The following is a 115,343-nucleotide window of genomic DNA, read 5'->3' as shown; positions in this document are numbered from 1 at the left end:
AGACACCAATGCGAATCACAGCACAGCCTTTCTTGCTGCAGAGGAATTCAATACCGAAGCTCCTGCGGGCACCAATATGGGCACGGCAGCTGATATGGCAGCGCCCGTGCGTGTACTTTCGGGCGATTCATTAGCTGACTTTATCGAATGGGTCGCTTTGCGTACCGACCTGGATACGATGAGCGACGATGGCACGGCAGTTACCCTGATGACCGTTCACGCGGCGAAGGGCCTTGAGTTTGATTGCGTATTCGTCGCTGGCATGGAAGAAACTATTTTTCCCCATATGAACAGCATTAACGATGCAACCGGCGTTGAAGAAGAGCGTCGTCTTGCGTATGTTGCTATCACGCGTGCTCGCAAACAGCTCTATATTACCTGCGCCTCCAACCGCAAGCTGTTTGGACAAACACAAGCCAATCCAACCTCGCGCTTTCTTGCTGAGATCCCTGCCGAGCTGCGCCATACAAGCGGTCTTGGGTCGGCTGGATTTTCCGGTACCGGCTGGGAAAAGCGCGGTAGCCGTCGCGGCATTTCAGGCAGTGGAGCTGAAGCCGGTCACGGTCGCGTATTTGGCACTTCAAGTGCTTCGGGTTCGTCTTCACGCAAGCGCACACCCACCGCTGCGGCTCATCGTAAAGAAGCAGCCGGTATGTCGTTTGCTAAAGGCGATACGGTTGACCACAAAGTATTCGGACGTGGTAAGGTTATCAAGGTGGATGGCGATACCCTTTCCATCCGCTTTGCTAAGACGGGATCGGTTAAAAAATTGTTGAAAGACTACGCTCCTATCGTCAAAATCTCGTAAGAGACGTACAAGAGAAAGGACCTTCCATGGCTGACAAGATTCTTATCGTGGGGCATAAAAACCCCGATAACGATGCTGTGTCCGCTGCAATCGGCCTCGCATACTTTGAAAATGAACTCGCGCGCCGTCGCGGTGAGGATGCGGAATACCAGCCGGTTCGCCTTGGTTCGCTGCCGCCTGAAACTGAATGGAATCTTGCGGAAAATGGCATTCCTGTACCTGAATTGATCGAGCGGGTGGGGGAAGGCGACAAGGTTATTCTTGTTGATCATAATGAATTGAGCCAGGCGGTCGATGGGTTAACGGAAGCTGAGGTTGTGGGCATTGTTGATCATCACCGTATTGGTGATGTCACCACGTCGGCGCCCATTTATATGTCTGTGTTTCCCTGGGGTTCATCGGCCACGGTGGTTGCAATGTTTTATCGCTGGCATGATATCGACATGCCTGTTGGTATTGCAAATGTGTTGTTAAGCGCCATTCTGACTGATACGGTTATTTTGAAGTCGCCAACGGCAACAAAGGTAGACGAAGAAGTTATTGCCTATCTCGAAGGCATTACCGGCAAGAATCATGTGGAATTCGGTCAAGAATTGTTCCGCTGCCGAGGACGCGAAGAAGACCTCGCTATAGAAACGTATGTTGGTGCCGATGCCAAGGAATTCGCAGTTGCTGGCGGTACGGTGCTAATTGCCCAGCACGAAACGGTCGATCTGCCAGCAGCAATGAAGCGCGAAGACGAAGCACGTGCGTATATGCGCTCGCTTATCAGTGAACATGGGTATGATTTTGTGCTGCTGCTCGTAACCGACATTTTGAATGAGGGCAGTAACTTTATTGTTGAGGGTGATCATACCCTTGTTGATAAGGTCTTCTCTATTGATAGTTCATCGGCTGTTTGGATGCCAGGTGTGCTTTCTCGTAAAAAGCAGGTAGCTGCCCCTATTCTTGCTGCGCAATAGGTTGAAGCTTTCCTCGCCAAGAGTTCTTATTGTCCAACAGATTGCGCTGTTGCGCAGAAGCATTTCGCTATCAGTGCCCCGGTTATTCAATCGGGGCATTGTCTTTATTGCTCTACTTTACGACGAGTACGTCGCATTTTTGGGTGCGCACGAGATGTGTGCTCACGCTTCCAATAAAGGCATAGGCGATTTTTGAAAGGCCGCGTGCGCCGCAGATAACAAGGTCTGGTTCAAAGGGGCTAATAAGGTCACGGTCAAGCACATCGACTACCGATCCTGCCATAACAACTAGTTCGGCTTCGGGTATTTCACGTGCTTCATGTGCTTCAGTTAAAACACTGGCCAGTTTTTCTTCCATACGCAACTTTGATTCTTCGCACAGTCTTTCGTAATCGGTCACGCTTGCTTCAGCAGGTACGGCATCCACTACATGGCCAAACCGCAAGTGAGCGCCATTCTCGCGCGCTAAGGTGAGTGCACGTTCAGCGACAGTCAGTTGTGCGTCGGTGCCGTCAAGTGCGGCAAAGATACGATGATATTCAAACGACATAAGGCATCACCCTTTCGATATACCTTGATTGTAGTGCGCAGGCTGCTTATCGGGTGTGAGAAATTAGTTGTTACCCTGGCTTATTTTGCTTATATCGCTCGCCAGACTCTTTGTTGAATATAGTTCCCTCTGTGTTCCTTTCACGAATCACCTCGTATAAGAAACGAGCGGTTGTAGGCTAAAACCATACAGGGATTCACATACAAGGGAAGTGACAACATGGCTGAAATTTTAGAGGCCGTTATGATGATTTGTTTCGGTCTATCTTGGCCTATGAATGCGTATAAGGCATTTAAGTCGCGTACTGCAGCAGGCTCTAGCTGGCAGTTTATCGCGCTTATTACCTTTGGTTATATTGCTGGCATTGCTGCGAAGTTTGCTTCAGGGTCGCTGAATTGGGTGCTTGCTGTCTACGTTATCAACTTGGTCGCGGTGCTTATTTGCTTTGCCGTTTATGTGCGCAACCGCAAGCTCGACGCGCTGCGTGCTGCGCGGCGTACGGCAGCCGTTGACGTTATTAAATAGTTTAGGGTCTACTGCGTAGCATTTAACGGTGTGCTCATATACATAAAGCACCGTTATTGAGTAACCAGAAGGTTTACTGCGATATCCCGACTGGTCATCTGAAGACCTATCTTGACATCCTAGATAATCATCCGAATAACTATCCGATGCGCTCGGCGCGTGTTGGATCGAGATTCATCGATTCGAAGCGATGCGCCATATAGTCGTTGTTATAATGCTCGGCACAGAATAGTTCGATGGCATTTTCTGGCTGTTTTCCTGACGTTCGTTGATACCAACAATCAAGCGTTAGCAGTGTCATGGTGACGTCAACCGCGATGAACAAAGCGGCTAGCGATGTAAGTGTAATGCGCCATTTAACCGGGATAGCGTCGACCAGCTTAAGCACATTCGGTAAAAACAGCTTGATCCATACAAGACCAAGAAACCCCCAGGCGCAGAAAAAGGCAAAGTTCGTTCGCCCTTGGATATTAAGGAATGTGCCAGTGTAATTCCAAGCCACAATACCAAAGGCTGTTTCCATAAAGAGACTCGTGAAAAATTCAAAGGCTGCGCCAATAATTCCCGCTACGAGAAAAATAATAAGGGTGCTGCGATTCCAATAACGATTAAGTGCAATGGTCATCAAAGTAGCGCCGAAGCCATAGATCGGCGAAAAGGGGCCCCAGAGCAAGCCCGCGCGGTCGGGATAACTGCCGAAGACGATGGCAAAATAAATCGTTTCAACAAGAAGCCCCATGATTGAGGCAATCAGAAATACCCAGAAGATATTGAAAAAGTTTAATGGAATGTATTCACGCCGCAGAGGGTCGGCATCGGTGTGCCAGGGCGCATCGAAGGTTCGATTGCGGGCAAGCTGAGAGTCGGTATAGGTTTGGAAGGTGACCAGGCAAACAAATTGAAAGACATACAGCAGGAAGAATACGCTTAAACCCGAAAGAATAATTCCGAGCACCACGCTTGCGAAAAGACTCGCCATTGTTGCACGTGCAACGAGGCGGGCTTCATGCATATGGGTGTTGTAATCAAAGACTGCAATTGCGAGGCATCCGATAGCATTAGCGGTCATTAATATCAGATAAATAATCATCGGTACCAGCTGCATAGGGCTTAAGCCATTCGCGGTTTGCGCGGCGTTTATCGATATGACCACGGTGATCGCAATGGAAAGCGCCACCGATATGGTGAATCCAATATTCAGCAGTGCAACCCGCAGACCTGCCACTTCAGTTGTAGCGGTAGGACGGATGACGGGAAGATTACGGTGGGTATGGTGCTGCAGAAACGGTACGGTGATATGCATGGGAGCGATTCTACTTTGTTTCAGCGCGCTTGCGGAATCCTTCACACCATTCGCAAGCTGCCGGACAGGCGGCCATTCCTCCCAGAGCGCTTTCGCGTAGCTCAAAGGGAAGCGAGCGGCCGACATGGAACATCGCATCGACCGTTTGATCGAAGTCGACGAGATTCACTACACCAGCAAGAGCAACCTCGGCGCTAATAAGGGCATTAGCCGCTCCGGAAGCGTTGCGCTTCTGGCAGGGAACTTCCACCAAGCCTGCAATGGGGTCACACACCAAACCAAGCATGTTGGCAATGGCATTGCCGGCAGCGTCAAAACATTGGGCTGGGCTGCCTTCTCCTAGCTGAGTTGCTGCTGCTGCCGCCATGGCTGCTGCCGACCCCATTTCGGCTTGGCAGCCGCCTTCAGCGCCCGATACGGTAGCGTTACGCGTAATAAGGTAGCCAATTGCTGCGGCGCAGAGCAGCGCTTCACGCATGTCTTCATCAGAGAATCCGCATTCATCTTGCAGGGTAAGAAGGGTGCCGGGGATTACTCCTGACGACCCTGCGGTAGGGGCGGCAACAATGCAGCCCATGCCGGCATTCGTTTCGAGTACCGCCATGGCATAGCGTGCCGCGCGAGCCAATTGTCCCGAAATAAGTGCTTTGCCAGATTGCTGTCTGAGGACAAGTTTGCGTGCTTCGCCCCCAATAAGGCCGCCCATAGCGGTAATAGGCTGTTCGGCTGGCTCGGTGGCTGCTGCGCGCATCACTGCGAGCACGCGATCAAGGTAACCATCGATATCGGTCGACTCACCGTGGGAGGCACCAAGCGCTTCCTCTCGTGCGCGAAAAGCCTGCGCAATGGTAAGAGAATGCGCGGTGCAGTATTCCAGAAGCGCGTGCGCGGTAGGAAAATCAAGTGTTCGGAAGCGTTCGGCAGCTGCTTCATCAGGCTTATTTGTTGTGTTTGCAGTGGATCCGCCAGCAGCAGGTATAACGCGAATACTCATAATACCGGGATGTCCCATAATGGCTTCGCATACTGAAATAGGAACTGACCCATCCACTTCAAGTACGGTATAGGCTGTTTCGCCGCGTTGTTCACGATAGCAGCGGAGGGTGGCGATATTGCCGCCAATATGGCTAATGCTTTGCGTGATGTGTGCGAGCACGCCAACGGTGTCACGCTGCTGAATGATAACGCTGGTACATTCACCGGTGATATTGACATCAACACCGTTGATACGGGTGAGCGTTGCCGCCCCGCCACCAATACTAATACCTCGCACAATCGTTTCAGATCCGCTCGCGTCGCTCATCACCACATCAACCGTGTTCGGATGGTCGTAGGGCGCATCAGGAAGGGGAGTGAAGGTTACCTCTATGTCTGCTTCCTGCGCGAGCTGCAGCGAATTGCGGATACGCAGGTCATCAGGGTCCATGCCAAGTATGCCGCCGACCAGTGCTCGGTCGGTTCCGTGTCCGCGATATGTATGAGCAAAGGAACCATACAATCGAAATTCAACAGCGGTTGGAATTGATGTAGAAAGACGGCGTGCCATCATAGCGATACGTAGTGCGCCAGCAGTATGACTTGATGAAGGGCCAATCATAATGGGCCCCAAAACATCTGATATATGAAGGTCCTGCATAGTGCTCACTCTCTGCCATGTAAGCGTTCATTATGTATCATAGTGGCACTTTTTCTTAATCACAGACGGATAGTGGCTGCTAAGCGGCATCTGATGCCGACATCTCGGCATCTGGTTGCCTGTGCGCGTGCAGCGGACGTTTACGTGAAGATTCTGCGCAGGTGTGGGAAGGTTTTTGCCATAAAGCAGGTTTCTTCGTTTTCTATCAGGCAAAATGTCGGTTTTCTCGAATAGATACGCCCGGATGCGTGGCGTTTGACAGACTGGTTTCATGGGTGCTAGAGTTGCTGATCGCGCCCTTATCGAGGGTGCTCTTTAGTGTGCGCATCAGCTGAACGCACATGAGAGAGGTTTGATGTGAAGGTGATGGTCGGCCGTACTAACCGCTTCGAAGCGTGTCAGTACAGCCGCAGCAGTAAAAAGGAGTGAAACTTGCCTACTATCAACCAGCTGGTCCGCAAGGGCCGCCGTAATTTGGTCGAAAAGAAGAAGACCCCGGCGTTGAAGGGAAATCCCCAGAAGCGCGGTGTATGCACACGTGTATACACCACTACTCCGAAGAAGCCGAACTCTGCTCTGCGAAAAGTAGCGCGTGTTCGTCTAGTTAACGGCATGGAAGTGACCGCCTATATTCCGGGCGAAGGTCATAACCTGCAGGAACACTCCATGGTGCTCATTCGCGGTGGCCGTGTAAAGGATCTTCCTGGTGTCCGCTATAAGGTTATCCGTGCTGCGCTCGACTGCGCACCGGTTAACGACCGTAAGCAGGCTCGCAGCCGTTACGGCGCCAAGAAGCCTAAGAACTAGGCAAACGCTTTTCTAGGTAGTAAACGAAAGGAAGTTATATGCCGCGTCGTGCAGCAGCAACCCGCCGTGAAATTCAGGCGGATGCAGTTTATAACAACCGGCTGGTCACCCAGCTGATTAATAAGGTTCTTCTTGATGGTAAGAAGTCTACGGCCGAAGGTATCGTCTATGGTGCATTCGACATCGTGGCTGAAAAAACCGGTGAAGATGCCCTGTCTGTCTTTAAAAAGGCTATGGATAATGTCCGCCCCACGCTGGAGGTTAAGCCGAAGCGTGTTGGTGGCGCAACCTATCAGGTTCCGATGGAAGTTAATTCCCGTCGTGCCACTACGCTTGCCATTCGCTGGATGGTTGAGTTTTCTCGCAAGCGCAAAGAACACACCATGAAGCAGCGCCTTGCCGCCGAAATCATGGATGCTGCCGAGAATCAGGGCGCATCAGTGAAGCGTCGTGAGGATCTGTACAAGATGGCCGAATCTAACCGTGCGTTCTCGCACTACCGTTTCTAAGAGGGCGGTAGCAGATGGCGAAAAACACCCTTAAAAATACTCGTAACATCGGCATCATGGCTCACATTGATGCCGGTAAAACCACCACGACTGAGCGCATTCTGTACTACACCGGCAAGACACACAAAATCGGTGAGGTGCATGACGGTGCCGCTACGATGGACTGGATGGTTCAAGAGCAGGAGCGTGGCGTAACCATTACGTCTGCTGCTACTACCTGCTATTGGGAAAAAGATAAAGAAGAATACCGCATTCAGATTATTGACACTCCGGGTCACGTTGACTTTACCGCCGAAGTAGAGCGCTCGCTGCGCGTGCTTGACGGTGCAGTCGCGGTATTTGACGCAGTTGCTGGCGTTCAGCCTCAGTCTGAAACCGTTTGGCGTCAGGCCGTTCGCTATGGTGTACCGCGTATCGCGTTCATCAACAAGTATGACCGCGTTGGCGCCGATTTCTTCCACGCTATTGACACCATGCGTGACCGTCTGGGCGCTAAAGCTGTTGCGGCACAGGTTCCTATGGGAGCTGAAGATGGCTTCTGGGGCGTTATCGACCTGGTCACGATGACGGCCTGGGACTTCAAAGCCGACGATAAGGGTATGACCTATCCCGAGCCGATGGATGCAATTCCTGACGAATTCAAGGCCGATGCTGAACTGTATCGTCAAGAGCTGCTTGAGGCGGCTGCCGATTGCGACGACGACCTCATGGAAAAGGTCCTCATGGAGGAAGATATCTCCGTTGAGGAACTGAAGGCCGCTCTACGCAAAGGCACTATTGCAAATCAGATCAACCCGGTTTTTGTGGGTTCTGCGTACAAGAACAAGGGCGTGCAGGAACTGCTTGACGCCGTGGTCGATTACCTGCCGAGTCCGCTTGATGTTCCCGCAATCGAGGGTACTAACCCTGATACGGGCGAAGAAGACAGCCGTCCTTCTGATGCGTCTGCACCGTTCGCTGCCTTGGCATTTAAAATCATGACTGACCCGTTTGTCGGTAAGCTTACCTATCTGCGCGTATATTCGGGCACGCTTGATGCTGGTTCGTATGTTTTGAATGCCGCTAAGGGCAAGAAGGAACGCATCGGTCGTCTGCTGGAAATGAATTCCAACCAGCGTATCGATGTTGAAAAGTGCTCTGCTGGCGACATCGTGGCCGTTGTGGGCCTCAAAAATACCGGCACAGGCGATACGCTGTGCGACGAGGACAATCCAATCGTTCTTGAATCGATGGAATTCCCCGATCCTGTTATTGATGTTGCTATCGAGCCGAAGACAAAGGCCGAGCAGGATAAGATGGGCGTTGCTCTGCAAAAGCTAGCTGAGGAAGACCCCACGTTCCGCGTTCATACGAATGAAGAAACGGGTCAGACCATTATTGCTGGTATGGGCGAACTCCATCTAGAGATTATCGTTGACCGTCTCCTGCGCGAATTTAAGGTTGATGCTAACGTAGGCAAACCTCAGGTTGCCTATCGTGAAACCGCCACGATTGAAGTTGATAACGTGCAGGGCAAGTTCGTGCGCCAGTCTGGTGGACGTGGTCAGTACGGCGATGCTGTTATCAACCTTATTCCGCAGCCAGCTGGTGCCGGCTACGAATTCGAAAACAATATCGTGGGTGGCGTTATCCCCAAGGAATACATCCCCTCGGTGGATAAAGGCATTCAGGAAGCCATCAACAATGGTGTGCTGGCTGGCTATCCCGTTGTCGATATTAAGGTTCAGCTTGTCGATGGTTCATATCACGAAGTTGACTCGTCCGAAGCTGCCTTTAAGGTAGCTGGTTCTATGGCTGTTAAAAATGCTCTGCGTAAAGCCAACCCAGTTATCCTTGAGCCAATGATGGCAGTGGAAGTTGAGACTCCTGAAGAATACATGGGCGATGTCATGGGCAATCTGTCCAGCCGTCGCGGCCAGATTCAGGGCATGGGCGATCGCGGTAACGCTAAGGTTATCAACGCCAAGGTGCCCCTGTCCGAAATGTTCGGCTATGCAACTGACCTGCGTTCGGGAACTCAGGGTCGCGCATCTTACACGATGCAGTTCGACTCATATGAACAGGTTCCCAAGAACGTGGCAGATGAGATCATTAGCAAGGCTGGCGGTAACGCTTAAGCCCACAGGGCGAGCGCAACGCTTATAAACGGAGGTAAATTCAGTGGCTAATCAGAAGATTCGCATCCGCCTGAAGGGCTATGACCATGAGATTGTGGACCAGTCCACGAAGCTCATTGTTGACACTGCCCAGAAGACTGGTGCTAAGGTATCCGGCCCCATTCCCCTGCCGACCGAGCGCAATCTGTATTGCGTCGTCAAGGGCCCGCATGTGGATAAGGACTCGCGCGAACAGTTCGAGATGCGCACCCATAAGCGCTTGATCGACATTCTTGAACCCACCCCTAATACGGTGGACTCCCTTATGCGTCTGGACCTTCCCGCCGGCGTCGATATTGAGATCAAGCTGTAGGGAGGTATGCACGTATGATCAACGCTATCTATGGAACCAAGCTGGGCATGACCCAGATATTCTCCGAAGACGATGAAGTGGTTCCCGTCACCGTCATTCAAGCTGCGCCGAACACCATCTGCCAGCTGAAGACGAAGGAGACCGACGGCTACGAAGCCGTTCAGCTCGGCTTCGGCGCGATCAAGCCCCAAAAGGTAAACCGCCCTATGGGTGGCCACTTTGCCAAGCAGGGTGTTGACCCCGTTCGTCATCTGCGCGAAGTGCGTGTTGAGGATGCCTCTGCGCACAGCCTGGGCGAAAAGGTAACCGTTTCCCTCTTTGCTGATGCAAAGAAAGTTGACGTTACCGCTACGTCTAAGGGTAAAGGCTTTGCCGGTGTTATGCGTCGTTACAACTTCCGCGGTGGCCCAGGTGGCCATGGTGCGCACTTCCATCGTGCACCGGGTTCCGTGGGCATGTGCGCGACACCGTCGCGTGTGTTCAAGGGTCTGCGTCTGCCCGGTCACATGGGTGTTGACACGGTAACCGTGAAGAACCTCGACGTGGTCAGAATCGACGAAGAGCAGAACCTTATTTTGGTCAAGGGTGCGGTGCCCGGTGGCAAGAATGCCATGGTCCGCGTGCGCCTGGCCTAGGACCTCAAGGAGTTATAGATTATGGCAAATATCGAAGTGAAGGACGTCAGCGGTAAGAAGGTCGAAGTACGCGACCTCAACGCCGGCGTATTCGGCATCGAGCCGAATGTTCACGTGATGCACCAGGTAGTCCGTGCTCAGCGCGCATCATGGCGCCAGGGCACTCACGACACGCTGACACGTGGCCAGGTTCGGGGCGGCGGCAAAAAGCCGTGGCGTCAGAAGGGCACCGGTCGTGCCCGCCAGGGTTCCATCCGTTCTCCTCAGTGGCGTGGCGGTGGCACCGTGTTCGGTCCACATCCTCGTTCATACGCTTTCCGCGTGAACAACAAAGAGGTCAAGCTTGCTATGCGCTCTGCGCTGTCTGCTAAGCTGGCCGATGGCGAGCTGTTTGTGGTTGATTCATTTGGCTTTGAAGAGCCGAAGACCAAGTCTGCTGCAGCGGCACTGAAGGCGCTGGGAATAACGGGTCGCACAACGCTGGTTATTGGTAACGAAGATGTGAACACCTATCTGGCGTTCCGCAACCTGCCCAATGTTGAGGTTATTCCCGTTATGGCTGGCAATACCTATGATTTTGTTAATAATAAGGCACTCATCTTTACCGCTGAGGCCCTTTCCCGCATCGAGGAGGTGCTCGCTTAAATGAAAGATCCCCGCGAGGTTATTATTCGCCCGGTTATCTCTGAGCGCAGCTACGATAAGATGAGCGAGAATGTATACACCTTTGAAGTGGCTAAATCAGCAAATAAGGTAGAGATCGCTCAGGCTGTTGAAGCTATCTTTGATGTCAAGGTCAAGAAGGTCAACACGCTCAATGTAAAGCCGAAGCCAAAGCGCGTTCGTTTCCACATGGGTAAAACCCGTTCTTGGAAAAAAGCCATGGTTACCCTGGCTGAAGGCGATAGCATCGAGCTGTTTGCTGCCAACTAACAAAATCCCACTGAGCTTAAACCGGTACATTCGGTTATACGTGGCTATTTTGGTGCGGCGTCCGCAGAAGCGGGCGCCGTTTTTTTGTTGGGCAGACCTCTGGCTCTGTTTTCAGCTATCAAAAGGTCTGTGTTGACGGTTGTTTGAACATAAACAGCTTTACATATAGTGTTCCATAGCTATCGAAAGGCCTTTATCGATGGTTGTTTCGGCATGAACTGCCTAGATATGCTGTGCTTGGCTGGTAAGGGAGTATCTATCGGGTAATAGGGCAGAAATCCATCCATTTATCAGGCAATAGTGCAGCAACTCACCCAAAAACGCGATGCGTAAACAAAGAACCTGCCGTAAGCGCGATACCCTCTTCTTGCCCTTTTACCCTATTTGGGCGATACCGCCGCTTCCGAAAAGCGGGTAAGCTTGAGGGAGCTATAGCTTACTGTTGGCATAGTGCCGTGATTGCTTGCACAAAGAGGATGTGCGTTTGTCACGTACAGTAAGTCTATGGAGGGGTCAAACAATCAAAGGAGGATAAGATTATGGACGACACAAAGCCACGCGCGGGTATTTCGCGTCGCGACCTATTCAAGCTAGGCGGTATTGCAGCAGTTGGTGCTGCATCTGCAAGCGCACTGTCAGGTTGCTCCTCTCCCAAGTCAGCTGCCGATAAGACCGCCGACATAAAGACGACAAGTTCAGCACCAAAGGGTTATATGTGCTCGAGTGACTGGCTGGGCGAAGCACCTGAGACAGCGAATCCATCCCAAACATTTGACTGCGATGTACTTGTTGCAGGTGGTGGCCATGCTGGTATCCAGGCAGCACTGGCTGCGGCTGAAGGCGGCGCAAGCGTTATCGTTATTGAAACGGTGGCGGAAGCAAATCGCAAGGTAAAGGGCGAAGACATTGGCCATGTCAACAGCCAATGGCTTATTAATCAGGGCTTCGGTCCTTATGATGTAGGTGAGGTAACCGCTGAGTTTGTTAAACGTACGAACGGACGTGGCAATGCCGAGATTATTCGTAAGTTCGTGGCGAATTCTGGTGAGATGTTTGACCATACTGCCAATATGATCACCTGGCCAAACGACCGTATTAAGGTAACAGAAACAGCTGATCCGGCTATTTCTCCCATGGATCCATCACAGCTGATTGTTCAGGTGCCGGGTATCGCAGCGGATGGACCAGTAACCTATCCTATGGTGCGTGGCGGTTACAAAAGCTGGGCTGCAGTTGCGCAGTTTATGGGACCCATTCAGCATGAAACATTCAACGGCGTTGCTGCATTTAGCCGTCTCGATGAATTCCAGCAGTTTGCTATTCTTGCTGGTCAGGATCTTGGTGTCGATTGGCACTTCGAAACCACGGCGGTCAAGCTGACACAGGATTCATCGGGCAAGGTTAATGGCCTTATTGCCAAGAAGGGTGATGGCTCAATTGTTCAATACAACACCAAGATTGGCGTCATTCTGTGCACTGGTGACTATGCCGCTAATGGCGAAATGGTTTGGAATCTCAATACCGAGATTTCAGAATGGGCTGCGCGTGCTGGCAAAGGGCCTGATGATGTCAAGGGCTTTTCCACAAGCGATGGCACCGGTCATAAGATGGCGTGCTGGGTTGGTGGCATGATGGAACCTTCACCGCGTCCGGTTATGAGCATGGGTGGCGGTGGTGGCGGCCCCTGGGGTACGAGTGCGTATCTGTGGGTTAATGCTGACGGCAAGCGGTACATGAACGAAGCGCAAACGCTGGCGGCGTGGCCGATGAGCCTTCAGCAGCCAAAGGGTCCCATTACCACTATCACGGACGCAAAGTGGTATGAAACCATGAAGAATGCTTCGCTCGACCACGGTGCACCAAACTATGGTCGCCCGGTTTACTACGAAGAGCTCAAAGAAGATATGGCTAACGTGCCAGTGGGCGATCCAAACGGTGGCACGTGCCGTACCTGCACAATTGCCGAACGTATGGCATCGACTGTATATGCTGCTAATACGCTTGAAGAATTGTGTGATCTCATTGGCTACGAGGGCGACGCCAAGAAGAACCTTCTGAAGACCGTTGAGGATTACAACAAACTTTGCGCAGCTGGCGAGGACACCCAGTACGGCAAAGATCCCATTTTCATGCAAGCGGTCGACACCCCGCCGTTTTACGCTTCTTCAAGCATGAACGACCGTTCTGCATCAGCAGGTTTGGTAACGTTGGCAGGCGTGGTATGCAATGAAGACCTTGAAGTTGTCGATACGGACAATAAGCCTATCGGTGGTCTCTGGGCTGCTGGTAACTGCCTTGGTGGACGGTATGGTACCGGTTATGCTACACCATTTGCGGGCAACTCTATCGGTATGGCTATGACGCATGGTCGTGTTGCTGGCAAGCTTGCTACTGGTCAGGAAGTCTTGTAAGCAATTTCAATAGGCCTCTCTGCTTGTCCCTCCACAAACATCAGGCAGACGATGGCGAAAGGGCCGGGTTCCTTCGAGAACCTGGCCCTTTTATGTGCGCTTACGGCTGTTTGTTATTTACCGCAGGATACCTATACGCGAGCGTTGAGATAGAGAGTCCGAGGTCGTTATCTTGAGCGAATAAACTCACCAGTATCGTTTCAATGCGGCAAGCGAGTTTATTGACGAGTGAATAGATGCAGATAGGTACAGGATTTGATATACAGGTTTGTCGTGCTCGGGCGGAATACTATCGTATCCCTTCAACACGGCAGGCAGTTTATTACCGAGTGGTAGACGCAGGTTTGTTGCCTAGCGAATATGTGCTGGCTTATCGCCCCAATAAAACGAGAAGAGAGCTAGTGGGCCGGGACGGCGGGGGATATGTCCCAGGCGATTTTTGGCGGGGGCTTTTGCGAGCGCTGCGGTTTTACGTGCCACATCAAGCGCCGCATTCGGCAAGCGCAGCAAATTGGCATTCATGACCATACCGGCAATACGTTCAGGGTGAGCGTCGATGGAATTTAGCACATCGATAAGCTCGCGCGAGGTAGTTACATGCATGGCAGCACCGTTACTGGTGAGCATATTAACGTTAGCTTTTTCCTGTCCATAGGCACGACCAACAAGTATCATCGGCGTGCTCGCGCAGAGACATTCTGTCACAGTTAGCCCACCTGACTTGGTGATAATTAAGTTGCTTGAAGCCATGAGCTCTGCCATGCCTTCAACATATTCCATAACGGTGACATTCGACAGGTGCAGCGCGCGACACAGCGAGCGCACCCCGTCAGCATAGGTGCTATCGCGTCCACAGACCATTACCAGGTGAAAATCAGGGTGGGCAGCAAACACCGGAAGGGTTGCATTGAGAATACGACGCAGATTGACATACGGTTGGGGGAGGGTAGCGCCTGCCAAGGCGAGTATGAGTTTTTTATCGCGAGGAAGCCCCAGCCGATTGCGTGCGGTGTCGGTGTCATAGGTGCGACAAAAGTCGAGACGCGTTGGAATGCCAGTAAGGGCGATACGCGCTTCGTCTACCTTGCGTGCACGCAGCGTTTCAGCCATCGATTCAGTGCCCACACAGAAGCAGTCAGCAGCGCGGTGAGGCCAAAGACCCTCAGTTTCGTAGTCGGTAGGCACGCAGATAAGGGGGAAACTTTGTCGGTTAATAATGCGTCCACCAGCTGCCATATTGGCACCCATAATATGTGTTGCGACAACAGCGAGTGGATTGATATAGGCGAGGTAACGGGTAAACTTGCTCCAAAGAAGATAGTTGAGAAAAGTACCCTGACCCCACAGCGCACGTCCAGTAAAGGTGTAGCGCCAGATTAAGTCATAGATAGGACGAGTTGACCCGGTAAAACCCGTTGCATATTTATTGCCGTCGAAGACGTGCGCACCCCAAGCCAGTATGTCAATAACCACGATGCGGCAATTTGACGGTAGCGAAGGCGATTGTACGGCATCTGTCTCGCTCTCAGCCGTATTGTCGGTTTGCATCTGACGGATTTCTTCAAGTGCTTGGGCAATGGCGACCGCGGCGCTGCGATGTCCCGAGCCAACTGACGCATGCAGAACAAGAACTACTGGGTATGCCGCTTTACGCAGAGGTATGCCTGCTGATAGTGCAGTCGTTGATGATGTCGCAGTTGATGTTGGCTGGATAACAACCGATCCTGTCGCCGTCGATGATAGTGCAGCTGCATTTGATGCTGTTGGTGCTGTTGCAGTTCCTGATGGCGTTATGGTGCACGATGTTGTTGCATTATCTGTCGCTGCATCTGGCTGTTTGGTATTTGATTCGGTGCAGCGCCATCGGTGCCCTAGCTGTTTTTCAAGCGCATTGAAGGCAGCAAGATGTGCGCGACCCAGTTCTTCAGGTGAAATCGTTTGATTTCCTGACGCACCAAAGATAGCAACAGGTAAGGGGGTGTTCGTCTCATCCGCGACATCGGTGAGGCGCGATTGTGCGGGTGAAGCGGTATCCATGAAATGCATCATACCCCATCACTGCGGACGGTTTATGGGCGTTCTATGGGCTCTCTTCACACTGAGTAATTTTCTTGTCGTGGCATTTCCAAGCGGTTATAATACCTCTTTGCGTCTATGGGTGGATGGATACACCCGGACGCGTGGTTAGTTCGGAGTCGTAAACGTCAGTTCTCCCGGCTGCACGTTAAGCGGCGATCGAGCGCCACGAAAAGAAGCAGAAAGGAAAGAAATGGGAGTCAAGCAGTTCAAGCCGACTAGTCCCGGTCGTCGCTTCCAGACGGTTTCCGATTTTGCGGAAATCACCTGCGACAAGCCGGAAAAGTCGCTGTTGAGACCGCTGCCTAAAAAGGCCGGTCGCAACAACTATGGTCGCATTACCACCCGCCATCAGGGCGGCGGGGCGAAGCGCCGTTACCGCATTATTGATTTCAAACGCAACAAAGATGGCGTTCCTGCCAAAGTTGCAACAATCGAATACGATCCAAACCGCAGTGCTCGTATTGCGCTGCTGCACTATGCCGATGGCGAGAAGCGCTACATCTTACAGCCGCGCGATCTCAAGGTGGGCGACACGGTGCTCTCTGGCGCTGATGCCGACATCAAGCCCGGCAATGCTCTGCCGCTTTCGGCTATTCCCGTTGGTACACTTATTCATGCGGTTGAACTACAGCCGGGCCGCGGTGCTGCTTTGGCACGTTCAGCGGGTACCAGCATTCAGCTTATGGGTAAAGAAGGCAAGTACGCTATCCTGCGTATGCCCTCATCCGAAATGCGTCGCGTGCTGCTTACCTGTCGCGCAACTGTTGGTGAAGTAGGCAACGCCGATCATTCCAACATCAAAATTGGTAAAGCTGGCCGCAATCGCTGGGCTGGCATTCGCCCGACTGTCCGCGGTACTGTTATGAACCCGGTCGACCATCCTCATGGCGGTGGCGAAGGCAAGAACAAGACTTCTGGTCGTCATCCTGTGTCCCCCTGGGGTGTTCCCACGAAGGGTCATCGTACGCGCAACCCGAAGAAGGCTTCGAGTCGCCTGATCATCCGTCGTCGCAAGAAGTAGCGCAGAGGCGTTAAGGAGTTATCACTGTGAGCAGAAGTTTGAAAAAAGGCCCCTTTGTGGAGCCCCGCCTTCTCAGCCGCATCGATGCGATGAACGAGGCTGGTACGAAGGATGTTGTGAAGACCTGGTCTCGTTCGAGCACCATCTTCCCCGAGATGGTAGGGCATACCATCGCTGTACACGATGGACGCAAGCATGTGCCGGTATACATTACCGAGTCTATGGTTGGTCACAAGCTTGGTGAATTTGCGCCAACCCGCACATTCCGCGGTCACGCCAAGAAATAAGGAGAGGATAGAACATGGAAGCTAAAGCAGTTGCTCGCTATGTGCGCGTCTCTCCTCGTAAGGCGCGTGTCGTTGTCGATCAGATCCGCGGCAAGGATATTGTGCGCGCTCGTGAGGTCCTCGCATTCACGACCCGTGCTATCGCCGAGGATGTCGAAAAGGTTATGAATTCGGCTGTTGCGAATGCCGAACATAATCATCAGGCTAATCCCGCTCAACTCTATGTAAAAGCGGCCTATGTGGACGAGGGTCCAACCCTCAAGCGCATTCGTCCCCGTGCTAAGGGTTCAGCAGCTCGCATCCGCAAGCGTACGAGTCATATCACCGTTATCGTTTCTACCCGAGAGGAGGCATAAACACATGGGACAAAAAGTCAGCCCCACCGGCTTCCGTATCGGTGTTATCGAGAACTGGCGTAGCCGTTGGTATGCCGATAAGGACTACGCGAAGACCCTCGAAAACGACTTGGCTATTCGTCGATTCCTTGATGGATATCTCACCCGTGCCGCCGTCTCTAAGGTAGAGATCGAGCGCGCTGGCGACAAGATCAAAGTTGTTATTACGACTGCGCGCCCCGGTGTGGTAATCGGCAAGAAAGGCGCCGAGATCGACACGCTGCGCAAGAAGCTCTCTCAGGTTGCCGACGGTCCGATTAGCGTTGAGGTTATTGAAATCAAGCGTCCTGAGCTTGATGCAAACCTTATTGCTCAGTCCGTTGCCGAGCAGCTTGAAGGCCGTGTGGCATTCCGCCGCGCGATGCGCAAGGCTGTTCAGTCCGCGCGTAAAAGTGGTGCTCAGGGCATCCGTATTCAGTGTGCTGGTCGCCTGGGCGGTGCCGAAATGAGCCGCCGCGAATGGTATCGCGAAGGCCGTGTGCCTCTGCATACCCTGCGTGCCAAGATCGACTATGGCTTCACCACCGCCAACACTCAGATGGGTGCTATTGGTGTGCAGGTGTGGGTCTATCACGGCGAAGTGCTGCCAGGTCAGAAACTTCCTGAGCCTGCACTTGAAGGAACCAGCTCTCGCCCGAACCGTCGTCGCAATAACGATAGGGGGAATAAGTAAATGCTCGTACCTAAGCGTGTTAAGCACCGCAAGGTGCAGCGCGGCTCTATGAAGGGTCGTGCCAAGGGTGGCACACGGCTCAATCATGGCGAATGGGGTATCCAGGCTCTTGAAGCTCATTGGATTACAAACCGCCAGATCGAAGCAGCCCGTGTTGCTATTACCCGTCAAATGAAGCGTGGCGGCCACGTGTGGATCACCATCTTCCCTGATAAACCAATCACGAGCAAGCCGGCTGAAACTCGTATGGGTTCAGGTAAAGGTAACCCTGAAGGGTGGGTGGCCGTGGTTAAGCCCGGTCGCATCATGTTCGAGATTGGCGGCGTTGACGAGGCGACTGCCAAAGAAGCTTGCCGCCTGGCCATCAACAAGCTGCCGATCAAGTGCAAGATTGTTACCCGCGAAACGGAGGGTCAGAAATAATGAAGGCAAGTGAGATCCGTGAGCTCTCTGCTGACGATTTGCAGGTTAAGCTGAAGGAAGCTCGTGCCGAGCTGTTCAACCTCCGCTTTCAGATGGCCACCAGCCAGCTGGATAACACCTCGCGCGTTAAGCAGGTAAAGAAAGACATCGCACGCATCCTTACCGAGATGCGCGCCCGTGAGCTCTCCGCTTAAGACCAAGAGCGAACTGAAAGGATTATGAGCGAAGCATGAGTGAAGAACGAAACTCTCGCAAAGTTCGCCAGGGCCTCGTGGTGAGCATTTCTGGCGATAAGACGTGCGTCGTTGAAGTCAAAGAGCGTAAACCGCATCGTGTCTACGGCAAGATGATGACGACCACGAAGAAGTTCCATACACACGACGAGAACAATGAAGCCGGTCTTGGCGACACGGTCCGCATCATGGAGACGCGGCCGCTGTCAAAGATGAAGCACTGGCGTCTTATTGAGATCGTGGAGAAGGCCAAGTAGTTTGCCTCGTGCGAACTCAACGAGAAGGTAGGTTTAATCAATGATTCAGATGCAAACCATGCTCGCAGTGGCCGATAACTCCGGCGCTCGCAAGGTGCAGTGCATCAAGGTTCTGGGTGGCTCAAAGCGCCGCTATGCAGGCCTTGGTGATGTCATCATCTGTAGCGTTAAGGAAGCTATCCCCAACGGCCAGGTGAAGAAGGGCGAAGTTGTCCGATGCGTGGTAGTCCGCCAGAAGAAGGAAGTACGCCGTTCTGACGGTAGCTACATCCGCTTCGACCAAAACGCCTGCGTCCTTATCGACGCATCAGGCGCACCGCGCGGCACGCGTATTTTCGGGCCGGTCGCTCGCGAACTGCGTGACAAAAAGTACATGAAAATCGTGTCTCTGGCACCTGAGACGCTGTAAGGAGGGAAGCGCAAATGACCACAATGAATATCAAAAAGGGCGATAAGGTCAAGGTTCTTGCCGGCAAGGACAAGGGCGTTGAATCAACTGTCATCCGCTCGCTCCCTCAGCGCAATCGCGTCGTGGTAGAAAAGGTTGGCATGGTCACAAAGGCCCAGCGTCCAACGCAGGCTAACCCGCAGGGTGGCTTAAGTCACATTGAAGCACCTATCCACGTGTCGAACGTGGCACTTGTGTGCCCCAAATGTGGCAAGGCAACACGCTTTAGCATCAAGCGCGAAGACGGTAAAAAGATTCGCGTTTGCAAAAAGTGCGGCGCTGATATCGATTAGCAGCGCTGTGCAACACGTTCAGGGCGCTCTTTGGGTGCCGTGAGCTTATGACCCTCACAAAATGTGGGGGACGCAGGGTCGGTAATCCTGCGTTCAAATCATCGGAAGGAATGCAAACTATGACTCCTCGTTTGAAAGAAAGGTACCAGAGCGAAATTGTGCCGAAGCTGGCATCTGATCTGTCTTTGACTAATGTCAATCAGGTACCGCGTCTTGAAAAGATCGTAGTAAACATGGGTGTTGGTGCTGCAGCTGGCGACTCGAAGTTGCTCGATGCTGCTATCTCTGACATGCGTGTTATTACCGGTCAGCAGCCTATGATCACACGTGCTAAGAAATCCATCGCTGGTTTTCATGTGCGTGAAGGACAGGCTATTGGCTGTAAGGTAACCCTGCGTGGCGACCGTATGTGGGAATTCCTCGATCGCTTGCTTGCAACAGCCTTGCCACGCGTTCGCGACTTTCGCGGTATTTCGCCCAAGAGTTTTGACTCTCATGGGAATTACACGCTGGGTATTACCGAGCAGCTGATCTTTCCCGAGATCGACTACGATAAAATCGACCGCACCCGCGGTATGGATATTACCTTCGTTACTACTGCTGAAGATGACGCGACTGCCAAGGCTCTCTTCGACGCCTTGGGTTTCCCGTTTACGGATTAAGCGACTGAGCTTATATAAGCCGGTTGAAGAAAGAAGGATTTGAATGGCTAAGAAATCGATGATCGCCAAAGCGAAGCGCGAGCCGAAGTTTTCGACGCGCCAGCATAATCGCTGCAGCCGTTGCGGCCGTCCCCGCGCGTACTACCGCAAGTTCGGTCTGTGCCGCGTGTGCCTACGCGAGCTGGCAAACAAGGGCGAACTTCCTGGTGTGACGAAAGCATCGTGGTAGGCCCGAGAAGCTTTCGTTTTATCAGGTGTGCCGTTAATGGAGGCATCGGCGCCAAGGGTGTCGATGAACCGCATTTTCGACTCATCACGAGTTAAAGGAGCAACAATGAGCATGAATGACCCCATTGCAGATATGCTTACGCGCGTGCGTAACGCTCACTCTGCAGGCAAGGATACGGTGTCGATGCCTTCAAGCAAGAAGCTTGTTGAGATCGCCCGCATCATGCGCGAAGAGGGCTATATTGCCGGCTATGAAATTGAACCGGCCAAGCCGCGCGATATCCTTGAGATTACGCTGAAATACGGCGAAAAGAAGGAACGCACTATTCGCGGTATTAAGCGCATCAGCAAGCCTGGTCTGCGCATCTATGCAGGTAAAGACGAGCTGCCTCGCGTGCTTGGCGGCCTCGGTACTGCTGTTATCTCTACATCCGCTGGCGTAATGGCCGATCGCGATGCTCGCAAAAAGGGCATCGGCGGTGAAGTCATCGCCTACATTTGGTAAGAAGGGAGCGATAGTATGTCTCGTATCGGTAAACAACCTGTCGTCGTCCCTTCGGGTGTCGATGTCAAGATTGACGGTCATACCGTTACCGTCAAGGGCAAGCAGGGTGAATTGACTCGTTCATTTAACCCTCTTATGAGTATTAGCCAGGAAGGCGATTCCATTATCGTTTCCCGTCCTGACGATTCACGTGAAGCTAAGAGCCTTCACGGACTGACACGTACCCTAATTCACAACATGGTTATCGGCGCTTCTGAAGGCTTCAGCAAAAAGCTTGAACTGGTAGGCGTTGGGTATCGTGCGGCGCTTAAGGGCAAGAATCTTGAAATGCAGTTGGGCTTTTCCCATCCTGTTGTTATCGAACCGCCCGCTGGCATTGTCTTTGAGGTACCCAGTCCGACAGAGATCCTTGTCAAGGGTCCAAGTAAAGAAGCTGTTGGCCAAATCGCTGCCAATGTGCGCGCATGGCGCAAGCCCGAACCATACAAGGGCAAGGGTATCCGCTATGAAGGCGAACATGTCCGTCGCAAGCTTGGCAAAGCTGCCAAGTCCGAATAGCAGCGGGTGAAGGGAATCGTTATGAAGAAGCTTCAGAAAAAGCAAGCAAGCTTACGTCGCCGTCACACCCGTGTTCGCGGCAAGGTATTTGGTACGTCTGCTCGTCCTCGTCTGTGTGTTACGCGCAGCAATTCCAATGTCTATGTTCAGATCGTTGACGATGTCGATCGCAAGACGCTCTGCGCAGTCTCTACTCTTGGCCCTGATTTCAAGGCAACGGGTAAGAGCGGCGCAAACGTCGAAGGCGCTGGCGTCTTGGGCGAAATCATTGGCAAGAAAGCCATTGAAGCCGGCATTACCGAGGTCGTCTTCGATCGTGGCGGCCATCTGTATCACGGGCGTGTTAAGGCTTTGGCCGAGGCAGCCCGCGAAGCAGGCTTGAAATTCTAGGAGAGGGTACAATGGCTCGTAAGCAAGAACATCAGTCCGACGTGCCTGAACTGCAGGAACGTGTCGTCTATATCAACCGCGTTTCCAAGGTAGTCAAGGGTGGTCGTCGTTTTGGCCTCACTGCTTTGGTGGTTGTTGGCGACGGCAACGGCAATGTGGGCATTGGCATGGGCAAGTCCCAGGAAGTGCCTGTTGCTATTCGCAAGGGTATTGAAGACGCAAAAAAGAACATGTTTAAGGTTCCGCTGACTGCTGAGGGTACGCTCCCTCATGAAATCATTGGGACGTATGGCGCAGGGCGTGTGCTCATCAAGCCAGCAACTCCTGGTACAGGCGTTATCGCTGGTGGTGCTGCCCGTGCTGTCATGGAACTCGCTGGCGTAAAAGACGTCTTTGCTAAGTCGCTGGGCACCGACAACGTGATGAATGTTGTTAAGGCAACCGCCGAGGGACTCAAGGCTATGGAAAGCCCTGAGGACGTTGCAGCACGCCGCGGCTTATCGGTAAGCAAGATTTATGGCTGGAAGGAGTAGCAGCATGGCGAGCAAGCAAAAAATGCTTCATGTCAAGCAGGTTCGTAGCACGATCGGCCGTCCCGCCACGCAAGAACGTACTCTTAAAGGTATGGGTCTTGGCCGTATCGGTAAAGAACGCGATCTGCCTGATAACGAATCAACCCGCGGCATGATCTTTAAGGTCAAGCATCTGGTTGAGGTTACCGAGGCTTAAAGTAAGGTAATTTCTCCGCATGGTACGTTTTCCCGTGCGGGGTGGGGCAGGCGAGCTATACAAATGGCTTACCTGCCCTGTGGCTTTTTGAAAGCCACAATGGTAGTTAGCTGGCGGCGAGCTGCCAGCAGGCACGACGGTATGTGTCGTGCATCAGCGCAAAAGGAGTGCACTTATGGAACTAAAGGATCTCACCCCGGCAGCGGGTTCGCGCAAGCAGCGTACACGTGTTGGACGTGGTCATGCAGCTGGTAAGGGTAAAACTGCTGGTCGTGGTTTGAATGGCCAGAAGTCTCGTTCTGGTGGCGGTAAGCGTCCCGGTTTCGAGGGTGGTCAGACTCCTCTGTATATGCGTCTGCCTAAACTCCCGGGCTTCCGCAATATTAATCGCGTAGAATATGTGCCCGTCAACGTGTCGCGTCTCGAAGCTAAATTCGAGGCGGGTTCTGTTATTGATAATGCAGCCTTAGTTGCAGCAGGCATTATCAAGCACGAGGATGCGCTCGTGAAGGTTCTCGGTGACGGTGAAATCACGAAGGCCCTTACGGTTAAGGTTGATAAGGTTTCCGCAAGTGCTGCCAAGAAGATTGAGGCAGCCGGAGGAAAGGTTGAGCTGCCTTGCTAAAGTCCCTGGTAGAAGCATTTAAAGTACCGGAGCTACGCAACAAGATTCTCTTTACGCTGGCAATTCTTGCCCTGTACCGTCTTGGATCATTTATCCCGGTACCGGGCATTCCCTTCGCTTCGTTCGCTCAGGCATACGAGCAAGCGGGTGGTGCGGCTATGACGATGATTGACGTGTTTTCCGGTGGTGCCCTGTCTCACTTCAGTGTCTTTGCGCTGGGTATCATGCCCTACATTACCGCTTCAATCATCATGCAACTTATGCAGGGTGTTGTACCTGCGGTCGGACGCTGGGCTAAAGAGGGTGAACCGGGCCGTAAAAAGATCACGCAGACCACTCGTTGGCTGACCCTTGCTTTGGGCCTGCTCAATGCGGTTGGTTACCTGCTGCTGTTCCAGTCTGCTCGCTATGGCGTGGTCTTTTCTGACCAAGTACCGTATGCCCTTACCAGTATTCTTATCGTGTTTACTCTGGTAGCTGGCACCGCCTTTATCATGTGGATGGGCGAGCTTATTACGCAGCGCGGCATCGGTAATGGTATGTCACTTATCATCTTTACGAGTATTGTCTCTCGTGTTCCATCAGCTATTTTCTCGAGTGGAACGAGCCAAGATGATGCTGGTATGGGGCTGGCTATCACGTTGCTGATTCTCGTTGTGGTTGCTATTTGCATCCCGGCGATTATCTTCATGGAGCGCGCGCAGCGCCGTATCCCGGTAAGCTACGCGAAACGCGTGCAGGGTCGTAAAATGATGGGCGGGCAGTCCACTTACATTCCACTGAAGGTGAATGCCGCGGGCGTTATTCCCATTATCTTTGCGAGTTGCTTAATTTATTTCCCCGCTCAGATTGCTGCTCTGTTCAATGTTGACTGGCTTGAAGTCTTTGCAAATGCGATTTCAAGTGGTTGGCTGAACTGGATCATGACATTCGGATTGATCATCTTCTTCGCTTATTTCTATACGTCGATGGTGTTCAATCCCGAAGAGCTTTCCGATAACCTGCGCAAGCAAGGCGGCTTTATCCCTGGTATTCGTCCTGGTTCAGCGACCGTGACCTATATCAAGAATGTTATCCGCCACGTAACGCTTCCTGGCGCTATGTTTATCGGTGCGGTTGCGGTTGTGCCATCCATTCTCTTTGTGTTTACGAATAACCAGCTTATTCAAACATTTGGCGGCACGTCGATCCTTATTATGATCGGCGTTGCGCTTGATACGATGAGTAAGATTGAATCGCAGCTGAAGATGTACAACTACGACGGTTTCTTTAAGTAGGTACTCAAGAAACTCTATAAGGCAGTTGGGCGCAGTAAAGTAGCTGTGAGCGGCAGGCATGTGTTTATTGCTTTTAAGAGATAGTGGTTACTTCGTTAGAGCGACTGACGAAGCGAAATGGGCTTAACACAAAAGGCTGGCTTTGGAAGTACCCGAAGCCAGCCTTCTTATTTAACGTTATGATCTACTGGCCGTTCGTCTGCTGTCTACCTTTGCCTTCAGTAGCCGCTATACCAAGAGGTCTCACACCCTATTTGCGCCAAATGAATACGCGATAGTTTCGAGAGCGACTTCTCTATTAAGTAAGCGTGTAGCCTTTGGACATAAAAAGGGGCACCGACTTGCGTCATGCGCCCCTCTATCAGACATGCTTTTGTTCTTTGCCCTGCTTCTCTGCTCTGACTGCTTTCCCTTACTTATTCTGAAAGCAACAACAACAGGCCCATCTTGAACGGCTTTTCTGCCTTTACATAGTGCTTGCCATTTTTCGCAAACTTGAAGTTCTCGCCTGCCTTGATAACATGCTCTTGACCTTCGTAACCGATGATGCCTTCGCCATCAAGAGCGAAAATCAAGGCTTCTCCAGGGGCAGAATGTTCAGAGAGCCCGCACCCGGCATCGAAACTCATGAGAACAAATTTCATGGTGTCGTTATGTGCCAAGTCCATGTTGACGATCTTGCCTTCCTGATAGGGGAGGAGATCAGCAAGCTTGAGCACTTCGCCTGGTTTCAATACGTCGTTCATCGCGGTTTCCTTTCGTATTTCGATTTCTGTATACACGCATCCTTCGGTTGATCGCATGCCAACCGGAATGTCTGTCGGTGTGAGGATAACTTGGCCCTCAGACACATCCCAGTGCTCTCCCGCGTGGGTAAAAACGCTCAGCGCTCCTGATTCAACATGGATCAGCTTATGGTAGCCATAGGTTTCTGCACTGATATCGGTCTGCGGGGCAAGCGAAAAGTACAGCACCGACCCCGCTTCAGCTGCATAAACAATGGAAGATACCGTGCATCCGGGCACGGGTGGGTTGTCTTGTGCAATGGAAAATACCGTTCCTATTTTCTGAGCCATAGATAAATCACCTGCCTGTCGTATTTATTTCTCATTGATGATAGTAGCGCGTTTTTCACATTGGTCATGTTGCTTTGACAACGAAACAGTTATTTGCGGGGTGCAAACACCAGCGGTGTGAGATACCCCTTCGATGACGGTGGCGTGACGTTCACCGCTCCTCGAATCTGCGGGCGCGCTGCTTTGGTAAAATCCGAACCGTTGCGCAGTAATGAAAGGAATCGATTATGAACATCGTTCTGTTGGGTGCTCCGGGTGCAGGTAAGGGCACACAGGCAGCAAAGCTCGTGGAGAAATTCGGCCTCTGCCATATTTCAACGGGTGATATTCTCCGTGCAGCCGTGCGCGATCAGACGCCACTTGGCGTCAAGGCAAAAACCTATATGGATGCGGGCGATTTGGTTCCCGACGATTTGATTATTGACCTCATGAAGGAACGAATTCAGCAGCCTGATACTACTGCTGGTGTCATCTTAGACGGGTTTCCTCGTACCACAACTCAAGCGGTTGCTCTCGACGGCATGCTCGCTTCACTTTCTCGTCCTCTTGATGCCGCTTTGCTTATTGACGTTGACTCTGAGGTAATCGTGGGTCGCCTGACCTCTCGTCGTACCTGTTCGTCGTGTGGGCATATTGGATCAACTGCCGACGGTGCACAGTGTCCGGTGTGCGGTGGCGACATGTATCAGCGCGCTGATGACAACGAAGCGACAGTTCGTAATCGTCTTGAGGTATATGAGAAGTCTACGGCACCGCTTATCGATTACTATCGAGGCAGCGACCTGCTCGTGCAAATCGATGGCGACCGCGATCAGCAGGTCGTATTCGACGATGTCGTCGAAAAGCTTGGCCTGTAGACCAGGTTGCTTAACGGTATGGCTTGCAGGTGTGCCGCTGGCTCATCTGCAAGCTTAGTACGTATGGATCGTGCCGACTCCTTCACCGATATTTCAAGAAATACCCCATTCACCGATGGCGAGCGCCGTGGTATATCGCTCGGCGCGTGTCGGCTGCCTGCGTGATAGGATTTGAGATACGAGAGAGAGGCATGGGCGCTATTCCTGTCTGTAGGTGGCAGAGTAGGGCGTCTTTCTGAAGGAGAGGGTAATGGCACGAGAATTTAAGTCGATGGATGGCAACAACGCGGCAGCGTATGTCTCCTACGCATTCACCGAGGTGGCGGGTATTTACCCGATTACCCCATCGAGTCCCATGGCTGACTATGTCGATATATGGTCCGCTCAAGGTAAAAAGAATATCTTTGGCACTACGGTACGTGTTTGTGAAATGCAGTCGGAAGGTGGCGCTGCTGGCACCGTACATGGATCACTTTCCGCCGGTGCTCTTACGACGACATATACTGCTTCTCAGGGTCTGCTGCTCATGATTCCCAATATGTATAAGATTGCCGCCGAGCAGCTGCCAAGTGTTTTCCATGTGAGTGCCCGTACGGTGGCTACCCATGCGCTGAACATTTTTGGCGATCATTCCGATGTTATGGCGTGTCGTCAAACGGGTTTTGCAATGTTGGCCGAAGGCAACGTGCAAGAAGTAATGGACCTATCGGCCGTTGCGCATCTCGCCGCCATCAAGGGCCGTATTCCGTTTTTGAATTTCTTTGACGGCTTTCGCACATCGCACGAAGTGCAAAAGGTTGCCGTATGGGATTACGATGATTTGGCAGCAATGTGCGATATGGAAGCGGTTCGTGCTTTTCGCGATCATGCCCTCAATCCTGAGCATCCTTCGATGCGTGGCAGCCATCAAAATGGCGATATCTTCTTCCAAAATCGTGAAGCTTGCAATGGTGTCTACGATGCACTGCCAGCGGTTGTCGAAGAATACATGCAAAAGGTTAACGACCGACTGGGTACCAATTATGGGCTGTTCAACTATTATGGTGCGCCTGATGCTGATCGTGTCATTGTGGCGATGGGTTCGTTCTGCGATGTTATCGAAGAGGTTATTGATTACCTGTGCGCTCAAGGCGAAAAAGTTGGGCTTGTTAAGGTGCGGCTCTATCGCCCCTTTGTGTCAGCGAAGTTTGTGGAGGCTCTGCCCGCAACAGTCAAAAAAATTGCCGTCATGGATCGCACAAAAGAGCCGGGTTCGGTGGGCGAACCGCTGTATCTCGATGTTGTTAATGCCCTTATGCGCGAAGGTGTAACCGATAAGATTGTGGTGGGCGGACGCTATGGCTTGGGGTCGAAGGACACACCCCCTGCATCGGCCTTTGCGATTTTCCGTGAGCTTGAAAAAGACAAGCCGCAGCCGGAATTTACGGTGGGTATCGTCGATGATGTGACGCACTTGTCGTTGCCTGAAGATGCTGACTGCCCCAGTACGGCAGCTCCCGGTACGATCGAATGCAAATTCTGGGGACTGGGCGGCGACGGAACTGTTGGCGCGAACAAGAACTCAATCAAAATTATTGGCGATCATACTGACAAGTATGTGCAGGCTTATTTCCAATATGATTCGAAGAAAACAGGCGGTACGACAATCAGTCATCTGCGTTTTGGCGCTTCACCGATTCGTAGTCCGTATTACATTAATAAGGCTGACTTTGTCGCGTGCCATAATCCCAGCTATGTAATCAAAGACTTTCCGATGGTCTACGACGTCAAGCCGGGCGGTATTTTCCTGGTTAACTGTCAGTGGACTCCCGAAGAGCTTGCGGAACACTTGAGTGCAAAAGCAAAGCGCTATATTGCGCGCAATAATGTGCAGCTCTATACGATCAACGCCATCGATTTAGCGCGTGAGATCGGTATGGGTAAGCGCACAAACACTATTCTGCAGTCAGCATTCTTCTCACTCGCAGGAGTGCTGCCGCAAGAAGATGCTATTCGCTACATGAAAGATGCTGCCACGCGTTCATACCTGAAAAAGGGCCAAGACGTTGTCGATATGAACCATCGGGCAATTGATGCCGGAGCAACTGCCTACCAACACCTTGATGTGCCCGCGGCATGGGCTGACGCATCTGATATGGCCGAAAAGCCACAACTCGCGGGCAATCCGCAGCTTGTTAGAATGGTCGAAGGAATCATGCAACCGGTTGGTCGTATGGAAGGCGATTCACTTCCGGTATCCGCGTTTGCCAATCATGCTGATGGACAGTATGCGCTCGGCGCGGCTGCGTACGAGAAGCGCGGGGTAGCCGTTTCGGTTCCCCGATGGGATGCTGACACCTGCATTCAGTGCAACAACTGCTCATTCGTCTGCCCGCATGCAACAATACGACCCTTTGCCCTAACCGAAGCCGAACTGACGGGTGCACCCACTCACACTAAGGGCATTCCCGCAAAGGGAAAGAAGGCAGCGGGGCTCACCTATGTGCTTGCCGTTTCGCCGCTTGACTGCATGGGATGCGAAGTGTGCGTAACGCAATGTCCCACCGATGCGTTGTCGATGGTACCTGTTGAAGAAGAGCTGGCTGAGCAGGCAGTATTTGATTACTGCGTCGATAAGGTTGCCGCTAAACCAGAAATAGAAGGAACGTCAGTTAAAGACAGCCAGTTTAAGAAGCCGCTTCTTGAATTCTCGGGTGCCTGTGCAGGCTGCGCGGAAACGGGATATGCTCGTCTGGTCACGCAGCTCTTTGGCGACCGTATGTATATCGCTAACGCAACCGGCTGCTCGTCTATTTGGGGTAATCCAGCAGCCACTTCTCCGTATACAACCGATGCCAACGGTCATGGGCCAGCCTGGTCAAATTCGCTGTTCGAAGACAACGCCGAGTTTGGCTACGGCATGCTTATGGGCCACGAAGCGGTGCGTCGCGAACAAGCCGCTCGCGCTGAAGCAATCGTCTTGGCACCTGATGCATCTGAAGCACTCGCGCAAACCGCACAGGCCTGGTTGGAAGCACGCGATTCTGCGGATGAATCAAAAACAGCAGCGGCAGCCTATATTGCCGAACTTGAAATGGTTCAGAATGCTGATAGCAACCTCGGTCAGCTTGCGCGTCAAACGCTTGAGCATCGAGAATTTCTCACCAAGAAGAGCGTGTGGGTCTTTGGTGGCGACGGCTGGGCATACGATATCGGCTACGGCGGCTTAGACCATGTGCTCGCATCAGGCGAGGACGTCAACGTCTTCGTGTTTGATACCGAGGTGTATTCCAACACGGGCGGTCAGGCATCAAAGGCGTCAAACATCGGTCAGGTTGCTCAGTTTGCTGCAGCAGGCAAAGATATTAAAAAGAAGAGCTTGGCTGAACTGGCTATTGATTACGGCTATGTCTATGTTGCTCAGGTGGCTATGGGTGCCAAGCCAGCACAGACCATCAAAGCCATTCTTGAAGCTGAGGCATACCCTGGTCCGTCGCTGATTGTGGGCTATTCGCCGTGCGAGATGCATTCAATTAAGGGTGGCATGAAGAACTGCCATGTGGAAATGAAGCACGCTGTCGATTGCGGCTATTGGAACTTGTTCCGTTTCAATCCATCAGCACCAGCTGGTAAAAAGTTCACGCTCGATTCGAAAGCGCCAGAAGGTGGGTATCGCGAATTCTTGATGAATGAAGCGCGCTATAGTCGTCTTACTCGTGAGTTCCCCGAGAGAGCCGAAGAGCTATTCGAACGCAATGAACAGGCTGCAATGGAACGCTGGCGCCATCTTGAAAGGATGAAGGATCTCTACGCTGAATCGTAGATGATGTACACGGCTTGAAGGGTTTATCGTAGCAAGCCGTATCGTAAAGTGTCTGCTGTTTGTACTGTGGAAACAGCTTTTCTGGATAGTAAAGAATGCCTCCGTACTGCCTTTTGGGAGAACGGAGGCATTCGTATCGTTTCGAGCAATAGGTAAGCACAAATTACACGAACCATAGGTCCTTCGAACTATAGAGTGTTGAGCTTAGGAACGTAACTGAGCACAAGAATAGAAGGGCTCAGGAGCGGTTCAGGCTGTGGAGTGGACACAACCACTGATGTGCGCTAGGGGCTGCTCAGGCTTAGTGTCGATTTATTCGATGCTATGCGCGTTGCGCGAGTTCTGCTTCGATACAGGCAATCTGCGCACAGCAGATAAAAACTTCAAGAGCGCTCTTCAGTTCATCTTCAGTTGGTAGGGTAGGAGCAAGGCGTATAAACGCATCATTTGGATCGATACCTAAGGGGAAGGGGGCACCGGCCGCCGTTAGCTTCACGCCAGCGCTTGCTGCCAGTTCTACGATACGGTGTGCGGTACCCTGTGGCCCCTGAAACAAAATAAAGTAGCCCCCGCGTGGCTTGGTCCACGTGCAATCGGTGTCTTTCAGGCCGTTTTCAAGCATCGACCACACAAGTTCAAACTTAGGTCGAATAAGGGCGGCGTGCTTGCTCATATGGGTGGCAATACCGTGCGCATCTTGCAAAAAACGCACATGACGAAGCTGATTGAGCTTGTCGTAGCCGATCGTACGCACGCCCATATGGGATGCCACCTCAGCCAAAACTTGCTCGCTTGCTGCCATAGCTGCGATGCCTGCACCAGGAAACGTTATCTTGCTGGTAGAGGCAAATTTGCAGGCGCGATGGGGGTTACCTGCTTGCAGGCAAGTTCGTGCAATATCAAGGACGTGTTCTTGTGTATCCGTTTCATCAAACAAATGGTGAACGCAGTAGGCGTTGTCCCACAGAATGCGAAAATCTTCCGCAGCGCATTTCATGGCGGCTAATCGGCGCACGGTGTCATCGGAATAGGTTATGCCTGAGGGGTTGGAATAGGTGGGCACACACCAGATGCCTTTAATGGTGTCATCATCGGAAACAAGTGTCTCAACAAGATCCATGTCGGGGCCGTCATCACTCAATGGTACGGGAATCATTTCCATGCCAAACGATTCGGTGATGGCAAAGTGTCTATCGTAACCAGGAACGGGGCAGAGCCATTTTACTTTTGGGAGGGTGTTCCAGGGTGCGCTACCCAAAGTGCCAAACAGCCAGAATTCAGCTAACAGGTCGTACATGATACTCAGGCTTGAATTACCACCGACAAGGACATGCTCAGGGTCGTCGTCAAGCAGTGTTGCCATAAGACGACGTGCTTCGGGCAATCCGTAGAGTACGCCATAATTGCGGCAATCGGTGCCATCTTCGGCATAGTAATCAGACGTGGAGGAAAGCGTATCAAGCAGTGCTAAGGACAGATCAAGCTGCGCAGATGACGGTTTACCACGCGCCATATTCAACGAAAGCTCGCGTTGAGTAAAGGCTTGAAGACGGCTTTGCTGTGTTACAAGCGCGTTTTGTAGTGCTACATCAGTCATATCGGTATAGGGCATACCGCTTCCTTTCAATGAAGAACTTCTTGCATATTCTAAAGCTCTTTGCTCGCAGTATTGGTACGAATAACGGTATAATCCGATGCCATTGCAAACCTTTTCGGAAAGTGGTTCCCATGGTTAAGAGCGACTTTTGGGTATTGTTCGCAATGCTCATCTACTTTATTGCAGTGGTGATCATTGGTTTCGTATACGCGAAACGTGCCAATAAATCTACCGAGGCATATTTTCTCGGTGGTCGTTCTTTGGGGCCTTGGGTAACAGCTTTATCGGCTGAAGCAAGCGACATGTCTGGGTGGCTGCTCATGGGTATACCGGGCGTGGCGTATTTTACGGGCGCATCAGAGGTCCTCTGGACGGTTATTGGGCTGGCGATTGGCACCTATCTGAACTGGCTACTTGTTGCCCGACGACTGCGAGTGTATTCAGAAGTTGCGGGTAACGCAATTACGCTGCCGAACTTCTTTTCAAACCGTTTTCACGATCACAAGAACACTCTGATGACCATTGCGGCGCTGATCATTATCGTATTCTTCAGCATTTATGTCGGCAGCTGTTTTGTGGCAGTTGGCAAGCTGTTCACCACGCTATTCGGTCTTGACTACGCCACGATGATGGTGCTCGGTGCGCTTATTGTGTTCTTGTATACTTTCGTTGGGGGGTACCTTTCTGTTTCCACAACCGACCTCGTGCAGGGCACTATCATGATATGTGCACTTGCCATTGTTTTTGTGGGCTCGGTTGTGCAGGCGGGTGGTGTTGAAAACACGGTGGCCTTTCTTAAAGAAATACCCGGTTTTCTTTCGGGGACGCAAACAGCCTCTCCCATACTTGATACAAATGGCTTACAGCAGGTAGTTGATTCCATTCCGCAGTTCGGCGATGCAAAGGACTACGGACTCATTACGATTGTGTCCGGACTGGTATGGGGTTTAGGGTATTTCGGCATGCCGCAGGTGCTCGTGCGGTTTATGAGTGCTCGAAGTGCTGACGATATTAAGATGTCACGTCGCATTGCAACGGTATGGTGCGTGGTTTCCATGGCGTGCGCGCTTTGCATCGGGCTTGTTGGTCGTGCGGTACTGCCAGGTGTTTTTCTGACGCAATCGGCTGCCGAGAGTATCTTTATTATTCTGTCGCAGATGATTCTTCCCTCATTTATCTGTGGGTTAGTGGTATCGGGCATTTTTGCGGCATCGATGTCATCATCTTCGTCGTATTTGCTGATATCGGGTTCGGCCGTCGCGGAAAATATCTATCGTGGGCTTATTCGTCGCGATGCTACTGACACACAAGTGATGATCGTTGCCCGTATTACGCTTGTGGTTGTATTGCTGTTTGGTATTGTGATTGCACTCGACCAGGATTCATCGATCTTCCAGGTGGTGTCGTATGCGTGGGCTGGTTTTGGTGCTTCCTTTGGTCCGTTAATGCTGGCGAGTTTGTATTGGAAGCGCACGACTAAACAGGGTGCGCTTGCGGGTATGATCACGGGTGCGGCCACGGTGTTGATCTGGCATACGTTCATCAAGCCACTCGGTGGGGTATTTGGTGTGTACGAGCTCCTTCCGGCCTTCGTTTTGGCACTGGTGGCACTTGTAGTGGTGTCGCTTGTTACCGCTACTCCCGAGCAAAGTGTGCTTGATGAATTTGATCGTTATGAAGCGCAGTTGAAGTAACTTCCTTTGCTGCGTGGTTATTCTTTATCTACCTGCATGAACGAAGGAACGATGAAGATACGCCCGGGGGCGTGTCGCCCGTTGACAGCGTTTCGGTCGTAGCGTATTATTCCTATGCTTGCTGACAAGAGACCCTTGTCAGTTAAGCACGCAGCTTGAAAATTGCACAAGTCAAGCAATAAAGATGGGCGTGTGCCCGAGTGGTTAATGGGGACGGGCTGTAAACCCGTTGGCTTTGCCTACCTAGGTTCGAATCCTAGCGCGCCCACCATCTTTGCCCGTGTAGCTCAGTCGGTAGAGCACTTCGTTGGTAACGAAGAGGTCACCGGTTCAAGTCCGGTCGCGGGCTCCATCATCTGTTCGCTGTTTTTGATGGATTCTGTTGGTATCGGGTCACCATGCCATTGGTTGGATTCTATCAGCATTCAGCACATTGATTCCCATGGCGGTGTAGCTCAGTTGGTTAGAGCACACGGTTCATACCCGTGGCGTCACTGGTTCGAATCCAGTCACCGCTACCATGAGATATGTCGGTTTCCCTTTACCTGTATAAAGAGGAAGCCTTTTAACCCGCATTCCCAGCGCCGCAGAGAGGCGCCCACATTGAAGGAGGATTTCAATGGCTAAGGAAAAGTTTGAGCGTACTAAGCCGCATGTAAATATCGGCACTATCGGTCATGTTGACCACGGCAAAACAACGCTGACTGCCGCTATTTCCAAGACCCTGTCCAGCAACGACGGGTCTCATGGCACTGCTCATGCCGACTTTACCGCGTTTGAGGATATCGATAAGGCTCCTGAAGAGCGCGAGCGCGGCATTACCATTTCGATTGCTCATATCGAATACGAAACTGACAAACGTCACTATGCTCATGTTGACTGCCCCGGCCATGCCGATTACGTCAAGAACATGATCACCGGTGCTGCTCAGATGGACGGCGCTATTCTGGTTATCGCTGCTACCGACGGTCCTATGGCTCAGACGCGTGAGCACATCCTGCTTGCTCGTCAGGTTGGCGTGCCCTACATCGTTGTCTTCCTGAACAAGTGCGACATGGTCGACGACGAAGAGCTCCTCGAGCTTGTTGAAATGGAAGTTCGTGATCTGCTTAGCTCATATGACTTCCCCGGAGACGAAACTCCGATCATCCGCGGTTCTGCCCTGAAGGCTCTTGAGGGCGAAAAAGAATGGCAGGATAAGATCTGGGAGCTTATGGATGCCGTTGACGAGTGGATCCCCACTCCGACCCGCGACACCGAAAAGCCCTTCCTGATGGCTATCGAGGATGTTATGACCATCCCTGGTCGTGGTACTGTTGTAACGGGTCGTGTCGAGCGCGGCGTTCTGCATGTAGGCGATGAACTCGAGATTCTGGGTATTCGCGAAACGCAGAAGACCACCTGCACCGGCGTTGAGATGTTCCGTAAGCTGCTCGACGAAGCTGAGGCTGGCGACAACATCGGCGCTCTGTTGCGTGGCATCAAGCGCGAAGAAGTAGTACGCGGTCAGGTTCTTTGCAAGCCTGGTAGCGTTACTCCGCACACTGAGTTCAAGGGTCAGATTTACGTTCTGACCAAGGAAGAAGGCGGCCGCCATACTCCGTTCTTTGACGGCTATCGTCCGCAGTTCTACTTCCGCACCACCGACATCACTGGTGTGGTTCATCTGCCCGAGGGCACCGAGATGGTTATGCCTGGCGACAACGTGGAGATCAAGGGCGAACTTATTCACCCGGTCGCCATGGAGGAAGGCCTCAAGTTCGCCATCCGCGAGGGTGGTCGTACGGTTGGTTCCGGCCGCGTAACCGAAATCATCAAGTAGCTCCTTCACTGGGTAATTGCTTGAGGGGATGGGCGTCTTTTGGGCGTCCATCCCTTTGCTTGACGAATATGTGCGATTTCAAGTTCGACGATTATTGGCTATAAGGAGCTTAAGTATGCGTACATTGGTCACTCTGGCCTGCACTGAATGCAAGCGCCGTAACTACACGACCAAGAAGAACAAGCAGAACAACCCCGATCGTATCGAGTTTAAGAAGTATTGCAAATGGTGTGGACATCACACCCTGCATAGGGAGACTCGTTAAGAGGAACGGCATAATAGGCCAGTAGCTCCAATTGGTAGAGCGGCGGTCTCCAAAACCGCATGTTGGGGGTTCGAGTCCCTCCTGGCCTGCCAGCTTGTTACGAGCAGCTTGAGAAAGCTGCTTGTTTGGCGTTTAGAGACGCCTGTTTTAATCTGCCTTGAGATGTCAGAAGGATGAAGATGGCAAAGAAGTCAAAGACGCAACGTGCTAAGGCATCAGCGCGCCGTGCCGAGCGAAAAGCCGGCAATGCCGCTGCGCCGGCTGAGATGACGGCAGCCGAAGATTCGACGTCTGTCAACTCGGTTGAGAAATCCTCTCAAGGGGGGCTGTTCAACCGCGCAAAGAAGGCAAAGTCTTCTGAACCTGCTGCTTCTTCTCAATCGGGCAAGGCAGCTAAGTCTGCTAAGACCGCACGAAAGGCCGAGAAAAAATCTGGGTTTATTGCTCAGGTGCGCTCGGAAATGAAGCGGGTAACCTGGCCCACTCGTCAGGATGTACTGCGGTGGAGTGGTGTGGTAGTTGCTGCCCTCGTTTTCTTTAGCGTATTTGTATTCGTTCTAGACAACTGGGTAGTTACTCCGGTACTGCTCGCTTTCTCTTCTTTGGGGGCGTAAGGCACTATGGCTAAAAAATGGTATGTGCTTCACACCTATTCCGGCTATGAGAACAAGGTGAAGAAGAATTTGGAGAGTCGCATCGAAACGATGGGTCTCGAAAATAATGTCTTCGATATTCAGATTCCCATGGAAACTGTCACCGAGATCAAGGATGGCGGACGTCGGGTTGAATCTGACAAGAAGGTACTTCCTGGCTATGTTCTCGTGCGTATGGAATTGGACGACCGCAGTTGGGCTGCTGTGCGCAACACTCCGGGCGTAACTGGTTTTGTGGGCAGTCAGGCTAATCCTGCACCGCTGACGCGCGAAGAGTATAACAAGATCATGAAGCGCACTGATCATGCTGATACGCGCAAGGCGGTTGTTACGTCGGATCTTGCTGAAGGTCAGACCGTTAAGGTTGTTTCAGGGCCTCTTGCGGACTTCGATGGTGTGGTCTCAGAGGTTTCGCCTGAAGCAAATAAGGTGAAGGTACTTGTTTCTATCTTTGGTCGTGAAACGCCAGTAGAACTTTCCTTCGACCAGGTAACGCGCCTCTAACCTCAAAAGGCGCTTCCCACCTGCCAGGGTGGGCGAATATATGAAAGACACGCTTTCATGTGCCCTCGTGGACAGGGGCTTCTCGCGTGAAGGCTTGTTGATAGATAGTGAAATAAAAGGTTTCAGCTGAAAGGGAGCTTTTACCATGGCTGATAAAAAGGTTTCGGGTTTTGTAAAGCTACAGATCCCGGCTGGTGGGGCAAATCCTGCACCTCCCGTTGGTCCGGCTTTGGGCGCTCAGGGTGTCAACATTATGCAGTTCTGCCAGGCATTTAATGCTCAAACGCAGGATCAGTCCGGCACGATTATCCCGGTAGAAATTACTGTATACGAGGACAAGTCGTTCACGTTTATTTGCAAGACGCCGCCAGCTGCTGTGCTTATTAAAGAAAAGCTCGGCATTAAGGGTGGCTCGGGCATTCCGCAACTGCAAAAGGTAGGCGAACTCACCGAAGCTCAGTTGCGTGAGATTGCTGAAATTAAGATGCCCGACCTCAACGCCAACAGCATTGAGGCTGCTATGGAGATTGTTGCTGGCACGGCACGTTCTATGGGCGTTACGATCGAAGGTCGTGCACCAAAGAAGGTCTATACCGCGTCGCGCAAGGTTGCTGCGATGCTTGCTGAAAAGCAATAGATTGAGTATTAATCAACCCGCCGCGTGACCGAGTGTCACGCACTTGCTGGGAGGGTGTTTTACCCGTTAGCACCACGAAAGGAATGTATCATGGCTCAACTAACAAAGAAACAAAAGGCCGCTACTGAAAAAGTTGAAGCTGGAAAGCTCTATGCTCCCTTAGAGGCGTTTCAGCTGGTGAAGGAACTTGCGACTGCTAAGTTTGATGAAACCATTGAAGGCCATTTCCGTCTTGGTATTGATACACGCCAAGCCGATCAGCAGCTGCGCGGTACGGTAAGCCTGCCGAATGGTAGCGGCAAGACGGTTCGCGTAGCGGTATTTGCCGAAGGTGAAGCAGCTCGCGCCGCCAGTGAAGCTGGTGCTGATATCGTTGGTTCTGACGATTTGGTTGCTGATATTCAGAGCGGCAAAATCGATTTTGATGCTGCTATTGCAACTCCGGATCAGATGGCTAAGGTTGGTCGTTTAGGTAAGGTGCTTGGCCCTCGTGGCTTGATGCCTAACCCTAAGCTCGGTACGGTAACAAACGATGTTGCCAAAGCAATCACCGAACTGAAGGGTGGCCGTGTCGAATATCGCGCCGATCGTTACGGTATTACTCATGTTGTTCTTGGTAAGGCAAGCTTTACCGCTGAACAACTGGCCGAAAACTACGGCGTTGTCTATGACGAGATTCTGCGTATGAAGCCGTCTTCCTCCAAGGGTAAATACGTGAAGTCGATTACGGTAGTATCCACAATGGGTCCAGGGATCGCTATTGATTCGAGTGTAACCCGCAACTATACCGAATCGCAGGAAGCTTAAAGCTTTTCTAATTGTTTCCAGTTGCTACTCGGTCTTGCGTGACATGAGAGCAGCAGGGGACATATAAGCTGCCGATAAAGCAGCTATCCGCATAAGAAACGCACTCTTCGGAGTGCGTTTTGCGTAATAGGCTTTTGCGCTATGCATCTACAAGGTTGGGTACCGGGTGGAAGGGATTTCGCGGCAAGCGCTTCGCGATAGCCGCTGCACCCTTCCACCCGAGACCTTTACAGACAAGGAAGACCCAGCAAGAAGTGTGTGTTGCTGTGCTATGTATCTTAGGCTTCGGGCAGAAGGGATTTCGTGGCAACCGCTGCACCCATTCCACCTATGACCTTTATGGATAAAGGAAAACTAGAGGTATCTTTAGTGGCTGGGCCAGCAGGATTCGAACCTACATAGCTGGTACCAAAAACCAGAGTCCTGCCATTGGACGATGGCCCAAGCTGTAAGAAGATGCGCCGCTACAGCGTTGCATGGCGCGGTTGACTAGTGTAACGGGCGCCTTGCTGTCCGTCAACTAATGCAGACGTAACTGATTACATTGCGCAAACCTGTTATAACGAACACTAACCGGAAACACCTATCGATAGGCTTCTCGGTGAAAGCGATTCAGCGGTACATGGTACATACTTCGCGATAGCTCTGCGTCTACAGAGCACCACGTCTTGAGTGGGAGGGATTTCGCGGCAAGCGCTTTCGCGCTACACTGCTTGTATGAAACGGGAAAAGATACACAAGACAAACGCCATGCGTCAGCTTGAAGCGGCGGGGATTGCCTACGAAACCGCATCATATGTGGTCGATGAAAACGATCTGTCTGGCATGCACGTGGCTAGTCAACTCAAGCAGGATCCAGCACGTCTCTTTAAGACCTTAGTTCTTGTTGGAGAGCACACAGGATACCTTGTATGCTGTATTCCTACTGCCTGTGAACTCGATCTGAAAAAAGTAGCTCGTGCGGCGGGTGATAAGCGCGTCGAGTTGTTGCCATTACGAGAGCTGAGGGATGTGACGGGGTATGTTCGTGGCGGATGTAGTCCACTTGCCATGAAGAAGCAGTTTCCAACGTTTATTGATGAGACAGCGATACTATTCGATTCTATTTATTTAAGTGCTGGAGAACGGGGCGAACAGATTATCGTTAATGCGGAATCTCTTGCTGCGCTGCTTAAAGCCCCTCTGGTTGATTTGTGTTTATAAGCAGGATGGTATGCAGTAAAAGGCCTTGTTGAAAAACTGCTACTCTTGTTACTCTGCGCGATATCAATAGTCTTATGGGTGTAGTTGCCTATTTCGCTTCTAGGAGCGGCGGTTTTTTACACGGCTGAGCAAACGAGAAAGTGCCTCAAATTCACGAACGCGAAAGAGTCGGGTGAGGGCAAAAGTGATAACAATTCCAATTCCACCGTTGAAGCAGAGCTGGAATAGGGCATAGCCAATGCCTGTAGCGCCACTACCTCCAACACCAAAGCTGTCGGTAAACATAAGGCCTATAAACGCAATGCCCGATCCAATAATACTGGCTCCGATTACGCGTATTGTCGTTGTCCAGAAGGGACTGTAGCGCACCTCAGGTACGTAATGCTTGAGCAGAACTAAAGAAATAGCTGCTCGCGCTACGTAGTAGACCATATCAGCAGCGGGAATGCCGTAAAGTCCCAAGACGTTCGGATCACACAACACAGCATAGAGTGCCAGTTGCACAACAACGAGCGCGCAATTGGCAATTGCAAAGCTCATGAGTCGGCGAATTGACGCAAAGGCTTTGTACATGTACATACCGATAGCGTACATCGGCAAGCTGAGTACCCACAGGCGGAATAAGCTACTGATCTGCTCGACATCATCTAGGGTGAAGGCACCCGCATGGAATAGATGGAAGATGGGCGTTGCGAGTACAAATAAAAGACCAGTGAGGGGTACTATCATAAAGGCGGTACCTGAAAGACCCCGCACGACATGTTGTGCGAAGGCTGTCATCTTGCCTTGCGCTGCTGCTTCGCTCATTTCAGTGAACATAGTGCTCGATAACGAAACCGCCACAACGCCATAGGGTAACTGATACCACATCCATGCATAGGCGAGTGCCGAAGGGCCGTTATCGGCTGCTACTAGGCTGAATGCATTGCGGAAGGTATAGGCGACGAGATTTGCGACGATGTAGATAAGTGAAGGGAGGGCAATTTTAATAGTTTCTACAATCGAAGGATCGCGCAGATCAATGTAGGGTTGCCACCGATATCCCGACTTAATAAGAGCGGGAATCTGAATACCAAATTGTACTGCCACACCTGCCGTTGTGCCGACAGCAATCAGAATAATGGCTGCATCAGGATATACGGTTGACAATGGCACATAGACGGCGAATGAAAGAATAACAACAATATTGTTAAGAGCAGGGGCGATCGACGTTAAAAAGAACGACCGCCCTGCATTTAATACGCCCGTGATAACACCACCGAGGCCATAAAAGAGTATCTGAAAAGCAAAGATACGAAAGAAAATAACTGTTTGCTGGTGAACTTCAGCGGAATCGCCGACGGTAAAAGTTTGGGTAGATACCACCTGATCAGCAAAAATACAGGAAATCAAGGAAAGTGCCCCGAGTAAAATCAGGGTAATGTTGAGGATATTCGAGGTATAGCGGTTTTGTCCACGCCAGCCATATCGCGCTTTCTGCAGCAAGAGGACAGGAAGAAATGCGGTGGCCAAAAATCCACCCGCAACCAGGTCGTAGAGTACATTAGGCAGGTTATTAGCAACCTGATAGGCGCTGGTGAGCACCGTATTGCCAAGTGCAAATGCCATTGCCCACGTACGTAGTAACCCCGAGATGCGTGAAAGCATCGTTCCGGCGGTCATAAGACCAGTGTTCTTAATAACGCTGTCCTGTTGCTCGCTTGCCACGGGAATCGGCATTTCCTTTCTCTGCAAACGAAAACGATAGTAGCAGCATCAACGGGGTTTTTCTGGATGTCCAGTTGCTAGACGCAAGAAAAACAGCCCGTTGAAAACAGCCCTCCGTTAAGAGGGGTGGGCGATTGGATTATACTAGTTCGGCACCATTTCCCCGTTTTGCAGGAGGTTGCTATGCGCATTCTCATTATGAGAAATGCAGAAAGCCCCGCAGCGATTGATGCGTCGCTTATGCTAGGAGCATATCTGAGCTCACAGGATATTGAATTTACGCTGGCTGATGCAGCAGATCCTGAGGGCATTATTGCCTCTTCGTTTGATATGGCAGTCGCTCTCGGTGGTGATGGAACGATTCTGCGTACGGCTAAGATGATCAGGTATTCACGAGTGCCGATTCTTGGTATCAACTACGGTCATCTAGGATTTCTTGCAAATGGTAATCAAGGGGGTGTGGTGGCTGCTAGTGCCGCGGCACTAGCAGGTGACACGGTGGCAGAGGAGCGTACCAATCTTCGTATCTTCGTGCAGTGCGAGGGCGATGATGACGATCAGTATGAATCAATGTGCGCTGGTGATGCTGATGCATCGATAGATGATGATTTCGCCATATCGCGGTGCCTCTTTGCTTTAAATGAAGCGGCACTGACACGGGGTGCTTTAGGATGGATGATCGATTGCGAGCTTTCTATTAGTGGCTCGTTAGTAGGAACGGTACGCGGTGATGGCATGGTGATATCCACTGCTACTGGTTCAACTGCCTATGCGCTTTCTGCTGGCGGACCGCTTGTTGCACCAAATTTTCGCGGTCTTGTGGTGGTGCCCGTGGCTCCCCATTCTCTTATTGCTCGTGCGGTGGTTACCGACCCGCATGACATTGTTGAACTGACTTTAGGAGACACGCGTGGCGACCACGAAGCACAGTTGTTTGTCGATGGCTTAGCAGTGGAATTTCCAGCACCAATTAAGCGCCTGCGTGTGCAACGTGGACCTGAACCGACCATTCTCTTGCGTTATCAAGGGGAAAGCTTCTACACACTACTGCGTACGACATTTTTCGAACATACAGAGCCTGTTGACTAGCTAAAACCTCAATAGGCTTGTTGATTGGTTCCAAAACCTCTTTGCACAATGGATTCGAAATCATCTGTACGCGCATGAAGTCGAAACGTGTCTAACATCCTCGGCAAAGTAGATATCAGTTGGCGATTAAGCAATGTAAAGTTGCAGATTACATGCGCATCTGTAGATGAAGTAACTGCAACACTGCAGGCGAAGTAGATCGAGCGCATTATTCTTTGTTTCGATTTTGAAAACCTCTGCAGTCGCCCATGTGCTACCTTTCGTACATGACTAGAATAATGCCGTATAGCAAGCGCGAAATCAGGAGCATCATGGCAAAGTACATCTTCGTAACCGGCGGCGTTGTTTCTTCGCTGGGTAAGGGCATTACTGCTGCATCGCTTGGACATTTGTTGAAGGCGCGCGGGTACAAAGTAACTATGCAGAAGATGGATCCGTATCTTAATGTTGATCCGGGCACGATGAGTCCTTTTCAGCACGGTGAAGTGTTTGTAACTGAAGATGGCCATGAAGGCGATCTTGATTTAGGGCATTACGAGCGCTTTATTGATGAAAACCTGACACGTGCTTCTAACTTTACGCAGGGCTCCATTTACCAGACGCTTATTGCGCGCGAGCGGCGGGGTGATTTTCTTGGCGGCACCGTACAGGTGATTCCCCATGTAACTGAAGCAATCAAGGAACGTCTGCGCCGCGTTAGCGACCATACACAAGCCGATATCGTTATCGTTGAAATTGGCGGTACGATCGGCGATATTGAAGGACAACCCTTCATCGAAGCCGCCCGCCAATTCCGCAAGGAATGCGGTCCTGGCAATACAGCATTTATTCATTGCACACTCGTGCCCTACATCAGCGCAGCTCACGAAGTAAAAACAAAACCGACTCAGCATTCAGTAAAAGAATTACGTTCTTTGGGCGTTCAGCCTGATTTTATTGTTTGCCGCAGCGATCACGACGTTTCGCTTGCCGTACGTGAAAAGATCGCTCTGTTCTGTGATGTTGCGAGTGAACAAGTACTTTCTTGCATCGACGCACCAAGTATTTATGAAGTGCCCTTACATCTTCATGCACAGCAGTTCGACGAGAAAGTTCTTGCCTGTTTGCAGCTTCCTTGTCCGTCGATTGACCTTTCTCCACTTCAGTCGTTTCTTGACGCAAAGGCAGCGTGTCAAGACGTCGTTGATATCGCTATTGTGGGAAAGTACGTGAGCCTGCCTGATGCGTATCTTTCAGTGAACGAAGCATTAGGGCACGCCGGTGTCGCGAACGGCACAGCGGTGAATATTCATTTTATCGACGGGGAAGCGGTAACCGCTGAAAATGTTGCGTCAACATTAGCTGGTATGCAGGGCATTTTAGTGCCGGGTGGCTTTGGACAGCGTGCATTTGAAGGGAAGATTCAAGCAGCCCGATATGCACGTGAGAACAATGTCCCCTATCTGGGAATTTGTCTGGGTATGCAAGCGGCAGTGTGCGAATTTGCCCGCAATGTAGCCGGACTTGCGAATGCGACGTCAACCGAATTTAATGCTGATGCGATGCATCCAGTCATCGATCTTATGCCCGAACAGGAAGATGTTGAAGATAAGGGCGGCACCATGCGGCTAGGTGCTTATCCCTGCAAGGTGGTGCCCGATACGCGCGCCGCGCAAATCTATGGGCAGGAAATTATATACGAACGACATCGTCACCGCTTTGAGGTTAATAATGCGTATCGTGCATGTCTTGTTGAAGCGGGTCTTGTTATATCAGGGGAATCACCTGATGGTCGACTCGTCGAAATGGTGGAGCTACCCAATCACCCCTGGTTTGTTGCCAGTCAGGGACATCCGGAATTCAAAAGCCGACCCACGCGTCCCCATCCACTTTTCAAAGGGTTCGTTGCCGCTGCACTGCAGGTTCGCTAGAGCCATAGGTTTACTAGAATCATAGGTTCACTAGATTTATAGCTTCACGAGAGCCATAGCATAAGATTTCTGCTGTTTTCTGAGCTGTTTGTAGCAAGCCATCAATGTTTATCGTGTGTTCGCTTTTATCACCGCTGCCTGTCTATTGCTGGTGTGTTGTTGGTTCACGAGTGCCAGGTAGCATACGGTTTTATCAAGAAGACGTATACTGATGCTATGGATGATACCGTACGGGAATTTCTTTCTTACTTGAGGGTCGAGCGGGGTGCCGCTACCTCAACGGTGCGTGCTTATGAACACGACTTAACGCGCTATGTTGAATTTCTTGCGTCATTGCAACCGGCCGGTACCGCTATTTCTTGGTCGCACATAACACGCGACAATATCGTTGCCTTTGAATCGTCCCTGAAAGACCAGGGTCTTGCTCTTACTTCGCGCGCGCGGGCCCTGTCGTCAATCAAAAGCTTTCACCGGTTTTTGGAAGTGGATGGACGCTGTTCAAAGAATCCTGCTTCGCTTATTTCATTGCCGAAAAAGCCGCAACGGCTTCCCGATGTATTGAGCATCGACACGGTTGGGCGACTTCTGGATTCATCCATTGGCGATAGGCCGGTTGATCTTCGCGATCGAGCTCTATTAGAGGTTCTCTATGGATGCGGGCTGCGTGCAAGTGAACTCTGCGGGCTCGACGTTGATAGAGTGAATACTGACGATGGTGTTTTATTGGTACGTGGCAAAGGCGATAAAGAACGGATAGTTCCGCTTGCTGGCACCGCCGAAAAGGCGCTGTGTGACTATCTTGAACACGGCAGACCGGTTCTGGCTCGCGCGGGTAGAACTTCTACTATGGCGGTATTTCTGAATGCGCGTGGTAGTCGGCTAACGCGGCAGAGTGTTCACCGTATCGTGCGTAATGCGGGATTACGTGTGGGGATTGATAACCTCCATCCTCATACACTGCGTCATTCGTGTGCAACTCATTTGCTTGAGGGCGGTGCCGACCTGCGAATTATCCAAGATATGTTGGGCCACTCAGATATTGCGACAACGCAGATATATACCCATGTCCAGCAAACTCATCTTCAGGAAGAGTATCGCAGCGCCCATCCGCGTGCGCGGCGGTAAATTACGTCCCACTTCATCCCACATTCTTTATAACTCCTTGTAACACAATATATAGCGGTCTAGTTTTCCTGTATTCATTATCTAGCTTCCACAGCGAGTAAGACATGCTATTTTTCCCGGTCAAAGGGCATGAATTTGCAATTTAGTGTCATGGTTGTCTTGTGAAGTGGGATGAAGTGGGATAGAATGTCATCGCAGAAGCTCGATACGAAAGGGGGCGGCATGACTGAGCTGGTTGGCGAGCATCATCACAAACTTGATGCAAAAGGCCGTGTTTCCATGCCCTCTGCTTTTCGTAAAGTGCTTCCGAAGAACCTCAAGGTGACGCTTTCTCCAAAGAAAGAATGCCTCTATGTGTTCGAACCTGATTCGTTCAGCATGTGGGTTAATTCGTTCTTTGAAAGTGAAGGCGGCTACAAGCCCACCAGTTCACGCCATGTTGCGCTGCGCCGTGCATTGAATGCTCGTGCTCGCGACGTGGAAGTGGACAATTCGGGTCGTATTGGTCTTTCAGCCGATATGCGCGCCGAAGCGGGCCTCGATAAGGAAGTCGTGCTTACGGGCAACGATGACCACCTTGAGATCTGGAACGCAAAGCGTTGGGACGAGTTCTTGAACAGCGTCGATTTTTCGGATCTGTTCAGCGATTAGGCCCTTGGCGTGAGCGCGGTGACAAACGAATATCGGCATATACCAGTTCTGCTTACCGAATGCCTCGATTACTTACGTCTTGAAACGGGGCGCACCTACGTCGATGCAACGCTTGGTGGGGCAGGGCATTCCATAGAAGCGGCCAAGCATATTCAAACAGCCGGAACGCTTGTGGGTATCGACCAGGATGAAGTGGCACTTACTGCCGCACGAACTCGGCTTCTGGCTCTTCCTACTGACAAACGCCCCGAACTTTGCTTGCTCCGTGGCAACTTTGGCGATATGGATGAACTCCTCCTTCAAGCGGACATTCCTTCAGTCGACGCATTTCTGTTCGACTTGGGGGTATCTTCGGTGCAGATTGACACGCCATCACGCGGTTTCTCTTTCAAAGAGAAAGCGCCGTTGGATATGCGAATGGATCCGGGTAAATCAACCCTAACCGCAGCAGAGATCATCAACACTTACAACGCAGCAGATCTCGCCCGGATCATCCGCACTTATTCCGATGAGAGGTGGGCTACGCGCATCGCTGATTTTATCGTGCAAGCACGTACTCATGCTCGTATAGAAACAAGCGATCAGCTTGTTGACATCATCAAGGCAGCTATTCCCGCATCGGCGCGTCGTTCAGGGGGACATCCCGCAAAGCGAACATTTCAGGCTCTTCGCATAGAGGTTAATTCTGAATTAGACGTCTTACAGCAAGGATTAGAGGCGGCTATACGTTGGCTTGCTCCCGGAGGTCGCCTGGCGGTAATCAGCTATCACTCGCTTGAAGACCGCATTGTAAAGGAAACATTCCTGCGCTTCTCGCGTGGCTGTACCTGTCCACCAGACTTACCAGTATGTGTATGTGGAAATGTGCCGATAATCAAAGTAATCACGCGAAAGCCCGTTTTGCCGACGCCAGAAGAAATAGAGCGTAATCCGCGTGCTCGCAGTGCAAAGCTGCGTGTCGCAGAAAAGCTTTAGAACTACTATTGGGAGATTTGCCGACGATATTGGTCGGATATAAAAAATAGAAAGGGGAAAGACAATGGCAAGCAGTGCCCGCGCATATCGTCTTGACACATATGATCAAGCGGTAGCGCGTCCGCGTCGCGCAAGTCAGGTACGTGTCGTACCCGGCACTCGTCCTGCGCCTGTTGCTTCTCCTTTCGTTGCGAAGGCAACGGGTATTATCCTTGTTGCGCTTCTTGCCTTTATTGCTCTTTCCTGTGTGCGTGTTGGTCTTGCTGCCGCAACCGTGAGCACGCAAATCAGCCAACAGGACATGAGCGCTGAAGTGAAGTCGATGCGTTCAGCAAATGCCGCTTTAGCAGTGCAACAATGCACCTTGTCTTCTCAGGGGCACATACATGAACGGGCGACACAGCTTGGCATGGCAGAAAGTCCTGTTGCAGAACAGATAACCCTTTCACGCGATGTTGTTGCTTTTGACAGCGCTGGTAATCTTTCCCTGTCCGCAAGCCTCTCTCGGGCTGCTTCTTAAGCGCGGCGATGGCCTCCCGTCCGTCAAGTCGGTATCCACGCGCATCGTCGCGGGTTTCCCACTCACACCAGTTTGATGAAACGGCAGCGCTTGTGCCTGCTTCGGGTTCACGCGTTACTTTTATACTCATATTGTTTGCCTTAGTAGCTCTTGTTGGTGTTTTTAGATTAGCCTATTTATCGTTAATTATTGGGCCTGATAATGCCGCTGAAGCAATTGCGTCTCGCACACAAACAGTACAGGTAGAGGCTAAACGCGGCACAATTTATGATCGCAATGGGAAAGTACTTGCGACAACAATTGATGCCACAACAATTTATTGTAATCCCAGTGAAGTAACCGACCCAGAGGGTGACGCAAACCTTCTTGCAGGCGAGCTCGGCGGTACGGCAAGCGACTATATCGATGCGCTTTCAAAATCAGATTCATCCTTTGCCTATATATATCGGAAAGCCGATAAAGATACTGCTGTGCGTATAAAGGATATGAAGCTAGCAGGTATTTATTTCCTTGCCGATTCAAAGCGCGTGTACCCCTATGGTCAGGTTGCCGGTCAGGTGATTGGGCTGTGTGATGTTGACGGCAAAGGCGTTTCTGGTCTTGAACTTTACTATGACGAGACTCTTGCTGGTACAAGCGGTGAAATGCGCATCGAACGCGGCGGAAATGGATACGCGGTAGCGGGTGGGTTGACCGAGGTGCGCCAAGCGCAAGACGGCAAAGACATCGTGGTTTCTCTTGATGTTGATATGCAAGAGCGGCTCGAAACACGCCTCACTAAGGAAGTCAGCGAGCTTTCAGGAAAACGGGGCGATGCATTACTCTACGATGGCGCGACCGGCGAGGTAATTGCTTGTGCGTCGACGCCGTATTTAAATCCAGAGGATCGCTCTTCGGTTAAAGAAGGTTCAACTTCTCTTATGCCGATTAGTGTGGCATATGAACCGGGATCCATTTTCAAGGGCGTGACAATGGCAGCTATTCTCGAAGCGGGAGTTCTTTCTCCGGAAAGCGAGCTGTATTGTCCTTCAAGCTTGCCTGCCGACGAGTATACGGTCACTGATGCTCATGACCGGGCGAGCGAAACGATGACTTTGACACAGATACTTGCTCGTTCATCGAATATTGGTACGTCGCTTGCTGCCAAACAATTGGGATTTAGGCAGCTCTATCATAAGATTCAAGCATATGGCTTAACTGAAGCAACCGGCATTGATTTCCCCGGAGAATCTGCTGGTTATTGCACCGATGTAAGCACGTGGTCGACTATTCAATCCTACAATGTCAGCTTTGGCCAGGGCTTAACAGTAACACCACTGCAGATGGCACGGTTTTATGGTGCCCTTGCTAATGGTGGGGTAGCGTATCAACCGCACTTCCTACTATCAGGGAACACGCCTGATAGTCAAAACGCCTCTTCGTGGGAAGAAGGCCAGATTTTCGAGAATACCGAAGCGCTCGCACCCCTTGAAGGCATGCTTCAGGAAGTCGTGGCAAAAGGAACGGGTAAGAAGGCGCAAATTGAAGGATTTAAGCCAGCGGGTAAGACCGGAACGGCCCAATACACTGACGACTCGGGACGGTATGCATCAGACCGGTATAACATTAGCTTTATCGGGTATATTCCCGCTTCGACCTCGAAACTCGTCTGTTTTGTAGGGGTAACGGAAGTTCCTGGTGACGCTTCGACTGCCTCGGCCTTTAAGGATATAATGTCGTTCGCTATCAATCGTTACAAAATTACTGCACAGTAAAGGACCCTATTCATGGCTATGACCTGCAGGGAACTATTCGAAGGCATCGATTGCACGTTTTTAGGAAACGCCGATGAACCGGTAAGCGGCATTGCTTATCGCAGCGATGCTGTTACAGCAGGCGATGCGTTTTTCTGCATTGTCGGTACCAACGTCGATGGGCACTCATTTGCCCAGGATGCCATTGATCATGGCGCCCGCGTTATCGTGGCACAACGCAAGGTATACCTTGCCGATGCAACTGACGTGGTGGAAATAATCGTTTCCGACACTCGTCGCGCTATGGCCGCCGCCGCTGCTAATTTCTATGGGCATCCGTCGACTGATTTCCATCTTGTTGGTATTACCGGCACGAACGGCAAGACAACTACGACATATCTCGTTGAACACATCGCGGAGGTTGCTGGCCGAACAACCGGTGTTATTGGCACGGTAGGCAACCGTATTGCGGGGCGCTTGGAACATGCCGAGCGCACGACACCTGAATCGGTCGATTTGCAGCACTTATTTGCTCGTATGCGTGATGCCGGTTGCGATACAGTGGCCATGGAAGTAAGTTCACACGCGCTCGACCTTGAACGTACGTGGGGTACGCATTTTGCCGTTACCGCGTTTTCAAACTTAACGCAGGATCATCTGGACTATCACAAGACGTTCGAGGCATATTTTGAAGCGAAAGCACTGCTTTTCTCGTCGGACTATCCTGCGCGTCGTGTTATCTGTATCGATGACAAATGGGGTCAGGAACTGCTGCGTCGTTGTGCGGCAGCGGGCGACCGTATTCTTTCCGTTGGGTTTGATCCAGCGGCTCAGATTCATCCGGTAAGCGTAAAGTACGCTACCACTCACACCGATGTTGTTCTTGATGTACGGGGGCAAGAATATTCGCTGACCTATCCACTGGTCGGGCGTTTCAATGTGTCGAATGTCATGCTTGCTCTTGGCATTGGCTTAGAGTTGGGTATTCCTATTGAAGTGGTCTTGCGAGCTCTGTCTGAATCGCCGCAGGTACCTGGCCGCTTGCAGCGAATCTCTGCTGTTCACGATGGCGGCATTTCAGTATTTGTTGATTATGCTCACACACCTGATGCCTTGCGAAAGGCAATTTCAGCGGTTGCGAACTTGACAGACGGTCGCGTGATCGTTGTATTCGGTTGTGGCGGCGATCGCGATGCTACTAAGCGTCCCTTGATGGGGCAGGCGGCTCTCAGCGGCGATTTCGCCGTGGTAACCTCCGATAATCCACGGAGCGAAGACCCTGATGCCATCATTAGTGACATCCTCGAGGGGATGGAAAGCGCTTCTGAGCGCTTTGAAGTACATCCCGATCGCCGTGAAGCTATTGCCCGTGCTATTGCGCTCGCAAATACGGGGGATGCAATTCTGGTAGCTGGAAAAGGGCACGAGGATTATCAAATACTCGCCACTGAAACCATTCACTTTTCTGATGCCGAAGTGGCTGGCGAAGAGTTGGAAAACGCTTTCGGCAGTCGGTAAGGAGTCTTTCCTATGCGCTTGTCAGCTTCGGATATTGCCCGTTTTACGGGTGGGATGCTTGTTGTGCCGCCTGCTCATGAAGAATCACTTGTTGCTGGTTTCACCTGGGATTCTCGTCAGGTGCAACCGGGGTGTCTCTATGTGGCGCTTCCCGGCGAGCGTCATGATGGGTTCGACTTTTGTATCAATGCGCTTGATGCGGGTGCTGCCTGCCTTCTTGTGATGCGCTCACCTGATGAAGCGCTTACCTTGTGTGCGCAGCGCAGTGGTGCAGCCATCGTGTGTGTTGAGGATACGTTTACTGCATTTACGGACCTGGCAGCTGCTTGGCGAAGCCGCCTGTCGGGTAGTGTTATTGCCATCACGGGGTCAAGCGGCAAGACCACAACAAAGAACCTCGTGCGCGATGTGCTTGCGCGTGCTGGGTCGGTTGTGGCAACGCAGGGAAATCAAAATAACGAATTAGGTGTTCCCGCTACGCTTTTGCGCGCCGAGGAAGACACGCAGTTTGTTGTTGTCGAAATGGGTATGCGCGGTCGCGGGCAGATTGAATCGCTCTGTCGATTCGTGCGGCCTGACATGGCGCTTGTTACTAACGTTGGTGAAAGTCATATCGAACTTTTAGGCAGTCGCGACGGCATTGCACGGGCAAAAGCTGAAATTATTGCCGGTGTTAAAGCCAATACTGGGATCGCCTTTATTAACGCCTCTGACGATTTTGCCAGTATGTTGCCTGCGTATGGATCTGCTGATGAACGCGGCGTTGAGATACTTTTCTTTGACGGATCGGGCAAGGAACCTGCTTCATATGCAGCGCAAGATGGTATTGAGGTACCTTCTACATTTGCTTCAGATATTGAACTTGACGAAGCGGGGTGTGCGCGCTTCACACTGCATACACCAACGGGTACCGCATCAGTCCATTTAGCGCTTGCCGGCCTGCATAACGTGCACAATGCCACCGCCGCTGCTGCAGTGGGATCACAGGTTGGCTTGAGTGCATCGGTTATTGTTGATGCCCTTGAGAAAGCTACTTCTCTTGATGGTCGGGGACGGGTTGTGCGCACAGCCTCTGGCGTGGTGGTTGTTGACGATGCCTACAACGCTAATCCCGATTCAATGAAGGCCTCGCTCGGTTCCTTTGCAGCGATGCACTTTGCTGGCCGTCATATCGCCGTGTTGGGTGATATGGGCGAGCTTGGTGATACGGCTGAGGAAGCTCATGCGCGCATCGGTTCACTCGTTGCTTCACTGCCGATCGATCTGATAATTTGTGTCGGTTCGCTCGCCTGCGGTATTGCCCGCGCGGCTGTTGCGGCAGGCATGCCAGAAGACGCGGCTATCTGTGTGACTGATGCTTCTGCGGCACTTGATCAGGTTGTTTCTCTTGTTAATGCTGGCGACGGCATCTTGGTGAAGGCATCTCATTCGGTTGGCCTTGAAGCTGTTGTGAAAGGCCTGGTGAAATAGTATGTTCCCATTCTTTTCGTCGTATCCAAGTGCCATTTTACTTCTGGCCGTTATCATTGCCGCCGCGGTTGTGATGGTATTAACACCGGCATTCATTCGGCTGTTGCGTCGCGATCATATTGGACAGCAGGTCCGTGACGACGGCCCACAAACGCACCTGGTTAAGCAGGGGACACCTACTATGGGTGGTGTCATTATGCTTGTGGGCTTGGTGGTCGCTGCGCTGATTCTTGGACAAGGGTCACCCGCGCAATGGCTTTTACTTGTGGCGACGTTGGCAACGGGGGCACTTGGTCTTCTTGACGACGCTTCAAAGGTTGTTATGCATCGCTCACTTGGGTTGACCCCTAAGGCAAAACTCATTGGGCAGTTTGCGATAGCCATTGCCTTTTGTCTGGCAGCTGTCAATGTACTTGGCATCGAACCGGTTGTATCAATACCGTTTATTGCTCGTATCGATTTAGGCGTGGTAACGACGGTAGTGCCATTGGCTGGTGGTATTTCGATCCCGTGGCTTTACCTTATCTTTGTGGTCGTGCTTCTTGCTGGAATGAGTAATGCAGTCAACTTGACCGACGGACTCGATGGGCTCGCCGCTGGTACAGTTATGGTTGTCATGATGGTTATGGCTGCCATTGCGTATCGTTCTGACATGCTTGATGTGGCGGTATTCGCTGGCGCACTTGTTGGTGCCTGCATCGGTTTTCTCTGGTTCAACGCGTATCCTGCCGATATCTTTATGGGCGACACTGGCTCGCTTGCACTGGGAACCGCACTTGGTTGCTTAGCGGTCGTTACGAAGACCGAAGTCGTTTCCTTGATTATTGGTGGGCTGTTTGTTGCTGAGGCAATTTCAGTCATGCTGCAGGTTATTCATTACAAGCGGACAAAGAAGCGCTTGTTCTTGATGGCACCTTTGCACCATCACTTCGAAAAGAAGGGCTGGAGCGAAGTGAAGGTTGTCATTCGCTTTTGGATCATTTCCGGCACACTAGCTGCCATTGGCTTTTTCCTGTACTTCATTGAAACTCTTGTGATGGCGGGATAGTTTATGGCAGCGGATGCGACGATTATTCCTACAACGAAGCAGGCTCCAGCATGCTGGGGTCGCGTGCTTATTTTGGGGCTGGGCAAAAGCGGGCGCATTGCAGCGCATTATTGTCTGTCTCTTCTGGGTAAACGGGTCGATTCCGTGCGTATTGCCGCCGGTGCACGCACAAAAGAAGCACTGGCGTTTGCCCACGATTGCGAGCAACGCGGCGCTCATGTGACCTTTGACGATAGTCGCGTAGAAGGCTCTTTCGACGTGTGCATTGCTTCGCCAGGTATTTCGGAATTTTCCGAGCTCTATGTGAGTGCGCGGGCTGCATCGCGCGAGATTATGAGCGAAGTGGAATTTGCCTGGCGCGAAAGCGATCGTGATTCTCGGTGGATTGCCATTACTGGCACGAATGGGAAGACTACGACAACAGCACTGACGGCGCACATTTTGCAGCAAGCGGGTATGCGCGCTCGTGCGGTTGGCAATATCGGCGACACGTGTCTTGCAGCTGTTATGGCGCACGATACCGATGTGTATGTGGCTGAGGTTTCGTCGTATCAGTTGGCAAGCACCATTCATTTTGCGCCGAATGTGGCCGTTATACTTAACATCACTCCTGATCATCTTACGTGGCATCAAACCCACGAAAACTATGTTGCCGCGAAGTTTCGCATTCTTGCGAATCTCAATCAGACTCCTGGTGCCCTTGCAGTACTCAATGCCGTCGATGAAACAGTGCGTGCACGGGTGCGTACACTTGCGCATGCTACCGAGCAATGCGGCTTCGCATATATACCAGTTGGTACGGCAGCTGGTCTTGCGGGGGATATGCGCACGATCTGTGGAAGTGAAAACGCCGCCTTTATTGAGGGCTCTGATCGATGGCTAACAGTAGCGCTTGCCAAAGAGCAGCATCGCCTTTGTCGGGCTGATGATCTGCTGATTCCCGGTGAACATAACGTGAGTAATGCTTTGGCGGCTGCCACTGCCTGTATTGCAGTTGGTGCTTCTGATGATGCTATTACGCGCGGACTTACTACGTTTACCGCCCTTTCACATCGCCTTGAGGCCTGTGGAACAATACGGGGTGTGACGTGCTACGACGATTCGAAAGCGACCAATGTTGATGCAACTCTGAAGGCGTTAGCGGCATTTTCACCGCGTCGTCCTATCGTGCTGTTGGGTGGCTCTGATAAGTTCACCGATTTAACGGTGCTCGTACAAGAGGCATGCCGTCATTGCAAGACGGTGGTGTGCTTTGGAGCTGCTGGAGAGCGGTTTGCTCGCGCTTTTGCGGATGCCCCTCTTCCTGTTGTGCGTGCTGCTCATTTAGCTGATGCGCTCGATGCGGCGCTTGATATCGCACATGCCGATGACATTGTGCTTCTTTCGCCTGCGTGTGCTTCGTTTGATGAATTTACGTCCTATGAGCATCGCGGCGATGTATTTAAGGCGCTTGTTGCCGAGCGCGCGCAGGCATCAGCCAAGGATCATGTTGCACAGGTATCAGCTGACGCGCCGGCTGTGCATGAATCAGTTGAGAATCAGTCCGCGCATATATCAGCTAAAAATCAGCCAACTCAGGCTTCAGCTGTCAACCGAGTTGCTCAGGAATCCGCTGAGGACACCCTGTAATGAACCGGCAGCAGAAAGACACATCATCCAACCAATCTGGCGGTGGCTTTGCCGCGCGACTGGCAGAGCTGTTCTCTGCACCGTTGTCCGGCCCGCGTGCGGTAGTGATGCCGCGCGTCATTTTGATTGTATCGACAGCTGCCCTGCTTGCTATTGGGCTCGTTATGGTGTTCTCTTCGTCGATGGTGCAGGCTATCGATAATGGCATGCGCCCAACGAGTTATCTCGAGCGTCAAGCGATGTATGCATTCTTTGGCATCGTGATATGCGTTGTTATTGCCGGTGTTATTCCGTATCAGAAATGGTTGGGATCGCTGCTCACCGTTGTCTGGGTACTTTCGATTGTGCTTATTCTTTTAACGGCCATCATTGGTACTGCCGCACTGGGTGCACAGCGCTGGCTTGCGATTGGACCCATTCGCTTTCAACCGTCTGAGCTAGCAAAAGTTGCTTTTATTCTCATGATGGCGCGCATTATGTATCAATGGCGTGCCGGTGAGATATCCGGCGTCACTGCCCTTACTGTGCGGGTTGCCCTTCTGGTTCTTATACCGCTTGCCATTCTATTTAAAGCCCAATCTGACCTCGGTACCACGATGATTTGTCTGGTTGGTATCGTGGCCGTGCTGTGGCTTGCGGGCGTGTCAGTACGCCTTATTCTTGCTGCTATTGGATTGGTGGCTGTATTTGGTGCTATTGCTATCGCGTTTGCTGGATACCGAGCAAGTCGCGTGCTCAATTTTCTCAACCCCTATGCTGACCCCTATGGAACTGGATACCAGCTCATCCATTCCTTCTATGCCTTTGGCGAAGGCGGGCTTTTTGGCGTTGGGCTTGGCAATTCGGTTGAGAAATACCTCTATTTACCCGAAGCCGAAACCGATTTTATTTTTGCCATTATTGGTGAAGAATTAGGGCTTATCGGCGCACTTATTGTCCTCGGGTTGTTTGTGGCTATTGCGTATGCCGGTTTGAAGGTGGCACGCAATGCCCCCGACCTATTTGGTTCGATGATTGCTGGTGGCTGCACGGCAATGCTCGTTTTTCAGGCGTTTCTCAATATTGGATGTGTCATCGGCTTGCTGCCTATTACTGGCAAGCCCTTGCCTTTTGTGTCATCGGGTGGTTCATCGCTTATCGGGTCGTTTTTGCTGCTTGGTATGATTTTGTCAGTGTCGTTTTCATCTGGGGGCGACGCGCGCCTGTATCAGCAGCGGCGCGAAGATCTTCGGCTGGTGCGCAGCAACGAAACATCACGCGCTACACAAAGCGATAGTGTCTCACGTGGTGATAAAGACAACGCAAAAACCAGCGCACGAACAGTACGCACTGCTTCTACACGGGGAAGTAGAAGCCTCCTACGCGGAAATGGCTCTGCGCATACTACGCGCAGTCAGAAGAATGACTCGCGCGACTCACAGAGCAGCAAAAATAGCTCTCGTACCTCGACCTCTCGAGCCTCGCAGGGCAACAAGAATACTTCGCGCAGTCGACGTACCTCTCGTAACTCAAGTGAACAAGGCAGAAACAACCGCGCACGTAGTAATGCCTCACGGCGCGGTAATACCGATAACGATACAACGCGGCGTAGTAACACGGGCAACCGCACGACGCGTCGCAGTAGCACGAACAACACGAGCAACAACACGAAGCGACGCAGCAACACAACTAGCAACACGGCACGTCGTAGTTCTACCCAAAGCACGGCTACGCGTGCAAAGCAAAACACCGCGCGCTCAAAGTCGCGCACAAAGCAGGGGAACAACACGCGCGCGACGCGCAGTACACGCAATGAAGATGGCACAAGGAGGAGCAGATGAATATCGTCGTATCAGGTGGTGGAACGGCTGGGCACATCAATCCTGCTCTTGCGCTTGCTGAAGAACTGATTGCCCGAGGACATACTGTACGTTTTGCGGGAACGCCCGATGGTATTGAAGCACGTCTTGCGCCACAGGCAGGACTCGAGTTTGTACCCTTTGAAGCGGCCGGTTTTAATCGCAATCATCCACAGACAATTTTTCACGCGCTGCGTCTTATCGCACGATCAACCAAGAAAGCACAACAGTGGTTTGCAGATATCAAACCCGATGCGGTCGTGTGCTTTGGGGGCTATGTATGCATTCCTGTTGGTCGGGCAGCAGCAAAAGGTTCTATTCCGCTTGTGGTGCACGAGCAGAACTCGGTTATGGGTCTTGCCAATAAATATCTTGCAAAGAGTGCTGCGCAGGTTGCTCTTACGTATGCGGCGGCTGCATCCGCTCTGCCAGATACCTGTAAACCAGTTATTACGGGCAATCCGGTGCGTCGTTCCATATGTGAGACCACGCGTGCTGAAGGACGTTCTTATACGAATATTCCCAACGATGCCGTTATGCTGACGGTATTCGGGGGAAGTCTTGGTGCACGCCATATCAATACGGCGGTGGTTGCCTGTAAGCAAGCTCTACTCGTTCAGGATAATGTATACGTATATCATATAACGGGCCCCAAAGAAAAAGATACTGTTGAAGAGGCTCTCGCTCTGACGGCTGACGAACGCGCTCGGTGGCGTGTTGTTGGATACGAAGATCGTATGGGAGCGGTGCTTGCTGCAAGTGATTGTGTCCTTTCGCGCGCAGGGGCTACCTCGCTCGCTGAAATATCAGCTCTGCGTCTGCCTGCTTTACTGGTGCCGTTTCCCTATGCAACGGCAGACCATCAGACACAAAACGCACGTGCTTTTGTTGAAGCCGGTGCTGCATTCACTATTGATGACGCATCAGTTGAAACTCCTGCATTTAGTAAACTGTTAATTGAACTTGTCTCTTCCCAGGAAACACGCCGTTCAATGAGCCATGCAGCGGCTCAATTTGAGACACGTGATGCGGCAGCAAAATTGGCAGATGTTGTGATTGACGCGGCCAGCGCGAGGTAGGGCTCTACAATAATCTGCTGGTAAGGCAGAATGGCGGAAGGGTCCATCCATGGCGCAGCAAATTGAACGGGTGCACTTTATTGGTGTTGGTGGCGTTGGCATGAGTGGTATTGCCCGCGTTGCGCACGATCAGGGAATGGTAGTTTCCGGCTCTGACTTGCGTGAAAGCCGCTATACCCAGCAGCTGCGCGAGGTTGGCGTTGAGATTTTTATCGGCCAGGCGGCCGAAAATATTCCTGACAACCCAGCCCCTGATGTGGTTGTTACGTCAACGGCTATTCTTGATAACAATCCTGAACTTATTGCAGCGAAGGCACGTAATCTTCCTATTTGGCATCGGGCTCGAATGCTTGCACAACTTGGTGTTGGTAAGAAGACCATCGCCATAGCTGGCACTCATGGCAAAACGACCACCTCGTCAATGGTTGCTTCAGCACTCGATGGTATCGGTGCCGATCCAACGTTTCTCATTGGTGGCATTGTGCGCGCTTATCACACGAATGCTCATTCGGGCGAGGGTGCCTATTACGTGGTCGAAGCTGATGAATCGGATAAAAGCTTTACCTATCTCGATCCGTATGCGGTGCTTGTGACTAATGTAGAAGCTGATCATCTCGACCATTACAACGATCTCGAAGAGATTCATGCCAAGTTTACTGAGTTTATGTCGCAAGTGCCTGATGATGGATTACTTGTTGTCTGTGCCGATGATGAGGTACTTGTTTCTCTCGCTGCCTCGACGGGTAAGCGTATGGTTACGTACGGTAGTGCCGAGGGCGCTGATGCGCACATTGAATCGTGGGCGCCAGCGGGTGTGGGGAGCACCTTTACGCTTAAACTTCCTGATGGCACGCTTGTTGAAGGATCAGTTAAGCAAAACCCCGGTCGGCATAATGTATTGAATGCTGCCGGCACTCTAACGTTGCTTTGGGGTATTGGCGAAGATGCGCAGGATGTTGCGCGCTCGCTTTCGAATTTTGCCGGCGTGCGTCGTCGGTTTGATTTAGTGGGCGAAGCAGATGGCGTCACGATTGTTGATGATTATGCGCATCATCCGACTGAAATTGCGGCAACCATCGCGGCGGCGAAGAAGCTCGATTTCAAACGGGTACACGTGTTGTTTCAGCCGCATCGCTACTCGCGTGTTGGCTTATTTACCGATGTGCTGCGAAGTGAATTCGCGCACGCATTTGATGAAGCTGATACAGCGGCATTCATGGATGTGTATCCCGCCGGAGAGACTCCTGTTCCTGGTGTTAATGGCAAAACGTTTCTTGACGTTCTCAAAGATTCTTCGTCCCACCCAGCGCTTGTGTACATTCCCCATCGACTCGATACGGTCTCTTCGCTGCTTGATATGGTCGAGGCGGGCGATCTTGTGCTGACCATGGGTGCTGGCGATGTGACAGCAGTGGGTCCGGAGTTACTTGCTGCTCTCAAGGCACGTGCTGGTGGGGCAGTGTAGTGCAGCGCATGATGATTGCAACAATGCGAAACAGTGTGGGTTAAGTCATGGCGTCGGATTCACGTCGGACATCCTCTTCTTCAGGTGCCTCGCGCACGAGCGCGCATCCACATGCGCGGCGATCATCTAGTCGTTCTGCCACATCAACGCCCACGACTCGCGCATCGTCACGTCGGTTGAGTATGCCGCAGACAAATCCACGCCGTCGTTCGAGTTCTACTTCGGCGCAGTCAATGCCACGCTCCGGGCGCGGCGGACAGATAGAAATGTCATCCGTTCGCTTGGGGGATTTAGGCGCAACGACACCGCGTCGCCGCACGACAGCGCAATCATCTTCTCAGGCCGCTCAGGTTGCTGGTCCGTGGGTTCGTCGTCTTGTTATCGCTCTTGTTTTGGTGGCGCTTCTTGCGGTTGGCGGCGTATTTTTATATTCGTCTAGTATTTTCTCAATTGAATCAGTTCATGTGAATGGAGCCGCTCATCTTACCGATAAAGAAGTGAGCGATCTTGCGGCTGTTCCGTCTGGTACGACCTTGCTGCGCGTGGATACTGCGGGTATTGCTGCACGTCTCGAATCGAATGCGTGGGTTGAACATGCGAGCGTGACCCGACAGTTTCCAAGCACGTTGAACTTAAACGTCACCGAACGGACGATTGCTGCCGTGGTGGCGGTTTCTTCTGGTGCGCAGGGGACACAGGACTGGGCAATCGCGTCAGATGGCACCTGGCTGATGATGATTCCCGATAAAGATTCAGCTGAAGCAGCTTCAATAAGTCCGCAAGTTTATACGGATGCAGCCAGCGCGCTGCGCATCACTGATGTGCCGTATGGCGTTAAGCCTGAAGTTGGCGCAAAGTGCAGCGACGAAAGTGTTACGAATGCACTCAAGGTTGTTTCAAGTTTGACAACAGATCTGGTGGGGCAGGTGACGGCCGTTTCAGCTACTGATACTGCTAATACCTTGCTTACGTTGGATAATGGTATTCAAATTGCCTTTGGCACTGCCGATAATGCGCGCGATAAAGAACGTGTTTGCTTGCAGTTAATGGCAGACCACGAAGGTAAAATTTCATATATCAATGTGCGTATTCCCGAACGCCCCACATGGCGCGCTCTTTCATAATACGCCGTGCTATCGAGCTTAATTATCTATATAATAATAGGAAATAAATATGTGCGTCAGCGCCATTTAAGGGGTCAAGCAAGCCCTTTGCGTTTGCAAACATAAACTCATCGTGTACAATCCGATAAGTTACTGTGCTTTAAAAGCCGTCTGATTGCGGCGCGGCACACATCGCATCATGGAGGACACCATGCCGAATACGAAGTCAATCGATAGCAATCTGGCAGTCATCAAGGTCGTCGGCGTTGGCGGTGGCGGTACAAATGCCGTTAACCGTATGGTCGAAGCTGGCATCAGAGGTGTCGAGTTTATTGCGATCAACACCGACCATCAAGCGTTGCTTATGTCGCAGGCCGACAAAACCATTCACATTGGTGAAGAGCTTACGCGCGGTCTTGGTGCTGGCGCCAACCCTGAAGTCGGGGCACAAGCTGCCGAAGAAAGCCGATCAGAAATTCGCGATGTACTCGCTGAAGCCGATATGGTTTTTGTCACCGCTGGCGAAGGTGGTGGCACCGGTACTGGTGCAGCGCCGGTAGTGGCCGAAATCGCTCGCGAGGAAATTGGGGCACTGACCGTTGGCATTGTTACCAAGCCATTTAGCTTTGAGGGTCGCTTGCGTCGCAACCAAGCGGAGCAAGGTATTGATCTGCTTTCTCAAAAAGTGGATACCCTTATCGCTATCCCGAACGATCGTTTGCTTGAGATTGTTGAAAAGAAAACGAGTATGCTCGATGCATTTCGCATCGCTGACGATACCCTGCGTCAGGGTATTCAGGGTGTTACCGACCTTATTACGATTCCGGGTCTTATCAACCTTGACTTTGCCGACATTCGCTCGGTTATGAAAGATGCCGGTAGTGCCATGATGGGTATCGGTATTGCTTCGGGCGAAAATCGTGCCCTTGATGCTGCTCAGCAGGCGACCAATTCCCGTCTGCTCGAAGCTGGTATTTCCGGCGCTTCGCGCGTGCTCTTCTCTATTGCCGGCGCGCCCGATCTTACTTTGTCTGAGGTTTCTGAGGCCGCAGGCATTGTAGAAGCATGTGCCGATGAAAACGCAAGCATTATCTACGGGCAGATTATTGATGATTCCCTGGGCGACCAGGTACGCATCACCGTTATTGCAACGGGTTTTAAGGTTGATCAAGGCCAGCAGTCGCTTAATTATCAGCGCGACCTCTTTGCTCCAACCGCAACGACGAGTGCAGGTACTTCTTCGGCTTCGTCAACTGCTGCAACCTCTGCCTCCAACGGGCGTTTTGCCGACGAGGATTACATTCCCGACTTTCTGAAACGTCAGCATTAGGAAGGCGTTTTTGATGAAGGCGGCCAATGGATTAGTGCATCCGCGCTTGTCCATTGGCCGCTTTTCGTTTTCTGTTTCAGATGCAGAATTTCTTGAGGTCTATACCGATGAGGATCTCTTTCAATCAACAGGGGTGCGTATCGCCTTCACGGGGCGACAAGGTGGTTTCAGTACCGGGGCGTATGCTTCGTTAAACCTCGGCAGTCAGGTGGGTGACACCTACAATACGGTGCTTCGCAATCGTTACCGCCTTGCGGCTGCTCTTGGTTTTGAAGATTATCCCCTTGCTGTTCCACGACAGATCCACGGTGACCATTTAACGGTGCTCACCGAAGCGACTGTGCCTACCGCATGGATCGATGATCTTAATGCAGGTGCTGACGGCATTATTATTGAACAGGTACCGGTGGCTGCACTGCTTTGCTTCGCGGATTGTGCATCGGTCATTATGGTGGCGCCAAGCGGTATTTTTGCGGTAGTGCATGCCGGTTGGCGTGGTGTTATGGCAAGTATTGCACCAGTGGCACTTACCCAACTTGCCGCTCGAACGCAGTGTTTGCCCGCTGATTGCAACGTGTATGTGGGTCCTCATATTAGAAGCGAATGCTTTGAAGTTTCAACTGAACTGGCAGATCGTTTTGTGAATCGGTTCGGGTCAGCAAGTGCACCCGATAGCCGGCATGTAAGCCTGATAGAAGCCTTGCGCACCGATTTGGTTGAACATGGTGCCAATTCGGCACGTATAGCGGATTGTGCGGTTTGTACCGCGTGCCATCCTGACCAATTCTTTTCGTATCGCATGCAGCAGGGTATCTGTGGGCGACATGGCGCGTTTGCGGCACGGCGTGTGCTTCAACCAACAGATACTAACGGGTCGCAAGCAGATACTAGTGGACTATCTGCCTTGTTATCAGACTATGCTTGTTGAACAGGGCGTTATTATAAAGGGATGCTATCGTAAAGCAGGACACTATCGTAGAGTAATAGCATCGCACGTAAGGCATTATCACAGAGGAGTGCATCAGAAGTTGTTTCATCCTGCTGTTACAGATGTATCTCGCTAAACAAGATGTATCTCACTAAACAAGATGTATCTCACTGAGGCAGGCAATCGTAAAGGGAAGGATTGAGAGTAATGACGATAGCAGAACGATATCGCGCCCTCGCCGACGAGGTGGCTCGTGAAGCTATCCGTGCTGGGCGTGACTCACAGGCAGTTAAGCTTATTGCCGTATCAAAAACGGTGGGGCCAGATGCAGTAGCGGAAGCTATTCATGCAGGTGCGCAAGCATTTGGCGAAAACCGTCCCGATCAAATTATGGATAAACAGCCACGCTTTCCCGAAGCCGAATGGCATTTTATTGGCAACATTCAGTCGCGCCGTATTAAAGATATCGTGCCGCATGCAACACTTATCCATTCAGTATTTGAAGAAAGTCATCTAGCGCGTATCGACCATGCGGCTGCAGCAATCGACAAAGTGCAAGACATTCTTATTGAAGTGAATGTTTCAGGCGAAGCAAGTAAGGGAGGCGCTGCACCAGATGATGTTGCCAGTTTAATAGATGCGTGTAGGAATCTATCACATATTCGGGTACGTGGATTGATGACCATGGCACCTCAGGGCGATTTGCAGGTAGCTGAAGAAACATTTGTGCATCTTGCTGCCCTCAAAAATAAACTGGTGGCTTCACTTGATGCGGATATGGCAGCGCATCTCTCTGAGCTTTCTATGGGTATGAGTGAAGACTGGCGCTGTGCTATCAAGCAGGGCGCTACCATGGTCAGAATAGGCCGCGCTATCTTCAGCGATCAGTTCGCCGAGTAGCCTGTATATGGAAAGTGACGACGAGCAACATTCTTAACATGTGTGCATATAGGTAGGAGCAGCCATGGAGATGTCAAATTTTGGACGCCGTTCCGGTGGGGTCATCAGTGGACTCAAAGATAGGTTCGGTATCGGCGCTTCACGTCGAGCGGATACTGACTATCAGGATGAATATGATGACTATGCCGGGTCGTATGACGAGTACGATGAAGGCGCCGAAGAAGAAGTCGAGGCCGATCGCTATGATTCGGTAACGATGCGTACGGCTGGTACAAACCGTCGGCATCATTCATCGTATGTCTCACGTGCTTCTTCGGACTTAAATGGTCGTCGGAGCACTTCAGCCCATCCGCCTCTGGTGAACTACGATGATGTGCGCGCAAGTGCTAAAGCAACGGAAACGTTTACAACACGCCGTCGTTCGAACAGCTTCCGTAATTCAGTTGGTCGTGCCAGTGATTTCACTCCATCGGGTGCGGAAATCGATGAAGTGCCTGCCACATCGACACCTGATATATCTACTCAGTCGGATGCACCATCACGGACGCGGTCTGCGCGCAGCGGTGGATACAATTCGCTGTTCGATTCCTCGCCGACTCGTGCCGCACTGCAACCTGATCTCAAACCACCCGCATCTGCAGTGGGGCAGGGCACCCATTCAGCATATGATCCATATGCAACCTATGAGGGTGCGGGCGCTACTTCCCATCAGCCAACCCGTGAAGTAATGGTGTTGACTCCCGTGGAATATGGCGAAGTCGAAAGCATTGCTCGAAGTTTAAAAGCGGGGGATGCGGTGGTGCTGAGTCTGCGTCATACGCCGAGCCAGCTTTCCAAGCGGGTGCTTGATTTCTCGTTTGGCGTGGCGAGTGCCCTTGATGCGCGGGTTGACTGCATCGCTGATAAGGTGTTTGCCATAACGCGCCCGACACCTTTAACCGAAGATGAAATCAAAAAACTACGCGCTAAAGGCGTCATGTAAGAAGAGATCTATAAGAAGCGATAAAGAAAAGGTTTTTACATGACACTTGGTCGTATCATTATTGAACTTGGGCAGATTTATTCACTGATTATTGTTATTTACTGCGTGCTTACCTGGATACCGGTTTCACGTGATGGCGTGTTCTCAGATGTCAAGTCGTTCTTCTCCAAGATATGTGAACCATACTTGAACCTGTTCAAGCGTTTGATACCTCCTATTGGAGGTGCGGTGGATGTAACACCGATTATTGCTTTGGTTGTATTACAATTAGTAGTAAGTCTTCTAGCGAGATTTGTATAGCGCTGATACGCGCAGTCAGAATGAAGGGATAATCCGATGGCACTTACTTCCGACGAGGTGAACAAGCAGAGCTTCAAGATCGAGCGTAAAGGCTATGACGTCAACGAGGTCGATGCCTTCCTCGAGCATGTAGCAACTGAAGTTGACGGCTTGAACGCCCAGATTGCTCAACTGCAAGAACAGCTTGAGCAAGCACGTCGCGAGCAGCGTCCAAGCGCTCCTGCTGAGCCGGGTGCAACTGCGACCTCAGCCGAACTCGATCAGCGTGATCTACGTATTCGGCAGCTTGAGGCTCAGATTGCTGAACACAAGGCTGAGGATAGCGCTATTGCTCAGGCACTTATTATTGCGCAGCGTTCTGCTGACGAAATCATTGCCAACGCTAATGGTGCAGCTGAAACAACGCGCCAGGATGCAGCTGATGAAGCACAGCGCATTCTCGACAAGGCGAATGCTGAAAAGCAGCGCGTACTTGATCAAATTAAGAAGCTCGAAGACGACCGTGAGGCAGCGCGCGATCGTTTCAGCGATATGCTGAACGATTTTATCGGTAACTCGCAGGATATTCTTTCCGACCTGCAGGCTGGTAAAGCGGGTAGTCGTGGAGGACATACGCTTCCTTCCGTAAGCACGACATCTTCTCCCTCGACAACGGCTGCTAATCCGTATGCGGTTGGCGATTCGGCAACGGCCGCCTATACCACACCGACGGTTTCCTCTTCGGCAGTAATTACACCGGCCACACCAAAGCCTTCGAAGGTAGAAAAAGATTTCAGCGGCTTTGGCGATACTGATGACGGGTTTGAATTCGACGACGTCGACTAGACTATGCACGGGCTAATGGTGTGGTACATAACAGCATGCGTCCGGTAATCCTTAACTGTCGGAAGCGTGTTATTTGTTGCTACCGTGCCAGTGAGTCATGCTTGTTGTTCAGCCGCCAATAAATAAGTGTTCAACTGCCGATGATAAGATTTGATGTTCACCTGTCAGTTAAACAGATGCAAAGAGCAATAAAGGGTCTGCTTCGGCGGACCCTTTTCTTTTCGTTGCCTTTATCATTGCAGTCTTGCGCTTGTAAGTAGGTAAGTAGGAAGATAGTTCATCACAAGTTTTTACTTGTATCAGGTAGTAATTCGATGGAGAATGTCCGGCCCCACTCGGAGAGTATGTTGGTCGCGATTGCAATTTGCCTGCTCTTTTGGCAAGATAGATTCTGCTTAATGTGGTAATAACGTTGTAAGTGGTTTGATGATTCTTGAGCAAAGCGACATAATTTCGCAGGCAGGCAGGCAGGCAGGCAGGCAGGCAGGCAGGCAGGCAGCTACAGCTATCTAGTCAGAATCGAATAGTACATTCGTAAAGGCAGTTCGTATCGATTGTTCGATACGTGCTGCCTTTTTCATGCCTGAAACTTGCTTCTATGAAGAGGAGCAAGGGGGCAAGGATAGATACCAAGTGATATGACGTGCTTCAAGAAGCAGGTGGCAAGAAAGGTTAGGGAAATGCAGAGAAGTTTATTCCAGAGGACAGGAGCAATAGCGCTCTCACTGCTGATAGCAGTGGCGCTACTTCCTATAAGCCCCCAGCAGGCTGCTGCGGTAGATCCTGAAAAGGGTATAGAGGTTGCAGTGGATTCCTCAAGCCTTGATGCTGCGGTTACAGCGGCAAAGGCAGATGGTGTCACGGTCACGCAAGACGCTGATGTCGATAAGGGTTCTGCTACCTCACAGGCAGAACTCGATGCCAAGAAGGCTGAGATCACCGAAGACTACAACAGTCAGATTGAAGCTCTCAAGGCAGCTGCTCAAGAAGCCCGTCAAAAGCTTGCTGAGTATGCAACCAAGAAAGCTGCCTATGATACTGCCTTAGCTCAGTACAACACCGACAAGGCACAGTATGACTCTGACCTTGCTCAGTACAACACCGATCTTGCTGCTTACAATGCGGCTATGGAAGAGCTTGAGCGCAAGAAGAACGAAGACGGGTATATGACTAAGCCGTATCCGCAGCTTCTGACGTTTAAATCTGAACCTAACGCAACGCTGACTGTTTCAGGTAAGAAGTATACGAGAAGTGAGTTCAGTTCGGAGGTTAGGTCTTGGAATCTTGGCACCGAGCCGTGGCGCTATGCTTATTTTGATGCATTGAATAACGGACAGCCGAACAGCGCTGCTCGCGTTATGCTCGAAAAAGACAAGCCATTTGTGGCTACGTATACCAATTTGACCAACTCAAGTTATAACGGCAAGAAGATTTCCAAGGTTGAGTACACCTACACCTACAAAGGTTCTTCAGGCGTTAACGTTCCTGATAAACTTCCCGTTGTTTTACAGCAGGATCCTACCGTTACCATTTGGTACAACGACTTCTTTGGTGATGCTCGCATTAACATGAAGGTCAAATTCTACGATGAGGATGGGAATGTCATCGATCCAACCGGATCGCTCTTGAACTTTTCTTCTCTGAACAGAGGAAACGGTTCTGGTGTTGTTGATAAGGACGCAATTGAAAAAGTTGCGTACTTCAATGGCGAATATGTACCGATCTCTGGTTCTTCCATTTCAGTACATGCAGATGGCAGCGCTTATTCCGATACCAACAACGCTGAAAGAGCGAAGGGTGCAAAGTTCAATACTGATGAATGGGATACGCCGGATTCTCCCAATGCATGGTATGGCGCTATCGTTGGTCGAGTAATCGGGCCAGAAATCAGCCTGGATATGGCTTCCCACAAGAGTGGTGTTGTGTGGTTTGCGCTCAACTCGAGCATTAAAGCCAAAGATGTGCCGATTAAACCAGTTGAGCCGACACCGCCTACTCCCCCAACAGAGCCTGTTAAGCCCGTGATTACGGCAAGCTATCACTATGACGTGCTCTATGTGAAGCCTCAGGTGGAAAAGAAGGTACTTGACCAAGACAACAAGGATATCGATACCAACACGGTTAAGACGGGCTCTATCGTAAAGTTTGAGCTTACGACAACGCCCTTCCCAGCAGGTCACGAGACAATTGATTCAGTCATCTTCCGCGATACGCTTCCTGAAGGCTATGAGCTTGACCTTGAAGCAACAAAGAGCGCAAGCCCTGATTACGATGTGGAATACGACGAAACTTCTCGCAACCTTGTCTTCACTGGTAAAGATGCACTGATCACCCAAATCAATGCTGATAGGACAAAGGAAGCAGCGGTTCCTGCTCCTATGGTTGTGGGTAAGGTAACCAAAGAAGGTACTACTTACGAAAATCAGTTTGATCTTGATATCAACCACACCTATTCGGTGAAGTCCAATACGGTAAAGGTGAGCACGCCTGAAAAGCCGTCGGTTAGCCCGAAGACCGGTGACGATACGGTGCTGATACCGATTACCTTGATGGTGCTGTCAGCAGCTGCTCTTGGAGCACGACGTGTTATCACACGGAAGAACCAGAGCTTCTAAGGTTTATTCCGACTACTTGTGCTTGAATTAAGCTTTTCGTAGAGCACGCTAAACCCCCACTTCTTGCTTTGGCAGGATGTGGGGGTTTCTTTTGAGGTGCTTGTATGCGGGTGAAATGCGGCCGCCCAAGCTGAAATGGGGTAGTGTCTGTATTGTTGCGACAATCAGCCCACTGCTAAGCACATTGCGACATAGCGGTGAGGTAGACACGGTGGAGTATGGTAAAACTGAGGTAAAAGGGTAAAGGAAGGTAAAGGAGCGGGCCTGTAAGCCGGGTTCTGTCGTTAAAGACAACCATTTATCTACGGTGCCTGTTGCCAGACATCTCAAGCACGCAACCCGAACGCACGGATGGGCGACCGTATGGCGTTCCTATTTACGTTTGCTTCGGATGGGGTTTTCCAAGCTACGTCGTTGCCGACGCACTGGTGCGCTCTTACCGCACCGTTTCAGCTTTTCTCCTGCGGTAGCGACATATTGTCGCATAACAGGGGAGTTTTCTTTTCTGTGGCACTATCCGTCGAGTCGCCTCGCCCAGCCGTTAGCTGGCATCCTGCCCATTGAAGCCCGGACTTTCCTCATGCGGATACATCCGCCCGCGGTTGTCCAACCCGCTCCGGAACGGTATTCTAGCAAAAGGAAATCATATCGCAGGCGCATTTGCGTTGTAATCTCGAAAGAGGCATCATGACCCGATTTGCCCTAGTGGGTGCTGTCGACTTTAATGAAAAAGTTTTTAGAGTAGAACACTATGATGTGCTTATCGCTGTTGATGCAGGCTATGCCACATTAAAAAGCCGGGGATTGACCCCTGATCTGGTCGTTGGCGATTTTGATTCTTTAGGGTATGTGCCTGAGACAGAAAACATACTGCGTTTTCCGCATGAAAAAGACGAAAGCGACATGGAGCTTGCTATTGCCCATGCATGCAAGGCAGATGCTGACGAGATTGTGCTGTATGGATGTCTGTCGCGTCGACTCGATCATACTCTTGCGAACATACAGGTGATGCGCTCGTGCGCACAATCAGGTGTGCGTATTTTCGGCGTTGGATGTGGGTTTGTGCTTACGCTTCTTGCTGGACCCTGCCGTATAGCCTGGGAGGCTTTTGACCCTGCCATGCTTGATGCGGAGGAGTATGGACGTTATCTTTCGGTGTTTGCACTTGGTGGCCCAGCGCAGGGGGTAACCGAGCGGGGACTTCTGTATTCCTTAGAAAATGCGGTGCTTTCCGATACTGCGTCGCTTGGCCTTTCGAATGAATTTACTGGTGCGCCAGCGGAAGTATCAGTGCAGCAGGGCGATGTCGTGGTGATTTTCTCAGAGGATGCATGGCCTACCGTGTGCTTACCATAGAGCTAAGAGCCGTTCACCCGCTTACATAATCTTATTTTTTCTTACGGTGCGCGAGTTGGTTTATACTCCCTCTGTTGCAACATTTATGACAACAGCACCGGGGAGCTCGCAGAAAGCGGGCTGAGAGGAAGCGTAGCATCGCTTCGACCCGTACACCTGATGTGGGTAATGCCAACGAAGGGAGCAGTATGGCGGACAAGCCGCATTCCAACCTTGCGCCAACGCGCATATTTTCAAACGTACAGATTGGCCTCATCTGGTTTGGGGCAGCTGTTTCATTAGCTGAAATTTTGACCGGCACCTTTTTCGCTTCGCTCGGATGGCAGCAAGGGCTTGCAGCTATTGTTATCGGGCACCTTATTGGTTGTGTGCTGTTCTGGGGAATGTCGTATGCGAGTGCTCGGTCGGGTCGTAGTGCCATGGAGATGGCAGCAGCTTCGTTTGGGGTAAAAGGATCGCTGGTCTTCTCGGTGGCCAATGTTGTGCAACTTATTGGGTGGACAGCTATCATGATCACCTCAGGCGCTGCGGCGGCAATGGTGCTTGTTCCTGCCTTTGGCCTGGCAGGCTGGGCTCTTTGTTTGGGTGCACTTATTGTCGTATGGGTTGCACTTGGACCGGCAGTAATGGGCCGCGTGCAATCAATTGCTGCAGCTGGTTTGTTCATCCTAACGATTTTGGTGAGCTTTGAGATATTCACAACCTCATCCACAGAGATGGTTGTTGTATCTGCAGGTGACCCTATAACCTTTGGGGCAGCGGTGGAATTAGCCGCTGCTATGCCGCTTTCGTGGCTTCCGGTTGCTGGGGATTATTTGCGCCAAGCCCGCCGCCCTCGTTCGGCAGCTTTAACGGCAACGATCACGTATGGTGCAGGAAGCTGCTGGATGTTTGCCATAGGTCTTGGGTTGGCTCTTTTTGCAGGAAGCAGCGATATAACAGCGGTTCTTTCTCAGATCGGTTGGGGTGTAGTAGGCTTGCTGGTAGTGGTGTTTTCAACCGTTACTACCACGTTTCTCGATGCTGAATCAGCTGGTATATCAGCCGCAGCGATTTATCAGCGTATTCCTGCTCGAACAGCTGGCATTGTGGCGGCGCTTATTGGCATGCTGCTTGCTATCGCAGCGCCGGTAGCTACGTTTGAGCCGTTTCTTTATCTGATTGGATCGATCTTTGCTCCTATGGCGGCAATTGTTTGTGTTGACCGGCTAATCATTCACCGAACGAGCGACAGGGATGTGCTTGAACCCAAGTCAGCGCGCTCTGGATTTAATATCCTCAACATGGTGCTGTGGTTAGCTGGTTTTGTACTGTATCGCATTTCACTGTCGTGGGATATTCCAGTGGGTAATACCTTGCCAGTGATGATTATCATCGCGTTTGCAACCTGGCTTGCACATCGGATCTACCAGTCAATGCAACGATCTACCGATGCGTAAAGTGCTCGGATCCGCTGCCATGTGCGATTGATGCATACAACGGGTAGGGCACTCTGCGAGCGCAGCTAGTGGGGAAGAGTTACCAGTTTACTAATTCAACGAACAGGATTGTTCCTATACAACGGATTGTTTCTATACATAAGGTCGTACCTATACACAAAATTGTTCCTACAGACAAGATTGTCCCTACACAAGAAGGAGTTTTTCGTGGCTGAACAGGGAAAAGAAATTGCAGCTTCCGCACTCGATGCAGTACGTTCACAGCATCCGCTTGTCCATTGCATTACCAATTATGTCACGGTAAACGATTGTGCGAATGCACTGTTAGCGTTGGATGCAAGTCCTATTATGAGCGATGAAGCAGCAGACGTTGATGACATTACTTCAATCTGCAACGCTTTAGTACTTAATATCGGTACGCTTAATGAAGCGACGATTGCCGGTATGCGTGCTGCCGCCGATCGGGCGAGCACGCTTGATCACCCCATTGTGCTTGACCCGGTGGGTGCTGGTGCATCAAAGCTACGCACCAAGACAGCTTCTCAACTACTCGATCGATACGGGGTTACTATCCTGCGGGGCAATATGAGCGAGATTAAAGCACTTGCAGGCACTGCTGCTTCAACACGTGGTGTCGATGTCAATCCTGCCGATGTTACTACCGACGACAATCTGGCAGAGTCTGCGGCCTTTGCGCGCGCTCGTGCTCGTCAAGCACAGGTTGTGGTGGCTATTACCGGAGCCATAGACGTGGTGGCTGATGCCAATCATGCCTTTGCGGTGCGTAATGGGTCTGCCTTACAGGGTCGCATTACCGGTGCAGGATGCATGCTTTCGGCTCTTACCGGCGCGTTTGCTGCGTCAGCAGATACGCCGCTTCAAGCCGCTCTTGGTGCGGTGGTATCAATGGGTGTTGCTGGAGAACTGGCAGCATCCCGTATGCAAGAGGGCGATGGCAATGGCAGCTTTCGCACCTATTTGCTGGATGCTTTATTCAACCTTTCGAATGCACAGCTGCATAGTTTTGCTCGTGTCGAGGAAGTGCTCTAGCGTGCCTGACAAAGAACTCCGCGCTGTCATATCCGCTACACCCCGTCAGCGTTTTTCTTCTGACGATGTGCTGCTATACGCTGTTACTGACCGTTCGTGGCTGCGTGGGCGCACACTCGAGTCGTGCGTTGCTGCTGCTATCGCTGGAGGCGCAACGATTATTCAGTTGCGTGAAAAGCAGGCATCTTTCGATGAACTGGTTGCGCTCGCGTATTCCATTAAGCAGATTTGTCACGATGCAGGTGTCTTGTTTGTCATTGATGACAATGTGCAGGCTGCGGTAGCAGTTGATGCCGATGGTGTGCATGTGGGGCAGGATGATAGTTCATGTGTGCAGGCGCGCAAGATGCTCGGGCCAGATAAGATCGTAGGTGTTTCGGCACAGACTATTGCTCAAGCTCGTGCGGCGGAAGCTGCCAGTGCCGATTATCTGGGGGTTGGCGCTCTTATGCCAACAGCAACGAAACCAGATGCAGTAGAGGTAACCAGGGAGGAACTTTACGACATTTGCCACGCCGTTTCGATTCCTGTTGTTGGCATAGGTGGCTTAAATGAACAAACAATTCCCCGTTTGGCGGGAAGTGGAGCCTGTGGTGCGGCCGTTGTATCGGCAATTTTTGCTGCGCATGATTGCAAAGCCGCTGCGCGCCAATTGCGTACTACCTGCAACCAGGTATTTCACGCACAACAGCGCTAAGATTTGTGTGGTGTAACACGCAACGCTTGCGATTGTTCCGCAGCAGGGCGAAATTATGTCTCTGGTATCGGTTGAGCGCGTTACACTAAAACTGACCAACATAACAGTGGCACCTAGACGGTAAGGAGTATGCCATGATACCTGCAGTACTGAGCATTGCTGGATCTGATTCGAGCGGTGGCGCTGGAATCCAGGCTGATATCAAAACCATAACGGCACAGCGACTGTATGCTGAAACGGTTATTACCGCACTTACCGCTCAAAATACTCTTGGTGTTACTGCTGTGCAGAATGCAACACCTGAATTTGTATTGCAGCAGATCGATACCGTATTTGATGATATTCGGCCTGATGCTGTGAAAATCGGCATGGTGTCTTCAGCTGAAATTGCTCATGCTATTGCAAGCGGTCTTACGCGCGTGAAGGCGAGCAATATCGTTCTTGATCCGGTTATGGTTGCTACGAGTGGTGCAGCTCTTTTGGCTGATGATGCTGTACAGGTGCTTATCGACGAGCTTCTTCCTCTTGCCGATATTGTGACGCCCAACATTCCTGAAGCGCAGGTGCTTTCAGGAATCGAGATCACCAGTGCGGCTGATATGCTTGCCGCTGCACAAGCCATTCAACGCAAGATGAATCAGGGCAAGTGGGTTTTAGTTAAAGGTGGACATCTCGACGATGGCGCCAACGACCTTCTTTTAACCGAGCATGGTCGCGAAGTGTGGCTGCATCATCGTCGTATTGATACGCCAAACACTCACGGTACCGGGTGCACGCTTTCATCCGCTATCGCATGTGGGCTTGCGCAGGGCTTTGATATGCAAGCGGCAGTATCCAAGGCGAAGCAGTACCTTTCGGGTGCTTTGGAGAACAATCCCAATATGGGCAAGGGCACTGGTCCACTTGATCATATGTGGGAATATCGCTAAAGGTAATCTGCTGATTGCAGAACAAAAACCGTCAGACGGGCAACTTGTCTCTAAAGACTGATAGCCGCTTGTTGCTGCTAAATACAACTTTACAGTGATGTCGTAGACGCCCCGTAAAGGGGAAGAGGTAGCGACTACCATAAAGTTTCTTGTGACAACCTCACAAAGAAGGGGTGTAGCGGTCGTCGCGATGGTTTCCGTGAAGACCTTGTAAAGGAGAGGGTGTAGCAGCTATCGCGAAGCGCTTGCCGCGAAATCCTCTCCTTTACAAGGATCTTTAGCTATAACACACAAGGGCTACAATGCCATTGCGTAGATCCTTTTGTAGGAGCTGCGATATCATCGAGCGACAAGCATGCCGAACGTGGTGTTTAATGCGCAGCTCCATACACTTGTTTTCCACCGACATACGTAGCCTGCACCTGCGCCTTTAAGATGTCTTCATCAGCGCAGGAAGTAATGTCGGTGTCAAGAATAACGAAGTCAGCAAGCTTGCCTACTTCGAGCGTTCCCAGTTCAGATGCGCGCCCACACGCATGTGCCGATCCAGCTGTGTAAGCTCTGAGAGCCGCTGGAGCGCTAATGCGTTCAGTGGGTAACCAGCCACCAGCAGGTTGTCCATCGGGGATAGTTTTGCGCGTGATAGCCGTATAGATACCGGGCAGTGGATCGATATCGCACACGGGGCTATCAGTGCCAAACGCAAGCGTGGCACCACTCTTAAGCATTGAAGCAAAAGGCCACATGTAAGGAACGCGTTCTGGTCCAAGGTCGACTTCGGGTGCTCCCGGGTCAAGCGTGATGTGCATTGGCTGTACGGCAGCGACAACGTCGAGCTGTGCCACGCGTTTAATATCTGCAGGAAGAAAGCCTTCCAAATGCTCGATGCAGTGATGAAGTCCGTGCGGAAGCGGTCCAAAGGTTGCACGTGCTTCTTCATAAATGTCGAGAATCGTATGAATAGCTTCGTCGCCAATAGCATGAACACGTACTGCTTGGCCCTTTTCGTGGGCGGCCAATACGAGCGTGCGTAGGTGATCGGGGTCTATCGTGGGCCGACCATGATCGCCCGCAAAGCGTGCGTTGGCATAGTCGCGCTCAAGCCAGGCGGTGTGCTGACTTGATACACCATCGAAGAATTGTTTAAACCCGCAGGCTCGCAACATGTTGCCGCGATACGTTTTCTGCATGGTAAACAGGCGACTCATATCATCAAGCAGAGTGGGAAACATATGTATCCGACAGGTGAGTTTGTTCTGTGCGAGCAGCGAGGCAAATACATCGTCGCGCACAAAGTCGAGTCCTGGTGCTGCCATAAGAGACATGTCACAAATAGCCGTAATACCCTTTGAAGCGAGTCGCGCAAGAAAACCTTCATAGGCTGACTCAATTTCTTCGACGGTGAAGGAAGCGACGATTTTGGGCATCAGCAACATAGCCGCCGCCTCGCGTACGATGCCGGTCAGTCGGCCGTTTTTGTCTCGATCGTAGGTGCCGCCTTCCGGATCAGGTGCATCTTCAGCAATCCCCAGCTGTTCGAGTGCGCGACTATTTAACCAGAGGGTATGCGCGTCACCCGAGTACATAGCAACAGGACGGTCGGGGTAGACCGCGTCGAGAGAAGCTCTGCTGGGAGTGTTAGCGGGGGACCAGTGCGCTTGTCGCCAACCTTGTGTCAAAAGCCACGATCCCGCTGGTCGTTGTGCGGCGAGGGGAGCAAGTGCTGCCACGCAATCCTGTTCGCTTGTGCCACAGTAGCGCAGTGCAAGAGGCGATCCATAGAGTGCCGAATGGAAGAAATGCAGATGTGAATCGTGAAATCCGGCACAGACCAATGCGTCGCCTGCATCAATGATATCGGTTTGTGCATTGCGTAAGGAAAGAATGTCATCTCGGCTGCCAACAGCGCTTATTTTGCCGTTCTCTACGGCAAACGCGCCACTGCGGGTGCAGTCCTCCGTTCCACAGAACAGTTTTTGAGACAGGACAATGGCATCAGCAGACATAGCCTTCCTTCCTCGCGTTGGACTTTTTGTTCTACGAGTGCGATTGTAGCAAGTTAGCTGTGGTTGAAAAGAATAAAATCGCAGCCGTATCATGCGTTTATTAAACGTGTCGTAAGAAAACGCCTTGCACAGACGGAAGGTTTTGCGTAGTATTGCTTTGGTCAACCCCGATTCAGAGGGGTTTTGTCCACTATCCCATCTGACATGCGCACGTCCTATCTTTCATTCTGTCTTGTTGCGCATCAAACCTTTCCTTTTTAAGGAGGATCCCACGTGAAGTTCTTCTTGGACACGGCCGATTTGGCTGAGATCGAGGAGGCAGCCAGCTGGGGCGCCATTGCCGGCGTCACAACCAATCCGACGCTCTATGCGCGGACGGGTGGCAAGCTGTCTGATTTCCACAACCACATCAAGCGCATCTGCGAGATCGTTGATGGCCCTGTTTCGGCCGAAAGTGTTGCGATGCAGCGTGACGAAATCGTGCGTGATGGGCTTGAGCTTGCGGATATTGCCGATAACGTTGTGGTAAAGGTTCCCACGATGGTTGAAGGTCTTGCCGCTACGCATGAGCTTGCGCGCCGTGGGGTTCCGGTAAATATGACGCTGTGCTTCAGCGTGCCGCAGGCCTTGCTTGCCGCTCGTGCTGGTGCACGCTATGTGAGTCCCTTTATCGGTCGGTTTGATGACATCTCCGAAGATGGGCTTGATCAGGTCAGTAATATCGTCGGGGCACTTTCTCAGTACGATTTTTCGGACGCAACCGTGCACGGGGAGCGCATTGAAGTTATCGCCGCATCAGTAAGAAGCGCACATCATGTCACTCAGTGTGCGCTGATGGGGGCTGATATTGCTACGGTGCCGTTTGGCGTACTGAAAAAGATGGTTCAGCATCCGCTGACTGATCGTGGCCTTGAATCCTTCATGAAGGACTGGGAGAAAGTGCAGGGAGCATGAGCGATTCTGAAACTACCGATTCTGTGCCGGAAAAACCTGCTACTCCAACACGTCGCAAGCGAACAACAGCTTCAAAGTCAAAGGATGAGTCACCGTCCACCCAGACTCGACGCCGTCGCACAGGCACAGAAGATCTGTCTGACGCAGCACCTTCTCCTTCTCGACGTCGCCGCAGTAGTGCTGCTGATGAAAATGCCTCTGCTGATGCGGCATCGGCGCGTTCTACCCGTCGTGCTGCTAGTAAAGACGCTGATCAATCTGCTCCAAATAAAGTCGATGAAGGCACTTCACCGTCACAACCAGCGCAGCAGCATCGTCGCCGTACGCGCCGTATCGAAACAGGAACTGATGCGCCAGCAGCTCATGAGTCAGCAATACCAGCTTCAGAGCGTCAGGATTCGTCTTCTACAGGAGAAAGACGTCCAAAAGGCCGCGTGAAGCGGCATCAAAGCCAAAACCGTTTTGAACGGGGCGATAATCGTAGTGATAACCGTACGGGTAATGCAGCTCGTTCCGGTACTAATTCTTCTCGTTCCAACGGCAATGGTAATCGCCAACAAGGTAATGGGAATGGACAGAACCGTCGGCAGCAGCGTTATAACCGTCCCGATAATGCGTCTGCTTCTCCCAAGCTTTCGATAGAAGACCTTTCAAAGCTTAAGGTTGCCGAGTTGCGTGAGAAGGCTGATGCGCTCGATATTGACTGGAAAGGCCTGCTTAAAGCCGATCTTGTCAAAGCGGTCTACGACGCAACGCTCAAAAAGGATGGGTTCGTCGAAGCAGAAGGCGTTCTCGATGTGCTGGCTGATGGATATGGCTTCCTGCGCACTGAAGGGTATTTGCCAAGCGAGCATGACGTCTATGTTGGCACTTCGCTCATTCGTCGACAGCATCTTCGTAAGGGCGATCGCATCACGGGTCAAATTCGTCCCGCTCGTTCGGGCGAAAAGTATGGCGCCCTGCAGCGTCTTTACACGGTCAATGGCATTCCCGCTGATGAAGTGGGCGAACGGCCGCGATTCAAAGACCTGACACCGGTATATCCTGATGAGCGACTTGTGATGGAGCATGGTCGCACGTCTATCACTTCGCGTGTTATCGATTTAGCGGCGCCCATTGGCAAGGGTCAGCGCGGACTGATTGTCTCGCCGCCCAAGGCTGGCAAAACAACCGTTTTGAAACAGATCGCTGCATCTATTGCGCAGAACAATCCTGAATGTCACCTGATGTGTCTGCTTGTTGATGAACGCCCCGAAGAAGTGACCGATATGCAGCGTTCGGTACATGGTGAAGTAATTTCTTCAACCTTTGATATGCCTGCTGAAAACCACATTGCGGTGGCAGAAATGGTTATTGAACGGGCAAAGCGTCTGGTTGAGATGGGCAAAGATGTTGTTATCCTGCTCGACAGCATCACGCGTCTTGCGCGCGCCTACAACCTTGCGCAGCCAGCGAGTGGTCGTATTCTGTCAGGTGGTGTTGATTCAACCGCACTGTATCCTCCCAAGCGCTTCCTTGGCGCGGCGCGCAATATCGAGTTCGGCGGCAGCTTAACCATTCTTGCTTCAGCTCTTATCGATACCGGTTCGAAGATGGACGAAGTTATCTTCGAAGAGTTCAAGGGCACAGGCAATATGGAGCTCAAACTCGACCGCAATCTCGCCGACCGTCGTATTTACCCAGCTATCGATCCGGTGGCTTCCGGTACGCGTAAGGAAGACTTGCTGCTTGACCAGCAAGAGGCACCTCTTATTTGGGCGGTGCGTCGTATTCTGGCGAATATGAACAATACCGAGCGTTCGATGGATATGCTGATTAAATCGCTTAAGCAGACGGAAACCAATCAGGAATTCCTCTTGCGCACCGCGAAGAAGGCACAGGGGCGCCGTCTGGAAGATAATCTCGAACTGTAAGGATTTGAACCACCATGGAACCGCAGGGCACCCCAGAACGTCCCGTTGAATCGGGCTTTACCGCAAGTGGTAGGGCAGATGCCAGCAGTGTCACCACAGGCGCTGGTACGAGCAGCGCATATGCTGCTCCTGTTCCACCGCAGAGTTCGCATCAGCAAGCCTCTGCGCCTGCCCAGCCAGCAACCGCATCGAGTCAGCAAGCCGCGGTACAGCCAAAAAAGCATACAGGGCGTATTATTGCGCTTAGTATTGTGGCCCTGCTTGCCCTGACGGTGTTCCTGATGGGTTCGTGCGTTAACACGCTCATCGGTGCTGCTCGTGAGGGTGCGGAGCATGCACAGCCCAATTCAGTTGCGGTTATCACTATGAGTGGCACCATTGGTTATAACGGTACGTCGTGTAGCCCCGAAGGGCTGAAAGAACTGCTTGACGAAGCGCAAGCCGATCCGAATATTAAGGCAGTCGTACTGCGTGTTAATTCCGGTGGAGGAACAGCGACAGCGGGCGAAGAGATGGCTTCCTATGTGCGTGATTTTAAAGCGTCAAAGCCTATTGTTGTTTCTAGCGCTGCTATTAATTGCAGCGCAGCATATGAAATATCTTCCCAGGCAGATCGCATCTTTGTGGCAAAGAGCACCGAGATTGGCTCCATCGGCACGGTCATGCAATCGATTGATTATTCGGGTCTTATGAAGCTGCTGGGTGTAAATATCGACAATATTGCCAGTGCTGAAAGCAAGGATTCTTCCTATGGTTCGCGTCCCTTAACCGATGAAGAGCGCGCTTACTATCAAGATTTGGTTGACCAGATTAATGCGGTCTTTACTGACAACGTAGCGCAGGGACGTCATTTATCTGCCGAAGAAGTGTCGCAACTTGCGACGGGGCTTCCGTTTACCGGGGTGACAGCAGTTAACAATGGTCTCGCTGATGAAATCGGCACGCTTGAGGATGCGCTTGATGCTGCCGCCTCTTTGGCTGGTCTTGATTCCTATTCTAAGACGACACTTGAGCTGCCGACTTCTCCCTTATCTTCTCTGTTTGGATCCTTGTCGGGTTCTTCTCAGGCGAATCGGGGTCTTTCTGCATCCGATCTTGAACAGCTGATAAAGGAGCTGAATACATATGACGGAAACGTCGAATAGCACAAGCTGGCCGGCGCGTGCTGTCGTGACGGCCGGTATGCCGTATGGGAATAAGGCCCTGCATTTTGGACATGTCGGTGGCGTATTTGTCCCCGCCGACTGTTTTGCGCGCTTCTTGCGTGACCGTATTGGTGCTGAAAATGTACGTTTTGTATCGGGAACCGACTGCTATGGGTCGCCCATCAACGAGGGGTATCGCAAGCTTGTGGAAGCGGGCGACTTCACTGGCACTATTTCCGATTATGTGCAGATGAATCATGATCGCCAGAAAGCGACGCTTGATGCGTATGACGTGAGCCTTGATATCTACGAGGGAAGCGGTATCGGTCACGCGGGTGAAGTGCATCAAGAGATAACTGACCTATTCGTGCGTGCGCTTTACGATAACGGTTACCTTCATCGTCAAGAGACGCTGCAGTTCTATGACGCACAAGCCCAGACGTTTTTAAACGGTCGTCAGGTGCAGGGGCATTGTCCTGTACAGGGGTGCAAGAGTGAAAAAGCGTACGCGGATGAATGCGACCTTGGTCACCAATACGCGCCGGTTGATCTTATCAATCCGATATCAACCATTACCGGCACTGTTCCCGAAATGCGTCCGGTGCATAATTGGTATTTTGACCTACCCGAATTTATCGACTACCTGCGTCGGTGGGTTGCTAGTGAAGAAGCAGATCCGACGGTGCGCCGGGTGGTTACCGACACCGTACGTGAGTTTCTTGCTCCACCGATTATCTTCGTGAAGCAGGAAGCGTGGGATGATTATCTTGCTGTAAAAGACGATCTACCTGAGCATTCTTTTCGTCCAGCAGGGAAGGGTAAGCAGAGCTTCGAAATAGAGTTTGCTGATATCGCCGCCCGCGACGAAGCGCGCAGTGTGCTCGCCCGTGCTGGCATCCGTTTTCGCACCGGGAAAACCCTGGTGCCGTTTCGCATTACCGGCAATATCGAGTGGGGAGTGGCTGCTGTCGACCTAGAAGGTTCTGAAAACCTTACCGTGTGGTGTTGGCCGGAAAGCCTCTGGGCACCCATTTCATTTACGATTGCCGTCAATGACGCGCTCGGTCTTCCGCGCGACGAATGGCATCGGTGGTGGTGCGATGACGATGCCGAGGTGTATCAATTTATCGGCCAGGACAATATCTATTTCTATGGGGTAGCACAACCAGCTATTTGGGCAGCAGTACAGCCCGATAACGAACGTCACCTTCCGCCCGTTGGACATGATTTGCGTTCGACACAACTTGTTGCGAATCATCATTTGCTCTTTGGCAATAAGAAGGCATCTTCATCTGGTTCGGTAAAGCCACCTTCAGCTGATGAACTGCTCAATTACTACACAGTCGAGCAGTTACGCGCTCACTGGTTGGCGCTTGGCCTCGATCAAAAGCCAGCTGGCTTCAAACCCAAGCCCTTCGATCCCGATCCGAATGTGCGCACTGATTCGCGCGTAGCGGATCCGGTATTGAAGGAAGGTGCACTGCTTACCAAGGTGTTCAATCGTTTGGCGCGCAGTTGTCTTTACGAGGCAAAAAACCACTTTGACGGATGTATACCGTTGGGTGAGGTAACTCCCAGTGTGCGGGATCAGGGAATAGCGACACTGTCTCGTTATGACGAACTCATGCACCAGGTGGAACTTCATTCGATTATGTCGCTTATGGATGAATTTATTCGCTTTGCCAATAAATACTGGAGCGATGGTATCCGTCGTGCTGAAAACGAAGAGGACGCAGGTCTGCGGCGGCAGGTGTTGCTTGATTCAACCTATCTGCTGCGTATTGCTACCTTGCTCATGCATCCGGTGGTGCCGCAGGGGTGCGAGAAAATCTGCGACTATCTCGATTTCGATGCCCATGAGTTCTTCAGCTGGAATTACGATTTTGAAAGTCTTGATGAGCTCTGCAGTGCTGGTGAAATCGAGCAGGGGAGTCACCCAGTGCGCCCGCTGCCGCCGCGTACTGATTTCTTCGCCGCGCATCCGTCTCAGTTCAAGCGATAATAATACCGTGGTTGCGGCTCAGTCAGTAGTCGGGCTGTTGTTGATGCGTTCGTTGTATTTAGAGGGTTGATGCTCAAGTTCAGCAAACGCCGGTAGGGGCGAAGCTAACCGTGCTAAGGCTAATCGCGCGAAGCGAATAAAGCAGCTTGAGGCGCGAAATTAAGCCGCAGTATGAGAATAAAAGCTTAGTATTCGAACAAATTTGAGCATTAAGTCGATGCTCAAGGTTTGTGAAGGAAGCATTATCTTTTCATTCTTTGCCACGACGATGGTATGATAGGGCAGTTCGTCTTCACCCTGTATGGAAACCAGGGTACTAAGGAGCATCCATGAAAGCAGGAATTCATCCCGAATATGTTGACTGTACGGTCATTTGCAGCTGCGGGAACACGTTTAAGACGCGTTCCACCAAGCCTGAACTGCGTATTGACTTGTGCAATGAATGCCACCCGTTCTTCACGGGTCAGCAGAAGCTGATCGATACCGGTGGTCGTGTACAGCGCTTTACCGACCGCTTTGGTTCGGCGCGTGAAACTGTTGCGGCTCGCGAAGCTGCTAAGAAGGCCGAGCGTGCTGAAGCTACTGCTCAGGCAGAAGCTGCTAAGAAGGCCGAGCGCGAAGCTAAGGCTGCTAAGAAGGCCGAGCGTGCTGCTGAGTATGCCAAGAAAGCTGCTGAGGCTGAGGCTAAGGCCGCTGCTAAAGCGAAAGCTGCGGATCAGGCTGCTGAAGCTAACAAAGAGGCTGCTGAAGAAGCCGCTGCATCAGCTGAAAGTGAAGCAGCACCAGCTGCAGAAGAAACTGCTGCGCCCGCCGCTGAAGAGGCAGCACCCGAGCAGACTGAGGCTGCTGCTGAATAGTGCTTCTGCGTAGTAAGGCTTGAAGTTCAGGCCTTAGGCATTCAAGCACATTTTTCGAGTGCTTCTAGTGCGACTCTTCTCCTTTTCAAAACGAAAGAGGGAAGGGTCGTTTTTGATTGATGCGTATTCACTATTTATTCCAGGCGATAAATGCCCAAGTGATAATGCGTGCCTTGCGCAAGCGGAGTTGTCCTTCGATGTTGCCTTTATGGTCAGGCATACCAGCTGTTTCATTTTCAATCAGATTATGATCCAGCCAGGTACGTAGCTGTTTTTTTGCAGCGCGTGCGTCTTGCGTGCTATTTGCTGTCGCTTCGTCAATCATGCGACTGAAGTCATCAAAAGCTTCCGTATCGGTATTGAATGTGTCTTTGCGCGTGCTGCGAATATAATCAACCGTTGCAAGGCGTCCTTTGTTGAAAAGGATGTTCCAGACATACTGAGCGTCGCTGCCCTGTTCGTTGTGTATGCCGCAAGCAGCGAGCACTCGCTCATCCATGCGGGGGCTGCAACCGCAGGCAACGGTAACACAGCAGCGCCGACGGGCAACGTGATGTAGTTTGTCGAGTGCACTGCCAAGGTCATAGCACGATATGGAACGTGAGGCGATGGCAACATCGACTGATTCTTCTGTAAGACCAAGCGCATCCCAGTTATCATCCCAGCGCATGAGCTTAAAGTCGATACCACACACCCCAGCGGTCTTTTGTCGCTCTTGTGCCTGATCAAGCATACCGTGGCTAAAATCTCCCGCGATCACGTGATGACCGGCGCGTGCAAGAGGGACTGCAAGGCTACCGGTGCCACATCCCATATCAAAAACTACGTCGCCTTCTTTTATATCAGCTTTTTCGAGAAACGCTTTTACATAGGGGCTGGGAGCATCTTTTGAACCGAAGCTCTTCGAGCGCTTATTCCAGTACTGTGCGTCATCGAAGCGCCTACGTACGCGCTGCATGAGCTTCCATTCTGTATTCCAGTCGGTGGTTGAAAGGGTGCTAGCGTGTAGTATCTCGCTCTTGTGCGACAGAAGCTCATCGGGTTGCAAGCTCGGCATGCTATCAACCGTATTCACTCGTGAGCTCTCGTGTAGCAGAGAATTGTCGGGTTGCAAATTGTTGGTATCTGGTGTCTTTATAGAGGCGGCACGGTGCGATGTGTTGTTTTCGGTGTACTGCTCGTGTGCCATACATGCTCCTTCGTGGTGTCACCGTTTTGGTGTGGTAGATTGACGAGGTTATTGTATACGCAACCCATGCGCATTCGATACGGTTAAAGCTTTCCGTGTTCAAGCCGTATCGGTTTCGATGATTTCAGCAGACGGAGGTCGTCTCATGCATGTTGAGCTTTTGTACCATACGCCCGACCCCGAGCGTGCTATCGCGGTAGCAGCGCGCCTTTGTTATGCGCCGGTTGGGGCAGCTGAACTCGCCGAATCCCTGACTGAGGAACGCATTCAGAGTGTGCTGCGTACCATCATGACGAGCCGCCATTTCAGCACGCTTGAGCATGCAAGTTTTACTTTTGCCGTTGATGGTGTTTCGCGTGCGCTGACCCATCAACTCGTGCGACATCGCCTTGCGAGCTACAACCAGCAGTCGCAGCGCTATGTCAAGTTTAAGAACGGCATTGAAACGGTAAAACCGGCAACAATCGAGCAGATTCCCGAAGCCTCAGAGCGTTTCGATCGCCTGATGCAGGAAATACAAGCGGCCTATGCCGATCTGGTTGAAATGGGTGTGCCAGCCGAAGATGCGCGCTATCTGCTTCCGAATGCGGCGGAGTCGAAGATTGTTATTACAATGAATGCGCGCGAACTCTATCATTTCTTTGAGCTGCGTTGTTGCAATCGCGCACAGTGGGAAATTCGTGCTCTTGCGTGGGACATGCTCGATTTGGTGCGTCCGAAGGCGCCGTATATCTTTATGGATGCTGGTCCGTCATGTGTGCGGGAAGGCTGCCACGAAGGTAAGATGACCTGTCATCACCCGTATCCTCGCGTGAAGCGTGATTAAGGTGAAAAACGGCACTTCCGATCTTCGTCGTGCTTTTTCAGAAGATGGCGCACATAAGACGCATGTCGGTGGACAGGCGCTTATTGAAGGCGTTATGATGCGCGGTCGCCTTAACTGGGCGGTTGCTGTGCGCCAGCCAAATGGATCGATCTATACCGAGGAACATGACCTCGCAAGTGGGCGAGCTTCTCGTCGCTGGATGCACTGGCCGATCGTGCGGGGATGTACCGCTTTTGTTGAATCCCTTGTACTGGGTATGAAGGCGCTTGAAATTGCGGCGGCGCATGCCTTTGCTGGCGACAATGACCCGACTGATCAGGCGGGCGGTAACGAATCTTCTGTGACTGCTTTAACGGCGGATGAGGCCACGTTATCGAATACAAGTGCCCCTTCATCTTTTGCAGGTGATATTTCAGCACGGCATGACGCAGTTGAATCAACTGAAGACGGACTGCCGCATGTCTCAACTGGATCTGAGCCATCGCATACTTCAGCTGGTGACGAGATGCCACATACCGCCTTTGCCGCGAGTATGGTGGTCGGTCTTGTAGGGGGCATCGTGTTGTTTATCGTGCTTCCTGCGTTTTTAACCAATTTGCTCGTCGGCGAATATGATCAGGCGACAATTGCGTGGAATCTTGTTGACGGAATTCTGCGCGTGGCCGTGTTTGTGTTCTACATCTGGCTTATTGGGCGGATGAAGGATGTCAAGCGCATGTTTGGTTATCACGGCGCTGAACATAAGGCCATTCACTGCTTTGAGCATGGACTGTTGATGACGCCAGAGAATGCGCGGAGCTTTCCGCGTTTGCATGTGCGCTGTGGAACGGCATTTTTGATCATGGTTATGATTATCGCAATCTTCGTCTATACCATAACGCCCCTGGGAGCTCTTATTACGGCTTGGGGCGTAGCGGATGGTCTACCGAAGCTTACCCTGGTTATCGTCTCGCGTATTATTCTCATGCCGATAATTGCGGGGCTTAGTTATGAGATCACTGTTAAGTGGGCCGGCACACATCCTGAAAACCCCCTGGTAAAGGTAATTCTTTGGCCTGGTATGCAAATGCAATATTTAACAACCCGCGAACCTGATGACGGGCAGATTGAATGCGCTATCCGTGCGATGGAGGCTGTTCTCGCACGTGAGAAACAGAGTGCTGCACAAGGGGAGTAGAACGTCGGATGAGAGTCTGAGTTTTCATGGTATCCGCGCTCGTGTAAGAGTTCGGCGCACACTCGTTCATTAATGATAGTTCTGAGCTACTTTTGTTTCTTTTGGAAGAAACAATGTGCGTTGAGCGTGCTGGTATTGTTGGGGAAGTGTGCTGACGTTAGGGGAGAGTACTGACGATCTGGCTGGCCGGTTCCTCGTCAATACCACTATCAGTTGAGGGCGTACACGAGAGGGTAACGTATAAGTTAACTGCGACAATAAGACAAAGAATGAGCGCGCCTGTGACAGCGACAATCTTTTTCATGCTCATATGCATCCTTTCGCAGTCCCTCCATTCATCTGTTTTGTTTACACGTCGTCAAGAAGTGCAAGAGCGCAGAAACCCGATAAACTAAGAGGTCAAACCAGCAATTACTCCACGATGCAGCCACGAAGACAGCTCATGCGGAAGAAAATGCCTCACGCGGGAATGCACATAAGGATAGCCTACCTGCGCGCGATTGTGCTTGTCTTTAAGCGGATGCACGTAACGTTCGCGTGAAAAGCAAACAGCTTGGATAAGATTTCTATCGAAACATCGTTTAATCATGTATCCTAACTAGCTGTTTACCTCTGTCGTATCTGAAAACCAACAGGTGCCGACAGCCGACAGGGGGTATCCCCACGCACGTAAAATCAAGAGAGGGGCATCGTGTGAAACTGATCGTAACTGAAAAAAATGATGCGGCTGAAAAGATATCAGAGCTCTTGGGAGCCGGCCGTCCAAAGAAAGACAAAGTGTATTCCACGCCGGTATACCGCTTTACTCACCAGGGTGAAGAATGGGTAACCATTGGTTTGCGTGGTCATATTCTTGAAGTTGATTTCGCTCAGCGGCTTGTTTGGTCCAAGCGCGCTGGCTGGCGGGGTGTTGGTGCTACTGGTGAAGCGTTGGATGCTGAGGTTCCTGCCGATTTGCCGACACCACCCTTTAAAAAGAAAAAACCTTTTTCAGAAGATGGTGTTGATCTTAAAGCATGGAAAATGGAAGCGCTGCCATATTTGACGTATGCGCCCATCGAAAAGCTGCCGAAAGAAAAAGACATCATTCGCTCGCTCAAGAACCTTGCTAAGAAAGCCGATAGTGTCGTTATCGCCACTGACTTCGACCGCGAAGGTGAACTGATTGGCTCTGATGCGCTTTCTCAGATTCACGAGGCGAATCCGCTTTTACCGGTTTCACGTGCTCGTTATTCGGCGTTTACGAAGCAAGAGATCACCACAGCCTTCGATAATCTTGTTCAGCTCGATGGTAATTTGGCGCAGGCAGGTGCTTCTCGCCAGGACATCGACCTTATATGGGGCGCGGTTTTAACGCGGTATTTGACGACGGTCAAATTTGCTGGGTATGGCAATGTGCGCAGTTCAGGCCGCGTTCAGACCCCAACTTTGGCGCTCATTGTCGAAAAAGAGCGCGAGCGTCTTGCGTTTGTTCCTGAAGATTACTGGCAAATTCGTGGTGCATTTGCTGTGGGTGATGAATCTTTTACCGCTCCGCATGCAACTGCACGTTTTAAGGTAGAGGCTGAAGCGCGCTCCGCCATGGATCGGGTGCAAAACGCGCATAGTGCCACTGTTTCTGCTATCGAGAAGAAGACTCGCCGCGTCGCAGCACCGGCTCCTTTTAATACGACATCTCTTATGGCTGCAGCAGCGGCTGAAGGCATTAGACCTGCTCGTTGCATGCGTATGGCTGAAAGTCTCTACATGGATGGCTTTATCAGCTATCCGCGTGTCGATAATACGGTCTATCCAGCTTCCCTTGACCTTGCTGAAGTGGTTCATATGCTTGAGGGTAATCCGGCGTATCGCCCGTATTGCGCTCAGTTACTTTCCCAAGGTCCGCTGCATGCCACGCGTGGCAAAAAGGAAGAAACCGACCATCCGCCCATCTATCCTACAAACGTAGCAACACCCGATACGTTACCGGCGGCAGAATTCAAACTGTACAACCTCATCGCTCGCCGTTTTCTGGCGACGCTTTCCGATGCTGCTCTTATCGAAGGGACGAAGGTTTCACTTGATGTGGCGGGCGAGCCATTTACTGCAAAGGGCGACGTCCTTAAAGAAGCAGGGTTTCGTGCCATCTATCCGTATGGTTTGAAAAAAGACGAACAACTGCCCACTCTTAATCAGGGCGAACAGATTTCCTTTGAAGGGGCGACACTCGAACAAAAGCAGACCGAGCCACCTGCTCGGTATTCTCAGGGGCGCCTTATTCAGGAAATGGAAAAGCGTGGACTGGGAACCAAATCGACGCGCCATAGTATTATCGAGCGTCTTTATACGGTGAAGTATATTCAAAACGATCCGATTGAACCGTCGGCGCTCGGAATGGCAGTCTGTGATGCGCTCGGGCAGTGGGCACCGCATATTACCACGGCAGACATGACAGCCGAACTCGACCGAGAAATGGACGCGATAGCGGCAGGGCGCAAAACGCGCGAAGACGTGGTAACGCATAGCCGCGACTTGCTTTCCGAACAGCTTTCTGAATTGATTCCCCATTCTGAACAGGTGAAAGATGCGCTTGCTGACGCCGTAGCGGCGGACGCCTATGTGGGTAAATGCCCACGCTGTGGTAAAGATTTGCAGCTGCGTGTATCGCAAAAGACGCGCTCGATGTTTATTGGGTGCGCCGGCTGGCCCGATTGCGAAGTAACGTATCCGCTGCCAAAAGGCCGTATTGAAGCCACCGATACTCCATGCCCGGTTTGTGGCATGCCGCAGGTTAAGGTGTCGCCGTTTCGTGCGAAGCCCTATTTGCACTGCATCGACCCGCAATGCGCAAGCAATCAAGAGCCGGAACTTGTTGTGGGTAAATGTCCTACCTGTAAGGCAAATGGTATTGATGCAAACCTGGTGGCACGAAAGAATCCGCGTACGCTGAAACGGTCGATTACCTGCGAAAATTTTGACGAATGCGAGACGCGTTATCCGCTTCCTCAGTATGGCACGCTTGAAGCGACTGACGAGGTATGTGAACACTGCGGCGCGCCGATGGTTACCGTAGTTACCAATCGTGGCCCCTGGAAACTTTGCCCGAACTTCAATTGTCCCGGTAAAGTGGAAGCTGAAACGGCTCAAAAAGCTGCGTCATCTCAGTCACGCCGATCGGGATCACGTCGCTCGCGTGCGAAGGCAACGAAGGGGAAATAGGCGTGCCACAGGAGATCGGAAAACAAGGCGAGAACCCTGAGAGTGAACAACTCCAAAGCGAGCAATCTCAGCTTGAGGGGCCTCAAAGTGGATGTTCTCAAGGTAAACAGCCTCAAGATGGACGCTCTCAAAGTGAGAGCTCTCAGGGTGAAAGTCTCCAAAGTACTGGATCGCGGGGTGCTTTCATTACCTTTGAGGGGGGTGATGGCGCTGGTAAGTCAACGCATATCAAGTTTCTTGCCCGTGCTCTTGAGCAGTGTGGCTACTCAGTTGTGCGCCTGCGCGAACCAGGTGGTACGCAAGCGGGCGAGGCTCTCCGTCAGGTAGTGCTTGACCCGTCTTACGAAGGGCTTTCTGCCGAATCTGAACTGCTCATCTACGAGGCTGCCCGTGCTCAACTAGTAAAAGAAGTAATTGCGCCGGCTCTTGCGGCAGGTAAGATCGTGCTTTGCGATCGCTTTTGCGATTCGACCATTGCCTATCAGGCCTATGGTCGTGGTTTGTCACGCGACTTTGTGCAGGAGGCTAACTTGTTTGCCTGTCAAGGTATCAAACCCGATCGTACCGTTCTTATTAAAGCTCCAACTTCTGCGCGCAAACAATTAGAACGTGCGACGCGTGCTCAAGGACCTGATCGCATCGAATTAGCAGGTGTTGAATTCCATACGCGGGTGCGCGAGGCATTTGATGCTATTGCTGCATCCGACCCCGATCGTGTGCGCGTTGTGGTGTCAGCGTCGCGTAAAAGCGAAACGGCACGTCTTGTGTTTGCCGCGGTTGCCGATTGCGTGGGATGGGATGCCAACAAGCTGCCCTTTGACGAGCATTTTTTTGAACAGGCGAATAAAATTCATGGGGCAAGCCGACGTAAGCGGGGGCGTCAATCATGAGTGCTCCCGACGTGTTTGATCGCATTCTTGGACAGCCGCAGGTGCGGCGCTTTTTGCGGGCGCAGGTAGCAGCACAATGTATTGGACAGTCATATCTGTTCTGCGGTCCAGCTGGGTCAAACAAGACAGCGGCCGCGTATGCCTTAGCGCAAGCGGCACTCTGTGAAAAGGGAGGCTGTGGTATCTGTTCAACCTGCGAAAAGATACGGCGTCGTAATCACCCTGACGTGCGCTATATTGCCCCTGAAGGGGCGGCGGGGTATCTTGTGGGACAGATACGCGATATCACGTCCGATGTCGATCGAGCTCCCATTCAAGCGCAGCGTAAGGCATACATTATTGATCGCGTTGACCTCATGAATGCGAGTGCTGCGAACGCGTTTTTGAAAACACTTGAGGAACCACCTCAGCACGTGGTGCTTATCTTATTGGGACGTACACGTGAAGCGGTGCTTCCTACGATTGTTTCGCGTTGCCAGGTTGTGCCATTTCGTCATATTCCCGCTCATGAAGCATGCGGCATTATCAGCCAAAATACAGGAGTTCCACCTATGCGAGCTGCCGTTGCACTGGCAGCTTGTGATGGGTCAATCTCGCGCGCAATTGAGTTTGCCAAAAGTACCGAGCGCTTTGCGTTTCGTCAGCGCGTGCTCGACGTAATGGAATCGCTGCCACTTGCCGACGATCTCGATATTATTCAGTATGCTTCAGAATTACTTGATGCTGCAAAGGCGCCACTTGATCTAGTACGGGCCTCGCAGGAGCGCGACCTGGCTGCCTCGTCTGAATTTTTGGCAAAGTCAGCTATTCGTCAGATAGAAGCGCGTAATAAACGAGCACTCACTGCGCGTACTACCGAATCACTGCACCAGACGACAGCTATCATGCGTTCGTGGCTACGTGATGTACTTGCCGCAACAGCGGGTGCCGGCGTCACGATTGTCAACGAAGATAGGCGGGCAGGAATAGAAGCCGCGGCACTCCGTGTAAAGCCCGCGGCGCTCGTGCGTGCGTTACGTGCGCATGCGCGATGCGATGAGGCCATTCGTTATAATGTTTCTCCTGAGACCTGTATTGACGTGCTGCTCTTGCAGATAAGAGAGGAACTGTATGGTTCGCATAGCGCCGGTGGCGTTGCAATATAATCCCCGCACACTCTGGTTTGATCCAGGAGATCTGGATCTTTCCGAGGGTGATGCTGTTGTTGTTAAAACCGAGAAGGGAACCGAGTTTGGTCATTCTTCTCGCATTGTCGATGTGTCCGAAGAAGCGATCGAAAACTTAGCAAGTCCTCTTCAGCCTGTTTTACGGCGTGCAACCGAAGAAGACCTTCGTAAGGTTGATGACTTACGCCTCCAAAGCGATCAGGCTCTTCCCGTGTTTAAGCGTCTTGCAGCCGAAGCGGACTTGGCTATGCGTCCAATTATGGTGGAATTTACCTTTGAGGGCGATCGGGCTGTTTTCTTTTTTGAAGCCGAACAGCGTGTTGATTTCCGCGATCTGGTGCGCAAGCTTGCTTCTGAATTCCATGTGCGTATTGACATGCGTCAGATTGGCGTGCGCGATGAAGCGCGCATTGTTGGCGGCCTGGGTCATTGTGGCCAAGAATTATGCTGCCGTCGCCTGGGCGGCGAGTTTTGTCCAGTTTCTATTCGCATGGCCAAAGAACAAGATCTCTCGCTTAATCCACAGAAGATATCGGGCGCCTGTGGTCGTCTGATGTGCTGTTTGCGCTACGAATTTGATGCGTATAAAGAATTTCATAGTCGGTGTCCCAAGCAGAACGCAAAGATAAGCACGCCCTGCGGAATGGCGAAGGTTACCTCGCTGAATGTTCCACGTGAACGGGTGACCGTTCGGCTGGAAGACGACGGCAAGCAGGTCACATTCCCCTTAAGTGCAATGGATGATCCGGCTCCTGATGCGCCGTCAAAGCGTCCTACTAGCATTGGTGAAGCGTTTGAAGAGTTTGTTGACCCTGATCCCTTTGAGCATCTTGCTGGCGCACCTGCTTCGTTTAATACGGCTGCGTTTACACGTGAAGATAAGCCAGCTCCTGCGCAGGTGCACCATAATCCACATACGCAGACAAGCGAGCAGAGCTCGTCTTCCCAGTTGTCATCTGTTGGATCGTCGCATCGAACGCGCCGCCGTCGCACGCGTTCGCAGGCTTCTTCGACGTCGTCTGAGCATTCTTCGTCTTCCACGTCGACGGTACGTTCATCTCAGGTGACGGCTCCGCGACCAGGACAAAAGTCGAGCGGTATTCGTCGCAAGAGCACGGCACATAATGCGTCCGCTGCAAAAACGCACGATACAAAAATGCACGACGCAAAGCAGTCCCGTCGAAAAGAGGGTGCTTCATCTGCTACAGCTCCTGCACCGCGATCACATCGCACACCTCGCCGTCGACGGAGTGAGAAGGGTCGCTTAGATGAGTAATGATCTAACGCAGCATATTGATTACGAGTTGCTGACCGACCTGTACGAACTTACCATGGCTCAGGGGTTCTGGCAGTGTGGCAAGCAGAATGAACAAGCCTGCTTCACCATGTATTTCCGCGAGAATCCGTTTTCGGGTGGGTATACCGTGGCCTGTGGTATGGCACAGCTGGCCGATGTCATCGAATCGTTTCGCTTTACGCCAGACGATATCGAGTATCTATCGAGCTTGCCAGCTCCAGCGGGCGGCGCTCTCTTTGATGCGGGATTTCTTGAGTATCTCGCCGATATGCGTCTTACGGTTGATGTTGATGCGGTGGCAGAAGGAACAATTGTCTTTCCGAACGAACCGCTCGTGCGCGTTACCGGTTCCATTATGGAATGTCAGATTCTTGAAACAGCATTGCTGAATTGCGTAAACTTCCAGTCACTTATTGCCACCAAGGCGGCACGTGTCTGCGTGGCGGCGGGTAGTCCCGTTGCTGAATTTGGCTTGCGCCGCGCTCAGGGTACGGGTGGTGTCTGGGCGTCGCGCGCAGCGGTGGTCGGCGGATGTGCTAGTACCAGTAACTTACTTGCGGGGAAACTGTTCCACATTCCCGTTTCGGGCACACATGCTCATTCGTGGGTCATGTCATTCCCTAGTGAACTCGAGGCATTTCGAGCTTGGGCAGCCCATTTTCCGCACAACTGCGTATTACTTATTGATACTTATGATGTTGCTCAAGGTCTTGAAAATGCCATCACTGTCGGTCTTGAAATGCGTGAACGTGGTGAAGCGCTGTTGGGTGTACGCATCGATTCGGGCGACTTGGCCTGGCTTGCTAAACGGTGCCGTGCGCGTCTTGACGAAGTTGGTTTGAACGATTGCGGCATCATCCTTTCAAATGACCTCGATGAGCATACGATCGCTTCCATTCGCGCGCAGGGTGCCATTGTGTCGGGGTGGGGTGTTGGTACGAAGCTCGCCACCGCGTTTGACCAGCCGACACTTGGTGGCGTCTATAAACTTTCTGCGACACGTGAAGCGCCTGATATGCCCTGGGTTGATCACCTGAAGGTAAGTGAGAGTGTCACCAAACTTACCTTCCCCGGTGTTCTTGATGTGCGTCGATATTACCACGACGATGGCAAACTGGCTGGTGACATGGTTTTTGAAGAAAATCAGCCCGTTAACGATGAAGAGCGCATTATTGATCCAGCTGATGAACTTCGTCAGAAGAAGCTTGCCGGTAAGCGTTTTGAGACACTGTTGCGCCCACTTTCTCGCGCGGGAAACGTTGTGTTAGCAGACACACTGCGTGACGCGCTGGCTGCTCAGACGCGGGCGCGCGAGGGGCTGGCTCAACTCGATGAGTCTCAAAAGCGCATGCTCAACCCACATTCATATCCAGTGGGTTTGGAATCAGGGCTGTTTTATCGCCGGCGCGATTTGGCAGTGCATCTTCGTGGTCTTGATTAGGGAGAATCCATGATCCGGCTTGTCACCGATTCAACCATTACCGTACCTGAATCTATCCGCGTATCTGGGAAGGTACAGGTCATAAGTCTTTATGTACGCTGGGCTGGCCAAGAGTACGAAGATGCCACGATGGATGTCGATGACTTCTACGGGCACCTTGATGCAACAAGTGGAGAGCTTCCCACATCAAGCCAACCGTCTGCTGCCACGTTCGAATCGTGCTTTGAAGAAGCAGCCTGCGCCGAAGATGAAGTACTCGGTATCTTTATTTCTTCGGCACTGTCTGGAACCTATGAGGGGGCTCTTCGTGCTGCTCGTGCAGTTGCAGCGTGTCATCCCCAATTTAAGTTTGCACTTATCGATTCGTCGTCATGTGGAGGTGACGCAACACCAGCAGTACTCGAAGCACTTGATGCTATCGAATCGGGGGCTTCCCTTGATCATGCGGCTCAGCGCGCTCTGTTTGGTGTTCAGTCGTCGCGGTTTCTTTTTTCGCCGGTTTCACTCGACTTTTTACGTGCAGGTGGGCGCATTGGACGAGCTTCTGCACTCATTGGTGGCCTGATGCAGATACGTCCCGTTTTAACGGTGACCGACGGCTCGGTGCGCGTGCTTGCGAAGGCGCGCTCGCATAAAAAAGCACTTGCTGCCATTGTCAATCAGATTGATGCCGACATTGCCGGTCGCGGTGGCTTCAAACGCCTGATTGTTCACTACATTGGCAATCGTCAAAGCGCACTTGATTGGGTGCGCGATGTCGTGACACCGCATTTTGATCGTGCCGTTGACATCGCGCCTGTCAGTCCGGTAATCGGCGCACATGTGGGTCCGGCGCTGGGCATTGCCTACCAGTGCAATTTGCCGCTTCAGGACAAGATTACCGGTAACGTACAACAGCTTTTGTGCACCTGCTAACAGAGTGGCATCTGCCAAACAAGAAAGGAGCGACGCGATGGATGCGCGTTGCAATCTCATAGTTGATTCGTGTTGCGATTTGCCGTTTGACGTGGTTGATCGTCCAGGCATTGATGTGATTGAGTTTCCGTATGTTATGGATGGTTGCGATTACGTTGACGACCTATATCGTTCTCTTTCACCCCATGATTTTTACGAGGCCATGCGCGATAAAAAACGTCCTGCGCCGACGACTGCGCAGATTCCTGTTGCTACCCTGCGTGAAACGTTTGAGCGGGCTATCCAGACGGGTGTTCCCACGGTATACCTTTCGTTTTCAAGTGGATTGTCGGGTAGTTATGATGCGGCAGTGCTCGTGCGTGACGCATTGGCGGTTGAATATCCGGCATCAAAGCTGTACGTCGTTGATACCAAGCTTGCGTCGATTGCAGAAGGATTGCTGGTATTAGGCGCCATCGAGCAGCGTGAAGCGGGTCTGTCAGCTGAAGAAATGGTTGAATGGGTTCGCGAAGCGCGGTATTACGTGGGATCTCTGTTTATGGTTGACGATCTTGATTCACTGCGTCGTGGTGGCCGTATCCCTGCGTCTGTGGCCCTTGCTGGTGCGAAACTTGACGTCAAAGCGCTTCTTTCCTTCGACTTAGAAGGACATCTGTCTTTGTCTGGGGTAGCGCGCGGTCGCAAAAAAGGTATTCGTCAGCTTGCGGAATATGCTCTTGCGCGGGCAAACGATACGGCCGCTGGCGTGCATATGGTCGTGGCCGATGCCGATGCACCAAAGGACACACAGCGTCTTCGCGAAACAATCGACAAACAGCGTAACGGGGTAGTATTTTTATCGTCCCAGGTCGGGCCAGTTATCGGCAGTCATGTGGGGCCCGGTATGGTTGCAGTGGTGTTTTGGGGCCCCGATCGTCGCGAAGATCTTTCAGTGGCTGAACGTATTGCACGTCGAGTAAAAGATAGGGGATAGCGATGGCTGTCGCATGTAATCTTATTTTTGATTCTTGCTGTGATTTGCCGCGTACCATCTGGGATGTACCTGGGGTTACCATGCTGCCCTTTACCTACACTGATGGCGAGAAAAGCTATACCGATGATTCGTATGAAAGCCGCACGCCGCATGATTTTTACGAGTGGCTGCGAGCGGGAGCAACTCCGAGCACCTCACAACCGTCTCAACTAGAGTTTGAAACGGCATTCAGAAAGGCCGTGACATCGGGTATTCCCACAGTGTACTTTTCGTTTACGCGGGGCGCATCAGGAGCGTATGAGGGTGCGCTGGCCGCGCTTGATCGCATGCATGCTGAATTTGGAGACGACATTGAGCTGTATGTTGTCGACACCAAGTTAGGAAGTGCGCCGCAGGGTCTTCTGATGGTTGAAGCGCTGCGCCTGCGTGAACGGGGTATGACAGCACCTGAGATTGTCAATTGGGCACAGGAAGCACTCTATTTTGTGCAGACTATCTTTATGGTTGAAGATCTCACGACACTGCATCGTGGTGGGCGTATTCCTGCGAGTGTTGCTATCGCCGGGTCAAAGCTTGATTTGAAGCCGCTTTTATCGTGGGATCTCGACGGAAAGCTGGCAGTAGTAGGTGCTGCACGCGGACGTAAAAAGGGTATCAAACGCATGGTTGAGCTTTATCAGAAGGCTCACGATGATGGTCAGGGTGGCCAAATGGTGGCGGTAGGACAGGCCGACGCTCCTAAAGATGCCGATCGTCTCGTAGAACTTTTGGAAAAAGAAAATCCCGCGGCAGTATTTTTGCGTCTCAATATTGGTCCTACCGTTGGTAGTCACGTTGGACCGGGCATGCTTGCCTTAAGTTTCTGGGGTCCCGATCGGCGCGAGAGTATTTCTATTTCCGATCGTATTGCCAATAAGGTACGAAATTCATAAGAGAGGAACCAGATGCTTCATTCATTTGCATATACCGGAGATGCTGCCGTTGGCGCTGTATTGTGCCAGAATCTTCTTGCTGCTGGATTTGAGCAGCAGGATGATATCGCTGCTGCTGATGTGGTTATTGCGTATTGTGCTTCTCAGGAAAGCCATGAGGAAACGTATTTTGGTCAGGATGGTCTGCTTTCCCACCTGCGAGAAGGTCTCTTTATTATCGGTCTGGAAGCATGTACTCCTACTACCGCGCGTGAGATATCTTCACTTGCTCAGATATCTGATGCCCATTTTGTTGAAGCGCCTCTACATGCAGCCGATATAACAGTGCCTGACCCTTTTGCCGACCGAGATAATCTAACTGCCCTTCTTGCTGGCCAGCCCGATGAGCTCGCTCAAGTAACCGGTATCATCGAAGCTGTTGCGGCGCATTGGGAAGAATGCGGCCAAAGCGGTGCCGCTCAGGCAGTGAAGTGTGCCCTCACCGCCAAGCGTGCTCTCGAAATCGCTTCAATGGTTGAATCAGAGGCGCTGCTGCGTCTTGCTGTTGATGAGTCGGGAGAGCTGCAGGCACGCGCTTTTCTGGAAAGTCAGCAGGGTACTCAAGAGAATATTTCTGCCTGGTATCAGGGTATTCGCGCCGATAACTATGCATCGACGTATACCATAGAAATAGTGGCGAGTGAATTAACCTGTGCGCTTGCATGGGCAGAGGAACAGGGGCTTGTACTTCCGCAAACCGAAACAGCGGCATATTTAGTTCGTCTTCTAGCAACAGTTGGTGGCATTGAACTGTCTCCGCTTGCTTTAACGCTTGCCTATCGTGACGAAGCGTCAGGCGAGCGCTTTGGGCTTGATTGGCATCGGGCTGAGGGTATGCAGACACTTTCTGATACCGATGACAATGATGACGATGAAATGGATGATCGTGAAGGCTGGGGCTGGACAAGTGATGAAGAGCTTGGAATCGAGGAAGATTCTCCCCTCGGCCGATAGGTGTTATCTCTGTCCACGGCGATGCGGCGCACGCAGATCCGCAGGACAGCGCGGTGTTTGTGGAGCAGCAGGTGAGTTACGGGTGGCTCGTGCGGCTCTTCACGAATGGGAAGAGCCACCGATCAGCGTTGGTGCGGGCAGTGGGACGGTGTTTTTTAGCAATTGTCCGCTTCGCTGTGTGTACTGTCAGAATGCTGCCATTGCGTGCGGACAGGCGGGATACGATATTTCTGTTGAACGCCTCGCTGACATATTCTTTGAATTACGCGCACAGGGTGCAGCCAATATCAATCTGGTAACCCCCTCGCACTATTTTCCATCCATAGAGCAGGCGTGTCGCAGTGCGCATGCACAAGGGTTTGATCTGCCGTTTATTATGAATACCTCAGGGTATGAATTAGCCAGTACCATCAGGCGATACGCTGACTGTATCGATGTGTATCTGGCCGATTTCAAATATGCGCCAGCGTGGGTAGGAACCACAGCGCAGCGTTACTCGCAAGCTTCCAATTACTTCGACTATGCAGTAAGTGCTCTTGATGCGATGGTTGCCTGTGCGGGGGTGCCTGCCTATGACTGTTTTGCAGGAGATCAGCGCCTTGTGCACGGTGTAGTCGTGCGGCATCTATTGTTGCCTGATCACCTTGATGAATCGAAGTCGATCCTTTCATTTCTCTGGCATCGTTACGGTAATGCGGTGCTCTATAGCCTGATGAGCCAATATACTCCACCCGATTCCTTGGAAGATTCTCTGGACGGTTCTTTGAAAGGATTCCCGGAATTACAGCGGCGTATTACTGCGGATGAATATGAACAGCTTCTTGACTATGCCGATCATATTGGAATGGTCGATTATTTTTGGCAATCGGGCGATGCAGCGCGCGAAAGCTTTATTCCTTCCTTTGATGGGACGGGCGTTCTTCCACATTCTCGTGCAGTTCGGTGATGTGTTTCCAAAGACGCATCGGCATAAAGTGTCGACGCAGTTCAGGATGGTAGCGTGCTTCGATGGTCGCGCTGCGATAGAAACGCTTCCAAGCATCCTGCATAAGGGCTTCATGTTCGTTTGGCGCTGGTACGTTTAATTGGTTGATACGCACTAGTTCCCAGCTTCCATCTTCTGATATGCCAGCAAGATGATGTACTTCGTCGTAGATGATAAAGCGCTGTGTATTGAACCGTGCAGCGAAAAAGTTCATGACAAGGGGCACCACCGAGGCATTTGGATTGCAGACGGCATACCACAGACCATCATCAGCCTGACTGAAGCGCATGAATTGCCGCATATGTTCGGTTTCAATTTCCACGTGACGGGCGAGCTTCAAAAGGGCTGCGATGGTTGGATCAGCCGCTTCGTTGAGTGCTTGTGCGCCGTTCTTGCCCATTAGGCGGCGTATTGCTTGGTAGACGATGGTACCCACATCGGCACCATCTGCACAGGCGGCCTGTGCAATTGTGCGCCAAGTTTTTACTCCACAACGCCGCTGTAATCCGGCTTTCACGCGTTGTGCCTTTTCAAAGTCGGTCTCAATCACGACAACCTGTTGGCCTAAGCGTATCTGTCCGTATTCTTGTGAGAGTACATCTTCAACCTGATGGTGCAACTCCCAGGCAGCAAACACCGCGCTCATTAAACCTTCTATTGTGCCGTCATAGATAAGAGCTACGGGATCGGGGCAATCGATGGTTGTGTGCGCCGTCGCAAGCGTGGCATTGCTTGTCGGTGGTAGAGCGGCATTATTGTGCGGTATATTCATGAGGTTCATCTTGTTGTTGCTATAAAGCGTGGCAAACGAATGCATCGCTGCTGAAGAATACCTCTGTTCGTGGGATGCATTTTGCTATCACGCGCTATTCCAAATCTGGCGCGTGAATACTCAGTAGCTAAAAGAGAATCATTCATGACGCACACTTCGTTTCCGCCTCAAAGCTGCCAAGCAACTGGTTGGGATGCTGAGTGCGTGTCACCGGAGCCATTGTCTGTTTGCTCGAAATTGGATCAACCACCTGGCCGGGTATTTCTGCGGGTGCAATAAGATCGTCAAAGGACAGCTGTCCGGCTATTACACCTCCAGAACGCCGTCCGTGTTCACCTCCGTTGATGGCGGCAACAAGCTGGGCTCTGATAGAGTCGCGGTCGAAAGGAATACCGGTGGCACCCCAACTATTATTGCAAGTAATAAAGAACCGTGCTCGCTTATAGACTATGCCGAGCCGACGCAATTCTCTTTCAGTAAGCGTGTGCGTCTTACGCGCTCGCATAATGCTCTGGGCACCGCGCACCCCAATGCCTGGCACGCGCAGTAATTCGCAATAGGGTGCCGTGTTCACTTCTAAGGGGAATCGATCGAGGTGATTGATTGCCCAGTTTGCTTTTGGGTCAAGAGCGAGGTCAAGAAAGGGGTGCGCCTCGTCGATAATTTCAGCGACATCAAAGTGATAAAAGCGCATGAGCCAGTCAGCCTGATACAAGCGATGCTCTCGGTCGAGCTGGATACGAGGGCTTTCGGGGAGCCGTGTATCGTGGTTTACCGGTAGATAAGCGCTAAAGAAAACGCGTTTCATCTGAATGGTTTTATAGAGAGCAGCTGATAAATTGAGAATGTGAAAATCGCTTTCGGGAGTCGCTCCAATAATCATCTGCGTGCTTTGACCGGCGGGCGCAAAGGCACGTGGGCGCGTGAGGGTAGGGGCTTGTTTGCGCCACGCAAGCGCGCGACTCTGCTTTGAGGAAAGAGCGCGCTTATCGGTATCTTCAGTGATGGTGTGCTGGATATATCGCATTGGCCTGATAAGGTTTTGTTTCTGTTTATCAGGTGCAAGCAGGGCAAGGCTTTCTCTACTCGGTAGTTCCATATTCACACTCAAGCGATCGGCCAAGCGTCCCAGTTGATCGATGGCTTCCGAGCTAGAACCAGGGATAGCCTTTGCGTGGATATAGCCCCAAAAGCCATATTCGTCACGCAGGATGCGCAAAGTACGAATCATCAGCTCGCTTGTGTAATCAGGGCTTTTTACGATACCGCTTGAAAGAAAGAGGCCCTCGATGTAATTACGTCGATAGAAGTCAATCGTCAGATCGGCGAGTTCGCGTGGGGAAAACGTGGCGCGCCGATGATCGTTTGAGCACCGATTGACGCAATAGGCGCAGTCGTAGATGCAGGAATTTGACATGAGCACCTTAAGCAAGCAGATACAGCGCCCATCGGGGGTAAAGCTGTGGCAACATCCGGCCGAGTGGGCAGTGCCAAGCTGTCCGCGTCGCGCGTTGCGCTCGACACCGGAAGAGGTGCAGGCAACATCGTACTTTGCGGCATCCGCAAGTATTTCCAGTTTGTCGGCAAGTTCCACGTAAGTCCCCTCGTATTCCAAGACCGTGGTGTTGTAAACTCTGATGCCTTGAATCTCAGCAGTTCAAAACTCAACGCTTTGAAATCCTGCTATCGCACATCTTGATGTTTCAAATCCCAGCAGTCCAAACCTCGATGCTTCAAAGCTCTGTCATTCAAAACCCCTAGTACACCAAGAATTTCAAACCTAACCACACCAGGAAATCCCAGCTGTTAAGATGCAAAAAGCGAATAGATGTTCGTGTTTCATCATTGCAAACAAATGTTCGATTGTCAATGTCCCATGAACCCTTCATGCGATTGAAGTTTGGGCAAGATAGCCCTATTAAGAAGCAGGCGAAGTGTGGTACACTACTTTGCTGTATCTTTACGCCCTGTCTCCGATTTACAGGGTCTGCAGGCTCCTTTGAAAGGAAGTCACGTGGCAGCAGCTTCTCGCACTTCTACGACAGAAAAAGTACCTGGCAAAGACGGCAGCAGCCAGCCGGATGAAGAAATACAAAATCAAGCAGCTTCCGACTCTGAAGATTCAGTCGATCTGGAAGATTTAGAAGCGCCGGATACCGTTGGTGTTCCGGATATTTCTGACGATGCAATCGCGGGGGATAAACCCGAAGCCGAAAGCGAAGAAGATCTTCTTGAGGGAATTCCTGAAGAAGAACTCAAGGCTTCAAGTTCGGTGAGTCTTCCAAAGGTAACCGCTTCGAAATCACGCATTCGCCAGAGTTCGCGCTCTCGTGCTGCTGATACTTCTATTACGATGCTCACCGGCGATCCAGTGCGTATGTACTTGAAAGAAATCGGCAAGGTTCCGCTGCTTACGGCAGCTGAAGAAATCGACCTTGCCATGAAGATTGAAGCAGGTGTCGAAGCAGGCGAGCAGCTCGAAGCTGCAGAGGCCGATAACGCCGAAGAGCTTTCCCGTCGCGAGCACAGGCGCTTGACGCGCATTGAAGCGGTCGGTCTTGATGCAAAGCAGCAGCTTATTGAAGCAAATCTCCGCCTGGTAGTGTCGATTGCAAAGCGGTATGTCGGACGTGGCATGCTGTTCCTCGACCTTATTCAAGAGGGGAATTTAGGTCTTATTCGTGCCGTTGAGAAATTCGACTACACGAAGGGCTTCAAGTTTTCGACGTATGCAACCTGGTGGATTAGGCAAGCTATTACCCGTGCTATTGCCGATCAGGCCCGTACTATCCGTATTCCGGTACACATGGTCGAAACAATCAATAAGCTCGTGCGTATTCAGCGTCAGCTTCTTCAAGAATTGGGACGTGAACCAACCCCGGAAGAAATTGCTGAAGAAATGGATTTGACGCCCGATAGAGTGCGTGAAATCCAGAAGATCAGCCAAGAACCTGTTTCGTTGGAAACACCGATTGGTGAAGAAGAAGACAGCCAGCTGGGCGACTTTATTGAAGATGACGCCGCGGTGGTACCACCGGATGCAGCAAGCTTCAGCATGCTGCAAGAACAGCTGACGAAGGTACTTGATGGCCTGGCCGAACGTGAGCGCAAGGTAATTAGTTTGCGCTTCGGTCTTGAAGATGGTCATCCGCGCACCCTTGAAGAAGTCGGCCGTGAATTCGGTGTGACACGTGAACGTATTCGTCAAATCGAAAGCAAGACACTGGCGAAGCTGCGTCATCCCAGTCGTTCAAGCAAACTGAAGGACTATCTCGAGGATTAGTGAGCACTCCTTTGGACCGTGCGCTTGAGGGCAAGCGGTATCCAAGTTGGGAAGGGGAGTTCAGTGATTGATGGATGGACTATCCGTATAGCAACGGGCGATGATGCCGGTGCGGTGGCGGATATCTACGGTGAGTACGTGCGTACTTCAACGGCGACCTTTGAAGAGGATGCTCCTTCAGCTAATGAATGTCGTCTGCGTATTGAAAATACTCTTGCGCAGTATCCTTTTCTTGTTGTGTGCGACCAGTCTCTTGCGGTTGTGGGATTTTGCTACGCGCATGCGCTGCGTGAACGATCTGCGTACCTTCATTCAGCTGAAACAACCATCTATTTGAGTTCACGTGCTCAACACACAGGTGTTGCGGCGGCGCTTTATACCGAGCTTGAGCGCATACTCGCTCGTCAAGGAGTTACGAACCTGTATGCCTGTATTACCGGTGAAAATGAAGCGAGTCTCCGTTTTCATAGCACGTGCGGTTACGCGCGGTGCGCGCAGTTTAATTCCTGCGGGTATAAGTTCAATCGATGGCTTGATATTATCTGGATGGAAAAACTCATTGCCGATCATGGTGCACCAGCACCCTTTATTCCCTTTTCTCAACTATCGCACGTTCAATAATGGGGACGTTCGTACGGGCATGGAAAAGCCCCGAAGCGATCGACTGTTCTTAGGGTTTGCGGTCTAATGTGTCCAAGAGGTCGTCCGAAGATCCATCTTGCTGATTCGCTGGCTTTCTCATTCAAGACACTGGTAGCTATTTACCTCTAAAAACGAGTACTAACTTAAAATGGGGTGCTGACTTGCATCAACACCCCATTACCGCCTGTTTTCTTTTACTCTCAGGCGCTTTCCAGCTTGGTTTAACCCTCGATGGCAATGCTCTTTTTCGGCTCGGGAGCTGGTGCAGTGCGCTTTGGCACCATAATTTTCAGGGTGCCATTATCAAACTGGGCGCTGATGCCATCTTCATCCACTTCATCGCCGACATAGAACTTACGGCTGCATTTGCCCTCGAAGCGTTCCTTGCGCAGGAACGATCCATTCTTGTCATCCTCTTCAGTCTCATGCTTCGTTTCAGCAGAAACCTCCAGATAGCCGTCAGCAATATTAGCGGTGATATTTTCTTTCTTCATGCCGGGCAAATCGATGGTAAGTTCAAAATCGGTATCGGTTTCTTTGATGTCGGTCTTCATTAATCCAAAAGATGTTTTTCCCGTTGCTTGCGGGGTATCAAAGAAGGCATCAAAAGGGCTAACCATAAAGTCGTTAAAGAAGTTCCGTTTCGCAGGTACTAGCATAATTCTCATCTCCGTCTGGGGCATGTTACCCCGTCGCTTACTGTGTAGTCTTGTTATAGCCTGACTTGTTAGCACTTTCAATGTGAGAGTGCTAACGGTTGCTGTTACGTCATACACCGTTACCGAGCGGGAACTTTTGCTTGGTTTTAAAGTCAGTCTAGAACTTTGAGGTCTTTTGCGAGCGCCACAGAGCCCAAGGCTTTTACAAGACGGGGATATAGTCGGCAACTTTTGCGAGGTAGGTATATGTTGGTGGCTTTTGCAAGTGCCATAGAGTCCAAGACTTTTGCGAGGCGGGCATGGAGACCGGGGCTTTTGCAGAGCCATACGATGTCGCTTGTTCTTGTCTCGTACTTGCGATACAGTCAATCGAGCTCATATACATGTTCAGACGCACTGAGTAGGTGCCGACATACAAACATACCGATATACAGACAAAGAGCGGTTGCTCGCATATACGTCATGCTGATTGGTATATATAAGCTCGTGCTGGTTAGCACACAGAGCTCATGATGACCAGTGCGTACGTTGAGATGGAATTGAGGCAGATGAAGACCTATCGCGCACATTACAAATCTCCGGTGGGGGAGCATCCAACCAGCGGTATTTTCGAATTTGAGAGTTCAGCACAAGCTGGCTCGAAAAAGAATATGACTGATGCGCGTATTAAGATGTTGGAAGTATTCGGCAACGAAGCAGTGACGTGGATCATTGATCAGATTGAACTGGTACGGCAAGATGAAACGCTTGACTACGTGCAACCTCAGCTCGATTTTCGCGAACCAAAGCGGGTCCGCCGACATCATACGTTCGAGCGCGGCAAAATAAAGTAACTCCCACATTGTGTGCGTGATCTAGATTAGTATTGCCGTACTGTGCAGTAGTCCCAGCGCGCTTATGGCGGCTTATTGTATCGAAACCGAGGATTTCCCCGCCGGCATTGTTGCTGTTCGAGCGAATGTGCGGTGTGCTGCCCTACAATACGGCAGCATACGAGCACGTCGCCATGATATTCATTTACCGTGAGGTTCATGGTGCAAGCGGGGAGGAGTCGCATGTCCGACGAAAACAGGCTGGGTCACAAGATTGTAACGTTGCGCGAGGCGCATCATCTATCCCAGCAAGATCTTGCTGATCGATGCGGATGTGATGTATCCGCTATTGCTGAACTCGAAGCGGGCGAGGTGCCACCGTCACTTGCGCCGCTTATCAAAATTACGCGGGCACTGGGTGTGCGTTTGGGCACGCTCATGGACGACGATGAATCGCTCGGTCCTCTCTATATCGGCACAAGCCAGATGGAAGAAGTCACTCGTCTGAAGAGCCTTCAGACTGCAAGTGATGCCGGCGACTTGGCGTATTTTAGCCTTGCAGCGGGGCGCCCCTCGCGGCATATGGATCCATTTATTATCACCATCGATCCGTCGGGTGAAACTGAACATGAACTCGTGGGTCACGAAGGTGAAGAATGGCTCTACGGCCTTGAAGGCGAGATAGAGATCGAATATGGCAAAGAGCTCTATGTGCTCCATCCGGGTGAATCGATCTACTACGATTCAATCGTGCCTCACCAGGTGCGTGCTCACGAAGGACAAAGCGCACGGTTTCTTGCTGTTGTCTATACGCCCCTCTAGGATTTCAAGCTTAATGGGCTTGCTCAAGTTCACCAAGTTCATTGTGAATCATATGAGAGACAAGAAAGCTCACCGTCGCGCTTGAGTTCAAGCGATCATCTCGACTCATCTCACGTCCACCGCTATTGCAGGAAAAGGTCCCTTTTATGACCGTGTCATCAGATAATTTTTCAGAGATACCAACTGATACTCGGGGCTGGACCCCCCTCGAGGTGCGTAAACGCGAAGAAGCTGCCCAGGCACGCGAGGCATATCGCCGAGCAGATGGGAGTCGTCCGCAACCAGGAGATAGCGACTGGCCTCTGCACACCGAAAAGACCATTGGCAGTTATTTTCGGGCGCAGGTAGAAATTGATCCATCGCATGAATTCATTGTGTATCCCGACCGCGATCTGCGCTGGACCTATGCTCAGTTCGACAAACGCACCGACAATCTTGCGCGTGGTCTTTTGTCTATTGGCATGCGGCCCGGCGATCATCTGGGAATTTGGGCACGTAATGTTCCCGACTGGCTTACGTTTATGTTTGCTACTGCCAAGATCGGCGTCGTGTCTGTCACGATGAACCCGGTGTTTAAAAGCCACGAACTCGATTACGTGCTCAAGCAATCCGACATGAAGGCATTGGTCATCATCGACCGATTCCGCGATGTCGACTACGTGGACGTGGTGCGCGGACTGATACCCGAATCGCTTACCCAGGCACGCGGTTATCTCAACACTGAAGAGTATCCTTTCTTAAAGAATCTCATCTATATGGGACCAGAAAAGCACCGCGGCTTTTATAGCGTTCCGGAACTGCTCTTGCTGGGTGAACATGTGCAGGAAGAAGAGCTTTGGGAAGTCGAGCGATCCTTTGACCAAAACGACTGCGTGATGATGCAGTACACAAGTGGGACAACGGGTTTCCCGAAGGGCGTTATGCTCACGCACCGTAATATCTTAAATAATGGCTTCTATATCGGAGAAGGGCAGCGTCTGTCGCCGGCTGACCGTATTTGCCTGCCGGTGCCGTATTTCCACTGCTTTGGCTGTGTGCTGGGGGCTATGGCAGCACTCACACATCGGTCGACCCTTGTTGGCATTGAAAGCTTTGAGGCTGAAGCGGTTCTTTCTGCCATAGACCGTGAAAAGGCAACAGCGGTCTATGGCGTGCCGACCATGTTTATCGCGGAACTCAATCATCCGAATTTTAGCAACTATGACATGTCAAGTTTACGCACGGGCATCATGGCTGGCAGTCCCTGTCCACCTGCCACGATGGGTGAGGTCATCGAAAAGATGAATATGCGCGATATCACCATTTGCTATGGGCTTACCGAAACGAGTCCCGTGTTTACGCAAACGAGTGTGACTGACGACATCGAGCATAAGTGCACAACGGTCGGTCGCAAACATCCGCCGGTTGATGTGAAGGTGCTCTCGGTGGACGACGGGCATGAGTGTGCTCCGGGTGAGCCGGGCGAACTGTGTTGTAAGGGTTACAACGTCATGAAGGGCTACTACAAGATGCCCGACGCTACGGCTGCGGCTATTGATGCGGATGGATACCTGCATTCAGGCGACTTGGGTACCGTCGATGAAGATGGCTATTATCGTGTGACGGGGCGTATCAAAGACATGATCATCCGTGGTGGCGAAAATATTTATCCGCTTGAAGTGGAGAACTTCTTGCTGACAATGGAAGGCGTGCTTGATGCGCAGGTAATTGGTATACCTGATGAAAAGCTGGGCGAGATTGTTGGTGCCTTTATCCGCGTGAAGCCAGGTTTTGAAAGCATGACTGAAGACGAGGTACGCGCTTTTGCTATTCCTCGTATTGCCCGCTACAAAGTCCCCAAGCGCGTATTCTTCGTGGACGATTTTCCGATGAATCCTGCCAAAAAAGTGCAAAAGTACAAGTTACGTGAGTTGGCTTGCGAACTTATTGCTCAACAGGAACAGGCGTTTTCCAGTAAGGAAGAAGCAGCTCGTGCCCAAGCCGCGAGTGACGATGACGATGCCCGAGGCGGCATGTTCCGCGAACGATAAACACCACGGTAATCGCGCTCGACGAGGGAAGATAATATCGTCGTTTGCCGCGGGGTGTACAGCGTGCGGTGGTGCACCGTTTTCGTGGTATATCCCCGCGGTTTTTGGTAATATGTCGTTTTGCATGCGCGCAGGCGGTCATTCGCCGCGCGTCGTTTGACGACTGGCGGGCGTGGCGGAATTGGCAGACGCGCCAGATTTAGGTTCTGGTGGGGTAACCCGTGAAGGTTCAAGTCCTTTCGCCCGCACCATAGTGGTTCGTCAAACGTACTGTTTGGCGACTTCGCAATCGCCAAAGACTGCATAACGCAATAGATGGAGGAACTGAGTGGAAACCAAAGTCGAGGCTCTGAAGGATAACCGGAAGAAGCTGACGGTAAGCGTTGATGCCACAGAGGTGGACAATCGCATTAAGAAAACCTATCGGGATTTTGCCGGCAAGTATAATTTCCCGGGGTTCCGCAAGGGCAAAGCCCCTCGTCCTGTTATCGACAGCATGCTGGGGCCGAATGCGGTTACTGCTACGGTTACCGAAGACATTATCAATAGTCTGTATCCACGTGCTATGGACGAAGCAGATCTTATTGCCATTGGCCAGCCGTCGTTTGAGCAAGAAAGCGACCTAGTTGAGGCAGGCAAGAGTTTTTCCTTCTCTGCCACCGTTGAAGTGCGTCCTGAGTTTTCTCTTTCCTCGTACGATGCCATCGAAATCAAGCTGCCGAGCGTTGAGGCAACCGAAGAGGAAATTGACTCGCAGGTTGATGAACTGCGCAACTACTACTACACGTTCGAAGATGCTCCTGCTTCTAAAAAGCTTGCGGCAGGTGATTTTGCCGAGATTTCTCTTGAAGCGGTTGACGCAAATGGCAATCACGTTGAGTCACTTGAAACCGAATCGCGTCTCTATGAGCTGTCGAGTGGATTGTTCCCTCCAGCTTTTGATGAAGCGCTCATCGGTCTTTCTAAAGGCAAGAAAGCAACGGTTGAAGTTGATATGTCTGAGCCGTCCCTTATGGGACAGGGGATGGATAACCCCGGCAAGGTCACACTGACTGTCGAGGTTAAACAGGTTAAGAAGAAGGTTCTGCCTGCTCTCGATGATGAATGGGCCAAAGAAACCGCTGGTTTTGAGGGTGGCGTGGCTGAGCTGCGCGAGCGAGTAGCTGACTCCATCAAGCAGCAGAAAGAGCAGATGATGCCCCGTCTGCGCGAAAACGAAGCACTCTATGCACTGCAGGAGCGACTCGAAGGCGAAGCACCGAAGGCAATGTGCGACGTCGAAGAACAAAGCTTGCTGCAGAACTTCTTTATGCAGATCCAGCAACAGGGCGTGACCTTTGATGCCTATCTGGCTCAGATGGGATTGACTGCCGAGCAGTTCCGCGACGACTTAAAGAAGCAGGCGCGCGATGTGACCGAGCAGGATCTCGCGCTTGATGCGTGGGCACGCCATGCCAAAATCGATGTCACCGACGAAGAGATCAGCGCTGAATTTGCTAAGGCGGACGCCGCTCATGCAGCTTCGCTTGAAAAGGAATGGCGCGATGCTGGCCGTATTGCAACATTGCGCGCTGGTATGCGTCGTACTGCTGCACTGTCTGCCATTATGGATAACATGAAAGTGAGCGAGCTTGCTCCTGGTGAAAAGCTCAACAGCGTTAAAGATGACGCGGACAATTTGAATGCTAAGACGGGCTCAAGCGCTAAAAAAGCCAAGAGCACCAAGGCGACCAAGGAAACAAAGAAGTCATCTACTGGCAAAGCGAAGACTGCAGCGGGTGCATCCAAGGCAACCACACAGGCTGCCAAGGCAAGCGCCTCTGCTAATGATTCCGCTGCTGCAAAGCCGACAAAGACCGAACTGGGCAAACTGAAAGTAGCCGAACTGCGCGAGCAGGCTGCTGCTATGGGTATTGATGCTGACGGCATGAAGAAGGCTGATCTCATCGAAGCATTGCTGAAAGCTGAATGAAATACGCACTTCGGTAACGTAACGCTCACGTTTCTATGAATATGGACGGGTTGATGGCTTGGTTGTCGTCAACCCGTTTCGCTCTCCGTATAATGGATGATGCATCAAAGACATCTCGAGACGTAAAGAGGATCTATGAACGAATTTACTCACCCTTCATCGGCTCTTATTCCCTATGTGATTGAGCAGTCACCGCGCGGTGAACGCAGCTTCGATATCTATTCACGCTTGCTGAATGAGCGCATTGTATTTCTGGGCGAAGCGATTGATGACAATGTGGCTAATTCGGTTGTTGCTCAGCTTCTGCATCTTGAATCAACCGATCCTGAAAAGGATATTTCACTCTACATCAATAGCCCTGGTGGCAGTGTGACAGCTGGTCTGGCTATTCTTGACACCATGGATTACATCAGCTGTGATGTTTCGACCATCTGCATTGGTCAGTGCGCTTCGATGGCGGCGGTGCTTCTATCGAATGGCACAAAGGGCAAGCGGTACGCACTTCCTAATGGGCGTGTGATGATTCATCAGCCTTCAGGTGGCGCGCAAGGTCAGCAGACCGAAATCGCGATTGTGGCAAAAGAAATCTTATATATCCGCGATCGTTTGAACGGTATTCTGGCCAAGAATACGGGTCAATCACTTGAAACCATTCAACAGGATACCGAGCGCGATAACTTTATGAGCGCTGAGGCGGCACGCGAATATGGCCTAGTTGACCAGGTTGTAACAAGCCGTGCTGCTCAAAAAGAAGACTAGTGGTTTAACAACGCAACAAATCAGTAAAGGCGAAGGGCATTATGGCAAAAACCCCTCATGAGAAACATGACACGCCTGACGAGGATATCCACTGCGCGTTTTGCGGAAAAACGCCGCAACAGGTTAATTCAATGATCAGCGGTCCGAACGGTATCTGTATCTGCGACGAATGCATTTCGGTATGCGCAGAGGCTATGATGCATGATATGGGCTTGCGTGGTATCGACACGAGTTCTTTAAGCCGACAGGACCCATTTGCATCCGATGCTTCCATCGCGCTGAACGAAGAAGCTGATCCCAATCCTGCTGAGGTTCTCGACAACCTGCCAACTCCTCATGAACTCTACGATCGTTTAAGTGCGTTTGTCGTGGGTCAAGAAGAAGCGAAACGGGCCTTGTCAGTAGCGGTGTACAACCATTACAAGCGTATTAGTTTGGGAGCTGATGCGAGTGACGATGATGTCGAGCTTGCTAAAAGCAATATATTGCTTTTAGGACCAACCGGTAGCGGCAAGACCTTGCTTGCTCAGACATTGGCGCGCACGCTGCGTGTTCCCTTCGCTATTGCTGACGCCACCACGCTGACCGAGGCTGGCTACGTTGGTGAGGATGTCGAAAACATTCTGCTGAAGCTTATTACTGCTGCTGATTTCGATGTGCCGCGTGCAGAAATTGGCATTGTCTATATCGACGAGATCGACAAGATTGCACGCAAAGCCGAAAATCTTTCAATCACCCGCGATGTATCGGGTGAAGGCGTGCAGCAGTCGTTGCTCAAGATTGTTGAAGGGTGTGAAGCGAGCGTGCCTCCTCAGGGTGGTCGCAAGCATCCTCAGCAGGAACTTATTCATATCGATACCACAAACATCCTGTTCATCTTGGGCGGAGCGTTTGTTGGTCTCACTGACATTATCGCCGAGCGAGTTGGCAAAAGTGGTCTGGGCTTCAATGCGCGCTTGCCGCAGAGCAAAAAGCACGAAGATGCCGAACTGCTGCGTCAGGTTTTACCCGAAGACCTCAATAAGTTTGGTATGATTCCCGAATTTGTCGGTCGTATTCCGGTGATTACGCGTCTAAAAGAGCTCACCGAAGAAGACCTGGTTCGTATTCTAACGGAACCGCGCAATGCTCTGGTGAAGCAGTACACGCGTATGTTCGAATTTGAAGAGAGCGAACTGGTTGTCGAGCCAGATGCCTTGCGTGCTATTGCTCATAAGGCTATTGAACATAATACTGGCGCACGTGGTCTGCGTTCTATCTGCGAAAATGTGCTCATGGATGTTATGTACGAGCTTCCTGACCATACCGAGCCGACACGGGTTGTTCTGCGTGCGAGCGATATAGAAGGCACAACCTCTCCCGAGATTGTCGCTCGTGAAGCTGCTTCGATACCCTCAGCAAGCTAACGTTTGCTATTCATACGATTCAGGTAAGGGCGCCTTGGGTGCGGGGAGAAACCGTGCAAAGGCGCCCTTCGTATCGTTCGGCCAGTGTCATACGGTATAATTTCTACGTTTGAGTATTCATAATTAACAGAAGGAACAAGGGCATGCCCGAAAAGAAGAGAGTCGATTTTGATTTCGCCGCCCATGAGGCGCCCCTGTTTAAAGTATGGGAAGAGACGGGGTATTTCAAGCGTACTCCTGGTTTTGGAGAGCATGCCAACGACTGCTATACCATTACGATTCCGCCTCCCAATATTACCGGCGTGCTTCATATGGGTCATGCACTTGATGACACCATTCAAGATGCGTGCATTCGACGCGCGCGCATGCAGGGATATCAGGCGCGCTGGGTGTTGGGCACCGATCATGCGGGCATTGCGACACAGACAAAGGTTGATAAAAAGCTTGCCGAAGAGGGTATAAGCCGCTTTGATATCGGCCGCGAAAAGTTTATCGAGGCGTGCTATGAATGGCGCGCCGAGTATGGTGCAACCATTGTCAATCAAATCAAAGGCATGGGCTGCAGCTGCGATTATTCCGACGAGCACTTTACGCTCGACCCTGATTATATTCAGGCGGTGCGTCATCTGTTTGTCGACTGGTATCACGATGGGCTTATCTACCGCGGCAAGCGTATTGTCAATTGGTGCCCGCACTGCACAACCGCTATCGCCGATGACGAAGTCGAGTACGTCGAAGAAGATGGGCATCTGTGGTATCTGCGCTATCCTCTGGTTGAACCAGTCGATGGGCAGGATTACATTGTGGTAGCCACCACGCGCCCTGAAACAATGCTAGGTGACACTGGTGTCGCGGTGTCTCCTCAAGATGATGCCGCACAGCGCTTTGTAGGAGCGAAGGTAAAGCTGCCGCTTGTTGATCGTGAGATCCCTATTTTTAGTGACTATTATGTTGATGCGGGTTTTGGCACCGGATTTGTCAAAGTGACGCCAGCTCATGACCCTAACGACTGGGCGATGGGGGAACGTCACGACCTTGAGAAGATCAATATTTTTGACGAAACAGCTCATGTTATTGAGGGGTATGGGGAATTCTCAGGGCTCGATCGCGACGAAGCGCGTACGGCTATCGTCGAGGCATTCGATAGGCTGGGGCTTCTTGACCACGTTGAGGATCACACCCATTCGGTTATGACGTGTTATCGCTGTCACAACAAGCTCGAGCCGTGGCTTTCTGAACAGTGGTTTGTCGCGGTTGATGGCCTCAAAAAAGACGCCGCTCGCGTGGTGGAAGATGGTTCCATTACATTTCATCCTGCCCGATGGAAGCAGGTATATCTCGATTGGCTCGCTAATCTCAAAGACTGGTGCATTTCGCGCCAGCTGTGGTGGGGGCATCGTATTCCGATGTTCTATTGCGATGCGTGCGGATGGCAGGATGCCTGTGTTGAGGATATTAGCACATGCCCCGAATGCGGGAGCGTCGTGCGGCAAGACGAAGATGTTCTTGATACCTGGTTTTCTAGTCAGTTATGGCCCTTTGCGACGCTTGGCTGGACGGGGAAGGGTTCCCAGACCGAAGAACTCGAACGCGCCTATCCAACACAGGTACTTGCAACAGCCCGCGACATCATGGGCTTGTGGGTGGCTCGCATGGTTATGGCCGGCGAGTACTGCATGAAAGAGATTCCTTTCCAAGATGTCATCATCTATCCAACCGTGATGGGATCCGATGGCAAGCCCATGAGCAAGAGCAGGGGCAACGGGGTTGATCCGCTCAAGCTTATGCAGGACTATGGTGCCGATGGCATGCGTTTTGGTTTGCTTATGCAGGTGACTGGTGCACAGGATCTGCGGTTTAACGAAGACAAGCTCGAGAACAGCCGTAACTTTGCAAACAAGATTCGCAACGCCGCGCGCTTTGTCCTTATGAATATGGAAGGGTATACCCCCGGAGCCCCCGAAGCGAAGCTGCCGGTTGATCGGTGGATACTAAGCCGTCTTGCTGGCCTAGTTGAACGGGTTGATAAGGCGTTTGATGCTTATGAGTTTGCAGAGGTTACTCGCGAGCTGTACGCGTTTTTCTGGAACGAGTTTTGTGACTGGTACATTGAGTTTTCTAAGAGTCGCTTAGCCGGCGATGATGCGGCTGGTCGTCTTGCGTGTCAACGTAATCTTATTTTCCTGTTGGATACGTCGCTGCGCTTGCTCCATCCGATTATGCCGTTTGTCACTGAAGAAATTTATCAGCAGCTGCCTGGGGAAAAAGACGCACCCTATTTAATTGGCGCTGCCTGGCCCAAGGCACGTGCTCTCAGTGATTACCGCGATATCGACGCTGAGCGCGCCATTATGATGGTCTGCGAAGTGGTATCTGCTGTTCGTGCGACGCGTTCTCGATATGGTATTTCTCCCCATCAGGAACTCGATGTGCGCGTAAAAGTTACCGATAGTCGTGACGAGGCATTGCTGTGCGCGCAGTCGTCACTAATAAGTGGCATGGGTCGTATCAGTTCGCTTATTATTGCCACCGACGTCGACAAGCTAGCGGGATCAAGTGTATCGTTGGCAGCAGGGCTTGAGGTGTACACCGCGCTTTCGGGTCTTGTCGACTTCGATGCCGAGCGTGTCCGTTTGCGCAAGCAGCTCGATCGACTTTCATCTGACAACGAGCGACTTACGAAGAAACTTGCAAATCCTGGCTTCTTAGCAAAGGCCGCGCCTGAGGTAATCGAAAAGGATCGCGCCAAGCAAGCTGAAACACTTGAGCAGATAGAGCGTGTACAAGCCCAATTGGATGAACTCGCCTAGGGTAACCTAAGGAAAGGAATCAATATGTCCGATCTGATGTCACAATTCATGACCCCGCAGGTACAGAGTGCACTATTTGTATTCATTATGCTGCTCGTGATTCTCTACGTTTTGGTTGTCGTGTGGGTTGCCCGCGATGCGTATCAGCGCGGTGCTGTCTGGTGGGCATGGTCCATTGTCGCCCTTGTTCCACTGGTGGGTGTGATTGCTTACTTGCTGTTGCGTCCCTCGCTGCTTGAAATGGATCGCTCCGAACAAGAGCTTGAGATTGCCTTGAAGCAGCGCGAGCTTATGAAATATGGTGAATGCGCAAATTGTGGCTATCCGGTACAAGCTGATTACATCATCTGCCCCAATTGCCATGCTCATCTGAAGGACTTATGTTCCAATTGCCATCATGCGCTTGATCCGGCTTGGACGGTTTGTCCGTATTGCGGTCAGCCGCAACGATAAGACGAGCAGTTAAGCGAAGCAGGCGGCTAAGCGAAGAGCGAAGATACCGCGCTTATAACCAATACGAGCCGGTATTGGGTACTCGATTCAGGTTAAATGCGGTATGGAATGATCGCGCATTACAGCAACTGTAGTTCAATAGCGGTAATCGAAATCGCGAGAAACTGCGCGTTATCCTCGAAATATTAAACAGTAGAGGAGTAGGTATATGTCGCCTTATATCATCGGATTGGCTATTATCGTGGCAGCCGAGCATTTGTACATTATGTATCTTGAAACATTTGCGACCACCTCCGAACGTACGG

The 115,343-nt window shown here is 51.6% G+C and carries 107 protein-coding genes, 6 tRNA genes, 1 other RNA gene and 1 riboswitch (2 of these 115 cut by a window edge); of the genes, 99 read left to right on the top strand and 15 right to left on the bottom strand.

Annotation, left to right across the window (positions count from 1 at the left end; all coding sequences use genetic code 11):
• A protein-coding gene (locus tag CCUR_RS05000; protein WP_012803388.1) for an ATP-dependent helicase crosses the window boundary here: on the top strand, positions 1 to 808 show its 3' end. It extends 1,718 nt beyond the left edge of the window; only the last 808 of its 2,526 coding nucleotides appear in the window; its start codon lies off the left edge, out of view; the stop codon is at positions 806 to 808.
• A gap of 26 nt (positions 809 to 834) precedes the next feature.
• On the top strand, positions 835 to 1,770 hold the full coding sequence (locus CCUR_RS04995; RefSeq protein WP_012803387.1) for a manganese-dependent inorganic pyrophosphatase: 936 nt from the start codon (positions 835 to 837) through the stop codon (positions 1,768 to 1,770).
• Between the two features lie 112 nt (positions 1,771 to 1,882).
• Here the strand turns inward: CCUR_RS04995 and CCUR_RS04990 are convergent, their stop codons facing one another.
• A complete protein-coding gene (locus tag CCUR_RS04990; protein ID WP_012803386.1) occupies positions 1,883 to 2,320 on the bottom strand; it encodes a universal stress protein in 438 nt (145 codons plus the stop codon).
• Positions 2,321 to 2,539: 219 nt separating this feature from the next.
• Between CCUR_RS04990 and CCUR_RS04985 the strand changes: the two genes are divergently transcribed.
• On the top strand, positions 2,540 to 2,845 hold the full coding sequence (locus CCUR_RS04985) for a hypothetical protein (RefSeq protein ID WP_012803385.1): 306 nt from the start codon (positions 2,540 to 2,542) through the stop codon (positions 2,843 to 2,845).
• 139 nt (positions 2,846 to 2,984) lie between these two features.
• Here CCUR_RS04985 and CCUR_RS07270 read toward each other — a convergent pair whose 3' ends face one another.
• Entirely contained in the window at positions 2,985 to 4,148 is a 1,164-nt protein-coding gene (locus tag CCUR_RS07270) for a putative ABC transporter permease (RefSeq protein ID WP_012803384.1), read from the bottom strand.
• Between the two features lie 10 nt (positions 4,149 to 4,158).
• Positions 4,159 to 5,784 (bottom strand): L-serine ammonia-lyase, iron-sulfur-dependent, subunit alpha, encoded by a 1,626-nt coding sequence (gene sdaAA, locus CCUR_RS04975; protein WP_012803383.1) that lies wholly within the window; start codon positions 5,782 to 5,784, stop codon positions 4,159 to 4,161.
• Between the two features lie 432 nt (positions 5,785 to 6,216).
• Here sdaAA and rpsL point away from each other — a divergent pair, with 432 nt between their 5' ends.
• From rpsL to CCUR_RS04935, 8 genes are all read left to right on the top strand, one after another.
• Positions 6,217 to 6,591, top strand: coding sequence for a 30S ribosomal protein S12 (gene rpsL, locus CCUR_RS04970; RefSeq protein WP_012803382.1), 375 nt, complete (start codon positions 6,217 to 6,219; stop codon positions 6,589 to 6,591).
• A 38-nt stretch (positions 6,592 to 6,629) separates the two neighbouring features.
• Positions 6,630 to 7,100, top strand: a complete 471-nt coding sequence (gene rpsG / locus CCUR_RS04965; RefSeq protein ID WP_012803381.1) for a 30S ribosomal protein S7 — start codon at positions 6,630 to 6,632, stop codon at positions 7,098 to 7,100.
• Positions 7,101 to 7,114: 14 nt separating this feature from the next.
• Entirely contained in the window at positions 7,115 to 9,217 is a 2,103-nt protein-coding gene (gene fusA, locus CCUR_RS04960; protein WP_012803380.1) for an elongation factor G, read from the top strand.
• Positions 9,218 to 9,260: 43 nt separating this feature from the next.
• On the top strand, positions 9,261 to 9,569 hold the full coding sequence (gene rpsJ, locus CCUR_RS04955) for a 30S ribosomal protein S10 (RefSeq protein ID WP_009304899.1): 309 nt from the start codon (positions 9,261 to 9,263) through the stop codon (positions 9,567 to 9,569).
• 14 nt (positions 9,570 to 9,583) lie between these two features.
• Positions 9,584 to 10,204, top strand: coding sequence for a 50S ribosomal protein L3 (gene rplC, locus CCUR_RS04950; RefSeq protein ID WP_012803379.1), 621 nt, complete (start codon positions 9,584 to 9,586; stop codon positions 10,202 to 10,204).
• A gap of 21 nt (positions 10,205 to 10,225) precedes the next feature.
• Positions 10,226 to 10,849, top strand: a complete 624-nt coding sequence (rplD, locus tag CCUR_RS04945) for a 50S ribosomal protein L4 (RefSeq protein WP_012803378.1) — start codon at positions 10,226 to 10,228, stop codon at positions 10,847 to 10,849.
• Positions 10,850 to 11,137 carry a 50S ribosomal protein L23 gene (rplW, locus tag CCUR_RS04940; protein ID WP_012803377.1) on the top strand — a complete coding sequence of 96 codons (288 nt, stop codon included), beginning with the start codon at positions 10,850 to 10,852 and terminating at the stop codon, positions 11,135 to 11,137. It abuts the gene before it with no gap.
• A 539-nt stretch (positions 11,138 to 11,676) separates the two neighbouring features.
• Positions 11,677 to 13,548 carry an FAD-binding protein gene (locus CCUR_RS04935; protein ID WP_012803376.1) on the top strand — a complete coding sequence of 624 codons (1,872 nt, stop codon included), beginning with the start codon at positions 11,677 to 11,679 and terminating at the stop codon, positions 13,546 to 13,548.
• Between the two features lie 351 nt (positions 13,549 to 13,899).
• On the opposite strand, the gene CCUR_RS04930 is transcribed toward CCUR_RS04935, so the two are convergent.
• Positions 13,900 to 15,585 carry a UDP-N-acetylglucosamine--LPS N-acetylglucosamine transferase gene (locus CCUR_RS04930; RefSeq protein ID WP_012803375.1) on the bottom strand — a complete coding sequence of 562 codons (1,686 nt, stop codon included), beginning with the start codon at positions 15,583 to 15,585 and terminating at the stop codon, positions 13,900 to 13,902.
• Between the two features lie 232 nt (positions 15,586 to 15,817).
• On the opposite strand from CCUR_RS04930, the gene rplB reads away from it, so the two are divergent.
• The 18 genes from rplB to secY all read left to right on the top strand — a co-directional run bounded on the left by rplB (position 15,818) and on the right by secY (position 24,631).
• The gene (gene rplB / locus CCUR_RS04925) at positions 15,818 to 16,648 is read left to right on the top strand and encodes a 50S ribosomal protein L2 (protein WP_012803374.1); all 831 of its coding nucleotides are present in this window, start codon (positions 15,818 to 15,820) and stop codon (positions 16,646 to 16,648) included.
• A 26-nt stretch (positions 16,649 to 16,674) separates the two neighbouring features.
• Positions 16,675 to 16,935: a 30S ribosomal protein S19 gene (gene rpsS, locus CCUR_RS04920; RefSeq protein WP_012803373.1), complete on the top strand. Its 261-nt coding sequence runs from the start codon at positions 16,675 to 16,677 to the stop codon at positions 16,933 to 16,935.
• 14 nt (positions 16,936 to 16,949) lie between these two features.
• Entirely contained in the window at positions 16,950 to 17,291 is a 342-nt protein-coding gene (gene rplV / locus CCUR_RS04915) for a 50S ribosomal protein L22 (RefSeq protein ID WP_012803372.1), read from the top strand.
• Between the two features lie 4 nt (positions 17,292 to 17,295).
• Complete coding sequence (rpsC, locus tag CCUR_RS04910) at positions 17,296 to 18,003, top strand: 30S ribosomal protein S3 (RefSeq protein ID WP_012803371.1); 708 nt, start codon at positions 17,296 to 17,298, stop codon at positions 18,001 to 18,003.
• Positions 18,004 to 18,426 carry a 50S ribosomal protein L16 gene (gene rplP / locus CCUR_RS04905; RefSeq protein WP_012803370.1) on the top strand — a complete coding sequence of 141 codons (423 nt, stop codon included), beginning with the start codon at positions 18,004 to 18,006 and terminating at the stop codon, positions 18,424 to 18,426. It begins immediately after the preceding gene.
• Positions 18,426 to 18,620 (top strand): 50S ribosomal protein L29, encoded by a 195-nt coding sequence (rpmC, locus tag CCUR_RS04900; RefSeq protein WP_012803369.1) that lies wholly within the window; start codon positions 18,426 to 18,428, stop codon positions 18,618 to 18,620. The genes rplP and rpmC overlap by 1 nt, the downstream gene beginning before the upstream one ends.
• Before the next feature lie 35 nt (positions 18,621 to 18,655).
• A complete protein-coding gene (gene rpsQ / locus CCUR_RS04895; protein WP_012803368.1) occupies positions 18,656 to 18,916 on the top strand; it encodes a 30S ribosomal protein S17 in 261 nt (86 codons plus the stop codon).
• A 40-nt stretch (positions 18,917 to 18,956) separates the two neighbouring features.
• A complete protein-coding gene (gene rplN, locus CCUR_RS04890) occupies positions 18,957 to 19,325 on the top strand; it encodes a 50S ribosomal protein L14 (RefSeq protein ID WP_012803367.1) in 369 nt (122 codons plus the stop codon).
• Positions 19,326 to 19,339: 14 nt separating this feature from the next.
• Positions 19,340 to 19,657: a 50S ribosomal protein L24 gene (gene rplX, locus CCUR_RS04885; protein ID WP_012803366.1), complete on the top strand. Its 318-nt coding sequence runs from the start codon at positions 19,340 to 19,342 to the stop codon at positions 19,655 to 19,657.
• A 119-nt stretch (positions 19,658 to 19,776) separates the two neighbouring features.
• Positions 19,777 to 20,319: a 50S ribosomal protein L5 gene (rplE, locus tag CCUR_RS04880; protein WP_012803365.1), complete on the top strand. Its 543-nt coding sequence runs from the start codon at positions 19,777 to 19,779 to the stop codon at positions 20,317 to 20,319.
• 43 nt (positions 20,320 to 20,362) lie between these two features.
• Positions 20,363 to 20,548, top strand: coding sequence for a type Z 30S ribosomal protein S14 (locus CCUR_RS04875; protein WP_012803364.1), 186 nt, complete (start codon positions 20,363 to 20,365; stop codon positions 20,546 to 20,548).
• Between the two features lie 105 nt (positions 20,549 to 20,653).
• Positions 20,654 to 21,052 carry a 30S ribosomal protein S8 gene (rpsH, locus tag CCUR_RS04870; RefSeq protein ID WP_012803363.1) on the top strand — a complete coding sequence of 133 codons (399 nt, stop codon included), beginning with the start codon at positions 20,654 to 20,656 and terminating at the stop codon, positions 21,050 to 21,052.
• A gap of 15 nt (positions 21,053 to 21,067) precedes the next feature.
• Positions 21,068 to 21,610, top strand: a complete 543-nt coding sequence (rplF, locus tag CCUR_RS04865) for a 50S ribosomal protein L6 (protein WP_012803362.1) — start codon at positions 21,068 to 21,070, stop codon at positions 21,608 to 21,610.
• Positions 21,611 to 21,631: 21 nt separating this feature from the next.
• Complete coding sequence (gene rplR / locus CCUR_RS04860; RefSeq protein WP_012803361.1) at positions 21,632 to 22,000, top strand: 50S ribosomal protein L18; 369 nt, start codon at positions 21,632 to 21,634, stop codon at positions 21,998 to 22,000.
• Positions 22,001 to 22,011: 11 nt separating this feature from the next.
• Positions 22,012 to 22,533 (top strand): 30S ribosomal protein S5, encoded by a 522-nt coding sequence (gene rpsE, locus CCUR_RS04855; protein WP_012803360.1) that lies wholly within the window; start codon positions 22,012 to 22,014, stop codon positions 22,531 to 22,533.
• A gap of 4 nt (positions 22,534 to 22,537) precedes the next feature.
• Positions 22,538 to 22,729, top strand: coding sequence for a 50S ribosomal protein L30 (rpmD, locus tag CCUR_RS04850; protein ID WP_012803359.1), 192 nt, complete (start codon positions 22,538 to 22,540; stop codon positions 22,727 to 22,729).
• Between the two features lie 175 nt (positions 22,730 to 22,904).
• Positions 22,905 to 23,354 (top strand): 50S ribosomal protein L15, encoded by a 450-nt coding sequence (gene rplO / locus CCUR_RS04845; RefSeq protein ID WP_012803358.1) that lies wholly within the window; start codon positions 22,905 to 22,907, stop codon positions 23,352 to 23,354.
• Positions 23,348 to 24,631, top strand: coding sequence for a preprotein translocase subunit SecY (gene secY, locus CCUR_RS04840; protein ID WP_012803357.1), 1,284 nt, complete (start codon positions 23,348 to 23,350; stop codon positions 24,629 to 24,631). The genes rplO and secY overlap by 7 nt, the downstream gene beginning before the upstream one ends.
• Positions 24,632 to 25,047: 416 nt before the next feature.
• Here the strand turns inward: secY and CCUR_RS04835 are convergent, their stop codons facing one another.
• Entirely contained in the window at positions 25,048 to 25,707 is a 660-nt protein-coding gene (locus tag CCUR_RS04835) for a cupin domain-containing protein (RefSeq protein WP_012803356.1), read from the bottom strand.
• A gap of 227 nt (positions 25,708 to 25,934) precedes the next feature.
• Here CCUR_RS04835 and CCUR_RS04830 point away from each other — a divergent pair, with 227 nt between their 5' ends.
• Together CCUR_RS04830 and nifJ are read left to right on the top strand one after the other, a co-directional pair.
• The gene (locus CCUR_RS04830; RefSeq protein ID WP_012803355.1) at positions 25,935 to 26,564 is read left to right on the top strand and encodes an adenylate kinase; all 630 of its coding nucleotides are present in this window, start codon (positions 25,935 to 25,937) and stop codon (positions 26,562 to 26,564) included.
• A 250-nt stretch (positions 26,565 to 26,814) separates the two neighbouring features.
• Complete coding sequence (gene nifJ / locus CCUR_RS04825; RefSeq protein WP_012803354.1) at positions 26,815 to 30,366, top strand: pyruvate:ferredoxin (flavodoxin) oxidoreductase; 3,552 nt, start codon at positions 26,815 to 26,817, stop codon at positions 30,364 to 30,366.
• Between the two features lie 322 nt (positions 30,367 to 30,688).
• Here the strand turns inward: nifJ and CCUR_RS04820 are convergent, their stop codons facing one another.
• Entirely contained in the window at positions 30,689 to 31,978 is a 1,290-nt protein-coding gene (locus CCUR_RS04820; protein ID WP_012803353.1) for an aspartate aminotransferase type Ic, read from the bottom strand.
• A gap of 116 nt (positions 31,979 to 32,094) precedes the next feature.
• Between CCUR_RS04820 and putP the strand changes: the two genes are divergently transcribed.
• From putP to rplA, 11 genes are all read left to right on the top strand, one after another.
• A complete protein-coding gene (gene putP, locus CCUR_RS04815) occupies positions 32,095 to 33,657 on the top strand; it encodes a sodium/proline symporter PutP (protein ID WP_012803352.1) in 1,563 nt (520 codons plus the stop codon).
• A 186-nt stretch (positions 33,658 to 33,843) separates the two neighbouring features.
• Positions 33,844 to 33,928: transfer RNA gene (locus tag CCUR_RS04810), tRNA-Tyr, on the top strand.
• A gap of 5 nt (positions 33,929 to 33,933) precedes the next feature.
• Positions 33,934 to 34,009, top strand: a tRNA-Thr gene (locus CCUR_RS04805).
• Between the two features lie 92 nt (positions 34,010 to 34,101).
• Positions 34,102 to 34,178 (top strand) — tRNA-Met (locus CCUR_RS04800).
• Between the two features lie 98 nt (positions 34,179 to 34,276).
• Positions 34,277 to 35,479 carry an elongation factor Tu gene (gene tuf, locus CCUR_RS04795; protein WP_012803351.1) on the top strand — a complete coding sequence of 401 codons (1,203 nt, stop codon included), beginning with the start codon at positions 34,277 to 34,279 and terminating at the stop codon, positions 35,477 to 35,479.
• A 115-nt stretch (positions 35,480 to 35,594) separates the two neighbouring features.
• Positions 35,595 to 35,744 (top strand): 50S ribosomal protein L33, encoded by a 150-nt coding sequence (gene rpmG / locus CCUR_RS07420; protein WP_012803350.1) that lies wholly within the window; start codon positions 35,595 to 35,597, stop codon positions 35,742 to 35,744.
• A gap of 15 nt (positions 35,745 to 35,759) precedes the next feature.
• A tRNA-Trp gene (locus tag CCUR_RS04785) sits at positions 35,760 to 35,836 on the top strand.
• Between the two features lie 87 nt (positions 35,837 to 35,923).
• On the top strand, positions 35,924 to 36,358 hold the full coding sequence (gene secE / locus CCUR_RS04780) for a preprotein translocase subunit SecE (RefSeq protein ID WP_012803349.1): 435 nt from the start codon (positions 35,924 to 35,926) through the stop codon (positions 36,356 to 36,358).
• A gap of 6 nt (positions 36,359 to 36,364) precedes the next feature.
• On the top strand, positions 36,365 to 36,901 hold the full coding sequence (nusG, locus tag CCUR_RS04775; protein ID WP_012803348.1) for a transcription termination/antitermination protein NusG: 537 nt from the start codon (positions 36,365 to 36,367) through the stop codon (positions 36,899 to 36,901).
• Positions 36,902 to 37,046: 145 nt separating this feature from the next.
• Positions 37,047 to 37,538 (top strand): 50S ribosomal protein L11, encoded by a 492-nt coding sequence (rplK, locus tag CCUR_RS04770; protein WP_012803347.1) that lies wholly within the window; start codon positions 37,047 to 37,049, stop codon positions 37,536 to 37,538.
• 90 nt (positions 37,539 to 37,628) lie between these two features.
• Positions 37,629 to 38,345, top strand: coding sequence for a 50S ribosomal protein L1 (gene rplA, locus CCUR_RS04765; RefSeq protein ID WP_012803346.1), 717 nt, complete (start codon positions 37,629 to 37,631; stop codon positions 38,343 to 38,345).
• Positions 38,346 to 38,715: 370 nt separating this feature from the next.
• Here rplA and CCUR_RS04760 read toward each other — a convergent pair.
• Positions 38,716 to 38,789, bottom strand: a tRNA-Gln gene (locus tag CCUR_RS04760).
• Positions 38,790 to 39,095: 306 nt separating this feature from the next.
• Between CCUR_RS04760 and ybaK the strand changes: the two genes are divergently transcribed.
• On the top strand, positions 39,096 to 39,548 hold the full coding sequence (gene ybaK / locus CCUR_RS04755) for a Cys-tRNA(Pro) deacylase (protein ID WP_245526088.1): 453 nt from the start codon (positions 39,096 to 39,098) through the stop codon (positions 39,546 to 39,548).
• A gap of 99 nt (positions 39,549 to 39,647) precedes the next feature.
• Here the strand turns inward: ybaK and murJ are convergent, their stop codons facing one another.
• The gene (murJ, locus tag CCUR_RS04750; RefSeq protein WP_143711816.1) at positions 39,648 to 41,267 is read right to left on the bottom strand and encodes a murein biosynthesis integral membrane protein MurJ; all 1,620 of its coding nucleotides are present in this window, start codon (positions 41,265 to 41,267) and stop codon (positions 39,648 to 39,650) included.
• Positions 41,268 to 41,438: 171 nt separating this feature from the next.
• Here murJ and CCUR_RS04745 point away from each other — a divergent pair, with 171 nt between their 5' ends.
• The 22 genes from CCUR_RS04745 (at position 41,439) to CCUR_RS04640 (ending at position 68,288) form a co-directional block, all read left to right on the top strand.
• Positions 41,439 to 42,344, top strand: coding sequence for an NAD(+)/NADH kinase (locus tag CCUR_RS04745; protein ID WP_012803343.1), 906 nt, complete (start codon positions 41,439 to 41,441; stop codon positions 42,342 to 42,344).
• A gap of 311 nt (positions 42,345 to 42,655) precedes the next feature.
• Positions 42,656 to 44,254: a CTP synthase gene (locus CCUR_RS04740; RefSeq protein ID WP_012803342.1), complete on the top strand. Its 1,599-nt coding sequence runs from the start codon at positions 42,656 to 42,658 to the stop codon at positions 44,252 to 44,254.
• A gap of 216 nt (positions 44,255 to 44,470) precedes the next feature.
• A complete protein-coding gene (gene xerD / locus CCUR_RS04735; RefSeq protein WP_012803341.1) occupies positions 44,471 to 45,379 on the top strand; it encodes a site-specific tyrosine recombinase XerD in 909 nt (302 codons plus the stop codon).
• Between the two features lie 222 nt (positions 45,380 to 45,601).
• A complete protein-coding gene (locus tag CCUR_RS04730; RefSeq protein ID WP_041225242.1) occupies positions 45,602 to 46,030 on the top strand; it encodes a division/cell wall cluster transcriptional repressor MraZ in 429 nt (142 codons plus the stop codon).
• Between the two features lie 18 nt (positions 46,031 to 46,048).
• A complete protein-coding gene (gene rsmH, locus CCUR_RS04725; RefSeq protein ID WP_041225595.1) occupies positions 46,049 to 47,005 on the top strand; it encodes a 16S rRNA (cytosine(1402)-N(4))-methyltransferase RsmH in 957 nt (318 codons plus the stop codon).
• Between the two features lie 64 nt (positions 47,006 to 47,069).
• The gene (locus tag CCUR_RS04720) at positions 47,070 to 47,525 is read left to right on the top strand and encodes an FtsB/FtsL family cell division protein (RefSeq protein ID WP_012803338.1); all 456 of its coding nucleotides are present in this window, start codon (positions 47,070 to 47,072) and stop codon (positions 47,523 to 47,525) included.
• An 8-nt stretch (positions 47,526 to 47,533) separates the two neighbouring features.
• Positions 47,534 to 49,279, top strand: a complete 1,746-nt coding sequence (locus CCUR_RS04715) for a peptidoglycan D,D-transpeptidase FtsI family protein (protein ID WP_012803337.1) — start codon at positions 47,534 to 47,536, stop codon at positions 49,277 to 49,279.
• A 12-nt stretch (positions 49,280 to 49,291) separates the two neighbouring features.
• Positions 49,292 to 50,776, top strand: coding sequence for a UDP-N-acetylmuramoyl-L-alanyl-D-glutamate--2,6-diaminopimelate ligase (locus CCUR_RS04710; RefSeq protein WP_012803336.1), 1,485 nt, complete (start codon positions 49,292 to 49,294; stop codon positions 50,774 to 50,776).
• 12 nt (positions 50,777 to 50,788) lie between these two features.
• Complete coding sequence (locus CCUR_RS04705) at positions 50,789 to 52,246, top strand: UDP-N-acetylmuramoyl-tripeptide--D-alanyl-D-alanine ligase (protein WP_012803335.1); 1,458 nt, start codon at positions 50,789 to 50,791, stop codon at positions 52,244 to 52,246.
• 1 nt (position 52,247) lies between these two features.
• Positions 52,248 to 53,294: a phospho-N-acetylmuramoyl-pentapeptide-transferase gene (gene mraY, locus CCUR_RS04700; protein ID WP_012803334.1), complete on the top strand. Its 1,047-nt coding sequence runs from the start codon at positions 52,248 to 52,250 to the stop codon at positions 53,292 to 53,294.
• A gap of 3 nt (positions 53,295 to 53,297) precedes the next feature.
• Positions 53,298 to 54,923, top strand: coding sequence for a UDP-N-acetylmuramoyl-L-alanine--D-glutamate ligase (gene murD, locus CCUR_RS04695; protein WP_012803333.1), 1,626 nt, complete (start codon positions 53,298 to 53,300; stop codon positions 54,921 to 54,923).
• Positions 54,923 to 56,743, top strand: a complete 1,821-nt coding sequence (ftsW, locus tag CCUR_RS07415; protein WP_012803332.1) for a putative lipid II flippase FtsW — start codon at positions 54,923 to 54,925, stop codon at positions 56,741 to 56,743. Before murD ends, ftsW begins: the two co-directional genes overlap by 1 nt.
• On the top strand, positions 56,740 to 57,840 hold the full coding sequence (gene murG, locus CCUR_RS04685; RefSeq protein WP_012803331.1) for an undecaprenyldiphospho-muramoylpentapeptide beta-N-acetylglucosaminyltransferase: 1,101 nt from the start codon (positions 56,740 to 56,742) through the stop codon (positions 57,838 to 57,840). Before ftsW ends, murG begins: the two co-directional genes overlap by 4 nt.
• A 49-nt stretch (positions 57,841 to 57,889) precedes the next feature.
• Positions 57,890 to 59,305 carry a UDP-N-acetylmuramate--L-alanine ligase gene (gene murC / locus CCUR_RS04680; RefSeq protein WP_012803330.1) on the top strand — a complete coding sequence of 472 codons (1,416 nt, stop codon included), beginning with the start codon at positions 57,890 to 57,892 and terminating at the stop codon, positions 59,303 to 59,305.
• 47 nt (positions 59,306 to 59,352) lie between these two features.
• Positions 59,353 to 60,429, top strand: a complete 1,077-nt coding sequence (locus CCUR_RS04675) for a cell division protein FtsQ/DivIB (protein ID WP_143711815.1) — start codon at positions 59,353 to 59,355, stop codon at positions 60,427 to 60,429.
• A gap of 190 nt (positions 60,430 to 60,619) precedes the next feature.
• Positions 60,620 to 61,738: a cell division protein FtsZ gene (gene ftsZ / locus CCUR_RS04670; RefSeq protein ID WP_012803328.1), complete on the top strand. Its 1,119-nt coding sequence runs from the start codon at positions 60,620 to 60,622 to the stop codon at positions 61,736 to 61,738.
• Between the two features lie 13 nt (positions 61,739 to 61,751).
• Entirely contained in the window at positions 61,752 to 62,666 is a 915-nt protein-coding gene (locus CCUR_RS04665) for a purine nucleoside phosphorylase YfiH/LACC1 family protein (protein ID WP_012803327.1), read from the top strand.
• Positions 62,667 to 62,873: 207 nt separating this feature from the next.
• Positions 62,874 to 63,566, top strand: a complete 693-nt coding sequence (locus CCUR_RS04660; protein WP_012803326.1) for a YggS family pyridoxal phosphate-dependent enzyme — start codon at positions 62,874 to 62,876, stop codon at positions 63,564 to 63,566.
• Positions 63,567 to 63,630: 64 nt separating this feature from the next.
• Positions 63,631 to 64,548 carry a cell division protein SepF gene (locus CCUR_RS07265; RefSeq protein ID WP_012803325.1) on the top strand — a complete coding sequence of 306 codons (918 nt, stop codon included), beginning with the start codon at positions 63,631 to 63,633 and terminating at the stop codon, positions 64,546 to 64,548.
• A gap of 39 nt (positions 64,549 to 64,587) precedes the next feature.
• Complete coding sequence (locus CCUR_RS04650) at positions 64,588 to 64,848, top strand: YggT family protein (protein WP_012803324.1); 261 nt, start codon at positions 64,588 to 64,590, stop codon at positions 64,846 to 64,848.
• A gap of 36 nt (positions 64,849 to 64,884) precedes the next feature.
• A complete protein-coding gene (locus CCUR_RS04645) occupies positions 64,885 to 65,673 on the top strand; it encodes a DivIVA domain-containing protein (protein ID WP_012803323.1) in 789 nt (262 codons plus the stop codon).
• Positions 65,674 to 66,353: 680 nt separating this feature from the next.
• A complete protein-coding gene (locus CCUR_RS04640) occupies positions 66,354 to 68,288 on the top strand; it encodes a GbpC/Spa domain-containing protein (RefSeq protein ID WP_012803322.1) in 1,935 nt (644 codons plus the stop codon).
• A gap of 251 nt (positions 68,289 to 68,539) precedes the next feature.
• On the opposite strand, the gene rnpB is transcribed toward CCUR_RS04640, so the two are convergent.
• An RNA gene (gene rnpB / locus CCUR_RS07370) (RNase P RNA component class A) lies at positions 68,540 to 68,906 on the bottom strand.
• A gap of 69 nt (positions 68,907 to 68,975) precedes the next feature.
• Between rnpB and CCUR_RS04635 the strand changes: the two genes are divergently transcribed.
• The 5 genes from CCUR_RS04635 (at position 68,976) to thiD (ending at position 73,759) form a co-directional block, all read left to right on the top strand.
• Complete coding sequence (locus tag CCUR_RS04635) at positions 68,976 to 69,644, top strand: thiamine diphosphokinase (protein WP_012803321.1); 669 nt, start codon at positions 68,976 to 68,978, stop codon at positions 69,642 to 69,644.
• A gap of 88 nt (positions 69,645 to 69,732) precedes the next feature.
• Positions 69,733 to 69,844, top strand: a riboswitch (TPP riboswitch).
• Entirely contained in the window at positions 69,833 to 71,083 is a 1,251-nt protein-coding gene (gene cytX, locus CCUR_RS04630; protein WP_012803320.1) for a putative hydroxymethylpyrimidine transporter CytX, read from the top strand. It overlaps the preceding riboswitch by 12 nt.
• 207 nt (positions 71,084 to 71,290) lie before the next feature.
• On the top strand, positions 71,291 to 72,133 hold the full coding sequence (gene thiM / locus CCUR_RS04625; RefSeq protein WP_012803319.1) for a hydroxyethylthiazole kinase: 843 nt from the start codon (positions 71,291 to 71,293) through the stop codon (positions 72,131 to 72,133).
• A 1-nt stretch (position 72,134) separates the two neighbouring features.
• Positions 72,135 to 72,830: a thiamine phosphate synthase gene (gene thiE / locus CCUR_RS04620; protein ID WP_012803318.1), complete on the top strand. Its 696-nt coding sequence runs from the start codon at positions 72,135 to 72,137 to the stop codon at positions 72,828 to 72,830.
• Between the two features lie 134 nt (positions 72,831 to 72,964).
• Positions 72,965 to 73,759, top strand: coding sequence for a bifunctional hydroxymethylpyrimidine kinase/phosphomethylpyrimidine kinase (gene thiD, locus CCUR_RS04615; protein ID WP_012803317.1), 795 nt, complete (start codon positions 72,965 to 72,967; stop codon positions 73,757 to 73,759).
• Positions 73,760 to 74,130: 371 nt separating this feature from the next.
• Here thiD and CCUR_RS04610 read toward each other — a convergent pair whose 3' ends face one another.
• Positions 74,131 to 75,765: an amidohydrolase gene (locus CCUR_RS04610; RefSeq protein WP_012803316.1), complete on the bottom strand. Its 1,635-nt coding sequence runs from the start codon at positions 75,763 to 75,765 to the stop codon at positions 74,131 to 74,133.
• 273 nt (positions 75,766 to 76,038) lie between these two features.
• On the opposite strand from CCUR_RS04610, the gene fsa reads away from it, so the two are divergent.
• From fsa to rpmE, 5 genes are all read left to right on the top strand, one after another.
• Positions 76,039 to 76,719, top strand: a complete 681-nt coding sequence (gene fsa, locus CCUR_RS04605) for a fructose-6-phosphate aldolase (protein WP_012803315.1) — start codon at positions 76,039 to 76,041, stop codon at positions 76,717 to 76,719.
• Complete coding sequence (gene rho, locus CCUR_RS04600; RefSeq protein WP_012803314.1) at positions 76,716 to 78,632, top strand: transcription termination factor Rho; 1,917 nt, start codon at positions 76,716 to 76,718, stop codon at positions 78,630 to 78,632. The genes fsa and rho overlap by 4 nt, the downstream gene beginning before the upstream one ends.
• Positions 78,633 to 78,646: 14 nt before the next feature.
• The gene (gene sppA, locus CCUR_RS04595) at positions 78,647 to 79,777 is read left to right on the top strand and encodes a signal peptide peptidase SppA (protein ID WP_012803313.1); all 1,131 of its coding nucleotides are present in this window, start codon (positions 78,647 to 78,649) and stop codon (positions 79,775 to 79,777) included.
• Positions 79,758 to 81,779, top strand: a complete 2,022-nt coding sequence (locus CCUR_RS04590; protein ID WP_012803312.1) for a class I tRNA ligase family protein — start codon at positions 79,758 to 79,760, stop codon at positions 81,777 to 81,779. The genes sppA and CCUR_RS04590 overlap by 20 nt, the downstream gene beginning before the upstream one ends.
• A gap of 329 nt (positions 81,780 to 82,108) precedes the next feature.
• On the top strand, positions 82,109 to 82,636 hold the full coding sequence (rpmE, locus tag CCUR_RS04585; protein WP_012803311.1) for a 50S ribosomal protein L31: 528 nt from the start codon (positions 82,109 to 82,111) through the stop codon (positions 82,634 to 82,636).
• A gap of 130 nt (positions 82,637 to 82,766) precedes the next feature.
• On the opposite strand, the gene CCUR_RS04580 is transcribed toward rpmE, so the two are convergent.
• Positions 82,767 to 83,825, bottom strand: coding sequence for a class I SAM-dependent methyltransferase (locus CCUR_RS04580; protein WP_012803310.1), 1,059 nt, complete (start codon positions 83,823 to 83,825; stop codon positions 82,767 to 82,769).
• A 145-nt stretch (positions 83,826 to 83,970) separates the two neighbouring features.
• On the opposite strand from CCUR_RS04580, the gene thyX reads away from it, so the two are divergent.
• Both thyX and CCUR_RS04570 read left to right on the top strand, forming a co-directional pair.
• Complete coding sequence (thyX, locus tag CCUR_RS04575; protein ID WP_012803309.1) at positions 83,971 to 84,651, top strand: FAD-dependent thymidylate synthase; 681 nt, start codon at positions 83,971 to 83,973, stop codon at positions 84,649 to 84,651.
• Position 84,652: 1 nt separating this feature from the next.
• A complete protein-coding gene (locus CCUR_RS04570; RefSeq protein WP_012803308.1) occupies positions 84,653 to 85,828 on the top strand; it encodes a DUF1385 domain-containing protein in 1,176 nt (391 codons plus the stop codon).
• Between the two features lie 157 nt (positions 85,829 to 85,985).
• On the opposite strand, the gene CCUR_RS07550 is transcribed toward CCUR_RS04570, so the two are convergent.
• Positions 85,986 to 86,138 carry a hypothetical protein gene (locus CCUR_RS07550; protein ID WP_169302066.1) on the bottom strand — a complete coding sequence of 51 codons (153 nt, stop codon included), beginning with the start codon at positions 86,136 to 86,138 and terminating at the stop codon, positions 85,986 to 85,988.
• Positions 86,139 to 86,521: 383 nt separating this feature from the next.
• On the opposite strand from CCUR_RS07550, the gene CCUR_RS04565 reads away from it, so the two are divergent.
• From CCUR_RS04565 to CCUR_RS04520, 10 genes are read left to right on the top strand one after another with little or no spacing between them, the layout of a single operon-like run.
• The gene (locus CCUR_RS04565; RefSeq protein ID WP_012803306.1) at positions 86,522 to 89,026 is read left to right on the top strand and encodes a DNA topoisomerase I; all 2,505 of its coding nucleotides are present in this window, start codon (positions 86,522 to 86,524) and stop codon (positions 89,024 to 89,026) included.
• 2 nt (positions 89,027 to 89,028) lie between these two features.
• Positions 89,029 to 89,916, top strand: coding sequence for a dTMP kinase (gene tmk / locus CCUR_RS04560; protein WP_012803305.1), 888 nt, complete (start codon positions 89,029 to 89,031; stop codon positions 89,914 to 89,916).
• A complete protein-coding gene (locus CCUR_RS04555; RefSeq protein ID WP_012803304.1) occupies positions 89,913 to 91,061 on the top strand; it encodes a DNA polymerase III subunit in 1,149 nt (382 codons plus the stop codon). Before tmk ends, CCUR_RS04555 begins: the two co-directional genes overlap by 4 nt.
• Positions 91,027 to 92,358: a PSP1 domain-containing protein gene (locus CCUR_RS04550; RefSeq protein ID WP_012803303.1), complete on the top strand. Its 1,332-nt coding sequence runs from the start codon at positions 91,027 to 91,029 to the stop codon at positions 92,356 to 92,358. Before CCUR_RS04555 ends, CCUR_RS04550 begins: the two co-directional genes overlap by 35 nt.
• The gene (locus CCUR_RS04545) at positions 92,351 to 93,820 is read left to right on the top strand and encodes a nicotinate phosphoribosyltransferase (RefSeq protein WP_012803302.1); all 1,470 of its coding nucleotides are present in this window, start codon (positions 92,351 to 92,353) and stop codon (positions 93,818 to 93,820) included. The genes CCUR_RS04550 and CCUR_RS04545 overlap by 8 nt, the downstream gene beginning before the upstream one ends.
• Before the next feature lie 9 nt (positions 93,821 to 93,829).
• Positions 93,830 to 94,735, top strand: a complete 906-nt coding sequence (locus CCUR_RS04540) for a DegV family protein (protein ID WP_012803301.1) — start codon at positions 93,830 to 93,832, stop codon at positions 94,733 to 94,735.
• Positions 94,736 to 94,772: 37 nt separating this feature from the next.
• Complete coding sequence (locus CCUR_RS04535) at positions 94,773 to 95,708, top strand: DegV family protein (protein ID WP_012803300.1); 936 nt, start codon at positions 94,773 to 94,775, stop codon at positions 95,706 to 95,708.
• 2 nt (positions 95,709 to 95,710) lie between these two features.
• A complete protein-coding gene (locus tag CCUR_RS04530; protein ID WP_012803299.1) occupies positions 95,711 to 96,640 on the top strand; it encodes a DegV family protein in 930 nt (309 codons plus the stop codon).
• 12 nt (positions 96,641 to 96,652) lie between these two features.
• On the top strand, positions 96,653 to 97,633 hold the full coding sequence (locus CCUR_RS04525; RefSeq protein ID WP_012803298.1) for an NAD(P)-binding domain-containing protein: 981 nt from the start codon (positions 96,653 to 96,655) through the stop codon (positions 97,631 to 97,633).
• Complete coding sequence (locus tag CCUR_RS04520; protein WP_245526087.1) at positions 97,551 to 98,579, top strand: radical SAM protein; 1,029 nt, start codon at positions 97,551 to 97,553, stop codon at positions 98,577 to 98,579. The genes CCUR_RS04525 and CCUR_RS04520 overlap by 83 nt, the downstream gene beginning before the upstream one ends.
• Here CCUR_RS04520 and CCUR_RS04515 read toward each other — a convergent pair.
• Both CCUR_RS04515 and CCUR_RS04510 read right to left on the bottom strand, forming a co-directional pair.
• Positions 98,524 to 99,390, bottom strand: a complete 867-nt coding sequence (locus CCUR_RS04515; RefSeq protein ID WP_012803296.1) for a TIGR03915 family putative DNA repair protein — start codon at positions 99,388 to 99,390, stop codon at positions 98,524 to 98,526. The two genes, CCUR_RS04520 and CCUR_RS04515, sit on opposite strands and share 56 nt — an antisense overlap.
• 142 nt (positions 99,391 to 99,532) lie before the next feature.
• Positions 99,533 to 100,984 carry a putative DNA modification/repair radical SAM protein gene (locus CCUR_RS04510; RefSeq protein WP_012803295.1) on the bottom strand — a complete coding sequence of 484 codons (1,452 nt, stop codon included), beginning with the start codon at positions 100,982 to 100,984 and terminating at the stop codon, positions 99,533 to 99,535.
• 420 nt (positions 100,985 to 101,404) lie between these two features.
• Between CCUR_RS04510 and rpoD the strand changes: the two genes are divergently transcribed.
• Together rpoD and CCUR_RS04500 are read left to right on the top strand one after the other, a co-directional pair.
• Positions 101,405 to 102,673, top strand: coding sequence for an RNA polymerase sigma factor RpoD (gene rpoD, locus CCUR_RS04505; protein ID WP_012803294.1), 1,269 nt, complete (start codon positions 101,405 to 101,407; stop codon positions 102,671 to 102,673).
• Positions 102,674 to 102,736: 63 nt separating this feature from the next.
• Positions 102,737 to 103,294, top strand: a complete 558-nt coding sequence (locus tag CCUR_RS04500) for a GNAT family N-acetyltransferase (protein ID WP_012803293.1) — start codon at positions 102,737 to 102,739, stop codon at positions 103,292 to 103,294.
• 242 nt (positions 103,295 to 103,536) lie between these two features.
• Here CCUR_RS04500 and CCUR_RS04495 read toward each other — a convergent pair whose 3' ends face one another.
• Positions 103,537 to 103,974, bottom strand: coding sequence for an Hsp20/alpha crystallin family protein (locus CCUR_RS04495; protein ID WP_012803292.1), 438 nt, complete (start codon positions 103,972 to 103,974; stop codon positions 103,537 to 103,539).
• A 548-nt stretch (positions 103,975 to 104,522) separates the two neighbouring features.
• Between CCUR_RS04495 and CCUR_RS04490 the strand changes: the two genes are divergently transcribed.
• The 10 genes from CCUR_RS04490 to CCUR_RS04445 form a co-directional block, all read left to right on the top strand.
• Complete coding sequence (locus CCUR_RS04490) at positions 104,523 to 104,807, top strand: hypothetical protein (protein WP_012803291.1); 285 nt, start codon at positions 104,523 to 104,525, stop codon at positions 104,805 to 104,807.
• A gap of 222 nt (positions 104,808 to 105,029) precedes the next feature.
• Positions 105,030 to 105,608 carry a helix-turn-helix domain-containing protein gene (locus tag CCUR_RS04485; RefSeq protein ID WP_012803290.1) on the top strand — a complete coding sequence of 193 codons (579 nt, stop codon included), beginning with the start codon at positions 105,030 to 105,032 and terminating at the stop codon, positions 105,606 to 105,608.
• A 146-nt stretch (positions 105,609 to 105,754) separates the two neighbouring features.
• Positions 105,755 to 107,638 carry an AMP-binding protein gene (locus CCUR_RS04480; RefSeq protein ID WP_083771579.1) on the top strand — a complete coding sequence of 628 codons (1,884 nt, stop codon included), beginning with the start codon at positions 105,755 to 105,757 and terminating at the stop codon, positions 107,636 to 107,638.
• Positions 107,639 to 107,804: 166 nt separating this feature from the next.
• Positions 107,805 to 107,889 (top strand) — tRNA-Leu (locus CCUR_RS04475).
• Positions 107,890 to 107,966: 77 nt separating this feature from the next.
• On the top strand, positions 107,967 to 109,610 hold the full coding sequence (gene tig / locus CCUR_RS04470) for a trigger factor (protein WP_012803288.1): 1,644 nt from the start codon (positions 107,967 to 107,969) through the stop codon (positions 109,608 to 109,610).
• 135 nt (positions 109,611 to 109,745) lie between these two features.
• Positions 109,746 to 110,369: an ATP-dependent Clp endopeptidase proteolytic subunit ClpP gene (gene clpP, locus CCUR_RS04465; protein WP_012803287.1), complete on the top strand. Its 624-nt coding sequence runs from the start codon at positions 109,746 to 109,748 to the stop codon at positions 110,367 to 110,369.
• Between the two features lie 41 nt (positions 110,370 to 110,410).
• Positions 110,411 to 111,775, top strand: a complete 1,365-nt coding sequence (clpX, locus tag CCUR_RS04460) for an ATP-dependent Clp protease ATP-binding subunit ClpX (protein WP_012803286.1) — start codon at positions 110,411 to 110,413, stop codon at positions 111,773 to 111,775.
• 143 nt (positions 111,776 to 111,918) lie between these two features.
• Positions 111,919 to 114,585, top strand: coding sequence for a valine--tRNA ligase (locus CCUR_RS04455; RefSeq protein WP_012803285.1), 2,667 nt, complete (start codon positions 111,919 to 111,921; stop codon positions 114,583 to 114,585).
• A gap of 24 nt (positions 114,586 to 114,609) precedes the next feature.
• Entirely contained in the window at positions 114,610 to 115,038 is a 429-nt protein-coding gene (locus CCUR_RS04450; protein ID WP_012803284.1) for a zinc ribbon domain-containing protein, read from the top strand.
• Between the two features lie 208 nt (positions 115,039 to 115,246).
• Positions 115,247 to 115,343, top strand: partial view of a DUF1304 domain-containing protein gene (locus tag CCUR_RS04445; protein WP_012803283.1) — the beginning only. Its footprint extends 266 nt past the window's final position; only the first 97 of its 363 coding nucleotides appear in the window; it begins with the start codon at positions 115,247 to 115,249; its stop codon lies off the right edge, out of view.

This window comes from Cryptobacterium curtum DSM 15641 (assembly GCF_000023845.1).
GTDB classification, from domain to species: domain Bacteria; phylum Actinomycetota; class Coriobacteriia; order Coriobacteriales; family Eggerthellaceae; genus Cryptobacterium; species Cryptobacterium curtum.
The sequence above is the reverse complement of the archived record's forward strand: the minus strand, read 5'-3'. Positions and strand labels throughout refer to the sequence as shown.

Coding starts and splice junctions, on each gene's coding strand:
- rplV (WP_012803372.1), top strand. CDS start 16,950: ATGGAAGCTAAAGCAGTTGCTCGCTATGTGCGCGTCTCTCCTCGTAAG.
- CCUR_RS04485 (WP_012803290.1), top strand. CDS start 105,030: ATGTCCGACGAAAACAGGCTGGGTCACAAGATTGTAACGTTGCGCGAG.
- rplB (WP_012803374.1), top strand. CDS start 15,818: ATGGGAGTCAAGCAGTTCAAGCCGACTAGTCCCGGTCGTCGCTTCCAG.
- rho (WP_012803314.1), top strand. CDS start 76,716: ATGAGCGATTCTGAAACTACCGATTCTGTGCCGGAAAAACCTGCTACT.
- putP (WP_012803352.1), top strand. CDS start 32,095: ATGGTTAAGAGCGACTTTTGGGTATTGTTCGCAATGCTCATCTACTTT.
- CCUR_RS04490 (WP_012803291.1), top strand. CDS start 104,523: ATGAAGACCTATCGCGCACATTACAAATCTCCGGTGGGGGAGCATCCA.
- xerD (WP_012803341.1), top strand. CDS start 44,471: ATGGATGATACCGTACGGGAATTTCTTTCTTACTTGAGGGTCGAGCGG.
- CCUR_RS04730 (WP_041225242.1), top strand. CDS start 45,602: ATGACTGAGCTGGTTGGCGAGCATCATCACAAACTTGATGCAAAAGGC.
- rpsH (WP_012803363.1), top strand. CDS start 20,654: ATGAGCATGAATGACCCCATTGCAGATATGCTTACGCGCGTGCGTAAC.
- CCUR_RS04545 (WP_012803302.1), top strand. CDS start 92,351: ATGAGTAATGATCTAACGCAGCATATTGATTACGAGTTGCTGACCGAC.
- thyX (WP_012803309.1), top strand. CDS start 83,971: ATGCATGTTGAGCTTTTGTACCATACGCCCGACCCCGAGCGTGCTATC.
- clpP (WP_012803287.1), top strand. CDS start 109,746: ATGAACGAATTTACTCACCCTTCATCGGCTCTTATTCCCTATGTGATT.
- ftsZ (WP_012803328.1), top strand. CDS start 60,620: ATGCCGAATACGAAGTCAATCGATAGCAATCTGGCAGTCATCAAGGTC.
- rpsC (WP_012803371.1), top strand. CDS start 17,296: ATGGGACAAAAAGTCAGCCCCACCGGCTTCCGTATCGGTGTTATCGAG.
- rpmC (WP_012803369.1), top strand. CDS start 18,426: ATGAAGGCAAGTGAGATCCGTGAGCTCTCTGCTGACGATTTGCAGGTT.
- rplD (WP_012803378.1), top strand. CDS start 10,226: ATGGCAAATATCGAAGTGAAGGACGTCAGCGGTAAGAAGGTCGAAGTA.
- CCUR_RS04450 (WP_012803284.1), top strand. CDS start 114,610: ATGTCCGATCTGATGTCACAATTCATGACCCCGCAGGTACAGAGTGCA.
- CCUR_RS04830 (WP_012803355.1), top strand. CDS start 25,935: ATGAACATCGTTCTGTTGGGTGCTCCGGGTGCAGGTAAGGGCACACAG.
- rplE (WP_012803365.1), top strand. CDS start 19,777: ATGACTCCTCGTTTGAAAGAAAGGTACCAGAGCGAAATTGTGCCGAAG.
- nifJ (WP_012803354.1), top strand. CDS start 26,815: ATGGCACGAGAATTTAAGTCGATGGATGGCAACAACGCGGCAGCGTAT.
- rplK (WP_012803347.1), top strand. CDS start 37,047: ATGGCTGATAAAAAGGTTTCGGGTTTTGTAAAGCTACAGATCCCGGCT.
- CCUR_RS04455 (WP_012803285.1), top strand. CDS start 111,919: ATGCCCGAAAAGAAGAGAGTCGATTTTGATTTCGCCGCCCATGAGGCG.
- murC (WP_012803330.1), top strand. CDS start 57,890: ATGGCGCAGCAAATTGAACGGGTGCACTTTATTGGTGTTGGTGGCGTT.
- CCUR_RS04515 (WP_012803296.1), bottom strand. CDS start 99,390: ATGAATATACCGCACAATAATGCCGCTCTACCACCGACAAGCAATGCC.
- CCUR_RS04535 (WP_012803300.1), top strand. CDS start 94,773: ATGGATGCGCGTTGCAATCTCATAGTTGATTCGTGTTGCGATTTGCCG.
- CCUR_RS04875 (WP_012803364.1), top strand. CDS start 20,363: ATGGCTAAGAAATCGATGATCGCCAAAGCGAAGCGCGAGCCGAAGTTT.
- CCUR_RS04705 (WP_012803335.1), top strand. CDS start 50,789: ATGCGCTTGTCAGCTTCGGATATTGCCCGTTTTACGGGTGGGATGCTT.
- CCUR_RS04635 (WP_012803321.1), top strand. CDS start 68,976: ATGACCCGATTTGCCCTAGTGGGTGCTGTCGACTTTAATGAAAAAGTT.
- CCUR_RS04610 (WP_012803316.1), bottom strand. CDS start 75,765: ATGTCTGCTGATGCCATTGTCCTGTCTCAAAAACTGTTCTGTGGAACG.
- nusG (WP_012803348.1), top strand. CDS start 36,365: ATGGCTAAAAAATGGTATGTGCTTCACACCTATTCCGGCTATGAGAAC.
- CCUR_RS04650 (WP_012803324.1), top strand. CDS start 64,588: ATGACACTTGGTCGTATCATTATTGAACTTGGGCAGATTTATTCACTG.
- CCUR_RS04580 (WP_012803310.1), bottom strand. CDS start 83,825: ATGGCACACGAGCAGTACACCGAAAACAACACATCGCACCGTGCCGCC.
- ftsW (WP_012803332.1), top strand. CDS start 54,923: ATGAACCGGCAGCAGAAAGACACATCATCCAACCAATCTGGCGGTGGC.
- CCUR_RS04550 (WP_012803303.1), top strand. CDS start 91,027: ATGGTTCGCATAGCGCCGGTGGCGTTGCAATATAATCCCCGCACACTC.
- ybaK (WP_245526088.1), top strand. CDS start 39,096: ATGCGTCAGCTTGAAGCGGCGGGGATTGCCTACGAAACCGCATCATAT.
- CCUR_RS04520 (WP_245526087.1), top strand. CDS start 97,551: ATGAAATGGATGATCGTGAAGGCTGGGGCTGGACAAGTGATGAAGAGC.
- rpmE (WP_012803311.1), top strand. CDS start 82,109: ATGAAAGCAGGAATTCATCCCGAATATGTTGACTGTACGGTCATTTGC.
- rplF (WP_012803362.1), top strand. CDS start 21,068: ATGTCTCGTATCGGTAAACAACCTGTCGTCGTCCCTTCGGGTGTCGAT.
- tuf (WP_012803351.1), top strand. CDS start 34,277: ATGGCTAAGGAAAAGTTTGAGCGTACTAAGCCGCATGTAAATATCGGC.
- cytX (WP_012803320.1), top strand. CDS start 69,833: ATGGCGGACAAGCCGCATTCCAACCTTGCGCCAACGCGCATATTTTCA.
- murD (WP_012803333.1), top strand. CDS start 53,298: ATGGCAGCGGATGCGACGATTATTCCTACAACGAAGCAGGCTCCAGCA.
- CCUR_RS04720 (WP_012803338.1), top strand. CDS start 47,070: ATGGCAAGCAGTGCCCGCGCATATCGTCTTGACACATATGATCAAGCG.
- rplA (WP_012803346.1), top strand. CDS start 37,629: ATGGCTCAACTAACAAAGAAACAAAAGGCCGCTACTGAAAAAGTTGAA.
- CCUR_RS04530 (WP_012803299.1), top strand. CDS start 95,711: ATGGCTGTCGCATGTAATCTTATTTTTGATTCTTGCTGTGATTTGCCG.
- fusA (WP_012803380.1), top strand. CDS start 7,115: ATGGCGAAAAACACCCTTAAAAATACTCGTAACATCGGCATCATGGCT.
- CCUR_RS04835 (WP_012803356.1), bottom strand. CDS start 25,707: ATGGCTCAGAAAATAGGAACGGTATTTTCCATTGCACAAGACAACCCA.
- CCUR_RS04985 (WP_012803385.1), top strand. CDS start 2,540: ATGGCTGAAATTTTAGAGGCCGTTATGATGATTTGTTTCGGTCTATCT.
- CCUR_RS04745 (WP_012803343.1), top strand. CDS start 41,439: ATGCGCATTCTCATTATGAGAAATGCAGAAAGCCCCGCAGCGATTGAT.
- CCUR_RS07270 (WP_012803384.1), bottom strand. CDS start 4,148: ATGCATATCACCGTACCGTTTCTGCAGCACCATACCCACCGTAATCTT.
- rpsE (WP_012803360.1), top strand. CDS start 22,012: ATGGCTCGTAAGCAAGAACATCAGTCCGACGTGCCTGAACTGCAGGAA.
- CCUR_RS04740 (WP_012803342.1), top strand. CDS start 42,656: ATGGCAAAGTACATCTTCGTAACCGGCGGCGTTGTTTCTTCGCTGGGT.
- rpsQ (WP_012803368.1), top strand. CDS start 18,656: ATGAGTGAAGAACGAAACTCTCGCAAAGTTCGCCAGGGCCTCGTGGTG.
- CCUR_RS07265 (WP_012803325.1), top strand. CDS start 63,631: ATGGAGATGTCAAATTTTGGACGCCGTTCCGGTGGGGTCATCAGTGGA.
- murG (WP_012803331.1), top strand. CDS start 56,740: ATGAATATCGTCGTATCAGGTGGTGGAACGGCTGGGCACATCAATCCT.
- mraY (WP_012803334.1), top strand. CDS start 52,248: ATGTTCCCATTCTTTTCGTCGTATCCAAGTGCCATTTTACTTCTGGCC.
- CCUR_RS04590 (WP_012803312.1), top strand. CDS start 79,758: ATGACGGAAACGTCGAATAGCACAAGCTGGCCGGCGCGTGCTGTCGTG.
- CCUR_RS04930 (WP_012803375.1), bottom strand. CDS start 15,585: ATGGATACCGCTTCACCCGCACAATCGCGCCTCACCGATGTCGCGGAT.
- rpsG (WP_012803381.1), top strand. CDS start 6,630: ATGCCGCGTCGTGCAGCAGCAACCCGCCGTGAAATTCAGGCGGATGCA.
- CCUR_RS04935 (WP_012803376.1), top strand. CDS start 11,677: ATGGACGACACAAAGCCACGCGCGGGTATTTCGCGTCGCGACCTATTC.
- CCUR_RS04555 (WP_012803304.1), top strand. CDS start 89,913: ATGAGTGCTCCCGACGTGTTTGATCGCATTCTTGGACAGCCGCAGGTG.
- rplO (WP_012803358.1), top strand. CDS start 22,905: ATGGAACTAAAGGATCTCACCCCGGCAGCGGGTTCGCGCAAGCAGCGT.
- CCUR_RS04640 (WP_012803322.1), top strand. CDS start 66,354: ATGCAGAGAAGTTTATTCCAGAGGACAGGAGCAATAGCGCTCTCACTG.
- CCUR_RS04675 (WP_143711815.1), top strand. CDS start 59,353: ATGGCGTCGGATTCACGTCGGACATCCTCTTCTTCAGGTGCCTCGCGC.
- CCUR_RS04660 (WP_012803326.1), top strand. CDS start 62,874: ATGACGATAGCAGAACGATATCGCGCCCTCGCCGACGAGGTGGCTCGT.
- CCUR_RS04990 (WP_012803386.1), bottom strand. CDS start 2,320: ATGTCGTTTGAATATCATCGTATCTTTGCCGCACTTGACGGCACCGAC.
- CCUR_RS04495 (WP_012803292.1), bottom strand. CDS start 103,974: ATGCTAGTACCTGCGAAACGGAACTTCTTTAACGACTTTATGGTTAGC.
- CCUR_RS04665 (WP_012803327.1), top strand. CDS start 61,752: ATGAAGGCGGCCAATGGATTAGTGCATCCGCGCTTGTCCATTGGCCGC.
- rplN (WP_012803367.1), top strand. CDS start 18,957: ATGATTCAGATGCAAACCATGCTCGCAGTGGCCGATAACTCCGGCGCT.
- secE (WP_012803349.1), top strand. CDS start 35,924: ATGGCAAAGAAGTCAAAGACGCAACGTGCTAAGGCATCAGCGCGCCGT.
- CCUR_RS04525 (WP_012803298.1), top strand. CDS start 96,653: ATGCTTCATTCATTTGCATATACCGGAGATGCTGCCGTTGGCGCTGTA.
- murJ (WP_143711816.1), bottom strand. CDS start 41,267: ATGCCGATTCCCGTGGCAAGCGAGCAACAGGACAGCGTTATTAAGAAC.
- CCUR_RS04540 (WP_012803301.1), top strand. CDS start 93,830: ATGATCCGGCTTGTCACCGATTCAACCATTACCGTACCTGAATCTATC.
- rpmD (WP_012803359.1), top strand. CDS start 22,538: ATGGCGAGCAAGCAAAAAATGCTTCATGTCAAGCAGGTTCGTAGCACG.
- CCUR_RS07550 (WP_169302066.1), bottom strand. CDS start 86,138: ATGAGCATGAAAAAGATTGTCGCTGTCACAGGCGCGCTCATTCTTTGT.
- CCUR_RS04995 (WP_012803387.1), top strand. CDS start 835: ATGGCTGACAAGATTCTTATCGTGGGGCATAAAAACCCCGATAACGAT.
- sppA (WP_012803313.1), top strand. CDS start 78,647: ATGGAACCGCAGGGCACCCCAGAACGTCCCGTTGAATCGGGCTTTACC.
- rpmG (WP_012803350.1), top strand. CDS start 35,595: ATGCGTACATTGGTCACTCTGGCCTGCACTGAATGCAAGCGCCGTAAC.
- CCUR_RS04710 (WP_012803336.1), top strand. CDS start 49,292: ATGGCTATGACCTGCAGGGAACTATTCGAAGGCATCGATTGCACGTTT.
- rplC (WP_012803379.1), top strand. CDS start 9,584: ATGATCAACGCTATCTATGGAACCAAGCTGGGCATGACCCAGATATTC.
- sdaAA (WP_012803383.1), bottom strand. CDS start 5,784: ATGCAGGACCTTCATATATCAGATGTTTTGGGGCCCATTATGATTGGC.
- rplX (WP_012803366.1), top strand. CDS start 19,340: ATGACCACAATGAATATCAAAAAGGGCGATAAGGTCAAGGTTCTTGCC.
- CCUR_RS04820 (WP_012803353.1), bottom strand. CDS start 31,978: ATGCCCTATACCGATATGACTGATGTAGCACTACAAAACGCGCTTGTA.
- clpX (WP_012803286.1), top strand. CDS start 110,411: ATGGCAAAAACCCCTCATGAGAAACATGACACGCCTGACGAGGATATC.
- rplW (WP_012803377.1), top strand. CDS start 10,850: ATGAAAGATCCCCGCGAGGTTATTATTCGCCCGGTTATCTCTGAGCGC.
- CCUR_RS04480 (WP_083771579.1), top strand. CDS start 105,755: ATGACCGTGTCATCAGATAATTTTTCAGAGATACCAACTGATACTCGG.
- rplP (WP_012803370.1), top strand. CDS start 18,004: ATGCTCGTACCTAAGCGTGTTAAGCACCGCAAGGTGCAGCGCGGCTCT.
- CCUR_RS04715 (WP_012803337.1), top strand. CDS start 47,534: ATGGCCTCCCGTCCGTCAAGTCGGTATCCACGCGCATCGTCGCGGGTT.
- thiD (WP_012803317.1), top strand. CDS start 72,965: ATGATACCTGCAGTACTGAGCATTGCTGGATCTGATTCGAGCGGTGGC.
- rplR (WP_012803361.1), top strand. CDS start 21,632: ATGAAGAAGCTTCAGAAAAAGCAAGCAAGCTTACGTCGCCGTCACACC.
- CCUR_RS04645 (WP_012803323.1), top strand. CDS start 64,885: ATGGCACTTACTTCCGACGAGGTGAACAAGCAGAGCTTCAAGATCGAG.